The organism is Lysinibacillus sp. NPDC093197, assembly GCF_044754025.1.
Classification (GTDB): Bacteria; Bacillota; Bacilli; order Bacillales_A; family Planococcaceae; genus Lysinibacillus.
The window spans coordinates 126727-242069 of sequence record NZ_JBIVOH010000004.1; the positions used below are offsets into that span (position 1 = coordinate 126727).

Genomic DNA, 115343 nt, shown 5'->3' on the forward strand with positions numbered 1-115343 from the left:
GTATTAAAAGTAGACTGTTTTCATTGCCTATTAAGTTGATTGGAGTGGAGGGCGGCGACTCCTGCGGGAACGCACGGCACGTAAGACGCAACAAACCACGCGTTAGCGAGGGTTGCGGCTTACGCTGTGCCCGCGGAAAGCGTCCGCCCGTAATGGAAATCAACGGCAGAAGTCTTTTATATTTATTTTGACTAAACCTTTTTATCCCATGACCACAATTTTTTTATTAAAAGTAGACTGTTTTCATTGCCTATTAAGTTGATTGGAGTGGAGGGCGGCGACTCCTGCGGGAACGCACGGCACGTAAGACGCAACAAACCGCGCGTTAGCGAGGGTTGCGGCTTACGCTGTGCCCGCGGAAAGCGTCCGCCCGTAACGGAAATCAACGGCAGTATTTTTATTTTAATTTAATAACCATTTACAAAGTTCGAGATTGTTTCGATTTCGTCTTCTGTCAGTTCTCTTTGTACGTGTTTTTCATATTCCTTAATAATGCTCTGCTTGTCTCCGCCGAAACGATCTGTAAAGTTGGCGATTGTTCGAAGATTCGCTACTTCTTGATTAAACTCTTCTTTACTAATCGGCTGTTGATGAGAAGGGATATATGTATCCGCATCAAATTGCTCTAATTCATCCAACAAGCGCAGCGTTTCCTTAATTGTATAGTTTTCTTTTACAGCGTAAAGATTAGGATAAATACAGTCAGCAAGGAAAAGAATCTTTTCTTCTTTGATATAGACAACTACTGAATCAGAAGCATGGTCCCCTCCAACATGTTGAATGATACAAGTTACCCCGCCAAGGTCCATTTCCGCACGTTTTTCAAACGTCACATCTGGTAAAACAATCTTAATATCTCGGTGATCTTTGAATTCTTCTTTAATAGCTCTAGCGCAAAATTCAATTTCAATTCCCTCTTTTACTCGCTCATCGATTGCTTCATCAGACCATGAGAACGGAATTAATTTCTCCATTTCTTCTTTTGTTGCTTTGGAAGCGATGGAAACAATATTACGTAGTGCTGACAGGCCAAAAATATGATCCCAATGCCAATGTGTTAGAACTACTATATCAGCATTAGGAACCCCCATTTTTAAAAGTTCTTCCTGAAAATATTGTACATGATCTTCCGAGTTACCTGCATCGATCATTAATGTCTTGTTATTGCCAACTACCATTCCTAGAATGGGGCGGTCGGTTTCTGATATTGGCGTGATATACCAAAAACGTTCACCTATTTTGTTAATTGAGTGCATAATAAATTATCTCCTTCCATTTATAATAGTTTAATTCAAAAAGTAATAATTTACTCTTTTGAAGAATTTTTTTGTGAATAAGAAGCAATTGCATGGCGCTTTATTCTACTTCGTTTGATAATATCGGGGGCTTAAAGGATATAAAAGGTTTGGAACTAGAAAGTAAAGGGAAAATAGTGCTTAAATTCATGATCCTAGCGAAAATGGTAATTGTAGTACTGGTCATATAAACAACTGAACTTCATTTACAAAAATTCAAGTTCAATACGATATCGATGTGAAAGTTTCTGCACTGGTCCAATTAAAAAGATGGAGTGAAATTATATTTTCATTCCATCTTTTATTACTTTATAAATGATGAATTAGGTTGTCGAGGTTTTAAATTGCATTTTATACCTTTTTATTTATATAATTACCATATTTAGTATTTAAATTAACCACTATTTTCCACTTAACGTAGGTTTAATTTCAAATACAATGATTTTTGAAGGGGTGATTGTATGTTGAAAAATATGAATAATTATACTTCAAAAGGAGAATTCACTTCCGTTATACTGGCTTCCCTCATGGGATTTTCTCAAGTCGTTTTTATTGAAAATGCCATTTCAGGTTTCATTATTTTATTAGCTATTACGATTTATTCTTATAAATTGGGCATCATTTCACTTTTATCTTCTATTGTCGGCACACTAATCGGAAAAATAGGAGGTGCGCAAGAAAATAGTGTTAGATCCGGTCTATTTGGATATAATTCTGTCTTAACAGCTTTGGCTATTTCATTATTTTTAACTGGAACTTCTAGGTGGGGCATCGCACTATTAGGAGCAATGATTGCAGCGATTTTTACAGCAACAATGATGCATTTTTTGAAAAATATAGACATGCCCGTCCTTACTTTTCCTTTTATCATCCTAACATGGTTTATCCTATTAGCTTCTTACAAACTAAACGTATTCCACTTAAGTGAATCTTTAGTACCCCAAAGTTTATCTTACTGGCAACTAAATATTGCAGGTGAGTTAAATTGGACTGTAGGTTTTTTGAATAATATTGAGCAAATCTTTTTTTTGAATCATCCTTTATCAGGTGTACTTCTTTATACCGCTATATTTTGGGCTAGTTGGAAACTTGGTATAAATGCTGTGATAGGAAGTGTCGTCGCTTTAGTCTTATCATATGGACTTGGAGGAGAACACGCTTTAATAATAGGAGGTCTTTACGGCTACAATGCGATATTAACATGTATGGCAGTCTCTACTGTATTTAGTACCAAATCTAATCGTTTTAGAATTATTTCAGGCATTCTAGCGACATGTGTAACCATACCGCTTACTGCTAGTTTTAGTACTTGGCTTTTACCATATGGCCTCCCTGTTCTAACGATGCCATTTGTCCTTAGTACTTGGCTCTTCTTAGGTGCTAGAAAGGTAATTCCTAATTTTTAAATAGAGAAATTCTTCAGCTGGAGAATTTAAATATTTTATAAGTACGTGATAACGACCAATAAAAAATGACATCTTACATAAATACTGGTCGTTTTGCGTACTTACCTTTTATCTCATCATCTCTGATCACACCCCCGATTAATTCATTCACAAATCACCAGTAATAATAGCTATAAAAAAATTATATACTAGGAAATAAATCAAACTACCCTCTTCGAAAATGCCCGATAATTCTCTTTAAATAAAACTCATTCTCTTTTAAACTATTTTTATGTTGACAATCGTATTTTAAATTAATATACTATTCCAAATTAAACCATCAAAAGGTAAATTAATCTTACTTAACTGGTACGTACATCACAATAAGTTTACAACACATAAAAGTAAATCCATTATTCCTACTGTCGTTAAACTCCTTGGTTTGCTGGTTGTAGCATACATCATTATAAGGTTTGTTACTGTCGATCATGTACTAACCCAAACTTTATTAATTCAAGCTACAATGCCTGCTCTAACATTGTCATCTATTTTATTTAGTAAATTTAATGCGAACGATAGATTAAGTGCAAATGTAACAGTAATTTCAACAATTTTTTCTTTATTGTCAATACTATTGCTTCTTTTAATTTTTGTTAAATTAAATTACTTTTAGGAGGAATTTTATGATGAAGATTGATTTACTTATAAGAAATGCAAATATTATCACTTTAGATGCTCATAGTACTCGTGTTAATGTTGTAGCTTCTTATAGAGGAAGAATTGTAGGAATATGGTCTAAAGCGGAATTTAATAAAGCAGAGGATTCATTAGCACCAGAAAAGGATTTTAAACAACTCGATTTAAATGGTGCAACGTTAATCCCTGGATTCATCGATACTCATAATCATCTATTTATGTATGCTTTAAATAAGGCGCAAGTTGATTGTTCATCTCCTCGAAATAAAAGTATTTCAGATATCCTCTACAATTTAGAGGCGTTTCATCAGAAACAAAATGACAGTAGTTGGATTTTAGGTTTTGGCTATGATGATACAATGCTCACTGAGAACCGACACCCTACTAAAGAAGACTTAGATAAAGTAAGTACAGACCGACCTATTATTGTCCGTCATATTTCAAATCATATTGCAGTTGTAAACTCCAAAGTACTGGAACTAGCGAAAATAGATGCTTCTGTGAAAGACCCAGAAGGAGGGCATTTTGGTCGTGATGCATCAAATAATTTAAATGGGGTTTTATACGAACATGCGGCAATGAGCTTTGTTTACGATTATATCCCTGCCCCTTTAAAAGAAGAAGTTATAGATTTAATTCGCGTCGCTGCTCAAGATTATGTTGCTCAAGGGATTACTACTAATACTGATGCAGCAGTTGGGCATTCAGAATACGATATTCATATGGATGTAATAAGAGATACAAAACATCCCATGAGAATGCGATTAATGTTTATGTATAATGTGTTATTGGAAGATGGCTTTTTTGAAAAGTATAATGCAAATCAACTAAATCAAAAAATATTAGAAGACTCAAATGGCATGGCTAAATTAGATAGTGTGAAGCTATTCCAAGACGGCTCGATTCAGGGGCTTACTGGAGCATTACGTCAACCGTATTATAATGATCCAAATTTATTTGGGGAACTTATTTTTCCACAACAAACTTTGAACGATTACGTATTAAATTTCCATAGTCGTGGCTTTAGAATTGCCACACATGGGAATGGGGATCGTGCGATAGGCTCTATCCTTGAAGCCTATCAACACGCACTTGACACTTCTCCAAGGACTGACCACCGTCATCGGATTGAACATGTCCAAACTGCTACACCAGAAGATTTGAAGTTAATGAAAGACTACAATATTGCTGCTTCATTTTTTATTAATCACGTTTATTACTGGGGCGACCGCCATAAAAACATCTTTTTAGGGCCTGAAAGAGCAGAAAGGATAAATCCATTGAAAGAAGCAGATGACTTAGGTTTGTTGTATACATTACATTCGGATTGTCCAGTTACTCCGATTTCCCCGCTCTTCTCAATATGGGCAGCGGTTAATCGTGTGACGAGTGGAGGACATGTACTAGGAGAAGGACAAAAAATTAATGTTGAAACCGCATTAAAATCAATGACAATTTACGGAGCTCAATTAAACTTCGACGAACAAGATTTAGGTAGTATTGAAATAGGAAAATTCGCTGATTTTGCTATTTTAGATAAGGATCCAACAGCAGTTGATCCTATGACCATTAAAGATATCAATATTTTATTTACGATAATTAATGGCGAAATAGTATTTGAAAATAAAGAGTTAGCTTTATCAAAGATGAAATAATTACTATCCCCCAATAGTAACTATTTATAGATGTTAGACAAACTACTGACGATCACCATCCGTTAGTAGTTTTCAGAATATTACAAAAATAGAACATCTATTCTATTCCTGTAGACAAATTTTAGTAAAGCGTTGATTTTTTCAACAAGCTCCCTTTCCGCAGGTACAGCATCGACTAATTTTTATTTAACAGAATCTTTCGACTTATTTTTTGTTTCATTTTAGAGTCCTAATATTCTCTCTTTCCGCTTCATCCTTGAGTTAAATTACCTATGAAATAATTTATATACTAAACAATAATTCTCTTTTAAATCATTTTTTTCTACTTAAACACTATTATTATGTTGACAACTATATTTTAAATTTATATACTATTCCAAAATAAACCATGGAATTGTAAATAAATTAACTCAACTGGTACGTACGTCATGATAAGTTAAATTTATTTGCTATTTTGAAAGGAGTTATTCTATGTCCCGAAAAACTTTTTTTAATGTCTTAATTGGTCTTGTTCTACCTGTTGCTAGTGTCATTGGTGGGTTAATTTATTTTCGTTACTCTGAACATTTTATTTTAGGTTTTCCAATTCTTTATTTTTGGATGTTCCTGTGGTTCATACTGACATCTATTTGTATTTCTTGTTCTTGGTTTTTCTTCGATAAAAAAAATTATGATTAATTACAAGGTGGGATAGATAATGGCAGTTACAATCTTCATTAGTGTTCTTATTTTTTCTCTAATTCTAGCAGTTCTTTCAAAAGGAAAATCAAAAAAAGACAATGTAGCAGATTATTTAGTTGGTGGCAGATCTTTTAACGGATTTATCTTATTCTTTCTCGCTATCGGCGAAGTTTATAGTATTGGAACAATAATTGGGTTTCCTGGAGGTATATACGCAAAAGGGGCTAGCTACGGCATATGGTTTCTAGGATACATTCTTTTAGCATATCCAGTTGGTTACTTCCTTTCTCCTCTTATTTGGCGGGCTGGTAAACACTATAATGCGATGACCGCTCCTGATTTGTTCAAAAGCCACTTTTCTAGCAGACCTTTAGAGTTACTAGTGGCATGTACTTGTTTACTTTTCCTCATTCCTTGGGGACAGTTACAATTTGAAGGGCTTATAGTAGCTTTAAATGCTTTAGGCTTCGATTTCCCACCTATTATTGCTGTATTCATTGCTGGAACAATCGCATATGTTTATGTTGCGATTTCTGGGGTTAAAGCACCTGCTGTTATTTCAATTTTAAAAGACATTCTGCTATTCGCAGCCATCATTATCGTAGGGTGGGCAGCATTTTCAAAACTCGATGGTGTAAAAAATCTATTTACTACTGCAAAGGAACACGGTGCTTCGGTGTCATTTGGTTCGACAGAACAAGTCACGTTTTCAATAACGACAATTATTTTCCAAGCAGTAGCTTTCTATTGTTTCCCATTTATTATAAATGTATTGTTCACTAGTAAATCAGAAGGGACAATTAAACGCGCCCAAAGATTTATGCCACTGTATATGCTTATGTATCCATTCTTAATTGCTGCGGCATATTTTGCTTTAATTGCTTTACCGAACATCGATAATCCTAACCATGCATTTATTGCAACATCAATTGAATTATTACCTTCATGGGTAGTTGGATTAGTAGCTGCTGGAGCCGCACTATCAGGGCTGTTAGTACTAGCCGTTATATCTTTAGTAGTCGGTGGTATTTTTACTCGTAACATTGTGACAAGTATTCCAGAAAATAAACAACGCAAATGGTCACAAGTCGTTGTTGTTGTTTATTTATTAATTTCAATGTTGTTAACTGTTTCACTTCCAAGCTTAATGCTCAATCTAATTAACACAGCTTATTTTGGCTTCGGTCAAATATTACCTGGTATTCTTTCAATTATTTTTTGGAAAAGAGCTACAGCTATAGGAGTAGGTGCAGGTATTCTAACTGGTACGGCAATCGCCTTATCCTTCCAATTTGCAGGTATTAGTATATTTGCAATCAATACCGGGCTTATTGCATTATGTTTCAACTTCCCTGTCTTGATTATCGTGAGTCTACTGACATCTAAAAATAAACAGCTGCTCACACCGATAGTATCTGTGCGCATGGAAAAATAGTTTAATAATGATTGTTTTAGGAAGTGCATGAAATGGAGTATTCTGTTGTTTTTGAATCAATTTTATTAATAGGGTTTATGATTTTAATAGGTGTATTACTCGCTCGCATTACACCTATTAATGATAGTACTCGTAAAACCTATACGCTTATTATCGTGAATGTAGCGATGCCCTGTATTATTTTGTCGAGCATATTTAAGGTAGATATTAGTCCTTCTATTCTTAAAAATATCGGAATGGTATTTGGACTATCAATTATTATATGTTTAATTGGCATTTTACTAGGTTGGCTATTGATTACTATTTTTGATAAGGACAGTTCGATTAAACCTGAAATTGCCCTTCTCTCAGGCCTTGGCAATACAGGTTTCATCGGGATACCATTATGTGCCGCGATTTTAGGTCCTAAAGGTGCTTTATATGCTGCAATTTTTGATGCAGGTGTGGACTTAGTAATATGGACTGTTGGCGTTATGCTGCTACAAAAATCGATGAAATTTTCATTTAGCACGTTGAAATCGATGATCAATATTCCAACCATTGCAATTGTATGTGGCTTATTCTTTGCTTTTGTTAATTATCGTCCTCCCGTTATTTTTATTACGTTAACAAATCAATTAGCTGCACTTGCATCACCACTTGCCATGTTTTATATCGGAATACTAATAATGTCTGTAAACAAAGCTCAATTTACAGCACTTAAAAGTAAATCGATCATTCCTACATTGGTTAAACTCCTTGGTTTGCCGGTTGTAGTGTTCATCATTATAAGTTTTATTACTGTCGATCAAGTCATTGCACAAACCTTATTAATTCAAGCTACAATGCCTGCTCTGACATTGTCTTCTATTTTATTTAGTAAATATAATGCGAATGATAAATTAGGCGCTATTGTTACAGTTATATCAACAATATTTTCTTTGTTATCGATACCGTTACTTCTATTAATATTGGTTAAATTAAATTACTTTTAGGAGGTCAATAAAATGTTAAAAGTTGATTTACTTATTAAAAATGCAAATATTATTACTTTAGATGCTCATAGTACACGTGCTAATGTTGTAGCTTCTTTTGAGGGAAGAATCGTAGGAATATGGTCTAAAGATGAATTTAATCAAATTAAAGATTCATTAATTTTAAAACAAGATATGAATGAAGTAGATTTAAATGGCGCAACGTTAATCCCTGGTTTCATCGACACACATAACCATCTATTAATATATGCGCTAAACAAGTCTCAAGTAGATTGTTCCCCTACAAATAATAAAAGTATTACCGATATCATCTATAAGTTAACGGAGTTCCTTAATAAACGAGCTGACAGCAGTTGGATTTTAGGCTTTGGCTATGATGATACAATGCTAATAGAAAATAGGCACCCTACAAAAGAAGACTTAGATAAAGTAAGTACGGATCGACCTATATTTATCCGCCATATTTCAAATCATCTGGCAGTTGCAAACTCAAAAGCACTGGAAATCGCTGAGTTAGATGCTTCGATTCAAGACCCCGCTGGAGGTCATTTTGGTCGAGATGAATTCAATAATTTAAATGGTGTTTTATATGAGCCAGCTGCCATGGACTTAGTTTTCAATAGTATACCTACTCCATCGAACGAAGAAGTAATTGAGTTAATTCGAATAGCTTCTCAAGATTATTTAGCACAAGGAATCACAACGAATACAGATGCAGGGGTTGGATTAACATTAGGTCCAATCGAATACGATATCCATATTGAAGCTTTGAAAGAAAAAGCACATCCAATGAGAATGCGATTAATGATTATGAATGATTTGTTATTGGAAGGTGGCATTTTTGAAAAGTATAATGCTACTCAACTTAATGAGAAAATTTTAGAGGATTCTAATGGCATGGCCAAATTAGATAGCGCAAAACTATTCCAAGATGGTTCGATTCAGGGGCTTACAGGCGCATTACGTCAGCCATATTATAATGATCCGAATTTATACGGGGACCTAATTTTCCCACAACATATTTTGAACAATTACGTATTAGATTTCCATAATCGAGGCTTTAGAATAGCGACACACGGCAATGGAGACCGTTCCATAGGCTCTATCCTTGAGTCATATCAATATGCACTTGATACTTCTCCAAGCAGTGATCATCGTCATCGAATTGAACATGTGCAAACTGCTACACCTGAAGATTTAAAATTAATGAAAGACTACAATATTGCTGCTTCATTCTTCATTAATCATGTTTATTACTGGGGCGATCGCCATAAAAATATCTTTTTAGGGCCTGAAAGAGCAGAGAGAATGAACCCACTCAAAGAAGCTGATGATTTAGGTTTGTTGTATACATTACATTCAGATTGTCCTATTACGCCTATTTCTCCACTCTTTTCAATATGGGCCGCAGTTAATCGCATGACGAGAGACGGGCATGTACTAGGTGAAGGACAAAAAATAGATGTTGAAAGCGCGTTAAAATCTATGACAATTTACGGTGCCCAATTGAATTTCGACGAACAGGATTTAGGCAGTATTGAAATAGGGAAATTAGCTGATTTTGCAATTTTAGATAACGACCCTACAGCCGTTGATCCGATGACGATTAAAGATATCACTATTTTAGCTACGATTATTAATGGTGAATTTGTATTTGAAAGTAAAGAATTAGCTTTTTCAAAGTGAAAATAATTACTATTCCCCAATAGTAACTATTTATATATTATTAAAAAACTACTGACTCCCCATTTGTCAGTAGTTTTCTGTTGCCAAACAAAAGCATCTGTTATAGGCCTGTAAACTTACTTTTTTTAAATGTTGATTTCCATTCAAGAAGCTCCCTTTCCGCAGGCACGGCTTCCACTCCAATCAACTAGTAACGCCTACTTAAATCTGTCTCATTTTGAAAATTCAAGTTCAAGTTCATTATCCATTGTTACTGCTTTTTTAAACGTTGAGATTTGAAATGAAAAGCATACATACCTGGATTATAATCCGCAATACAATATTCAATGAGATCGCCATTAATATCATAAACAAAGCGATTCAGGTGGAGTGAATTACTGTTTTCTTTAATATTAAGCAATTTACAATCCTCTTTAGAAATAGGCTTACTCGTAATCACCTCATCCGCATCATGCAATTGTATATTCATTTCATCCTCTAACAAGTCATATAACGTACCACTTTTAATATCCAGTTTAGAAAGCTTTTCACCAATTTCTATTGGATAGTATTGTGTCTCAATGGCTATTGGCATATCATCTGCATAACGTACCCGTTTAATCAAATATGCTTCAGCTAAATTGATCGCTTCTTTTACTTCATCAGAAACCGTAATAATCCCATGTTTAATTAACTTCGTCCCCGGCTTCATCCCCATATTCTCAATACTTTTAGTCGTACTAATTAGATTACCCAACCAGTAATGAACGGGTTTTCTAGTAATATATGTACCTTTACCATGTCTTTTCTCCACAATACCATCTATTACCAATTGTGAAATAGCTTCTCTTACTGTACTTCTACTAACATTATATTCTTCCATTAATTCACGTTCGCTTGGTATTTTACTTATATATATACCTTGATTAATTTTCTTTTCGACCATTTTTCTTAACTGTATATGAAGAGGTATTGGATTATTTGAGTTAATCATTATTACACTCCTTTCAATAGTAAGTTTGTATAGGGTTAATTGGATTGCTAGACATATTATTATGAATCCTAAAAGTAACTGAATACCCATAATAATCATTTTTAAGCGTTACTGCTATTATATCTAGTCTCATCAGACCTCGTCCACATCATTCCTTCTTAAATTAATCTATAAGCACTCTCCTTCTTCAAAAGCTCAAATAAATTACATAGAGCCATCTATATTTAGATGGCTTCTATTTTTGTTCTATATTTTAAATGCATAATATTAATTATTATATTATTAACGCTCTATACATGATTACAGCAAATTAATCTCTTGTAGTTATTGCATGAAGCTCTATTTAAGCCTCTTTCCGATATGAACAGTCTCACACTTGTTTCCGCTTCTTATTTATTAGCCAATTCATAGTTTTTTAAGTTTTCTATTGTATGAGAAAGAAGTGAAAAGTCGCCCCAATTCTTATGTCCTGGAATAACTACCTTTGCTTCTGGATATTTATTAATAAGGTTTTGCATTGTATGAGGCCATGCACTCATATTTGCTTCATCAATTATCCCAACGTTATCCTGTTCAAGTGCAAAAATCATATCGCCAAATAACATTTTATATTGAGGTAACCATACGACAATATTATCTCTTGTATGAGCTTCACCTGGATAATATGTCTCTATAATAACTTTGCCTGCTTTAAATACAGGGTTTCTATCCAAGTTAGTTTTAATTTGAGGATATCCTACATCCTTTATCATTTTTGCAATAAAAGATGTACTTTCAACTGGAATTTTAGCATCCAATAAAGCTTGGATACCGCCAACACGGTCAATTTTATGATGAGTAATAATCGCTTTCTTTACACGTTTATGGAAATTTTGTTCAATCAATGTTAATAATTCATCTGCTAATTGGTCATTCCACGTGGCATCTATAAGATAAAGTCCTTTAGATGAGTTAATAAGCAGACCGTTTGCTGGCACTAAATAGCCATCCATATTTTCATAGGTCGTGTGGACCCAAACCTCATTATTGATTTTTGTTAATTTAACTGAACCATCCTTGTTGCTAATTTCAGTTTGATTTCTGCCTTTTAAAATCCCTTCATTTTCCTCACTTTTGGTAGATGCGTATGTTTTAGATTTTTCTATTGGAAATAAAAAAGATCCAATAATCACTGCCAAACTTAAAACACACAGTAAAACTTTTTTTGAACTCATTATTTTTTTCTTCATGTTTCTAACTCCTCCTTTTCCTTGTTCATTTTAGATTGAGATATTGCCCTGTTCAATAACAGAACGCTAACAAAACGCTAACAGTACAAGAAAAAAGAATGACTATTACCTAGATAAAGAACCGATTCTTTACATTTCAAGTTCATATGATAAGATACCCTTTGCATACTTTAAACTAAATTTGTTCCTTAAGGAGTATACAGATGTTAAATCAGGATGTTTATATTTCAATAAATAAGGGAGAAACACTTACTAAACAAAATAGAATTTTTATTACAAATACTGAAATTGTATTAGGGCGTGAGGGGAGAGATTTTATACCAGACGTTTCTTTTACTAGTCAATACATTTCAAGAAAACACGCTTTAATTGGTGTTGAAAGTGGAAATTATTATATTATTGATCTTAAGAGTAAACACGGAACAGAAATAAATTATACTAGCATTGAAAAGAACAAACCTTTTTTCCTTCACGATAGGGATGTTATTAGTTTAGCTCAAGGCACTTCGGTTCTTACTTTCCATCATCATTCGAAGAGCAGCCTTGATAAAACGCTTGAATTACCTATATTACAAAATGACAATATGGATGATTCTATTGGATTAACTATTAATATTGAACGAAGAGAAATACTAATTGACGGTGTTCAAATTTATCTTACAAGTAAAGACACAGGGCTATTTTGGTTGTTACATCAAAATAAGGGTTGTGCAGTAAGTTATGATGAAATAAAAATTACCGTTTGGCCTGAACGAATTTTACATAAAAATGAAAAACCGGACGTAGGACGTGAAGAAATTAATATGCTTGTATATAGATTAAGAAAGAAATTAGGTAAATACGGGAAATATATTAATTCGGTCCCACGTTACGGATATATATTAGACTTGTAAGCATTACACTACATAGCCTATTTTTAAATAATGTTGTACGGGCATTTTAAGAAATTGTTGGGATATCTGCCCCTTTCGTTATACATCGTTGAAATTTGTGACTTACGAAAAGTGTACGGGGCAAATCCTAACCACGCATGTATCGCTTTTATAACTGTTTTCTTATATTTTCCGGCTCATATGATTCCCCTATTTACCCCAACAAAATCATCAACTTGCTGCAATCCCTACTGTGCGATTGATAAAACTTAACTCTGTCATGTTATTATTATTCATTTTTTATATGCAAAGATTTTCCGTGTAACTTAGTGAGATAATGTTTTGTCAGAAAACCTAATAGAATCTCTACAAAAATTGCAAATAAAACAATAACATATATATGATTTGATAGAAAATCAAACAACACGCCATATAAAGATTGCCCAATTGGATAAGAACACATGACGATTGTTGAGACAACCGCACTTACTTTTCCTAACATTGCATTTGGTGTTTCTGTTTGAATAAACGTTTGTGCAAAAATGGTGAAAATCCCTACTGATGCGATGCATAAAAATGTACTTATACAAATGACAACATAGGCAATCATCGGTTGTATTGGTAAACCTGATACAAGTGCAATAGGTAATAATAACATTCCTCCTAATAAGATAAATAGATAAGAGTTATGAATGCTGAATTTTTTAGCCACTAATCCTATAAACAGACCTGCTCCAATCGAGCCGATAGCTAAGAAGCCTTCAGCAATACCATATAGTTGAGAACTCAAACCAAGTTTTACTTTTATTAAATAAGGCAAACCAATCAAAATCATCGATGAGAAAAACAAATTAATAGCAGCAACCAATAATAAAATCTTAAATAAAACCGGATTATCCTTCCCGATAAAAGTTATTGCCTGCTTTAAATCCATAATCACTGTTTTTATTATTTTTCCATCAGAAGTTTGTTTAGTAAATGGTATTCGCATAAATCCTTCTAGCATAGCTGCAATAAAGAAGGCAAACGCGCTAATTATAACAATTACCTTTAAATCCAAAAATCCGTACAACATCCCGCCTAAAATTGGCCCTAAGAAATTAGCTAATGCGTTAACTTGAACAACAATACCGTTCGCTTGCAACAAATAATGGCTATCTACTAGTATAGGAACGCTCGATTGTACAGCTGGTTGATACATAGACTGAATAATGGAGAGTACAATCATCACACCTGCTACTAAGAAAACAATCTGATTGCTACCTATTTGAGTAAGAAATAATAAACATACTAGTGCTGTAATCACATCTAAACCAACCATAATATTCCTTCGATTCACTCGATCTGCCAGCACGCCTCCAAAAGGTGATAACAAAATTGTAGGAAGCATCGAGACTGCAAGAACACCTCCAAAAGCTCCAGCTGAACCTGTCTCATCTAAAATATACAGCGATAGAGAAAAACGTAAAATCGAATTTCCAAATAAAGATATAATCTGACCTATAATTAATAACGTAAAATCCTTTTTAAATAGACTCCTATTTTTCATATAATGTCCTTCCTTGAATCATGTTATAAACAAACCGACCGGCGGTATTTATTATTTAAATAATATGCCGCCTTTAATAGGCAGCTGATTATTTAAATATGCTTTTCAAATAACTTTTCATCGCATTTAAAACTTCGTCATCCATAAACGGTATTCCCATAAGTTCAGTAAGACTTTTTAAATATAAAATTCTACGTTCTAAATCTTCTTCACTTACTTGACCTATCATTGGGCTTAACCAAACATTATTTAATAATAAGATAACCTCACTGGCACTTTTACTATCCTCTAAAGAAATTGAGCCATCCTTTTTACCTTCTTCGATAAGCTCTTGAAACATTGGCGCACCATATTTCAGTGTACCATTTAATAAGACACTAACGAATTTAGGATTTTCTGTTAATGATATTGCCTTTCTATTAAACTGTTGCTTTTCAAGATTTTCAAATTCATTCTTTATGATCTTCTTTAGTTTTTGCAGTCCATTTAAATGGTTAAGATTTTTATACAGCTCAATTGTATCTGAATAATTTCCCTTATCACCTATTGCATGCAAGATTTCTTCCTTTGACTTAAAGTGATGATAAATAGCACCTTTACTCATACCTAATTCATTAATAATGTCCTGTATCGTTGTTTGTTCATAACCCTTTTCTAAAAACAGTCGATACGAAATCGAAAGAATTTGTTGAACGGTTTTTTCAGGATGTTTATTTCTAGCCATGCTTCTCCTCCATACATACCGGTAGTATGTTTAGAGAATATCACTTAGATATTTATAAGTCAAATCCATGCAGAATCCAAGGAAATGCCGAATTACAATAAGTTTGTTTGATTTCATCAAATTTTTTTATTGTGATAATGATGCAACTTACTATCCTTCGATAAAAAAGACAATAATTGGTATTTATTTTAAGCTTTGTTCATCTTGAGAAAGGCTCTTAAGATAAACAGAAAACACGGTTTTTTCTACACCGCTTTCCACTTTTATTTCACCCTCGTGTATTTCAACAATGCTTTTAGCAATGGCAAGTCCTAAACCGGAACTTTCAGAATGCATTCCACGTGACTTATCAACCTGATAAAACCTTTCGAAAATATGAGGTAAATCTAAAGCTGGGATAGGATTCCCGTAACTTATCACTTTTACTAAAATATTTTTATTGTCTAAAGTAGCACAAATATCAATTTGTTTTTTCTTTATTCCATATTTTAAAGCGTTTGACAACAGGTTCTCAAAAACACGAATAAGAAGATTCCCATCTGCTTCTGTAATAAGTGGATTAGAACAATATGTTTCATTACAAACAAACTGCCTATGCTCTATCTCAATACGATTATGTTCAACTAGCTGCCCAAGCATTTCCTTTATATTGAGTGGTTCCTTTTTTACTTTAAGCTGATGATTTTGCACTCTAGTATATTCAAATAAATCCTGAATTAACCTATGCAACAGAGTTGATTTCTCATAGGCAATATCAATGTAATGCCTTAGTTCTACTTCATCTCTATATTTATCTTCCGTAATAAGTGACAAATAACCAAGTATAGAAGTCAATGGAGTACGTAGGTCGTGGGAGACATTTGTAATTAGCTCGTTTTTTGTTCTTTGTGCATTGCGTTCTTCCATTATCAGTGTATCCATTTTGCTGATAATCATATTGATACTTTCTGTTAATTGCAACAAATTTTTATCTTGATAAACCGGTTTGAACTTCGTATCTGGACTGCCTACATACTTTTTAGTATCGGTAACCAGCTGATTGAGAGATTTAAAAAACAGTCTTCTTTTTTCACGTCGGTAAAATAATAAAAAATAAAATATGAATACTATAAAAAAACTTATCAATTTAAGAAGAAATGGCCAATGAGAAGAATATAGAATATCATTAACTCTCCTCTTACCAAACAAAGTAATAAATTCGGTAACCATGCCACTACCAACTACTGATGTATTAATAAAACCTACCACCGCATTTTTAATAATGAATAAAGAAACTGCTGACAAAATAGTGGATAGAATAATCGCGGTGATAAGACGCCACTTCGAAAATAGCCCAATTTCTAGTAACAACAATCTAATACTCAACTTTATAACCAACTCCCCAAACAGTCACAATCAGTTTTTCACCATTTAATGCGCGGTCAATTTTTGCTCTTAAATTACTTATATGAACCATTACGGTTTTACTTGAATAGATTTCCTGTTCATTCCATACCAATTGAAAGATATCTTCAGAACTATATACACGTCCAGGCTTACTACAAAGTAAGCATAAAATATCGAATTCAATTGCTGTTAATTTCAATGGGGTATTATCAATACTTACAGTATGTTTCTGTTTATTAATTTCTAAAGGTCCACAGATTATACATTCAGTAGAGGATTCTTTGTTAATTTGTAAGTACCCTGATCTTCTTAACAATGCTTTCACTCGGGCTATAAGTTCTAATGTATTAAAAGGTTTAATAAGGTAATCATCCGCCCCAGTAGTAAGACCGTATATTTTATCCATATCTTGTGCTTTTGCACTTAACATTAAAATCGGTACAGTTTGATTATTTTGTCGTATTTCGCGACAAACTAAAATCCCATCCTTTTTAGGCATCATCACATCTAGAATAATTAAATTAATTGAATGCCTTGAAAGCATTTTTAAGCCTTCTTCCCCATCATGTGCTATATGCACCTTATAGTGTTCCGCCTCTAAATAAATCCGTAATAAATTCGTAATATCAGTATCGTCATCTATTATTAAAATAACGGCACTCATAAGACAACACCACCTATTTTTTCTAAATTCTTCTTATATTATAAACGTAGATACTTTCGTAAAACTATCTACTACCGTAATCTTAAGACTTTCTTTAACTTTTCTTTCCTTTCTATTTATTTTCACTAACTACAATAAGGAATTGTTAACAAGTATTTAGAGTAGAAGAGACGGAGGAAAAAAAGATGAAATGCAGGAAGCTCAAAAGAAAAAGCAAATTACTAATTATTGTAATTGTTTTAATAGGGTGCTATGTAGGAGCATTCAAGTTCAACCAAAAAAACGAGATAAAAGAGAACTTTAGACTCTCACCAGCCTTTATAGATTCTCCATTAGAAGCACCAACCATAACAGGTCACTCAGCAATCTTATTGAATGCATCTACAGAAGTGGTCTTAATGGAACAAGATGCAGATATCCCTTTTCCAGTCGCAAGCATGTCCAAAATGATGACAGAGTATATAGTACAGATGCAAATTAATAATGGAAATTTAGAATGGGATGATCCGGTTGTAATGTCACACAGTGCAAACAATATGGATTCTCGAGCGGTTAAAATTTATGTCAAAGACAATGATGTTTTAACAGTGCGGGACTTATATAGTGCGATGGTTATTCACTCTGCAAACAATGCTACCATTGCCTTGGCAGAGCACATAGCAGGATCAGAGAAAAAATTTGCAAAGCTAATGAATGATACAGCTAAAAAGATAGGTCTTTCTTCCAAAACAAAATTTGTAAACTCAACAGGATTATCTAATACTGATGGTTCTGAAAATGTTATGACAGCAAAAGATGTTGCATTACTTGCCAATCAATTATTACGTGATTACCCTGATGTAATCGAAACAACCAAACTGCTTGAATACAAATTAGCATACGATGGGACAACCTTAAAGAATTCCAACGCTATGCTATATCCCGAAAATCAAGATTTATATTTTAAACTGGTGGATGGATTAAAAACAGGTTTTACTGAAACTGCAGGATATTGCTTTACAGGAACTGCACAAAGTGGAGATACACGACTGATTTCGGTTGTAATGGGCGCAAAAAGTGATGATGCTCGATTTCTTGAGACACATAAGTTACTCTCATTTGGATTTGAGCATTTTTGAAAATGACAAACTAGAAAAAATTAAAAGAGGCGGTTAGAAGCACTGTTCACTTCCAACTGTCTTTAAAAATTTTCTTGATAACAGAACTAATTATAACGTTATCAAACAACCTTCTCGTTGTGCAAATTAGATTTCCTATTACAATTGTGTTTTCAAACCAGATATGTATTACCTTCCCCTATTCGACTTCGCATAAATTCTTATTGTTAAGTAATTCTTTCGTTAATCTAGCTACTTTATTAATTATTTGTTAATGCCATAGTCACTGGAACTGATGAGAAATCGTATATTCAAAATGTTTATCTTACGACACAGAATGCCCTTATCGTCTTATATATATTTTATATAAATCACTTAGTAAAAATATATTATCCATGTTAAAATCTGGTCTTTATAATGAAGGTATCACTATTAAAGGAGGAATTGGAATGGAGTTTAATAAACTTGGCAATAGTGGATTATCTGTAAGCAAGATTGCATACGGCAACTGGATAAATCACGGGGGCAAAGTAGATGAAGATACTGCAAATGAGTGTGTGAAAGCTGCTCTAGATGTTGGTATTACAACATTTGATACTGCGGATGTTTATTCAGATACAAAAGCTGAAGAAATACTCGGTCGTTCTTTAAATGGTATACGACGCGAGAGCATTGAACTTTGCACAAAGGTATGCCATCCCACTGGAAACGGGCCAAATGATAGAGGTTTATCAAGAAAACACATTTTTGAAAATTGTAATGCCTCTTTACGTAGGTTGCAGACTGATTATATAGATGTCTATTATGCACACCGGTTTGACCCAACTACTCCCCTTGAAGAAACAATGTTAGCCTTCGCAGATCTTGTAAGACAAGGTAAAGTTCTATATATCGGGGTAAGTGAGTGGACATCAGAACAAATTACCCGTGGTGCAGCACTTGCACGTGAATTGAATATCCCTCTTATCGCAAGCCAACCCCAATATTCAATGCTGTGGAGAGTTATCGAAACTGATGTAATCCCAACCTGTCAACGTGAGGGACTCGGACAAGTAGTATGGTCGCCTTTAGCACAAGGTGTTCTCACAGGAAAATATTTACCTCAACAACCAGTACCAACACAATCCCGTGCTAACTCTTCAGCTGGTAAACCATTTTTTAATAAACTTGCACAACGTTGGATGGATGACAATGTTCTTACTGCTATCCAAAACCTAAAACCTATCGCACAACAGATTGATCTTTCCCTTGCTCAGCTCTCAGTAGCTTGGGTGCTACAAAATCACAATGTTTCATCAGCAATTATCGGGGCATCGAGTCCAGAACAGGTAAGAGAGAATACCGTAGCTGCTAGTGTCAAACTAGAGCCTGAAATAATGCAGCAAATTGATAAAGTATTAGAAGGTATCGTTGAGTACAATCCAAGTAAAACAGGTTGAGTTTATGCATGATAAAGATTGAACTAACTAACAATCCCTCCTACCCATCCCATGTGGATGGGCTTTTATTTTTGATGGTCAAGATGTAAAAGCGAATATACCTCTCGAACAACTGTTAAGAAATGTTCTGCTACTGCAGATGTTTCATCTTTTCTCCAGCAAACATAAAGGTTTACTTTTGGTGTAGTTTGTTGGATTTTTTTATAGATAACACCAGGACGTTTATAACTTTCTACAGATGAAGGGACGACAGAAACGCCCATTCCTGTTGCAACTAAATTAACAATCGTATGCATTTGAATCGCTTCTTGAACTACATTTAAATTTACGCCATGCTCCCAAAAGTAGCTAATAATTAAATCATAAAAATTTGAGCCCATTTGACGCGGAAACAAAATAAATGGTTCACCAATTAACAACTCGATTGGAATTTCGGACCATTTGGCAAAAGGATGATCTTGATGTAAAACTACTGTTAAAGATTCTTCAGAACAAACTTCAGAAGATAGTATTTCGTTATTCTGGTTAGACCGAATAAATCCAATATGAATTTGTTTTTCATTAAGTGCCTTTATTTGCTGCTCCGTTGTCATTTCACGCAACATAAGATTGATTTTAGGAAAGCGTTCTCGAAATACATTCAGCACTTCTATAACAATTTCTGTAGAATCGACAAAACCGATTATTAAGTTTCCTATTTTACCTTCAGCAGCAAGTTGTGTTTCTTCTATTGTTCTTTCTAACTGCAACAACGTTTGTTGAGAACCTGCTAAAAATATCTTTCCAGCATCCGTCAGTTCAACCATTCTTTTTGTACGATGAAAAAGTTGTACGCCCAATTCTTCTTCCAATTTACGAATTTCTTGGCTTAAAGGAGGTTGTGCCATTCTGAGACGTTCTGCAGCACGACTAAAGTTCAATTCTTCTGCGACCATTATAAAATAGCGAATTTTCCTAATATCTATTTTCATGCACCCTTTCTGGAAATCCAATAAGCAACTATTTACATTAATTTTAGCATAATCTACCATTTTATTATTTAAGAAAAGAACTATCTTAGTTTTTTGACTAAAATAAAAATAAGTATATTCTTGCCATGTCGGCAAAAATACACTTAATTTATCATGAAAAATATAGTGCGCATACGCTTAACAAAGTGTAAATGGCTTTTCAACTGTCAAACTGCTTCGATAAAAATTGTAACTTTGACCTTTACGCTTTCGTACTAAATAATTGCGTTCCATTAAATAATGTACAAAGGTAATCACTTGAATAAATGCAGCCCCTCGAAGCTCTGCTGGCTTATGTGCATACACCTGATTCGTAATTTCCTGTGCGGTCGCCCCTTCCTCAGGTATTGCTTTTAAAATTTGCTGACATTTGTCAGTATAATGAACCATCAATCTTGATACGCGCTCATTAAAGTCTTCAATCTGTGTCCCATGTGCTGGCAATGCATCATGAATTTTCAATTGACCTAAGCTTTCAAATGTCGCTAAATATAAGGCAAGAGGATTTTGCATGTGTGTAGAAGGCATAACAATCGGGTTAATAATTTCTAATAAATGATCACCTAAAAATAACACGCCTGCCTCTTTTTCATAAAAGCAATAATGATCTGGCGAGTGTCCAGGTGTCCAAATTGGCTGTAAATTAAATGTTTCACTTTCAATCATTTGATGCTCCGAAAAAATAACATCTACATGTACTTGGAATGGTTCGAATCGATTAAATACTGCAGATGCCGCTTTATCTTGCACCATCCCATAATCAGCCAGAAAAGATAAACTTCCATCCTCAGTAATTCCGTTTTCAAAGCGTTCCCGTCTGCTCGTAAATTCCTCGTAACTTCGTTGAGACATCCAAATAGTTGTCTCATACTCATCTTGGAGCCATTTTGCCAAGCCAAAATGATCAATATGCAAGTGTGTGATAAGTACACGATTAACTCGTCGTTGACCAATGACCCGCCGCCATATTTCTTTCGACTCAGCATTATCGTCACCTGTATCAATAATTGTAATTCCAGAAGGCTCTTCAATTACATAGCAGTTAACACTACGTAAATCATAAGGAATCGGCAATGTAACAACTTGCCAATTTAAAAGCTTTTGATTTTGCATTTTTACACCTCTACTTAATTATTCTATTATTCTGTCTTTTTATGTTAAGATAATAGCACTTCTTATGGAAAGGAGCCAACTTATGGTACAACAAATCGATCTATTTATTTATAATGCCGTTATTTTAACACAATCAACGTCTGTACCAATCGCTACAAGTATGGCCATTCATAACGGAAAAATCATTGCTCTATTTGGGCATAATGATTCTTCACCCTATCAAGCTAAAATAAGTATTGATGCACAGCAAAAGGTAATTTTGCCTGGTTTTATCGATGCACATTGTCACTTGCAAGCGATGGTTAGCGAACAGTTTAGTATACATATACCAACATCATACGAAACGAAAGAGGCACTTTTTGCATATCTTCGTAAGCAAATTTCACATATTCCAAACGGTAATTGGGTTCGTATTAATGGCTATCATCCTTTTCATTTCCCCCATATAGAACCTTTATCTATGGCAATGTTGGATGAGCTTTCTACCAATCACCCAATCCGTGTACGCTATGTAACGCGGCATACATCCGTGTTAAACAGTAAGGGTTGGGACTATTTCAAACAAGCTTTAGAAAATCATCCTAATGACGGCATCCATATTGAGCTTGATTCACTTGGACAGCCTACAGGTATTATTCATGGAGCAGATGCTTTACTAAATGAATCTGTTTTACCGAAATTACCTGAAGAACAGTGGTTAGTGGGCATAGAAGCTTTACAAGCAAAGCTTCTATCTTTAGGGATTACTACTGTTTGTGATGCATCTCCAACTACATCAGTATCTCAGCTTGCAATATGGAAAAAAGCTGCTCAACACTTTTGGAAAATTCCAGTTCACTGGATGACCGGTAGCCCACACTTTGATGACCTAGCAAATCATCTACAACCTATACCAATATTTAAACGGAATGCCTTAAAAATTGTGTTGGAGACAATGCCAGAAATTTATCCTACAAAGGATGCCATTGTACAAATGATGAAACAAGCATTTCTCGCAAATAGCCCTGTTGCAATTCATGTTGTAAATCCTGAGATGGTTTGGCATGCTATTGATGCATTAAAAACAGTACGTCAGCAACTCCCTGAAGTAAACGGAATTTGTCGTTTTGAACACTTAAGTTTATGTCCCGAAGCTTTTTTCGATATGATACATGAACACCAAATACAGGTTGTCACAAATCCTCCGTTTATCGATATTCATGGAGATCGGTACTTACAGCAAGTAGACGATAATGAACACTGTTGGCTCTATCCAGTGAATTCTTTACTACAACATGGCATAACAGTCGCAGCTGGTTCAGATGCACCCGTTGCGCCTATCTCCCCTTGGCTTGGTTTGCATGCTGCATGTACAAGGCAAAGTAAAAATGGCTTACAAGTAAATATACGAGAGGCTGTTTCAAGACAAAATGCGCTTAACCTTTATACGACTCATGCCGCTTTAGTTATCGGTGAGCAACACCAAATAGGGCAACTTGCACCAGGCTTTGACGCTAATTTTATTATTGTTAAACAACATCCTGTAAACTGCACCCTTTATCAGCTCCAAAACATGCAAGTATTAGAAACATGGATTGCTGGTGAGCGACTTTATCATTCTTCATAACAAATATTGTATTTCGAGCAACATATATATATAATAAGTACTTAATTGCTATAATCGCAATTTTCTAAAAACGGAAAGGTGTGAAAACTATGGATAATACTAAAACCGTCCACCGATTAAGCACTGTGGATAATGCCATCTCATTACTCACATTATTTTTAAAATACCAATCAATCGGGCTAGTTGATATTGAGCGCGAGCTACAAATTAGTAAAACAGCGGCTTTTCGTTTAGCAGTTACGTTAACTGACCGTGGTATGCTATTAAAAAATTCCGAAAATAAAACGTATCAGCCAGGGCCAATTATTTTCCAAATCGTCAATCGCTTTCATTCGCCAGATATTGTCTCTATTGCCCAGCCATACATGGTGGAACTTGCAGCTACAACAAAGGAGTCTGTTTACTTATCTATACGCTCAGGTAATAAACACCTCTTTTTATCAGGAGTTGAAAGTGAACATGCCTTAAAAGTAACCACTCCACTAGGAGAAGAATATGAATTATATTACGGCGCTATCGGTAAATTACATATGGCCTACATGTCGCCTAAAGATCTACAAACATATTTTAATCGCACTACCTATATCCAACATACAGAAACTACGCTAGATATTGAGCTTCTAAAGCAACAGCTCTCCACTATCAAGCAAGATGGCTATGCCTGGAGCCTTGGAGAACGGGCAGATGGAATGATTGGTGTTGCTGCGCCTATTTGGGGGAATAGTGAAGAGCCTGTAGCCGCGCTAACGATTCTTCTCCCTCTTTCCCGTTTTAATGATGACATTAAAGAACAAATGGAAAAAATCGTGCAAGAATATACAGCAAAAATTACACAAGACTTTCTTGAAAAGCAACACTAGCCATTTGCAATGACCTGTTGTTTATAACTTTCCTTTACAAGGGTTTGTTCAAATGCAAGCCCTTGCTCTAACGATCGATCCATACCACTAGAAATTAATCGTTTAATTTGCTGTGCTGTCTTAGGATACGTCGTTATACGCTTCATAAAACTTAATACTTCATCAAATAAATGCTCTTCTTCAAAAATGTCCGTGACAATTTGACGAGCCTTCGCTTCCTCAGCTGACAAATAATAACCTTTCATCGCAAAATCGATCGCCCAACCATGACGCATTAATCGGGGCAGGCTTTGTGTTCCGCCAGCTGCCGGTAACATACCTAGTGCACATTCAGGCAAAGAAATTTTTGTTTTTGGTGCTGCAAAACGAAAGTCGCAAATCATCGCCATCTCAATGCCAGAGCCAACCGCAAAGCCATGTAAAATAGCGGCAATCGGCTTAGAGCATCGACGGAATTCATCCCAAATATCATGCTGAATCCGAATTTTTCGTTTTTCAATGACGGAAGGTATTGTACCAAATTCTTTTAAATCTGCACCTGCACAAAATCCTTTGCCATTGCCTCGTAAAATAACGCCATCGATTGTAGGGTCAGCCTGTACGGCTAAAATTTGTTCATACAGTGCATCACGCATCGCCACACTAACAGCATTTAATTTTTCAGGGTGATTCAATGTAATAATGGCTATATTTTCATCTCGCTCTAATAAAACGATTGATTCCATGTCATCTCCTCCTACTCTCCAATAAAATGTGGCTTGCGCTTCTCTAAAAATGCCTGTACACCTTCCATACGATCACGTGAAGTTTGTAATAATAAATAGACATCTAACTCTAAACGTAAGCCTTGCTCAAATGGTAGCTCGCTTCCACGATATAAGCATTCCTTCGTATATTGTAATGATAAAGTAGAGAGCTCGCTTAGACGCAATCCTTCTGCACAAGCCGATTGCCACAACTCCTCACGTGTTACTTGTGTTGTAGCTAAGCCTAGCGCCATCGCTTCCTCCGCAGTTACAGTAGACTGACCAAGCAAGACATTCATTGCAGCGCCTTTACCAATTAACCTTGGCAATCGCTGTGTAATGCCCCCGGCTGGCACTAATCCGTAAGCTAATTCAGGTACCGCGAATTGCACATCCTCCGCAATTATTCGGATATCTGCAATACAAGCAAAGCTAAATGCTAATGATGTACATTGCCCATGAATCGCCATAATAATTGGATATGGTAGCTTTGCCCATAGTTCAAGTGCTTCTGTTGCAAGGCATACTGTCTGATATTGTTGTGGAACATCTTCCTCTACAATCGCAGGCAGACTACTGCCAATTGAAAATTCATCTGCACTCGAACCGACAACAACTACTTTAATATCCGTTGCATCACGCAAATAAATAGCCACATCTCGTAACTCTTGAATAAAGGGTGCATGCCATTCATTTTGTGTTTTACTGTCTACTAGCTGTATGTAAGCAACGCCTTGCTGTTTGGCTATATTGATAAATTGATAAGTCATAGTGAATCCCTCTTTTCTTTGGAATAATGTGTCTTGTAATAAGTTGTATGCTCACCAAAATAAGGGGCTCTTCCTTTCTGTTCTTGCCACGAAATTGGTGTTTCTTCTATTATATTGTCATCACATTTATGCATTGTTTTGACATATGATGCATCAGATGTATGCTTATAAGGAACCCAAGCTATCATCGTCGCTACTTCATATTGCGAAACATCAATCATATAGGCTGCATGCGTTGTTGTTTGTTCATACAAGGCAAGAATAATCGAAAAGGCACCCATGACACCTGCTAGCATGTCACTTATAGAAAATGGTGGTAGCGTAGGAGTTCCTGTATGATCTAATGTTTGTGCTACTATTCCACTCATTGACTCTAGTGTGGACCCGTAGCCTACATAATCTCGATAAGGTCCTGTTTGACCAAATGCGGATAACGATGCATGAATAATTGACGCATTGTGTAGCTGTAGTACATCATCTGTCAAACCAAAATTCCCCATTACACGCGGGCTAAAATTATTAACGACAATATGGCTGTCTTCAATGAGACGTAACAGTATCTCTTTATCTTCCTCCACGTTCAAATCTAAAATGACTGATTTTTTATTGCGATTGAGCTCTTCAAAAAATGGCGTTGACCCCGACTTACCACGAATGCCATCTGGCCGATGTGGCGCTTCGATTTTAATTACTGTAGCTCCTAAATCTGCAAATAATCGTGTACAATACGGACCAGCCCACATCGCTGTCAAATCCACAATTTGTAACTCCTTAAAACTGGTAAAAGAAAAGGGCTGGTTTGCTGCCAGCCCTTTTGACATGATCCATGGGGAACGGATAATGCGTTGTTGTTTAATAAAACCTCTACTTTTATGTTGGGGACATTGTATTACTTCCTGATGCGATTGGACATTAGCAAATGGCAATCGAAACGTTTGCCCAAGTGTCATTAGCTCTTGCCGTAATTGACTTGAACTCCACTTACTTAGTGATGCCTCGATATCACTTTTTTGCAACAGTCTTTCAAATTGTGTCATACAAGTTGGCAAATCTAATTGTGCCCAACGAGTTAAAAATGCCCACTGTTCATCACTTGGCGCACCAATGAACAGATGACCATCCACAGCAGGGGTTAGCATCATCGGCACAATCTCTTGTTCTTCTTTCGTAAACAGTCGACCATGTAGGGCACTCGCTAAAATCGAGGCTACATGCACCACTACTGTGGATTCGCGCCGCCCTTCAAGTAACTGACAAACTGTGACAAAAGCAATATGAGCTGCCACTAATAATGAGGCGGGGAAACCTCCAATGGCAATAGAAGGGGATGTTTCTTGCTCACTTTCTTTAAGCCAGCCTGCTTTTACTTGTAGTTCACGCTCATCACCTGTTTGAAAAGAATGAAAGTTAATGAATACTGTGACTGCTTTTGGAAAACACGCATATCTCCACATACTGTCGTCCGTTAGTACAATATCCCATTCACTCACTGTTTGTACCGATGATGTAAGCACCTTCTGTGAATCACAAAAGAAAGGTTGCTTCAAACTTACTTTTTCTACATATGCTCCTTGCAGCCGTAATAATTCAGCAGCAAAACTCGTTGCATGCGTTGTCGAAAGTTCTAGAATTCTACAGCCCTTAAGTGTTTGCTGCTTCATAAAACGACCTCCTATTTTTAGTCCGCTGTTGGTAATGCGACTGGTTTTTTCACCTGCATATTTTTGTTACAGCATTGTACAGAACCTTCACCGGATTTGATGCACATTACTTCACTTCCGCATTCCAAACATTCAAAGCGTTTTCCTAATTGATTCGCCATCGTACATCACTCCTTACTTTTTCTCACTAATCTTCTGCCCACAGCAAGTTAGCTGTCCTTCGCCGATTTTCATAATAATGAATTCGCTTTGACATTTTGGGCATGTGAATTTCGTTCCTATTTTAATAGTCATTTACGCTCCCTCGCTTTAGCTAAGCATTTTATTGCCGATAATATTTTTTTCTAGCAAGCTATTATAATCTTCATCTGAAAGTTGTAATAACTCCTTAAACACATACTCATTATCCTGACCAAGTAACGGCGCGGGTGCTTTATGTAAAACACGTTCATTGTTCCATTTAATTGGCCATGAAGGATATAAATGTGTCCCTACATACTCCCTTGTTACTTCTTGATACATATTTTTTAAAAATGGATCATGCTCCATTTCATGCACTTCCAACACAGGACCTGCTGGCACACCGACTTTTTGTAGACGTGATGCAATTGCATGATGTGTCTCCTGCTGTGTCCACTTCGAAATAATAGCATCTAACTCATCATGGGCAGCAAAGCGCCCTGCCGCCGTCTTCAAACGCTCATCGTTTAGGAGCGATTGTGCATTCATTTCTTGGCATAATCTTTGCCATTCTTCATCCGAAGTGATGGAAATCGCAACCCAACTATCTTTACCTTGTGTACGGTATACACCTTGTGGGGCAATTCCTGGCTGACGATTACCGACACGGCTCCAATTTTCGCCATTCAATATAAAGTCCGCAATAGGTGCGCCCATATAATTCACGCAACCTTCATTTTGCGCAAGCTCAATTTCCTGTCCTTCACCAGTACGATCTCGATGCTCTAGTGCAATTAGCAAGGCAGCTGCCGCATGAAAGCCTGCTAATACATCAGCGACGCCAAGTACAGTCATCGGTTTACCATCTTGGTAACCATTTAATTGTGCAATGCCTGATAGCATTTCAAATGTATACGCAAACCCAGGCTGGTCACGATATGGCCCTGTTTTCCCATAGGCTGGCATCGATAACATAATCACATCTTTCTTATACTGAGATAGCACGTCATAAGTTAATTGAAAGTTTTCCATGACGCGTGGTGTGTAGTTTTCAATGACAATATCGCATTTTTCCATAACTTTTTTAAAGTACGCTTTTCCCTCTTCGTCATTTAAATTAAGCGTCGCACCTAATTTATTATGATTGGCAGCGTTAAATTGTGGTCCAAACTCCCACCAATCTTCCTTCGGGGATGTTAACATAAAGCGGAAACCATCCGGTGATTGAATCGATTCCAACTTAATAATTTCCGCACCAAGTGCACCGAGATAAGACGTACACATTGGGCCTGACCACCACATCGACAAATCTAAAATTCGTACGCCCTTTAATGGTTGATGCATATGATTCACCCTTTCTACATTTGTGTACTTTTATCATAAAATGCTTTGAATGTTTTTTCGTTATGCTCACCTAATAAAGGTGCGCTTGTACGAATCGACCAAGGTGTTTTCGACATTCGGAACGGTGCACCAGGTTGCTTCATTATGCCAAGCTCTGGATGATTGACCTCGACGAAAAATTCACGTTCTACATACTGCTCTAAAGAAAGTAAGTCTTCAAAAGTTGGAACAAGCGTTACAGGTACACGCCATTCATTGCCTAAAGCAAGCACTTCTTCAGTCGTATGCTCCATTAAAAACGCATCAAGACGCTCTTGGAAAATGTCCCTATGAATTAATCGTTGCGGTAACGTTGTAAAACGCTCATCTTCTACCCAATCATACGCCTCAATCATAAAGCAGAATCCTTGCCAATGTTGTCCTGTTAGAACACTTATGCCGACATGCCCATCCTTACATTGTTCAATACCTGGCAGCATGACATAACGTCCCTCATACTTAAAAACACTTGTCGGATAAGAGTTTTGAACAGTTGGATAGGAACGCTGTATTAAACCCATTTCCGCAATGGATATATCTAAATGCGCACCTACTCCCGCTTCACGAGCCTCTCGACATGCCGCTAGCGCCGATGATGCTGCAAACGTACCTGTAATATACTCTAAAATACGTAATTGTCCTGCTGCACGTATTGGCTCTCGATCTGGCTCACCTACTGAAGATAAGAAACCACTCATTGCCTGCGTAATAATCTCCGTTGCCTTATAGTGTGCAAATTCTCCCTGTTGCCCAAAGTTTGAAATCGATACCACGACAAGCTTTGGATTAATTGCCTTTAACGTTTCATAATCTAAGCCAAGTCGCTGCATCACACCTGGTGCAAAGTTTTCAACAAGTAAATCCATAACCTTCACTAACTGCTTGATAACACGAATACTTTGCTCTGATTTTAAATCGAGTGTAATACTTTGTTTATTATTATTTAAGTAAGCAAATAGACCACTCGCATTTAAATTTTCCTCATTATTTTTAAAAGGACCAGCCGCTCTTGATGGATCACCCGTTTCAGGACGTTCAACTTTAATAACTTCAGCTCCATAATCCGCCAATATTTTTGTACAATAGGGTCCTGCAATATGCCAGGATAAATCAAGTACCTTCAGATGAGTTAACGCTGAATTCTTCATTTACTCCCCCCTTACATACTAGATACTTTTGAAGGTTCTTCTGGCTTTATGGACAACCATTCACCTAGATTACGCAGATGCACTTCTGACGTACCAAATTCTAGTTGTTGCCCTTTAAAGCGACGGTAACAAAACTGTAGTGGATAGTCATAATCAATCCCCATCCCACCGTGTAGTTGATGTGCACCCGTCACTACTTTTTGTCCTTCTTGACTAAGCCAAGCTTTTGCAATGGCTACTTCTGTTGTCGCATCTTTGCCTTCTACTAATCTTGAAAAAGCATGAAAGGCTGCTAGACGACCGCCCTCAACAATTGTTAACATATCCGACATGCGATGTTGAACCGCTTGGAACGAACCAATTGGCACATTAAATTGATGACGTTCCTTAACATAATCGGATGTAATATCAACTGCTCGACTGAGTACACCCGTCATTTCAATAGATTTTAATGCTGTCGCAAATGTTAGCATGTCGCTAGCTACTCGGAACCCTTCTCCAACCTTGCCTACGATTTGCTCAGCAGACACTTCCACATGATTAAACTGCACTTCACATAAACCGTCTGCACTAATCGTTGGAATGTCTTTCACTTCAATTCCTTTTGTAGCCTTATCAATAAGGAAAACTGTCAACCCTTCCTTTGAACCAACAGCACCCTGATCTGTACGTGCTACGACAAATAACTTTTCAACTGACTGTGCAAAAGGAACAAATAACTTCGTACCATTTACCACATATTTATCTCCAGCAAAAACCGCTTCTAGCGACAGATGCTCCAATTTGTTATGGGCATGTGGCTCTGCAATGGCATAGCTGACTTTCTGTTCACCATTTGCAAATGCGGGTAGCCAACTTTCTTTCTGTGTCTCCGTACCATGTGTAAGCACTGGCATTACACCACTCACGATTGTTGATAAGAAAGGTCCTTGGAATAAGCCCCAACCCGCTTCCTCCATGACAATCGATAAATCTAAAAAGTCTCCACCAAATCCACCATATTGCTCTGGCACAACAAGACCGACAAAGCCTAGCTCCACCAGTTCGTTATAAAGCTTTTCTGAATAATGATGTGGATTTTTTTCAAAGGCACGTAATTCCTCCAGCCCACACTTCTCTTTAAAAAACTTCCGAGCTGTTTGCTTAAACTCCTTTTGAATATCATTTAAATGAAAATCCATTACGAACCCTCCTCATATTTTTTTAAAATTAATAAGAGATACGTCTTCATATACCTGATCGTCTACGACTACTTCTACAGGCATTCCAATTGCTATTTCATCTGGAGCAGCATCGAGCATATTGCCGACAATTCTTGCCCCATTTTCTAATTCAACTAACACGACTTCATACGGTGTTTGGAACCCTGGGTGTACCGAACGGTGATACACAACATAAGAATAGATTTTTCCTTTTGTAGGTGCCTCAACCCATTCCAATTCAAAACTGTGGCAGTTATAACAAACTGGACGCGGTGGATGTAACACCGTACCGCACTTGCAACATTGTTGAAAATGTAGTTTCTTTGTTTCCCGAAGCTTGTGCCAAAACATTTCCGTATCTTCATTCATATTAGGCTTTGGCGTGCCAATACCCGTATATTGCACCATATTGTTTTACCCCCTTCTTAAAATGAGCCCACTTGTTGGCACACATGTACCACCTGTAACAAGCACATTTTCTACGTTATCTATTTGTGTTGTGGATGTACCACGAATTTGACGAACACCTTCTGTTATTAAATTCATACCATGTAAATAACCTTCCGACATTAAGCCACCTGCTGTGTTAATCGGTAACTCACCATGACGATTAATGCGCGTGCCGCCTTCACAAAACGCAACCCCTTCGCCTCGACTAACAAAGCCAAGTGCTTCCAGTTGCATCGGAATTAACGGACTAAATGCATCATAAATCTGTGCCACATCAATGTCTTGCGGTGTAATGCCAGCTTGTTGGAATAACTTTTTACCTGATGCTTCTACTTCATGCAAAAACGTAATTTCATCACGGTAATAACTCGTCATCACTTCTCCATTTGTAGACATTCCTTGGCTTGCTCCCGCTATAATTGCTGGCTTTTGTCTTAATGCTTTTGCACGCTCTGGTGTTGTCACAATGACTGCAATTGCACCGTCAGTACTTAAACAGCAATCATGTCGACGCAATGGCTCAACATTAATAGGCGATGCTAAATATTCCTCCATCGTCATTTTGCGATTATAAAAAATTGCATTCGGATTGCGGTTGGCATTTTCGCGATTTACTAAAGGTGCCCACGCTAGCTGTCCATCCTTTATGCCATAGTCATGAATGTAACGGTTGGCAAACATCGCTACCCATGACACTGGCGTTAGTAAGCCATACGGATGATACATGCCCATGTGCAAATCTCCGCTTACACGTGTTGGCTCAAAATCGCCATAACGCATCGGACCAGATGCATCACGAATGGAACGCACACAAACTACATAGTTCGCCATACCTGATGCGACAGCAGCTGCTGCACTGGCAACCGTTCCACAACTCGCACCACCACCATATGGAATTTGGTTGAAGTAACTTAAGTTTGGAATCCCAAGTGCTCGTACAATATCTATTTGTGTCGCACTATCCATCGTATAATTGACCATGCCATCGATTTCTTTTATATCTAATCCAGCATCCTCTGCAGCAGCAAGAATCGCTTCAAGTGCCATTCGTAATTCCGTTCTTCCGCAATTTTGACTAAATTCCGTTTGTCCAATTCCTACAATTGCTGCTTTCCCTTGAATCGTTTCCACACCTTTACCCCCTTGGTAATGCTAAGACGCCTTCTCCTAATGCGTGATAGCCTAGATTGTTTTTACCGACAAACTCAACCTCTACTAAACATTCATTGTTTTCCTCATATTTCTTTTTCACACGTCCACTAAAGACGAGCGTGTCATTTGGATAGTTGGGTACTGCTAATTTCAACGCAATTTTTTTCAACGTACTTTCTGGTCCTGCCCAATCGGTTAAATATTTACCGACAAGTCCGTTCGTCGTTAAAATATTCATAAAGACATCATCTGCGCCAGCCGCCTTTGCTGCCAAATGATCGTGATGGACGTTTTCATAATCATGCGTTGCTGCAATCGCACCACCCACAACTAATGCTGCTGTTACCTCCCTAGAAGTAGTAGGCAGTTCCGTTCCGACTTCAACTGAATTCCACGTTATGCTTGCATATGTCGTCGCTTCCATTCCCATTCCTCCTATTGTTGCACTTGCGCTTGATACGATAAGATTGTAAATGACTGCTTACAAACAATCTCATGGCGCTGATTTAAAAATGTATATAAAAATGTCGAGAAGTAACCTGGACCACGTGCCGTTTTCTTCAAAGGTGAGATTTCTTTCACGGACAGCGTATAACTAATGTCATCCCCAATTTTCATTGGCTCAAAATATTCTTGTACTTGCGCTGTCGCAACAATTGAAGAATAGCCATGCTCCTTTAGCAAATCTACTAAATGTTCCATTGAATTTTTTTCGCGCTCTACTTTTGGCCAAAGTGGATTCATCGTATACACTTGCACCTGAGTTGGTGGTGCGATAATTTTCCCATAGCGTGATGCCTTTGCATAAGCATCATCATGATACAGTGGATTAGCATCTTCCATCACTTCGCAATAATGGCGAATCATCGGACGGCATACTTCATCAGTGCCTTTTGTCACCTCTGATTCAATGCCGACTAGCGATTGTAGCATTTCTGTTGTTAATGACATGTCTTCGTTCCCTCCTCTGTATTAAGCACGGCGTAAGCCTAAACCAAAACGTGCCACTAAATCTCGTTGTACATCGTTGGCACCGCCACCAAATAAGAACACAAGGCGTTTCTTTGCATAATTTTCTGCATCGCCATTCGCTATTGCCCATTCAGAGCCCTCTCGCACTTGCCCAAATAGCCCCATAATATGCATACAAGAATCAAAAACACGCTGATTGATTTCGGCTGCAAACACTTTATTCATCGAAGGTCTAAATGGCGCTACTTGTTCATTGTCATGTCCCCATGCAGCACGGTAATTGAGTAAACGCAATACTTCTAAATTCATCTTCATTTGTGCAAAATGCTCTTTTACCCATGGACGATCAATGATAAGTTCACCATCAATCACGGCTTCTTGAGCAAATGCTAATGTTTCTTCCACCATACGCTCCATACGCGCATATGTAGAAAGCATTAAACGTTCAAGGGAAAGTTGTGACGTAATGTATTGCCAGCCTTTATTTTCTTCACCAACAAGCGCCGAAGCAGGTACGCGCACATTTTCATAATAGGTAACATTCGTTTCTTCACCCATTAGTGCCATTGGCGTAACAGAAAATCCTGGGTCTGTCGTTGGTACTAAAAATATCGAAATACCCTTATGTTTTGACACTGTTGTATCTGTTCGCGCTGCAAGCCAAATATAATCAGCAATATGTGCATTTGTCGTGAAAATCTTTTGACCGTTGATGACATAATCATCACCATCACGAACGGCTGTTGTTTCTAATGCAGCTAAGTCAGTACCTGCTTGTGGTTCTGAATAGCCAATCGCTATCTCCACTTCACCTTTTAATATTTTTGGTAGAAAATAATTTTTTTGTTCCTCAGTCCCTAATTTCATTAACGTTGGACCGACTGTTTCTAGCGTAATGAACGGAATATTGACACCTGTGCGATCTATTTCCTCGATAAAAATATATTGCTCAAGCGGTGTAAGACCTTGCCCACCATACTCCTTTGACCAACCAACACCGAGCCAACCATCATCACCAAGCTTTTTAATGTATGCCTTCCAAATAGGTCCCCCTTCTGGTGTTATTTTCAACTCCTCGATTAACTCCTCAGTTATTTGCTCCGCCAAGTACTCACGAATCGTCTTACGTAACAATTCTTGTTCTGCTGTTAATTCAAATTTCATTTCCCCCATCACCTTTCTATTTTTATTCCACTAAGTTAGTAGTATATTGATCACGTAAATCACGCTTTAATAACTTACCTGATGATGTACGTGGTAATTCCGTTGCAAATTCTATTATTCTAGGACATTTAAAACTAGCGAGTCGCTCTCGACAATATGCCGTAATATCCGCAATAGCGGGTGGTGCAAGTTCATTATTTGGAATAACGACTGCTAAAATCTCTTCGCCCCATTCCACACTAGGTACACCTATCACTGCTGCATCAGAAATTTCTGGATGCGCCATAAGCACATTTTCAATTTCCTGCGGTGCAATATTTTCACCACCACGGATAATCATGTCTGAGTTGCGACCTTTTAAAAATAAATAGCCATCCTCATCGAAGTAACCCATATCTTTTGTGTTGATCCAGCCTTCAATCATCGTTTCTTTCGATTCTTCTGGACGATTCCAGTAACCTTTCATCGCCTTTGCGGTTTTAATGTAAACGTTACCAATTTCATTAGGAGGTAACTCATTATGACCGTCATCGAGTATTTTAATGTCCACATTTGGCAACGGCTTTCCTACCGAATGTAAACGTTCAATCTTGCGTTCAATTTCTTCTTGTGTACCGACAAGCTTATGGTCATCTGGCCCTAACACAGCGACAGTAGATGTCGTTTCAGTCATGCCAAAAGCATTGGCAAAATCGACTGTTAAAGGGAACATCTCAATTGCCTGACGAATAATTGGGAATGGCATTGGTGCTGCCCCGTAGGATAAGCTTTGTAAACTTGAAAAATCAGTTTGTCCGAAGCGTGGATGATCAATAATACGTTTGAGCATCGTTGGCACTAAAAATGCGTGTGTTACTTGCTCTTGCTCTAGCGTATCTAGCCACGTATCTGCTTCAAACTGGCGAATCAATACAATACGGCGACCACCATAAATGCAGTTACAAATACTTGTAGCCCCCGCTACATGGTAATTTGGAACACATGTTAACGATGCGCCATTTGGCAAGCCCGTTGCCGCTTCGGTATGCCCCATCACATAATTCGTTAGCTGTGTATAAGTAAGCATGACCCCTTTTGGCAAACTCGTTGTCCCACTCGTATAGAGCAAAATCGCAATATCGTCTTCATCTATGTCGGCAAAGTCAATCATCGGCTCAGTATTCGCAATGTATGTTTCATACAATTCGTAACCATATGCGTCATCGCCTATTACAATCGTCTTATCAATGTTGCACATCGGATTATTTAAAAATTGCTCGATGGATTGGACATAGCGACCTTCAATAAGTAAAACTTTAATCTCGCTATCTCGTAGCATATACTCCAACTCTTCCAGCTTCGCACGATAGTTAATCGGCACAATTGTTGCGCCTAGTTGGAATGCTGCAAAAAAACTTTCTACCACTTCCGGGCTATTTGTTGAAATAACTCCCACTCGATCCCCATGTTTAACACCATCGGCTGCCAATCGACTAGCCAATGCACCTACACGCTGGGCAAGTTGCTCATAACTTAAACGCCGATTAAAAAAAGTTAAAATTTCTTGCTCTGGTGCAATACTTGAGGCAATTGACAATAGCAAATATGCGTTCATTCCGCCGCTCCCCCTTTATTGAATATTCAGAATATTATAGTCATTTCGATTATGATAATATATAATTTCGAATATAGCAATAATTCTTCAAAATTTTTTATTTAGAACCGAAAATTAAAAATTGTGGGGTGTTTTTATGAAGGTAAAAAAAGACCGTCGTGCACAGCATTCACGTAACTTAATCAAGCAAACGTATATTTCTTTAGTTCAAGAAAGAGGCTCTACCGTTGTTTCGATTACAGATATCGTCGCTCGTTGTAATATTAATCGCTCTACATTTTACATGCACTTTCAAACAAAGGAACACTTACAAAATCAAATTGTTTTGGATTTTATTGAAGATATTTGTGGGATTATGGCTCAGCATTCAGAGCCATCTCCAACTTTCTTTTTTCAATACGGTGTACAACATGCCATTTTTAGCTATGTCGAACAGCACTATGTCGCCTTCCACACATTTTTAACTTTTAGCGATTCTTTTATGAAAAGACTTTCTTCTGAAATCTATAACCAATTTTTAACTTTAGTAAAAGACAAGATGCCGGCACCTCAAATTGCTGCCACGTATTATGCGTCCGTCATTACAGGCATGATTTATCATTGGAGTGTTGAAACATATTATCAATATTCCGCACAATTTATAGCGCAAGAAACGACGAAACTTTTCGAAAGTAACATGCTTTGTCAGCAATTAAATGGTTAAAAGTAGAATACTGTCGAAACGTTAGTAAAAACCCATCAAAGTATAAGACAATGTTGTTTTTACGACATTTTCATAAAATTTGTGGATTGAATTCTTAAAAATATATCTCTTATAATGAGGCTTAATAAATTCTTGCAGAAGGAGATGCATTGGATTGTAAACGCTTTATTATCATTAAGGGGGATGATTAGAAATGGCAAGTACGGAAAACAAACCACAAGATGCAAAGGTCACAAGGGCACAATGGATTCAATTTTTAGCATTAGTTTTCGGGGCATTTGTAGCAATTGAGGCAATGGCATTTCAGGCACCGGCCATTCCGGTAATTTCGCAACATTTTAAACTACCAACCTATTTAGCTGGTTTAATTTTACTAACTTTTTATGTTGCTTCCGCTACACTGTATCCAATTGTTGGTCGTTTAGCAGATCAGTATGGTCGAAAAAAGATGTTGCTCATCGGCATGGTGATTTTCACGATTTCTGAAGTTGCCGCTGCAATAGCGCCAGATTTCACAGTCTTCCTAGTTGCGCGGGTATTCCAAGGGGTAGCAGTAGGCTTTATTTTACCAATCGCCATTGCTTATATCGGGGTCATTTTCCCACCCGAAAAACGAGGAATGGCATCGGGCATTTTTTCATCCGTACAAGCTATCGCTGCCATGTCAGGCGCTGCAATTGCAGGCTATTTAATTTTACAATATGGCTGGCCCATTATTTATTGGATTAGTGCGGCATTAGCGTTTCTTGGCTTAATTGTTGTCTTAATTTTCGTAGAGGAATCGAAGGGAGAAAAGCAATCATCCTTTGATTTCATCGGTCTCATCCTTATCTTTGTTACATCGATAACATTATTGTCCGTGTCCACAATCGGCAAAATGTTCGGCTTCTTTTCACCGTATACAATCATTACGTTAGCTGTAGGATTAGTTGCAATTGTGCTGTTGTGGATTTGCGAAAACCGCATGAACAATCCACTAATAGAGCTATCCCTATTGAAAATTAAACTATTTAGTATGGCGGTCGGCATTAACTTGCTTATCGTCGCAACCTTTATGCTATTCATCTATTGCATGAATTTCTTTATCTCCTCACGACCAGGCGGGGATGCATCCCAAACAGGATTATTTTACATGTTTTTATACGGGGCATCGTCGATAGGGGGCTTAGTCGTAGGTCGCTTATCAGATAAAATCAATGGCCGTTCCATTTTAATTGCCATTTTCTTTATCCCAACGATAATAATGTTTATCTTTACAATGCTTGACGCATCAACACCATTTAATATTATTGCGACATTAGCCGTTTGTCTGGGTTTCGTATCCGGAGCCAATACACCAATCTTAATGAAATTTGCCTTAAACGAAGTACCAAAAGAAAAACTAGCAGCAGGCGCAGGCCTATTCTCATTCATCCGCGACTTCGGCACACCATTAGGCTCTGTTTCAGGTATTGTGCTATTTTCTATTTTTAAAGACGCGGCATTTAAAGAAACGTTACTCAGTTCTGCAAATGAAGCTGGCATTGGGATCGAACATTCAGCAGCAATACTAGCCGCTGGTCAAACAGGTACTGTCGACAATAGTGCATTAGCTGAACATCTTACATCTTTAGGAGTATCATTCGAGTCCATCTTTACAACAGCAACTGCAGCCGGCCTTACATCCGCTGTCCATACGATCGCCTATATTGCGATGGCACTGTTTGCTACTATATTGTTCTTATGCTTCTTAATTCCGAAGACAAAGAAGGCACCGGCACCAGCAGTTATTGCCTCGGAAATGGTTGCTGTTGAGGAGACGGTTTCTTAGAGTTTGTTGCGAAATAGAAAAAGTGTTAGCTTGATGGCGATCAAGCTAACACTTTTTTGCCATGATGTGTTGATGTCCGCTACGGCGCTGGTTGGTATGTGCGGGTTGACGTGCGATTAACGGGCTTTTAGCGGCGATTTCTCTATGTTTACAGGCGATTCTCACGCTTTTAGCGGCGATTTCTTTAGGTTTACAATAAGGAGCAACCATCGCGGACGCACGGTTTGTTGCGTCTTGCATTGTGTGCTGTCCCCGCAGGAGTCACAACCTTCGCTACCATCAACTAGTGTTCTCTTCTAAATCTTAAAATAAGCATCCGTCATCAGACAGCCGTTTCAAGTTCCTCAAGAAGTGCAAAAACAAAAGAATATAATTGTGCTAACACTTCGTCAAGTGACTGCTGCTCACTAAATCCATCCAGCGCATCTAACGCAAGATTTACTTCCCAAAGACCGTCTTCCCCAGAAAATGCCGCACTATACGTCATCTTCTCATGTTGCAAATGTGCTTTTAAATACGAGTGCAAAAACTCACTGTACTTCTTTTGTAGTCGAAGCCCAAACAAGGCACTATACACACCAAACGCCCCGTCAAATTCAAGCGCAAACGAATCCACGCGAATCACATCAAAACGTTCAGACGTCACATACATAAATTCATTTGCATGCTCTTTTAAATATTGCACAGGCTTTGTCAGAAACGAAGTTGTTTCTTCTGCTACTAACTCTTCAGTTTCCTTATTGCAACGTTCGATTACTTCGAATTGCAGAGGGATTGTTTCTATTGTTGCATCCTCGTTTAACAATGAGTGCTTTTGAGCATACGACTTTTCTACGTCAATTAATTTAATATTGGCTTGCTCGTTTATTAATGATTCTATTTGGGTTTTTAACACCTATTATCCAGCTCCATTCGAGATTGCGTTAAATATTAGTATAGCTTAGGAAGGCGGTAATATGGAGAAAGTCACTTTATTTCGTTGCGAAAACCTTAATTAGTGACACCAATACGATGGCCTTTAAATAAGGAAAAGCACTTTCACTTCCTTTATTCTTAAAGAAGTGCATTCACTAATTTCCTGTTTTATTTACTTAAATTGTTCAGATTTTTCATTTGATTCATAAGCTTTATTGAATTAAGTAGAGCCATCTAAATATAGATGGCTCTACTACTGTCCAATATTTTAATGCATGCTATTAATCACTATATTATTTTGTTAAATTTAACGCTCTATACAAGATTGCAACGAATTGAGCTCTTGTAATGGAATCTTGAGGATTAAATTTCCCATTATCCCCTTGTACGATACCTAATTTTTCTAAACCAGCAACGTATCGATAACTCCAATGATTTTTAGATAAGTCTTCAAAATTACTTTCATCACCTAGTTCAAAATCAAAAGCAATTACAATAATTTTTGCCAATTGTGCGCGAGTTAAAAATTCATCAGGTTTAAATTGACCATTTGTTCCATCGACAATACCTGCTTGTTGAAGCAATTGAATTTCCTCGTAGTAAGGATGGGTTGGTAATATATCACTAAATGAAGCATTTTCACGTATTGGTTTTAAATCTAAGGCACGGTTAATCATAATAGCAATATGTTTTCTTAAAATCGGCTCATTTGGACGGAATGTGCCATCTGGATAGCCGTTAATAATACCTAAAGCGGCTATTTCTTCAATCATTTCTTTCGACCAATGTGTTGAAATGTCTGAAAAATTAGGTTTTTCTTCTTCTATGGATTCATCAATTTCTTTTTTATTTTCAATCCATTTTGCATACAAGGTTGTTGATACAGTTATAACATCTTTTTCGAAATCCCATTTAACTTTAAATTCAGGGTCTTTATACCACCCTTCAAATAGATAACCTTCTCTTTTAGGATTTTCAGGTTTTATTATATTTTTATTTTTTTCTAAACTTTGCATACCAATGGCACTTCCACCATTTGTATTAAAAATAATCTTATATTTATTTGGTTCTAATTTAATAGGTGTTGTTGACGTAGCATCGGTATTATTATATATAGGAATGTTGTTAATCTCATTCACCGTAACTATAATACTTTCTTCATCTGTTAACCTTCCATCACTTACACGCACAATAAACGTATAGCTACCTGGACCCTGTGCTTCCGTGGGTGTCCAAGTAAATACCCCTGTTGTCGCATTGATGCTCGCCCCTGTTGGTGCACCTACTAAACTGTAAGTTAATGTATCTCCATCTGCATCCGTTGCCGATGCTTTGAATGTCAATTGACTCTCCTCATTGACTGTTTTATTACCAATTGCTTGTAACACTGGGGCGCTATTTACTTTATTCACAGTAACGGTAATGCTTTCTTCATCTGTTAATAATCCGTCACTTACACGGACGATAATTGTATAGCTGCCTGGCCCCTGGGCTTTCGATGGCGTCCAGGTAAATACGCCTGTCGTGGCATTGATGCTCGCTCCTGTTGGTGCACCTACTAAACTGTAAGTTAATGTATCTCCATCTGCATCCGTTGCTGATGCCCTGAATGTCAGCTGACTATTCTCATTCACTGTTTTATTACCAATTGCTTGTAACACTGGGGCGCTATTTACTTCATTCACCATCACCGTGATGCTTTCTTCATCTGTTAACATTCCATCACTTACACGTACAGTAAATGTATAGCTGCCTGGACCCTGGGCTTTCGTTGGTATCCAGATAAAAACACCTGCCGTCGCATTTATGCTCGCTCCTGTTGGTGCACCAACCAAGCTATAGGTTAACGTATTGGCTGGTAAATCAGCGTCTGTTGCTATTGCAGTAAATGTCAACAGGTTACCCTCATTCACTGTTTTATTACCAATTGCTTGTAACACTGGGGCGCTATTTACTTCATTCACCGTAACCGTAATGCTTTCTTCAGCTAGTAACATTCCGTCACTCACACGCACGGTAAATGTATAGATACCTGGCCCCTGTGCTTCCGTTGGTATCCAAGTAAATACACCTGTCGTAGCATTTATGCTCGCTCCTGTTGGTGCATTGATTAAGCTATAAGTTAGTATATCTCCATCTGCATCTGTTGCTGAAGCAGTGAATGTCAGCTGACTATTCTCATTCACTGTTTTATTACCAATTGCTTGTAACACTGGGGCGCTATTTGCTTCATACACCGTCACCGTAAAGCTTTTTGAATCTATTAACATTCCGTCACTTACAAGCACGATAAATGTATAGTTACCTGGATAATGGGCTTCCGTTGGTGTCCAAGTAAATACTCCTGTCGTGGCATTGATGCTCGCTCCTGTTGGTGCACCGACTAAACTGTATGTTAATATCGCTGAATCCGAATCTGTTGCTGTCACCGTAAATGTCAACAGGTTACCCTTTTTCACTGTTTGATTACCTATTGCTTGTAACACTGGGGCGCTATTTACTTCATTCACCGTAACTGTGATGGTTTCAGCAGCTGTTAACATTCCGTCACTTACACGTACAGTAAATGTATAGCTGCCTGGACCCTGGGCTTCTGTTGGTGTCCAGGTGAATACACCTGTCAGGGAATTTATGCTTGCTCCTGTTGGTGCACCAACCAAGCTATAGGTTAACGTATTGGCTGGTAAATCAGCGTCTGTTGCCGATGCAGTAAATGTCAATTGACTTTCCTCATTAACCGTTTTATTACCAATTGCTTGTAACATTGGAGCGCTATTTACTTCATTCACCGTAACCGTAATGCTTTCTGCGTCTGTTAACATTCCATCATTCACATATACGGTAAATATATAGCTACCCGGACCCTGGGCTTCCGTTGGTGTCCAAGTAAATACACCTGTCGTCGCATTGATGCTCGCTCCTGTTGGTGCACCGACTAAACTGTATGTGAGTGTATCTCCATCTGCATCTATTGCTGATACAGTGAATGTCAGCTGACTGCCCTCATTCACTGTTTTATTACCAATTCCCGTCATTTTTGGTGGAGTATTTGTATTGTCAATCAATGAATGCACTTGTGCAACTGGGAAACTTAAAATGGAGTCGCCTGTAGCTGAGCTTACTCCTGTAATACTAGACAAAACGAAACCCACACCTGATTTAAACGAACCTGCAGCAGAAATATAACCAGCATACAAATCCCCACTGTAGCCACTTTCATACAATGAGGTCCCATCAAATGTCGCTGTTAAATTCGGCGCAAACGTTGTAGGCGCTGCCTCTATTTTTTGAGTTCCAAAATTTAAAAAACATGTTACCATCATCAAAGAAACAGTAAGCAACGCCATTTTTTTAATCACTATCAACTTCCTCTCCTTTCAATTCTATCTTTCTATTCTGACGAGCAATATTCTTTCTCAAACTAGAAGCCTATCTTCTGATATCAGAGGAATCTCACCTTACCTCCTTTAACTTGATCTTCAGTTCACTTTTTATATGTATGTATTCTATAGTAATAAGTACATACCCTTTAAAAGTACTATAGATAAAAACATGGTGATACTGACGAATGTTAATGATTAGAGCATTAACATTCAAAAAAATAACCTCTTAGCGATATTTATATGCTAGAGATTATTGATAGAGTGAAGGGTTACATAAAACATGAAGTGGTTTTCAAAGCATAAAAAAAAGCAGAGAGGTGTTCAACCCTCTCTACATTTCCTATTAGTGGAAAATATTTTTCCTATGTCATAAATAATTCTTCACAATATAATCAAACTAAATCCTTCAGACTATTTCCATTCCTATCTTTCCATTCAGTCAATCCATTCGCACTTCGCCCCATTACAATATCAGCTGCTGCTGACGGGCTAGTAAATAAAAGATCTTCCATTACTACAAATTCATCATTAACAACTTTTACTTGCTCTGTATGTAATAAATCATTTCTTTTGGCTAATAAACGCTCTGAATACGAATTTACAATGCTATTTGCAATCTTAGATCCTTTTAATACGACAAAACCTTCTTGTGTTTGAATACCTTTAGCATCGACACCACGGGTCGATTTTATAGATAAAACATCATTTGCATTTACATCTGAGCTATCTTTGATCTCTTCAAATAATTTATGACCCAATGTATTAACCATCATTGTAAGATTGCTAATATATTCATCCATTTCTGCTCGGTCAGCTTCAGAAATTGAAGGCATCGGAGGAATGTTCCCATTCATTAAAAAGTAACGATTTGCGACTTTTGCCTTTTCATATAACTTATTTTCAATGTACTTTATATGAGCTTTATTTAGATTCTCATCTTTACTTATAAATACAATCACTTCATTCCAAAAATCCTTTTCACGCAAATGGCTTTGTAATCGTATATAAACTTCCTCTGCTTCCCCTATGTAAACAGCTTCTTTATCTTCATTATTTCGACCGAATAACATATACACACCAGTAGAATTTAAGTTAGGACGATCCGAGCATTTTTTCACTTCGGTTCTTGGTATTCTATATGCTAGCCCTGTCCAGTTAGATAATTCACACGTTAATCTTCCACTTGGGTCTCCATCGATCAAGAACATTTTGATTGTTTTGCCAAAACTCATTACAACCACTCCTATTAATTCATATGCACAATCTGCTATTACACAACCACTTTATTTTGTGCCTCAATATCCCGCACATCACACGCGCTCAAATCGTGCACCTCATTTATATGTATTTATAGGTCATTTATAATCTTATGTATTATTATTTTACCACTAAATTATTATTTTCAACTTCTAATTTTAGAATAAATTTACTAATAACGTACATTAGAAAATAAAAAAGCAGAGAGGCTTTAATTCTCTCTCTGCTTATTGAAATATATTTTTCCGATGCCATCTAAAATACTGCTTATTCTCTTCATACCTTGAAACCTTCATCTTTTGATGAATATTATACATTCCATAATTCGTTGCTGGAATTCGTTCTGAAATGTGAATTAAGCCTGTTCCATCAAATGTAATATAACCTTGATCGTATAATGCGTCATGATTACAGCAAAGCAATACACCATTATACGGATCTAACCGTTCTTCATTTGAACTTTCCCGCCAAGGCTTAGAGTGGCTTGCACGTAGAAGCGCCGGTAGCTCAATACCACAAAGTGCGCATTGATGATTCCATAAAGGTAATAATGCTGCTTTAAATTTTTCTTGGCCAATACGGATTTTACGTTTTGCTTCCGCTTCTGTTTCGGTAATCACTGGAATAAGCGTATTTCGTTCTGTACGTACTACCGTGCCAATCGCAAATTCTAGCTGTTCATCATCCACTTGATAAATATTCATTTCACTAATAATATCTAATAGCTTGATCGCAAGTTCTTCATTACATGGATATAAATAGCCTTGGTTTCCATCCCCATCTTGCTGGAAAGCTGAGTATTTAACAGGCAATAACACTTTCAACTCATTAAAGTAATCTTTAATCGTTAATGGTTGTTCTAATTCATGGTATTGCAGCCTCACTAGAAAACCTTGCTCTTCCCACTGGTCATATGATGTCAGAGAATTAGGCTTTTTGCCTTCCTCACAATCAGACAGCGCAATACTAATTGCAACGATCTTGCCTTTTACGTAATGAAAAATACGATCGCCTGAGCTCACTTCCTCCATACGTCGCCATGAGTGCGGAGTGCTCCCGCCTTTATCTTTTTGTGGTGACCAGATAATTTCTGCTTCTTTTTCTTCTTGATAGGTGTGCCCTTGCATGACGATGTAGTGGTTCATTATGTTCTCCTCTTCTATTCATTACTTCTATTATAGCTAAAATATTGAAGGTATTTATATAATTTATAGTTATTCTAGTATATAAACTCCTTTTAATTTCGTAATCCCATTCACAATTAAAATAAGCCATAGTGCTCCTTTCACAATAGGGCAACCTATGGCTCTTATATTTTTAAATAATTAACTTTTACCTAATTCTTTTCTCGAATTATTCCTAATTCAAACTATCCAACATTTCAACAATATATTGTGAAGTTTCCATCATCTGCTGTTTATTTGTAATAGAAGATTCACCGTCACCTTTTTGATGACCATAATCTCCAAAACCTCCATGATTGCCACCGTTTATTTCGATAAAACGTGCGTCACTTGGCATAACATTTTTTGCATCTTTTACTTTGTTTAAGTCTGCAACTTTGTCATTGCTTCCCCACAGTGACAAGACTTTTATTGGTTGACTACTTAGATTTGTTTTTGATTGGGGATAGGATGCTAATAGTACCAAGCCTTTTATATTATCATTTTTTAGTGCATAATCTGCTGCCATGACGCCCCCTAAAGAATGTCCTCCGATCACCCAAGTATCAATTTCTTTATGATTATTTATTATACTGTCTGCTTTATTCGGTGAAAAAATGGCTAAGTTAAAGCTCATTTTCGCAATACTAACGTTATAACCTTTTGCTGCTATCTCTTTAGCGATTGGTGCATATGCGGAAGCTTCTACCTTTGCTCCGGGATAAAAAATAAAGCCGATATTTTTAGCATTCGATACGGGTTCAAATAAAATATTGCCATTTTCTTCAACTTTAACGACTTCGTCAGATTTCAAACTATCCAAAGCTAATGAACTGGCCTTATAATATGAACTTACATAAATAAAAAATCCTGCAACTAGCAGTATTAACAAAGCAAAAATTCCAGTGAAAATTTTAAATTTTAGAGATTTCTTTTGTTTCATCGTATATCCTCCTATCCTATTTATTATATTCAGCTTTGCAAAAATGTTTTAATTGTTCACAGTATCCACTTCACCCATTCATACTAGCCCTGAAATATGCTCGTTTACATTTTGCTCTGTCCATTTTTCATCATCAAGATTGACTAATTCACTCATAATTTTTAATTTCAAACTTTGGTCGATGACTTTTCGGAACACTCCAACTATACGGACGTTGACATGATGGTAAAGCTGATTTCATACCAGAGCCATCCTTCAATCCCCCCGACAAAGTTTAACATTATATTAATGATAGCACCCGCATCTCGTTTTCACTTGGAGGTGCAAAGTGACATAACTTACTTTGCACATAAAAAACACCACCTCAAATGAGATGGCTAGATCATTTTAGATATTAAACTAAGGTTTACATTTTATAGATTAATTAATAGGGGAATGGGATATTAGATCCCAATACTTTATCCCTCAATATTGTATCTTTTTAATTTCCAAGAATAAGCCCAAGTTCGAGGATGCCTTGGATACCCCTCTTGCGTCAAATCCTCCATATGATAGATTTCCTTGTTTTTAATTAAACGAAAAATTTCTTGAATCCTATTGTCATAATCAAATATGTATCCTTTTCCCCAAGCAATAATTATTAATTGTGCATCTTTGTTAGCCATTTCAATTATCGTATTATTATTATATTTTCCTTCAGTATCTATCCCTTTAACAAAATCCAAACTTTGTACTGAAATATACTCATCGACTTTTTCTTGATATATCTCGCATACTACATAAAGATTAGTAATAATAATTTTCCCTATATTCTGTAAAACACCAGCAGAGTTATTTAACGAAACGTATTTGATAATACGATTAAGAGTGTTGTCGGAAATTTCCTCATTTGCCTTACTTGGATTGATCATCATTAGATGGACAGCTTTTTCGCTATCACCATTCTTCAATTCTATATCTAACCTATATCTCCTATTAGTCTCAATATCATAATGTACTAATTTAACATTTTTCACATACTCATTCTTATAGTAGAAAATTCTTTTTCTTGCTCTTTCCATAACTACCCCTCCTCTATATATGAATTATCTATGGAGTAAATATTTCAATGTATTCATTACAAAAACCAACAGATTATTTAACCGTATGATTTCTGTTACTGAAAAACTTTCAAATATTAAATCTACTAACCCTTAATGTTTTATAATTAAATAAAGGTAAATTTTATTATAATTCCCCATCTTATATATACGGATTAATTTTTATTATACGCCCTTTTTTTCTTCCTTTACATAATTTTTCATTGTATTCAGAATAAACAGTATAAATATATAATGAATTGAAAACGAATATACTTTTACAAGTCTTTTTGACAAACTCGAAGTAAATGTCAATGATTTAATGGATTGTAGCCGTGTTGAAGTAAAAGTTGAATGTGATTATTGTAAAAATCCTTTAAAAGAGATATTTAGAAGTGTAGGATGTACTTACTCCTAGCATCCACAGTAATTTTATTAATTTAAAGTGTGCCCCTCTGCTTATACCCATAATAAGACAAAAAAGAATCCCATCTATTAAAAGACAAGATTCTTTAAACTCAAACATTTTTGCTAGTAGTGTATTCCAATAAAAATTACAATGAATAAAAAACACCCTATGTAAGCAAGCAGACTAGTCCAATTTTGAATTGGATAGTTTGAACACTTACATAGAGTGGTCTAAGCACCTCTATATTGTTGGTTAAGGTTATGAAAGATTAATGACATTTTTTATTTAGACAGTTTTTCATGCTTACGCTTCTAACGCCTCAATTGTTTGAGCAACTTGCTCTTCTGTTAAATTGTGACGCACGATGTAGCGATTGCGCACATGCTTTGTACATTCTATTGTACAGCCCCCTAAATGCTTTGCTTCATTTTCTTCAGTCGCAATGATTTGCTTGTTACATTCAGGGTTTGCACAGTTAATGTAACGTTCACAAGGTTCACCGTCATAGTGATCACGACCGATAATCACATGCTCTACTTGATTGATTGGCACCGTTAAACGCTCATCAAATACGTACATTTGACCGTCCCATAATTGGCCTTTTGCAACAGGGTCTTTTCCGTATGTTGCAACACCGCCATGTAATTGACCGACATCGCCAAAGCCTTCACGTTTCATCCAGCCTGAAAACTTCTCACAACGAATCCCACCCGTGCAATATGTTAAAACATTTTTCCCTTCGAATAGCTCGCGGTTTTCACGTACCCATTCTGGTGTATCACGGAAGTTTTCTACATCTGGTCGAATCGCGCCACGAAAATGGCCGACATCGTATTCATACGTGTTACGCACATCTAATACTACTGTATTTTCATCTTGCATTTCAGCAAGGAATTGTTCTGGTGACAGGTAGCGACCTGTTAATTCATGCGGGTTAACGTCTGCTTCTAAGCCTAAGTTTACTAACTCAGGACGTGGGCGTACGTGCATTTTTTTGAATGCGTGGCCATCTGCCGCATCAATTTTGAAGACAATCCCTTCAAATAATGAGTCTGCTTGCATGTTTGCCATGTATTGCTCTGTTTGCTCAATTGTACCTGATACCGTACCGTTAATGCCCTCATTGGCTACTAAAATACGACCTTTTAAACCGATTTCTTTACACATTGCTAAATGCATTTCCGAAAACGCCGCTGGATCTTCAATTTTCGTGTAATGGTAATATAATAAAACTTGATAATTCATTTGTTTCCACCTATCATTTCATATATTTGCAGGATATACCTGATAGTCTATTTTACGACCTAATAACCATAAAGGATTTTCATTTAATATGCTATCGGTAATTAGGCTGAAATGGGTATAATTTTATTTTTAAAGAATTTGGGAAGAGGTTAGCGGAGCTTTTTTTATAAAGAAGTGTTTTTCCACGATATGGCGCGATTGTTGAATAAACTACTTATTATTAAAATTACACATTATATTGATTATCTAAGATGTGAATATTCAACTATAAAATTTCCTAAAATATAATAAAGCATAAACTTTCCATTTGGGAAATTTATGCTTTACGGCACTATTTAACAGTATTTGTACTGCTATATATTATGTATGGAGACGGCGGGAGTCGAACCAACCGTCTCAAAGTACTGATATATCAATAGCTGCGGGGGCAATTGATTTTTTTGACTACGTTTTTGACTACGAAATACAAATAATGCTCTATGTATTAAGCTAATTAAAATAAAATAATGTAATTTTGATTTAATTCTTAATCCTAGCATTTCTCATCTTCGTTTAAAGATTTCAATAATTCTCTACCTCTATCCAAATCAAATGAAATATTTGAAGTTAGTAGTTCTTGTAGTAATTTAGATAGTTCTATAATATATGTGTCTATTAATTCATCTTCAAGTGTATCATAACCTAATTCTTCTAAAATCGTATCACCAATTTCTAGAATGTCCTTATTTTGTAAAATTTTATTTGAATTTTCTATTTCAATTTCATAATCAGGGTCATTTTTACCTTTAGTCAATACACTCACTATATAATGTATTATTTCAATTGCATCTTCTTTTTCAAGACTTCGAATTAACTCAAACATAAAATACCTCCTTAAATATCAATATTTATCAATTCTATTAATGCTCCCGGCAATTCCTTTATCAAAAATTCCTGTGAAAAGACACCATCTTTTTTATTATGTGGAGCTGCTTTTACTATAGCTTTTACCTCATAAGTAGAGATAGCATAAATAACTGGTCTAAAATCACCTATTTGCGCAGCATGTATAATCTCACTTATCAGGAGTTCTTGTTGTTCAGATATAACTCCCTGTTGTTTTTTTTCACTAAGAGCCCTGTAAAGACCTACTTTATGTTTTGCAATAGTGGCACCTTCCTGACCACTCCCTATTTCCCAAGTTAACTTTTTATATATTTCCAGTGGGTTAGCAGAGGCCGGATTTGTTTCTTTAGCATCAAATTTAGGAGCACACCAAGCATAATGAGTATCATTAAAATAATTTTTTGAAATTAGGTATGATAGATGTGTAGAAGTTGAAAATAAAAAAGGAGTTGTAATAGGTAAACAATCTTTTTGATTATTATTTATATTTATTTTATCGCTTTTTTTAAAATTCATATCACCATAATTATCCAGTATACTTTCTAAATCAATATTAGAGAAAAAGTCCTCTGCTGTTTTTTTCCAAGAAAATTCTTCTAATTGTTTTTTTAAATTTTTCGCATTTCTTCTAGATTTCGTTAAATCATTTTTAACTTCTTTAATACGAGAAGATACAACTTCTAAATTTGTATTAAAATCACCTGTAATTTCCACACCATAAATACATCCTGTATAGCTGCCACCAAGATTATCTAGAAATTTATATAGCCCTGTATCTACGGATAAAATTAGTGGTATTTCTGCAGAAATAGCTTCCCACCCTACCAAACCGAAACCTTCATGTGTAGATAGCATCATAGAAATATCTTGGACTCTAACAATATCATACAACTCTTCTCTATCTTTATAACCTAGCCCTAATACACTAACCAGTTTATTACTATGTTCAAATCCGAGATCTTGTAATTCTTTTTGCTTTGCTATTAATTCTTTATCGTCTAATCCTACTACTGTTAATACACTATTATTAAATTTATCTTCTGCACATGCTTTAAAAAAAGAAGCTATAGCCAATTTACCTTGCTTAACAATTTCATCACCACCACCAAGTCGACCATACACAATCCCACTAAAATCTCCATGTGGTTCTAAACTCTCTAAATCCGCTATTCCAGGAATTAATTCATATACTTCTGGATTTGGATTATCTTTTGTCCTTATTTTATTTATTGCAGATTCAACTAGATAAGGACCTACAGCATATACCAAATCTGCTTGTTCTAAAACCCTTTTTTGCAATTTATCTCTTTGATTCGCTTCTTCTCCACTTCCAGATTTTGATGCATAGTATTTTAAGTAATTCATATGATGAATAACTGCACTTTTAGAATTATTCCCCAAGTATTTGTCTAATTTTACACATTCAATAGCTTTAAAACCTGTGATTATATCATGACCTATCCAACAAATCACTTGATTATGTCCATTTTTTTTGACTTCATCAAATATTACACTACTATTAAATCTCCCTTCTATTAGTATTACTTCAATACCCAATTTTTTAGCACTTTCTATATCTTTATTGTGGGCTTCTTTAACTACACAAACAATTTTACATTTAGCTTTGTACGAATCAGCTATTGCTTTCACAAAATCGTAGTTAAATGAATTTATTCCTCCTTCATTGGTTCCCCAATGTGTTGCTATAAACACTAATGAAGACATCAACTTCCCCTCCCGTTATTCGGTAATTATTTAAAACATTATTACTATTAAGAACCTTTTTGACATCTGACAAATATTCGAAACAGTAATTCTAAACCTATTTTATACCATTTATTCAATACCTTTGATGCACGACATATTTACCTATTGTCATAAAAAAACATTAGGTGGCGCATCATGTGAACTCAATTATGTATTATTCAATCAGTCGTCATTCTGACTTTAGAGCCTATCTCAACTATGATAAATTTAGTAAAGTATTTGCTAATATCCTCATATGTATCCATTACGGCTTTCTATTATCATATTTTAACATTCAGTCAAAATGAACATTTTTTATTTGCTCTATTAATCATTAATAACATATATTCTATCTACACTTTATATTCTAATGTCCCTCCCCATTTCTATGACTTGGAAAATACTTAGATAATGTCATAAATTTATACTCCTATTTATAACTATCATACTAATATTCATTTCTACTCTACTGCCCTTAACACCAATTATGAGAAATCTAGATTATCTCTCTGAATTTAAATGTAAATAAATACATTTATGTATTTTCAGAGTGTCGACAAACTAAATTCGTAACAAAAAGTTATCATATGTCGGCATTTGATTTTTGTTTTCTATGTTCAAATGTTTTTCTGAATCCTTGAAAATAAAGGGTTTAGAAAATCTAAAAAGAATTGTGCTTATAGGCGTCTAATTTAAAAATAATAGACAAAGTCGAAAAAATCGACTTTGTCTACAGTCTGTAAATACATTTATGTATTTTTTAATTATAATACATTTATCTTTTATTTACGATCTCAAAATAGCTATCCACCTATCTTTAAAATCAAAAAAGGTAATCAAGCATCTGTAAGATGTTTGACTATCAAATATTTAATAATTCAAATCAAATGTCATCTGAGCCATTAATTCTGCCCGCTTAATCACCATATCAACAGCATCTTTTTGAACATATGTTGGATAACCGTATTGTTTTAACAAACGCTTTAAAGCTCGACGCATTTTTGCACGTGCATTTTCGCTTAAATTCGAGTCAATAGACTTGTTTTCTTTAATCGATTTAGTTCATTCATGTGCAATCAATTTCAATGTATCGCCACCTAACACAAGCTCTGCTGTTTGGTGTGAAGCTAATTCATCATAGAATGCAACTTCTTCCTTAATTAAACCTGCTTGTTTACGGTTGAATAATGTGGTTATAAAAGACAGGTTTCTCCTTACAATTCAAAATAATAATTCGAAAAAAATTTTAAATAAAGTGGAAAATTTCACCTCCGTGTTTTGCTATTTTGGAGACCATAGATAGGGTATATATAAAAATACCGCTCTGTAAAATAGAAAGGCCTAGCAATCAATTATGATTACTGAGCCTTAGTATCTTCTTTCAAAGTTTTATAAATCGTACTTCGCCAAATCGGCAGCACTTTCCCTGCCTTCAAATAACTTCACAACCGGTGTTTCGTCGCTGCATCAACATCTGGACACCCACCTTATCGCCCACGTTTACGAACAGCATCAAGGCCATCTTTCGTTCGTTGCTGAATAATATCACGCTCAAACCCCGCAAAAACTGTCAGCATTCCAAACATCGCCCGTACGGTCGGTATTGTCGTATCAAAACTATCCTGAATACTCACAAAATCAATCCCTCGCTGCATCATTTCGTCCGGCAGCTGATAAAGCTCCTTTGTGCTACGCGCCAAGCTGTCCAATTTATAAACAACAAAGCGATTGCCAGTTGCAGCCGCCTTTAAGGCATTCGTAAGTTCCGTCCGCTCCGTTTTACTTGTTGAAATCTTTTCCACATAGAGAATTAATTCCATATTCTGCTCACTAGCATACTTCTCAATCGCCAACTGCTGCATATGCAAATTCTGATCTTCCGTGCTCACACGTGCATAGCCGTTGACTCGGTTCATCTATAACACTTCCTTCTAGTTTTTATAAGCAGCTTTTTCATAGGTTGCTAAGTCAAAGTGTTGGAATAGCCCTCCGATTGTCGTAAAGCTGCACGGAGCCTCTTTTGCCACAACTGGAAACGCTTCTTTAAACCATGCTCTACTGAACTCATTTGTCGCCTGCAGTTCTTCAAAAGATTTCTCCAACACCGCATACGCCACTTTTTTAGAATTTCCATTTTGGCCAATTGAATAATGAAACCCATCCGAATCCACTTTGGTAATCGTACTTTGCACATTGGGCTTATCGAACGTCAACCCTATGACAATCGCTTGCTTGAACTCATTGAATGACATAAAGCCCTCTCCATTCGTCTTTAACCATACGCTTTATATAACATCTATAATAGACAAGTAAATAGACAAAAATAACGAAAAACATCCTGCCTAAACGTTGATTTAGGCAGGATGTTTAATTTGTCTATAAAACGGTGGTTAAATAGAATTATTTATTTAATATTAAAATATAAGTCGGGATTTTTGACTATAATATCTATTTGATTCCCAATAGCCAAATTCTGTTTATCTCTCTTACTAAGCAGAATCCCTGTTTGATTTACTTCAACATTACTGTCTGAATAAGAAAATTCGATTTCATAGATATTTAATTTAAATAGAATGTTCAATACAGGGTTTACGTAAATTAAATCGTTTTTTATATAAATATACCCTATGATGCTTCCTAAAAAAACAAATTGAATTACGCCTAGTAATGAAGTTAAATCCAGAGTGATAAAGGGAAAAATGTATACTGCAAAATAATTGGTCACCGTGGAATGATTAATATTTATTATTTCTTGAACAGTTACCGAACTAACATCATTATCATCCAATGAACTAATAAGTCGTTTTACAAGTATAAGCAGTGTAATTATTAATAGAGATAAAATAAGTATTAAATAGAATTCAAAATACAAATGTATAATCTTTAGATTTTGAAAAATCAATGTTGGATTTGTAATTTGAAAATCAAATTTCACCTTTAAATTTTCAAATAAACTAAATATATTTTGAATAATTATTATGATGAACAGTGGTATATAAGAAGATAAAAACAATGTTATTTGTACAGATTTCTCCATTATTACGCCCCCTTTATTGGGTTGTAACGACTTTAGTACGGCTTGCAAACATTTTTGTACCATCAACAGGATCTTCGACACAACATCGCATAATTAATTTCATTACATCTGAAATTTTGCAACCATTCTTAGTGAAGTGGATTTTATTATTTTGTAATTCAACCTTTAAGTTGTATTCTTTAATCATTGTAGGCATTTTATCTATGTTTTCTTTAAACCATTGCAGTCGGTTTTCCTTAATTATTGTAACCAATTTTTTTGTGAGATTTCCACTACTTAAACATCTTTTGGAGAAATCACCGAAGTTTTCAATAATATCTAGAGAGCTTAAATCATCTAATGCTTTTTCGACAAATTGAACATAGGCCGACTCAAATGAAAAGAATATATGAAAGTAATAGCGGTTGAGAATATACATTTTGTCATCTACTTCAATACTATCCGTTTTAAAATCTAAGAAAATAGACTGCTCAGGCTTAATTTGTTCTAATTGACCATTTTTTAATCTGAATTGAGCTTTAGCTTTGTAAGCTGAAACTTTCATATACTTTCTAAATATATTGACTTGCTTTTTATCTGGTAAAGTAAGCACTGCCACATATCCCCAAATGTCATTTAAAATTAAATCGAGATCTGTAATGGGTCTGGAGGTAATAGGATTCAATAAGGATTTAATTATACTAAGATTATTTACTTCAGTACTTGGTAAATATTCGATTGAATCTTCTTCAGGACTTACAACATCAAATTCATTCAAAGGTTTATTTTCTATATCTTTTTGTAATTTCTCTAAAAAATCATCTCGGAAATTATTTGCTTGTTTATTTAAATCCACAGTGTATGAGGAGTAATTAGTTATTGAACTTTCTGTTATTTTAGTAATGAAATATAGTTTGATTGAAGAATCTTCTAAGTTTAATTTATTTAAAATTTGCTGCATCTGAATCTCCTTTAAGATAATAATTTAGGCTAATTAAAAGCAGTTCTAATACTGTTTAGAACTGCTCTTATTAGTTAAATGAACATTTGTTGCATGAAAGCTTGTTTTTGACTGCTTAAGTAGTCTAGTTGGCTATTTAATGAATGTATTTTTTGATCGAATGAAAATAAGAATTCTCCAATCTTTATTTGTTCATTTAGTGAAGGTAATAGAATATCGAATTTTGCAAGATTTGTTTTAGAAATACCTAAAACTGAAACACCCGTCCCCATTTTCTTTATAAATTCTCTATATCCTTTCGTTTGAGTAACATAAATAAGATATAGTGGATAAACCGATTCTTTAGGTATAAATTTATGAGTGTGTAATCCAGCAACAGTTTTAACTGATTGTAATGATCTAATAAGGATTGCCTTACCTAAATCATTGTAGTCTTCAGAAGCATCTGCAAATAATATATCTCCGTCGTTAACAAATTCAAAATCACGTTGTTCAGTTATTGAGGGGAATTGAACCTTATCACAAATCGTAGGCAATTTTGTATGAATATCACCATAATGTATGTGCTGAACCAACCCTTCTCCTTCACATGAACGTGAATATGAATAACTCACACCGAATTCTCCTAAGTCTCCTAAAGGCTTTTTCTCCCACTCCGGAAAAGCCTGCCCATCCTCATCCTTAAACCGCAATTCCTGATTAAAAATCTTCTGCATAAACCCTTTTTTCTGCTCTTTTAGCAAATCGATTTTTTCTTTCTGATGCTCAATTTTTAATTCTATTAAATTAAAAAACTGAGCTATCTTAGCTTGTTCCTCAATAGAAGGCAAAACTATATCCAAATTTTTAACTAATCCTGGTGTAAGACTTTGTTGTTTAGTTCCTTGAGTATAAGTAATGCCTATTTTTTCTCCATTTTTTTTATACCAATAATACAAGAAATCTAAATTTAATAAATCATTTAATGGAAATGCCAAACAAGATTGATTGGTCGTCATCGGAATAGTATTAATAGCTGCACTATTTCGTGTTCCTTTTGCTTCTAATCCAGTAATTGCTATAAACATTGTACCTGGTGGATAGATTTTTAAGTTAGTGTCCTTAACAGCCTTTTCTGTAATATATTCTTTAGTAGATGATACATAATGTGACTTTAACTCTCCACTACTTATCCAAGGTATGTCACCTTTAAAATAATCAGAATCAATTCTAGATGGTGTACTACCAGTAGCTAGATGCTCAAAAAAATCACCTATTTTATGTTGAAACCATTCATTTTCAAACCCCTTAAACCTCAACTTCGGCACAGCCATCCCTACACCCCCAATTCCTTAAAGAACTTCGCCAATTCCTGATCTACTTTCGCAATCTCAGCGTCAATTTCTTCTAAACGCTTCGCTACAGCTTGCAGGTCAATCGCCTCTTCTTCTTCAAATGTATCCACGTAACGAGGGATGTTTAAGTTATAGTCGTTAGCTTTGATCTCTTCTAAAGTCGCTGCGTACGAATACTTCTCGATCGTTTCACGGCTCTCATACGTCGCTAAAATCTTCTCTACATGCTCGTCCGATAAGATATTCTGGTTTTTACCCTTCTCAAAATCATTCGATGCATCAATAAAGATCACATTATCATCATGTTTACGGCATTTTTTGAACACTAAAATACATGTTGGAATCGATGTACCGTAGAAAATGTTTGCTGGTAAACCAATCACTGCATCTAAATAGTTTTTGTCTTCTATTAAATACTTACGGATCGTTAGTTCAGCTGCACCACGGAATAATACGCCATGTGGTAATACAACCGCAAAAGTACCGTTATCATCTAAATGATGGATAAAGTGCTGGATAAACGCGAAGTCCGCCTTTGATTTCGGTGCTAATTTCGCATACGCACTGAAACGCTCGTCTTCTGTAAACTTATGATCTGCACTCCATTTCGCTGAGTACGGTGGATTCGCTACAATTGCTTCAAAACGCTCACTTAAATGCGCTGGAGCTTCTAATGTATCGTCGTTTTTAATATCAAAACGTTGGTACGGAATGTCGTGCAGCAGCATGTTCATGCGCGCTAAGTTGTACGTTGTTGATACTTTTTCTTGCCCGTAATATTTGAATACTTTTGCTTCACGGCCAACACGTAATAGTAGTGAGCCTGATCCACATGTACCATCATATACGCTACGTAACTCAGTTTTGCCTTGAGTGACGATTTTCGCTAAGATTTTTGATACTTGCTGAGGTGTATAGAACTCGCCTGCTTTTTTCCCTGCGTTCGCTGCGAATTGTGAAATCATGTATTCGTAGGCATCGCCTAATATATCAATCTCCACATCGTCTTGTAAAAATGGAATGTCGGCAATGTTCACGATTACTTTGCTAATCAAAGCTGTACGATCTTTTACAGCACGTCCTAAACGTGAAGAGTTTAAGTCCATATCATCAAATAGGTTTTCGAAGTCTTCTTGGCTGTCATTTCCTAAAGTAGAAGATTCTATAGCTTTAATCCCGTTCGCTAACATTTCGATATCAAAACTGCCGTTCTCACCTTTTTCAATCTCTTTTAAGAAGTGTGAAAATAAATATTCAGGCTCTACTACATAGCCTAACTCATCTATTAAGTATTCTGCTAAATCTTCACGGTACTCTTCATTTGCCCAAGCATCTGCATACGAAATATCGTCTTCTTTTAATAATGTGTTGGCACGCGCCTCTACCTTCTCTGATAAATAGCGATAGAAGATTAAACCTAAGATATAATCTTTAAATTCGCTTGCATCCATTTGACCACGTAAGTCATTGGCCATTGCCCATAATTTTTTGTGTAGCTCAGCTTGCTGCTGGCGTTGTATTTCACTTGTTGTCATTTGTTATTCCTCCATTACTATATTTATAATAAGTTAGGCGATGGTCTAATGAGTTATTAAGATTTTTGGGTTCAGGAAATTTAAAGTCGTGCTGATCTGAAATATATTTTAAAAATAAAAGTTGAATAATAGACTCCTTATATGAAGTAGAATCAAACTCCGCTCGTAATTTATCAGCCATTACCCACAGTTTCTCATTAAATTCCTTTTTTATCTTATCTTTTTCAAATAAATCCATCATTAATCTTCCTAACGTTAGTTATTTTCCATGCTTTTCATCAATTGCCCTAGAATAAATTGACGCTGTAATTCTATGCGTTCTAGTTGCAACGCTTCTTTCTGCTTTTTTAACTGAGCAATGCGCCCTATAACTTTTTGCTTTTCTAAGTCTGGTAGTTCAACATTAAGATCCTTTAAACGTAAAAGCTTCAACATAGAGACAGAACTACCTTCACTTAGAACAGACAACTGTTTTTGAATCGCTGGGTGTTCGTTGAAATACCATTCAAAGAACGCCAAATCCACGGAATCATGTAACTTGATTTTTAAAAAGTTATTGGTTAGTAGTAGGCCACTGTACTTTTCAGGAAGTAAAACAACCTTTTCTGCTTGTGTATGCAGCACTAAACTTTGGGTGTCAGTTAAAAGCCGGGCATCTAATTTTTCTTTAGGAATTCGGATTGCTAATTTTTTTTCATTTGAAATGCGGTAGCTAACACCTAATGTCTCATTAAATTCTTTTAAGGAAAGTGGCTTTACTTCCACAGTAGGTATATTTTTCTCTGTCGTTTCTAATCTAGTGGCAAATGCTCCTTGAGTAAATTCAGCAATTTGTTCTAGTTTCATGGCATCACCCCGAAAGTTATTTTTAAAAATATCATTTCACTACACTCTAAATATAAATGATATATTTAAAAATATCAACACAAAGCGGAAATATTTTTTGATATTTTTTAAAATAACGAAAAAGAGGGCTAGTAATTAGCCCTCTCCTTCTTATTTTATGCGCCATATTTTTCAGTGAATTCACGAATGAATGATGTAATGGCTTTGATTGTTCGTGATTTCTTTAAGAAGCTTCCTGGTAACGAGTCCATAATCGTTTGCTTTTCAATGTAATTAGAATACTCATACGTTGCTAATTGTTCACGAAGTACGGTATTCTCGATGCCGTTTACTTTTGCAAACTCTGTAAGTTCTTTTTCACTCATTTCTTCCTCATAACGATGGAAGGCATCGATTACAGAAATATCAACAGGCAGTGTTGGAGCTACTTTGTGTAAGAAGTCTTTAATGAGCTCCATTTTTAAGCGTAGCTTCGGATCTGTCGCGTGATCTAGCTCTTGCTCAATGAAACGAATTTCCTTCTCACGCTCTTTTGTATCTACCATATTTAAATTGGCGATTAGATTTAGAATGTAACCGACATTAATTGTATCCGTGTGCATAAGCTCTAATTCGAAATCCACATCATGAAGAATGGATTCCTTTGGTAGCTCGCTCCGCTTATATTCGTCATATACTTTAAAATACTTACTTTTGAAATCCTCGTAGGTTTGTTCCGAAATAGATAGTACATCTGCATCAAATTCAAAGTCAGAGAACGACTGCAATTTTTGCAGGAACTTCGTCACGTTCTTGAATGCTATGATAAACTGATGCTTTTCTTCTTCACTTTCTAATTGATCAACGTCTGCAGGGGTTGCTGCCAATGCTTTTAAATTAGAAATAGCCGTTAGAAAAGCGCCTAAATATTCAGTTTGACTTTGCATAAGCACCGTATCGACATTGTCCGTTTGTGAGAACAAGCGAATCGCTGCATCTGTATTGTCTTTTAAATTACGGTAACACACGATATTCCCGTACGGCTTTGTCGTTTTTTCTACACGATTGGTACGGCTATAGGCTTGCAGCAAGTCATGATAAACCATATTTTTATCAACATACAATGTATTTAAAGGCTTACTATCAAAGCCTGTTAAGAACATTTTCACAACGATTAAAATATCGATTTGTGCCTTTTTTACACGCTTTGAAACGTCAGAGAAATAACGATCCCAAGTATCTGTCGAGTAATCCGTTTCAAAGAAGCCATTATAATCTGTAATCATACGATCTAAAGCTTCACGTGAATGTTCTTCTGTCCCATCACTATCTTCATTTTGACCATATGTATATATACCAGCAATTTTGAAGTTATGGTCCTTCGACTTAAAAATATCATAGTACTTAATTAACGTCGGAATTGAATCCACAGTAAACATCGCGCAGTAGCCTTTACTTTTTGAACGACGTAAATGATTATCAAGTATATGATCAGCAACAAGGTTTAAACGGCGCTCATCATGCCAAACCTCTTCTGTATCAATCGCATGCACTTTCTGTGTATTATTGTCATCTACTTTTGATTTAACGGTACTGATATATTCTACAGAGAAGCCAAGTACGTTTTCGTCACGAATGGCATCTTTAATTAGGTAATGATGCAAGCACTTTTCAAAAAGATCGGCAGTGGTACGACCATCTTGGCTTTTATTTTCTTCAAAACGCGGTGTACCCGTAAAGCCGAAATACTGTGCATTTTGGAAATGCTGATTGATTTCTTTTCGCATATCCCCAAACTGGCTGCGGTGGCACTCGTCGATAATAAATACAACATGTTCTTGTTTATAAGGCTCCATAATTGAAGAATATTTTGGACTTTTTACCGCATTATTCATCTTTTGAATCGTTGTAACAATAAAGTTTTTCATCGGATCTTTAATTTGCTCAACTAGAACAGACGTATCTTCTGTCCGGTCTACAGCTCCTTTTTGGAACTTATTAAATTCTTGAATCGTTTGACTATCCAAATCTTGACGGTCTACTAAGAAAAATACTTTTTTAATGCCATCTTCATTGGAAAGAATTTGCCCCGCTTTAAAAGAGGTTAATGTTTTACCAGAGCCCGTCGTATGCCAAATATAGCCGTTATTTTTTGTTTCTGTTGCGCGTTTTACTAATGCTTCCACTGCATACACTTGGTACGGTCGCATAACCATTAAAGCTTTGTCTGTATCATTAATGACCATATAACGGCTAATCATTTTCGCTAAATGGCATGGTTGCAAGAAAGTACTTGTGAAATCCTGTAACGTCGTGATTAATTCGTTTTCTACATTTGTCCAAAAGAATGTAAAGCCAAACTGAATATCGTAATCAGAGTTAGAGAAGTATTTTGTATCAACACCATTACTCACTACAAAGATTTGTAAGAAACGATATAGCCCTGTAAATGTATGGCGGCGATAACGTTGGATTTGATTAAAGGCTTCTTTAAAATCTAAGCCACGTCGTTTCAATTCGATTTGTACAAGCGGTAAGCCATTTATTAAAATCGTAACGTCATAGCGATTTTTATACTTACCTTCCATTGTAGTCTGCGTCGTAACCTGGAATAAATTTTTACACCATTCCTTCGTATTTAGCAGCTCAACATATAGATCCGACCCATCTTCGCGCTCAATACGTAGCTTATCACGCAAGATTTTAGATGATTCGTAAATACTTTTATCTTCAATTTCCGTTAAAATACGACGAAATTCTGAATCAGTTAATGGTTGGCCATTTAATTTATGCTCATTAAATTTATTTAATTGCTCGCGGAAATTTACTTTAACATCTTCGTAATCTGTTAAGGTCACGGGTGTGTAACTTTGGTTTGTTAACTGTTTCAGTAAATTCACTTCTAATTGTGCTTCGGATTGGTAGCCCATATAAGTTAGCTCCTTTGATCGATGTTAGTACTATTATACGTGATTATATCAAGTATTGTTTCAGTAAAAATGCTCTTACGGTAAAAAAGCATATGAAGCTACCCAAGTAGGATCTTGGATTTTAGCTTTCATATGCTCTATTTTTATTTGCTCATCAAAGTGCAAATAGGTTTTCATTTTATATTTTGATCTAGGAAGGCCATGCAATTGTCGTGGTCCATTCCGTTGAAACAGTTTTATCCATCTTTCAACTTAACCACCAACTTTTTCTTTATATGCTGCTACAGCCTTTTCATAAATCCTCCCCTGGATTGAATACGTTACTGTGTAAATTGTTATTATTAATGAAATCAATCCGACAGTATTTCCAAAACTAGCAATACTATATTTATCAGCAAAGCCTACTAAAGCTTTTATTATCGCTTCATCACTTTTTATAAGTGTCACAATCCCAAAAAACATATATCCAACTAAACCAAAGTAAAAAATCAAATTTACAATCACTGTATTAAAGAATTTAATTTGATCATTGAGAGTAATGTACTGAGATAAAACATCCCTTGAAATAAAAGATTCTTCAGTTAAGTCCTCATTAATAAAAAACTTTTTTAGTACCGAATAATACATATAAGTAATGATTGCCTTTACAATTATTAGAATAGAATAAAGATACGTAAATAAGGTTAATGCAAACATCACTACTACAAATTTAAAATACTCACTCATTTCATTTAAATTATTCGCTACAGCTAGCATAAAGACACAACACCCAAGGAGCGTATAAATAATTAATGCTACATAATTTTTATAATCTCTTGGCAAACTGTTGTAACGTTCCTGACTAGTTTCCAGAATTAATCGATTAGCAAGTAGGCATACTCCATAAAGTATTAATGTCGTAATTATGATTATTACTGTCGTCTGTAAAGGACTTATTATTATAAATATAGGTGCTAGGATTAGTAAAAAACAAAAAGCAAAGTCACTAGAATTCATTTCTTTATAGTATAAAAAACGTTTGATTTTTTTCATCATTCACTCCAACCTATAATGCCGCTTCTCATAGTCGATTAAACCAAATCTTTCAAACTCCTTCTATTACTATCCTTCCACTCCGTCAATCCATTTGCACTTCGCCCCATGACAATATCAGCTGCTGCCGAAGGACTCGAAAACAACAGATCTTCCATCACAATAAATTCATTATTAATGACAGCTATTTTTTCTGTCTGTATTAGCTCATTTCGCATTGCAATTGAACGCTCTCCATAGGAATTTACATAATCAGTAGCAATTTTAGATCCCTTTAATACAACAAAACCTTCTTGCGTCTGAACCCCTTTTGCTTTTGCACCACGAGCAGCTTCAATATAGAAAATTTCATTCTCATTGATCTCTGAACTAACTTTAATCTCTTCAAATAGCTTATGTCCTAGCGTATTCACCATCATCATAAGATTACTTATATATTCATCCATTTCCGCGCGATCTGGTTCTGATATTGATGGTACTGGAGGAATGTTACCGTTCATTACGAAATAGCGATTAGTCGCTTTCGCTTTTTCATACAGCTTATTTTCAATATATTTAATATGAGCTTTATTTAAATTCTCGTCTTTACTGATAAATACAATGACTTCATTCCAAAAGCCCTTTTCGCGTAAATGATCTTGCAAACGTTTATAAACTTCTTCTGCTTCACCTATGTAAACAGCCTCTTTATCATCCTCATTACGACCGAATAGCATATACACACCTGTTGAATTTAAATTAGGACGATCTGCGCACTTCTTAACTTCAGTACGAGGAATTCGATACGCCAAGCCTGTCCAATTTGAAAGTTCACAAGTTAAACGGCCACTTGGATCTCCGTCTATTAAAAACATTTTGATTGTTTTGCCGAAAGTCATTCTCTTCTCTCCCTGTTGTATTAATCACTTAACCTTTTCTGTATCTTCAACCAATGTCTTTTAGTTTGCTTTTTAATATGAGATTTACAAGGCAACGTCTTCATCATTCTATGTGCTTTTTTTGCATAAGCATTAAAGTTACCATATCCCATATATTTATGGCCAAGATGCGTATACAAATCATATAACTTTCTTTTAGGTCCCGGTCGATTAGTAGCATAAGCTATTCGCTTACTTGTTTTAGCTTTTTTATATGCGCGGGCATAATACTTGAACAAACTTTTCTCGCGTATTCGAATGAGATTTCGATCTAGGACGAAGCCTAAATAATCTAAAGGACTAACTTCCATCTTTTCATTATAAATCGTCTTATCTCTATATAAACGCAGCACTGTTTTCTTCTCTTGAATGATCAAACCTTCATCTTTATAGCAATCAATTTGAGCCATCAACTCAGTCTTCCACTCTTCAAGTAGTTCCACAGTAGCGATAGTTGCAGGAATAACTAGTATAAGATCATCACAATACCTTCTATATAAAGCATCCGGATGTTTTTGCTTGGCCCATTGAAGCACTTCTTTATCAAAGTCGATCAAATGTACATTAGAACAAACAGCACTCATGCCAGAGCCTTGCGGTATACCGAATGAATACTGATTCACCTTGATTTTTCCATGCTTAAATTCCCTAAATTCAGCTGGTTCCATAATTTGAGGTAATCGAGATCGAATCTTTTTCAATTTCTTTTTACCGTACTTATCAAGTAAAAATTCTTCAATATCCTCTTTCTCTACATATGAATGACGAGTGATATTTTTATAAATTTTGAACCAATCTTTCGACAATTCTTCTACATTTAATACACGCTTCATTTTTTGCTTAAGTGATTTATGATCGATATTATCAAAAAAGCTCGTAAAATCTAAAGCTATAACTATTGCCTGGTCTTGTTTCAAAAGAAAATCAAAAGCCTCATAGGCAAAATCAATATTATTTTTGCCACGCTTATTATTACGATAAGCTACGGCTATATCATCAATGCCTTTCTCGGAAGCATAATCATTATACGCATTGTTTAATAAGTCTCCGTAATATTTATAAATAAGACTATCTTTGTGAGCAGCATAATAAATTTCACGAGGCTTCTTATCTTTTTTCTTAAATTTTTCGCCGTTTTCTTTTTTTAAAGTTATATATTTTTTAAATACAATTTTAAAATGGATAGATGGTAAAAAAGCATATGAAGCTACCCAAGAAGGGTCTTGGATTTTAGCTTGCATATGCTCATCATCTTTTATGTCCACTCGTTTATCAAAATGAAGATATTTCTTTTTCTTATATTTTGACCAATTAATTTCAGAAGAGCTAGAGAGGCCATGTAATCCCCGTGGTCCATTACTTCTGTTCATAACAGATCAACCTCCTAGCATAATTTGGCGGGGTTTACTCTAAAGAGTAAAGTGCCCTTTGACCACTAGTCCCTTTATAGGACTTCTTAAACATTTGGTATAATTACCGTAAGGAGGCAATTCTAACCTTGATTAGTTTATTCAATGTGGAAGGCCAAGCATTAATAGCGTTGATCCTCGACATCTGGTGGTTTAGCGAGTTTATGAACGTTCAGAAATTTGCTAAACATCGAAACTAATTGCTCTCACAACCAATTTTAGAGATAGAATAATCATAACTAATAATAACTAAATTTACAATTTATTCTTTCTGAAATTATACTTATATAGTCTCATCTTTATTAGTTACATTTTCTTATATATCATTACAGCTAATTTTTGAAATATTAAAACTCTATATGTTGAAAACTGCAAAATCCCCTTTAAATCCACATTCTTTAATACTCTCAATAAAACGAGATCTCGTTTCTATAGAATCATAATCATTTAAGTACCATGTGATATCCTTAGTATCTAATACACTACATATTTCTTTAATATAAGGTAAATCTACTTCTGAAAAAGAAAATCCATGCGAATAAATTTTATTTACTAATCCTAGAGAATCAAATAATGAACGATTAGCTCGTATTATTTTACTTGTGTCTTTTCTTAAAGAACTATGTAGCTCTGCTAGTGAAAATTCAGTGCCTACATAGCCATTTTCAAAATCTTCTCTTTCAACACCATGGCCTATAATAATTTCATTATTCTGTTCACCATGGATATGAAATACATTTTCTACTCCATAAATATCTTCTAAAACCCTGGTATAATTAAAATTAATGACATAATCATTAGAAGCATCTATTAAATCGTTCAAAGTCGGTTTAACTTCTACATCCGAAATATCTATTGAATTAATCCATCTAGAAAAAAATTCTTTAATTTGAATTGTAACATGATAAAAATTTTGAGAAACATCTTCATGGTTATATGCCATATGCCATTCATTAAAATTCTCATCATCTTCATCATATAAATATGACATATCATCCAAATAATCATCAAAATCTAAATACCCTAGACTTTGTTCAATATTACACCAGTGATCTCCATCTTCTTCTGCTTTAGAAATTACATCCATTAAAAAAGCAACTACCTCATCATCATCATATACCTCAGAACCGTCTGGCATTAAAGTTGATGAAATATTAAAAGATGGACTAGTTTCTAGCGCTTTAGGATACATTGTTTTTAAATATGAATGAAAGTGTTTATAGCTTGTCGGTAATTCATGAGCTAAATCAAAGCCATTTCCAATAATAAATAAATTCATTTTTTCATCTCCTACTAATAAATACATGTAATTTGTCTTGGTGACCAAAATAAAATTAAACTATAAAATTCTATAATAATTAAAGGTTTTATTAAGGACTAATCGAAAATTTTAATAATAGATAATTAAAGTAAATAATATTATAATAAAGTTGTTTTATGTTTAAGGAGTGAGTCAGACTTGTTAGAAGAATGCATAAAAACGATTGAAAATAGTTGTGAACTTGCTGAATTGGTTGAATTCTCCAATAAATTACACTGTTTATACAGTCCTTTTCTACTTGATCAAAAAGTATGGGCTATTATTGAAGATGTGCTCCCTTTTGATATATATAAACATATAAAAATTTATAAGGACTCCTTATTGGGACATGCAATAGTAAATGAATTAGCGATTAAGTATTTCCCAGGTGAAAGTACAATTAAATACCATTTTATTAAAAACTATTTAAAACGTTTAAATGAAGTTACGACGTTTGAGTTGAACGTAGGAAAGAGTCGCTTAGATATCGGTAGAATAAATGGTAAATCTATTGCATACGAAATTAAGACTGAGCTTGATTCCTTGGAAAAATTAGATAAACAGTTATCTGATTATAGTAAGGTTTTTGAATATGTATACGTTATCATCCACCCTTGTCACTTGGATAAAGTAATTAAAAGAATACCAGACCATGTTGGTGTTATTACTTATAAATTAAATAAAGAAAATTGCACCTTTGCTTTTAGAAAACGTGCATTGAAAAACCTTTATCTTTCTTCAATCGGTCAATTAGAAGCTTTAAATAAAAAAGAACTTGATTGGATCATAAAAGATAATGGAAATTTAATTTCAAATAACGAGAGAATAGATAAAGAAAGCTTTATTTTAGCGCATTTCTCTTCAAAAAAAATCAACTTGTATTTTAAAAAAGTGTTAAAAAGAAGATACAGTAAAAAATGGGGGTATCTTTGCGACAATTTTGAAAATGTTTTACCCGTAGATGTTCAAACATTTTTTGCTACTCAAGCAGATCCTTACTGGATTTATTATAAAAATTCTTCCATAGTATAAAGGTAATGTCCGCATGCGAAACCTTTCCATTCCGGCTGACTATTACCTTTTTTCTGTTTTAAACTAATTTTTTCTATTGTTGAACAACCTAAACACCCATTAATATTATGAGTATTTAAATATTCTTGCCATACATTAGATTTCAAAATTTCTGGAATTAGTACACCTTCAAAAGAACTAGCGTTATCTACGTCTCCCTTAAATCCATAATAGGAATTATTTAACCATGAATACATTATGTATCCTGGGCTAATTCTTCCTCCTTTAGTTAAATTGTCTTTTTTAACTCCGCAATAATCCCCAAATGCTGAAAAACCTAAATTTTTATATTCTTTTAAAAGACTGTTATCAGCAGCATATACAATCTTTCCATTATCTAAAGCTACATTAGTTAGTGAACTTGGGATAGCAGACCTAATTAAGATAATTTTACACCCTGTTTTAATGGACAAATTTATTAGATCACCATACATATTTTGATTAGCTGAATGAGTATGAGAAGTTTCTTTTAAGTCTAATATTACGTAATCTTGACTTTTTATTACTGTACCTAACTCATTTAGTACTAATTTAAAATGCTCATTATAAATTCTAAATGTTTGTTGATTATACTCAGATCTTAAAATATTTGATTGTTTTATAAGACTATTAGAGATATATTGATCGTTAGGATTATACGATACTACAGGTATTATCTTATCTTTTTTAGCAATTAAACGCTGATCTTTAAAGAGATTTATTCTAATATCAGGATTTACCATTATTGGCGTTAGAAAAGAGAGTACACCAGGTTGGGTATTATTTTGTAACTTAATATACATTGGGAAATCTAGCATAATTTTTGTATTGATCATATCTATATCTTCAGATAATTGATCTATACAATCCTTTTTGCTGTTACTTCTAAGTTTATTGGAAACAACTTCTATCAAAGGGATTATTTTACTACTAATAGGTGTCGATAATAACACTTTTCTTTCCTGAGCCCTATATCTAAATACTGGAGTATATTTCATTTCTACCAATTATACTTCCTCTCCTTTCTCTATCTAAAGATACCCTTAATAGAATATTATTCCATAATAAATGTTTTTTACAAGTATTCACATTGATAGAATTCGTTTTTATAACTGATAAATTGTATAAATGATTCTGTAATTGCCATTTTGCTCTTCAAAATCCCCATCCATAGCTTCTTTATTATCAATTTCAGTTTAAGAACATAGAGATTTTAAAACTCAAATACTCTAGACTCCATTTTAAAAATATGATTCTCCTTCTAATCTCCAATTCGGCACAAAAAATATAAAATAATCATCCGAAATTTATTTTTTATCAGTGATTTTATAATCATAACTGATAAAAAACTTGATTTTTGTGAGTGGATTAAATATGATGTAGTCAAGTAAGAAAAATTGCTTTCGGGGGTAATTTAAATGGATGCAAAAACATTACAAAAAGAATTAGGAATTTCACAGGCAACCTATTATCGAATGGTACGTGAAGGAATGCCTTACAAAGAAATTGGAAAGTCGAAAATTTTCGAGTTAGATGAAGTAAAAAAGTGGATTGAATTACGTCAATCTGCTGAAGGCATTTCGGATTTAGTCATTGGCCAAAAGTACACGAATAACGAGATCGCAACAACGTTTAAGTGCTCCACTCAAGGTGGTATGCGCCGCTCTCATGCAACGAATACGCTTATACTATTCACAGACCATTCCAATCCAAATGCAGTTTATGAAGATAAATGGGTCGGAGATGTTTTACATTACACAGGCATGGGGCTTGAAGGTGACCAAAATATCGATGCCTCACAAAACAAAACATTAAAAGAATCAAACGAAACAAGTATTCGCGTATTTTTATTTGAAACACTGGCCTCAACAGAACACACTTTCCGAGGTGAAGTTATTTTAGTTGCTGAACCGTATTACATGTCTGAAAAAGACCAAAGAGGAAATTTGAGACAAGTTCTTAAATTCCCATTAGCTTTAAAAAATAATCTTCCTGTTGAACAGCAAGAATTGGCTGTAAACGAAAAAGAAAAAGAGCGAAAAGCACTAACGTTATCTTCAGATGAAATTAAAGCCCGCGCACTTTTAGCCTCTGAAGCAAACGAAAATTTAGTAAACAACATCAAAGCTAGCAACAATGGCAAGCAAAAAACTCCATCTCGTCGGGTGACAACCACTGTTTACGAACGTAATCCTTATATTGCTCAATATGTAAAACATTTAGCGGATGGTAAATGCCAATTATGTGAACAACCTGCTCCGTTTGAAGATACATTTGGTAATCCTTTTCTTGAAAATCATCATATACACTGGCTTTCCAATGGTGGACAAGATACTATACAAAATTCAATTGCATTATGCAGTAATTGTCATCAAAAAATGCACATTTTAAATCTGCATAAAGATGTAGAAAAATTAAAGGCTATTGCTTCTATGTATGACTTAACTTAAAGTCTATTAGCTTACGTTCACTAAGGACCTAAGTTATTTATTTTCTTTTAACCTCATTAATTTCAATTGTAATTATTCTATTAATTGGATGGTGATCACATTGAACTACGGCTGGAAAGGCACTATCAAAGAATTCCTCCAACTTTCATTAAACGACTTCATTCAAACATTAACTTCTTATGTATACGGTTCACTAAGTTCACAGAATGGCATGATGAACTTGAAAAAATTCAATCACAGCAAAGAGCGTGGAAAGACTGCTTCAAAAAGCTACAGGAAATTTTACACAACTACAATACTCTTGAGGGCTGGGTCATTTTTGAATATTCTATTTTACGTGGCAGTGGTCGTCGTCCAGATGTACTTTTGCTACTTCCTGGACACGTACTTGTCATTGAGTGTAAAAGCTATAACGCCGTTAGTGTTGCGGAATATTTACAAACTTCCCTATATGTCCGCGATATCGAACATTACCATTCGACAGTACAGAAGCATTCACTCAAGGTAACAGGTGTATTACTACTGACAAACCATTCAAGTGATACACTGTTACCAAAAAATGAGTTCCAAGTGTACTTAGCATCTCAAAATAGCTTATGCAAATTAATTAATGGGCTTATTAAACAAAGTTCGAACAATACAATTTCAGCAGATCAATTTTTAGAAGGTACATATCAACCCTCCCCCTCTATGCTGGAGGCGGCACGCGCCATTTTAAACAATGAAGATTTGCCGCGCATTAAAGTTGTTAATAGTAGTAACTTTGATGATGTCTATAGCACCATTCAATCTGTTATTGAGGAAGCACAGCAAACAAACACGCACCATCTCATTTTAGTTTCAGGTGAACCTGGTGCCGGGAAAACCTTTTTAGGATTAAAGATCGCACATGCAACGCCAAATTCTGTTTATCTATCAGGCAACGGTCCATTAGTTGAAGTATTACAAGATACGCTCGACAATAAAACGTTTGTTCAATCGCTTTATGGTTATAAGCGTGATTATTTGCAACACGGTAAAACGCCTCATGAGCAAATTATCATTTTCGACGAAGCTCAACGTGCCTGGGATGCACAAAAGATGAATAGCCATTTAAGCGAACCAGATGTCATTATTCAGATTGCAAAAACGAATAAACCTTGGAGTATTGTCATTGGATTGATTGGTGATGGACAAAAAATCCATTTAGGTGAGGAAAGTGGATTAAGTTTATGGAATACAGCGATTAAAAATCAGGGTATTACCGTTCATGCAAAGCACGATAACCTTTTATTTGAGAACGCTGAACGCTATGAACAACATGAACACTTACATTTAAACTGTTCGTTACGTTCACATGCTGCACTCAAATATTATGCTTTTGTGAATGCGTTGCTTGATGGCGATATTGAAAATGCTCACCTGTTAAAGCAACCCTTGGAACAACAACGTTACCCCATTTTCGTGACAAACGACTTACATCGTGCAAAAGAACAACTGCGAAACTTATATACAGGCGATCATAAAACATTTGGAATTTTATGTGCTTCCGGTGCAGACCGTTCAAAACATGTTCCAGTAGTTCCATTCGGTGGACGTAATATGCTACCAAAACCTGCGACAGCTTATTTTAATTATCCGAATAGCGATTACTACTGTAAAGACTTACGCTATGCTGCAACTGAATTTCAAACACAAGGGCTTGAGTTAGATACAGCTATCGTACATTGGGATGAAGATTTATACTGGCATAATGGACAATGGCAATGCAACTACACTAAAACCGGTGCTAAAGATCCACAACAAATGAAACTTAATGCCTATCGTGTACTTCTAACACGTGGCCGTGATGCAACGATTATTTATGTTCCTGATAAACCAATATTAAAAGGTACCTGGGATTTGTTCATTCATGAATTAAAAATACCGGTACTATAATTTTTCAGAGGGCGATTTATATATCCCTTAATTTAAATGTCGACATTTACCCTGGTGAGTATTAGTAATACAACAAATAAGTTGCACTCATAATAAAAAGCTGCTCGAACAAATCAAGCAGCTTTTTCATCTATAATTGTGCTAACGCTAGCTTACGCGCTTACAGCTGTACTAATTGCTGCGGTAGTACCCTCAACCTTCATTCATTCTTTTAATGAAGGGCCAGCATCTGCTTGTACTGTTTCCTTTATTTGCTCAGCCTCTTTATCGATTTCATTATTTTTTATTGATTTCATCGACCATTTGCTCTTGGTTTTTTTGAAGCGTTTCGTGTGCTTTACATGTATGTACTTCATCGTATTTCGAAATCGATTGTTTTACAACATCATCAAATGAACGCCCTGTTTCACGTTCAAGCTCATCACTGATTGGGTGCTATTTTATAACTAATATCTATTATCTTTTTGCATTAATCCTTAATAGCAAATAAAGATATTTAAAATGCTTTATTCTTATCGAATAAACCAATTCAAATCTTCAATTTCAATAGGAGAGAAATGATATTTATATTTTTCCAATTCACTAGTCTCTGGATTAAAAAGTAATATTGGGAAATTGTACTTTTTTTTCATAGCCCTAATATCTTTCAAATGTTTTTGAGTAATACCTACTAATACAGTCGATTCATCTTCCATATCTAACATCTTTTCTTGAAAGAGTTTAGCATAATACTTACTTTCAAATAAATAAAGGTTTCCATCAAAAAGAAGATTTTGCTCTAAAACATTTCCCTTGTCTAAATTCATGAACATCCAAAAAGGATCCCCTATAGTTCTAAAATTAGGAATTAAATATTTTTCATTTTGACTTAAGGAAAGTTTTCTAAAGTCTGAATACTTTATAAACTTAATGTTTTCATATTCAGAAACTAGTGCAGCTCCTTTTTGTAACTTACTCTCTGATAAAAATATTCCATTTATATTACCAACACTTCTCAATTTATAAGCAAAGTCAGTTAATTGACTTTTATTTATTGCCTTATTCCAGTTCTTACACTCAATAGCAACTCTATATTGAATTCCAAAATGTTCATACTCATAGAGTATATCAAACTCATGAGTGGCTTTGTCTAATCCAATAAGTGGAATACGTTTTGATATTTTTGCATTAAGCCGCTCGTCTTCTGCGATTAACTTACAAATTTCTTCTACTACATCTTCAAACCTCCGTCCTTTGTTGCGTAACTTATTAAACAATACTATCACCTCTCAAATACCATTTAAGGATGTTATCATTACCAGGTGCATATGCTATATGTAAGGACTCCATGTCTACTAAACTACCAAAACTCGGTCTTACTAAAGCTAAGCTTTTTTCTTGTAAGGTCATTATATTTGCAATTATTTTCAAATGATTTTGGCTTAACCCAAATACTTTACAACTCCCACCTTTTATTTCGGCAAACTCCTGAGCTTGCTTAAAAGATAGGAATAACGGAACCATATTTTCAATAGTTTCATAATTCCCTACATTATCTCCTTTTTCATTTATTTCCATAACAGTCCAAAAAGGATCCCCTATAACGGAGTCATCAGGAAGTAATATACCAAGATTTTTACTTATACTTTTGTTAATTTCTTTTCTAAAATCAAATTTAATTAGCCTAAGCTTGCTTTTAGCTGCATTTTCAGCCTCTAATGTCACTTCTGAATTATAATATATAATTCCAATTGCTTTAAAGGTTAAGTCATCAACTGTATATATTAATTTTTTCACATCTTCAATAGTAACCTCTCTATCAGCCACAACATTTATAACTGTTCTCTCAACATTATTCATTTGAACAAACTCTAAATAGACATCAACATGGTTATTGTTCATTGTTTTCCCCTTGAAGATTTGATTAGTCACTATTCTTGGTCTATAAATATTTTCAGAATTAAATCGACTACTAATCATTCCAACAACAAGATCTATTAGTATTTTATTACTTTCCATAAATCCCCCTATACAATAAAAAATGTAAGTATATAAATTATACGTCACTTATTCAAATTTTTATAATCTGTATCATAGAAAAGTGTAGATAAAGTAAAAACTCTAGTTTTTCAAGTGGAAATAAAAGAGGTTTTACCTTTATTATCAGTAATACCTCTCTACTCTTCAAAGACTTAGCCATTTCCCCCTGGCGGGATTTTGGCGGAGAACCTATTCATTTTTGATTGTTTAATCCATTTTACGTACTATCGAAATGCAGTCAAATCAACGTTTTCACTTCAAATGCTCTTAGTTAACTATTCCTACTCAATAGTAGAGAACTCCCAATCCCCTTGTTTTACAGGATTTCTTTAAGCACAATATTATTTTGGTGGTGTTTTTGGTGGGAAATACAATTAGCGAGCATTCAGCAATCGAAATCTCTTTCTTGTAGTACGGTTCCCCGTAATGTGTTGAAGTACGATTATTTTTATAAACCCGTTTAAAAAGAATAGGATATTGAGTCCCTGGGTATTAAAAAGAGTCACGCACTTAACGGTTATACAATTTAAAAACATCTCCTCACAAAATGATAATTTTCCAATCGAATACCCATAATGCAATTAAATAGGAAAACGAACCTATTGAATTTTACAGCCCAAATGACTCAGTAGAAGGAGATATCATTATCGTAGTTAAACTATTTAACCAACCACTAAACATACCAAGAAAGTCAAAAATAATTTTTATTGAGGAGCGGTAAGTATAGTATTTATCAATGCACTAAAAGATTGCTTCAAAGGTATTTCCGCAGCAAATAAAGAGCTAATAAATGATGTCAAAGAAATTGCTGTCGAAACAAAACGGGATATCTTTTTAACAACGAGAGGTTCCTCTTGTAGGTAACACCATGGATAAAATAAATCGAGTATTGACTACTTTAAAAAATTTGTTTATATAATTCCTGTTCTATAGAGATTAAGCTAGGTAATCTCGATCATTTTATTAAAGCAGCCTATGATTTCTTTTTAATGATAATAGGCTTGTGAATTTAAATATCGATGGAGATCCCAGTCATATTAAAAAGAGTTATTAATGCTTCTAATTTGCATTAATAACTCTTCCAATAAATATTCTTAGCTATACAATTTTCTAGTTAGCTTCTATAACAGGTGCCTGATTTATGAATGTATCTCCACTGTATTCAAACGTTATCGGTTCTCAAAAAAACTTTGTTACCTTTTTAAAGGCACTATCATAGTTCCCCTGAATAATTCCATGTACGTTTTATATCATGAATTTCATCCCAATAAATTTAAACATAATCACCGATTTTTATTACTTAGGAGCATTTTTTAAGCGCTTAATATTCCAATACCAATTATTATTGCTAGCAGAATACTTAATACTATAAACATCTTCTTCACAAACGCCCCTTTGTCATAACGTAAATCAAACAATAAGTCGCTTATAAAGTCGATGAACCAAACACAAACTTTACGAAGGAGTTTGAGTGAAAACCAAAGAAGTGTAATTGGCCAAAATAGAAACATTATCCAAAATTTAATATTGGAATTTACATACATTGATTTTGTAGGTCTTGATTCCGACGATATCTGTATTGGCTTTCTTACTTCTACATAACTACCCTGTTGATCTTCATGATAATTCCTTGAAACTACTTTTGGATATTGTGGGTTTTGCAGATAATAGTGATCATCCACGCCAATGTCTTGTGCTGTTATTTTTCCTGTTAAAAATAGTTTAATTTGAGACTCACTATATTCACATGATTCGTATTCATCAAAATACTCACGATAAATACAATATTGTCTTTCATACTGTCTAGCATCTAATTCTATTCTCGCTTGATAATATTCTTTCGCACTTGTAATTCGATCTGCAAAAAATAAATCAGGTAAATATATGTACTGATAAGCATGTCTCATTTCATGTGCTAAAGTAGAAATGAGATAATATGCATCAATAATTTGTATTTCATGTAAGCTACTTGAATAAAAGCCTCTATGTCCCCCTGGTAATTTTGTACCGCGTGGATACACTACAACTTTTGGATATACTTTTAAATTCTCTGCAATAATTTCATAGTTTTCATAAAGCGTTTTTTCTGTAAATGGATCAACTGGTCCCAAAAATCGAAATTTTTCTTTTGCATATCCAGGTCTATTAATTCCATTCATATCATTATGCTTTAAATATCCATTGCGTTGCTCCGAAAAAGCCAATTCAACTAAATTATTTCCTACAATATTTAGTTTCACTGATACCTTCCTAGTTTTGGAGGGGATGTTTTTTATAATCTTTTCTGTAAAATCATAACCACATTTTCTACATCTTTGCGAAAAAGGTCCGCAATATTCAGAGCAACGAGGACAAGATTTCCCCTCATCTTGAATAAGCGCTTGGTTACACTTTTTACAAATTTTCGTTCCTAGACTGTTATGACAATTACATTTAGTACAAACCGGCATATTTTACCTCCGATATTTTCCTTTAAGATTTAAAAATACATTCACCATAAAAAACAATAGATGAAATTACCTAAACAAACTTTCTAAATTTAGAATTAGTTTCTAATGTTCAAATATATTATAACAAATATATGAAAATAGTCTCGCAAAAATAAAGTGTTCATCTAAAAAAAAGATTTTTTATGTCTATCTGATTAGGTAGCATTTTGATATATTCATCGTTTTATCTATTAACCAAGTGCTAAGATTCACCTATGCAGAAACTTTACCAATTTCAGTTGATCTATGAAATTTATTAAAACTAGTTAAGCACTTGAATAATGCACACTAAAAATACCGGCAAAATATGCTAAATCTATAAAAAGGGGTGTCGTGATTATTGATGAGTTTCCAGAGCTTAAAAAGAAGTGTGAGGGAGTATATATTTGAGCGAATATTCTAATGATTATGGAAAATTATATAACTGAAATATTAGTTTAATCTTAATTCATTGTGTTTAAGCACTTTATTTTCAGAAGCGCTTAGCCTGAATAAAACGACTCAGGTGGTCACTTAAGTTTTATTTAAGTTCCATTATGAGTAAGTAACTTTCAAAAATTGCAAAAAAAGTTAATAAGGGGATTATAATTATATATTATCAATTGAGTAAGCCATAGCATCTATTCCAGATGCTATGGCTTTTGCTATTTACTAAAATAAAGGAGGAATTCATATGAAGGTATATGAATCACAACAAATAAAACAATTAGAGCTACTAGAAGGAAGTTTTTGTATGGAGAAGCAAATAAAAGTGGTACCAGCAAAGCGTGTAAATATTGTACAAGTAAAGTTAGTAAGAGAAAAAACATTACTTTACAAAGATCGTAAAATACGTTCACCACGTTGTGCATATGACCTGATTCGTGATTTCCTAGGCGATGTTGATCGTGAGCATTTCATTGTTCTTTGCCTTGATACAAAGAACCAACCAACTTGCTTACAAGTAGTGCATATCGGAAGTCTAAATGCAAGTATAGTTCATCCTAGGGAGGTACTGAAGCCCGCTCTGCTTAGTAATGCCGCTTCAATAATTGTAGCACATAACCATCCCAGCAATGTATCTGATCCAAGCCCCGAAGACATTGAGGTTACAAAGCGTTTAGTTCAAGCTGGGGAAATCCTTGGAATAGATATACTTGATCATCTTATCCTCTGTACAGATACATTCCGTTCTTTAAAAGAAACTGGTTGTATGTAAACAAATAATTGAAAAAAGGTGGTTAACTAAAACTTTTATATACTTAAAGTCTTCAAGTAATATTACATTTATAGGAGGCGAAAATGCTTAAGAAGTTACTTACGTCAGTTGTCTTGGTGATAATTAATGAAATAGCAAAAGAGATTATTAAAAATAGCGATCAATCCAAATGATACAAAAACAAATAAGAGTCATAAATGCTTTAAAATGCATTTATGACTCTTTTAACCTTTTGTTTTTTTAAAACCTCGTTCATTCTAGGTAAATCGTGAATATAATTTCAGATCTTATAGATTAAATATGAATTTTATGGTAATTTTAGAAACTTAATTCTCTTCTTTTTTAGTAGTGTTATTCTTACCTTTATAAAAGCCTTTATATGCATAAGCGTATGCTTCATATAAATGCATCTCTATATCATCCTCTGAGGAAGGTAAATATACTGGTAAGCCTTCTTCTAAGATATTTTCAACTAATTCCTCAAATGGTTCTTCTTTTGAGAAAAGTCTATATATCGTAAAGTCTATAAGAATCTCTTTTGGTACATGTTCTAGTGGCTCTTGGAATATTGGGATATATCTTTCTTTAATAACATTAACTAAAGTATTTTTACAGTGGTCAAAAATTTGATTAAAGGTAGTCCAAACCTCTTTATTTTCAAATAAAGTTTCGCTGTAATAATCATTAATGAGTATTGTTTTTACACCGAGATTATTTAGCTTGGCAAGCTTACCAACTCTAGCGAAAATTTTCTGCTTTTTTTCATACCTTGCGTTCTTATCCATATCATCGATACTATCTGCTAGTTGATACTCCATATAACCTGACTCTGTCCTGAAGGTTTCTACTACATTATAGATATCATACAAATTAGTCGTTTCATTAAATAAATACAAATTCAGTGACCTATTATAATTAGCATTAACACCAGAATGATTAACTATTAAGGAGTTAATAAATGCTTGAAAACTTTTCTGTCCATCAATAAATATACCCTTTTCATTTGGATATTTACTTTTTGTAAATTTTAGTGGTAAATACTTCGTCTTAACTATATTTATCTTCCTTGATAAATCTTGATGTGTGAACATTAAAGCAAAAGCATACCAAGGAAAAATTATTTTAGGAACTTTTAAGTGGATAGTATCACGATTCACATTTATTTCATTAATTAAATCCTCTGTATTTAAGAAATCAAAACTAAGGCTATATTCTTTAATTTGCTTTTCAAACGACTCATAACTAAAGAATAACTCCTTTACTATGTTGGGGTATTTTTTAGGTTCCCGTTTAAGTCTAAAATAGTCTATCATATTGTTTAAAGCATCATTTAATACTGACATTTTTACATCAGCAATAAAGTTGTCAACTAGACTTATGTATTCATGCTCTTCAATATCATCATCATTTTCCTGGATAAAAGGATATTTTTCATAGTTCTGACAATCTAAAAGCAAATAAAAAAAACTTTGTATACCTTCATTAACAATTTCTAATTCAAATCCACTACTGTTAAGATTCCATTCAAATATTGGAAATTTAATACTATCTTCCTCAAAACTCCTTATTACAGATATGGTATTAGTTAAAACTCTATTTATTAATGATTGAGCATAATCCAAAATTGCTATTCTCCTTTTCTGTTCATCATGTTCAATGTAATTTAATAACTTTTGCTATACCTATCTATATATTAACAAGATTATAAATTAATAAAAACTAGATATTTTAGTATTAGAATTCCAGTTATATACCAATAAATTCGATAATTTATAAAATTTACATAGAACACTTTGAACACCTATAACATAAAAAAACCGTATTTACAACACTATTAAAATACAAAATACACATTTATTTCTGCATTCTAGGTGCCTATTATGATTTTCAGTATTCTAATAAGATTTATACATACTATTAAGGAGGTTTTAAAATATGAAAGATTCAAAAGTTATAAAAAAACTCAATTCCCTAATCGAGCAGAGCAAAAAAAATTTAGGTGACAGCTTCTGTTTGAAAATTACAGATGAAAGTGTGGAGATATATGGTATTACTGATAAACAAATAATACTTTACAATGCAGCTTTATTTATGAGAATTAATAATCAAACTTTTATTAAAGGTTTCTTTGATAAAGAAAAATATGAATTTTCTTCAATTAAAAATCTACCAGCTTCATCAGATATAGTAATTGGGGTAGATTATAGTGTTATAAATGATAATATAATTTACCTTAAGCTCATAAATGAAGGTTTTTACTCGTTTTCAGCCTCAGATTTAAGTGAAGATGATGCATTTTATCTCTATTGGGAATATAACAACAGTTCTTGCATAACAATTTTTGAATACAATCCTATTGAAGATGATACAGTTGTATTAGAAACTATTTCCTTGAATAAAGTATCTTTGAGAAAAATCCTAAGAACATTTGTTCAAAATCTCCTTTCTGGGCATAAAAGCAACAATATTAATTCATCTTTTTTTACCAAGAATTTGATAATTGAGGAGATTAAAGATACTATCGTTAAATCAGATGATGAGGAGGTGTACTCGAGTGAATCTCAATGGAAATAAAGGAAAAATATCCTATAAAGACCTTATTGAGTCAATTATATTACCAGGACATCTGCCTGATTCTGATTTACATAGAGTCAAGCAAGGTTCACAGGATTTAAACTTTGAACCGGTATCACCCTTACAAAAGTGTGAGAAGCCAAAAACTCCAATACGCATTTCGGAGCCTACAGGAGAATTTACTGAAATAAATCTACCTGGTTATCTGTCTAATTCGGATTTTCATAATCCGAAGCTAGATTCACAAGAAGTTAGCTTTGAAAAGATTACCTCTCCCCATAAACAGGATGTGCAAGTCACTCAGAATCCTTTGCCTGATAAAAAAACAAATAACCAAATAATTCATAATCACACATTAGCTGAATTACTAATTGATACACATAGGTTTGCAGTTATAGAAGGCAATTTATACTACTGGAATCAAGCATTAGGGTATTTTGTAAGTCTTACCGGTGAAAATGCAGATATATTCATTAGGCAAAATATACCAGATAAATATAAAAGTAGAATTTCGTTTAACAGTTGTCAGGAAATACTCCGATGGATATTAGCTAAAGATGAAATGAAAGTAAATGAAGAACTTTTGGTACCACGAAAGTCATTTGTAGCATTTTCTAATTGTATTATTAACATAAAGGATTTTTCATCTCATTCACATGATCCTGATTATTTCTTTACATCTGTACTAAATGCAGAATATCCGCTTAGGGGTATACCTGATGCACCTGTATTTGAAAGCTTTATGAGTCAAATCACTGGTGGAGACCAAGGGCTATATATGAGACTACAAGAGCTTTTTGGTTACGTAATTTCTGAGATAAGAGATGTCAAGGTTATTCCTTATCTTGTTGGAGTTAAAGACTCCGGTAAATCCATTATTCTGAAACTTCTAGAACACTTAGTTGGCCCAGATTTTTTTACTAATCTTAGTTTTAGTGAACTTAATCAACAAAGCTACTTGTGCCAACTTTTCGAAAAAAAGTTAAATACTTGTGGTGAAACATCTGAAATAGCCCTTAATCGTTTAGATAATTTTAAAAAATTATCTGGTGGTGACTATGTTATGGCTCGCTACTTATACGGACAAGCTTTTAAATTTATTAACAAAGCGGCTCTTTTATTTGCAGGGAACCATTTACCTACAATAAAAGGCATCGATAAATCGAATGCTTTTAGTCAAAGACTTGCAATTTTTCCATTCAATCATCAAGTACCAAAAGAGGACCAAGATATTCATCTATTTGACAAGCTAATCAAAGAAACCTCATATATTGCACATTGGTCATTAATCGGCTTACAACGTTGGATTGATAATAATTTTCAGTTCACTACATGCGAGCAAATCGAAAAGATGGCTAAGGAATATTCTGAGGAAACTAATTCAATTGATAGTTTTATAAAAATATGTTGTTATATGAATTCTGACTCAAAAACACATAATGACGTTTTAGAAACAGCATACAAAAAATATTGTCGTAGCTACGGTATGATTGAAGAGAGCTCTAGAATGTTTCATAAGCATATGAAAACGTTACCCAGATTAACATATTCTCGTTTTAGACTATATGACGAAAATAAGTATGGATATATTGGTATAGGACTAAAAGATACAACTTACGAAGTGTGAAGTGATTAAAAACTCTTCATTAATATATATATAAAACCTAGCAAACAAATACGTTAAATAGTAAATAAAAAAGATTTCTTTGCTACAAACAAGGTACAACAAATATTTCTAAAAGGAGACAATAAGATGGTAAAAGAAAAAGATTTTGAAGAAAAACTCAAACAAGTTATTGTTTCAGAGACTAAGAATTTATTAAAAAAATACCCGAAGCCCTTAACATTACAAGAATGGTTTAGTCTAACAGATGGAGCAAAGTACACTGGTGTATCTTATAACACCTTTATGAAATTTAGAAGTTTAGGGTTAAAAGTATGCGAAATTGAAGGCATCAAACGCGTATCAAAAAAAGAAATCGATCGCTTCCTAGAAGAGCATAGCTTTTAAATACTATGAGAGGATTTTTCCCCAGTTAAATTATATATTATAACTGTGAGGATCAATCCTCTCTTTATTTCTTGCCCCCGCAACGATATTAGGAGGATCGCATGACAAAAAATAATTCTTCATCCATCAAAAGTTATGAAAACAAAGATGGTAAAACGTTATATAAATTCCAAGTTTATTTAGGTGTAGACGAGCTTACAGGTAAAGCTCGCAGTACTACCCGTAGAGGTTATAAAACGAAAAAAGAAGCTGAACTCGCTTTAGCACGTATCAAACTTCAAGTCTCTGAAGGCACATACAAACAAAAAAGCACAGAGACATATCAGGAAGTATACGATCTTTGGATCACTCAATACGAAAAAACTGTTGAAGAAAGTACATTTGTTAAAACAGTCGGCTACTTTAAAAATCATATCTTACCTTCTATGGGCAACTATCGTATCGAGAAAATTACGATTGCTATTTGTCAAAAACATTACAATGAATGGGCTTCAAAGGTTAAAAAGGCTCGTACCATTAAGTCCTATGCTAAAAAGGTATTAGATTTCGCTATTGTGCATGGCTTTATTCAAACGAATCCCTTCACTCATGTTGAGACAAAAGTTAAGAAGGCTTTTACGGAGAGTGGTGAAGATGAAAATGAAAACTTTTATACGAAGGAAGAGTTAATTTTATTTTTAGAGAAAGCAAAAGATCACCTTAACTATAAAGCATATGCGCTATTCCGTTTGATTGCTTATACAGGTATGCGTAAAAGCGAGGCCTTAGCTTTAACATGGAATGATGTGAACTTTGTGGAAAGTGAGTTAACTATTAATAAAGCTATTGGACGTGGTAAACAAACACAGCTATATTTGAAGACCACTAAGACTGGTAAACCTCGCATGATCAAATTAGATGAAACAACTTTATCGATTTTGAAAGAATGGAATAAGCTTCAAAAGCAGCAATATATTCAATTCGGCATTAATACGCTGAAGAAAAATCAATTGATGTTTAGTAATACAAAAAACGATTTTATCCAACCTGGTCAAGTTCAGAAGTGGATGTATAGTGTTCAAAACAAATACACTTTGAAGAAAGTATCACCACATGGCTTACGCCATACGCACTGCTCACTTTTATTCGAAGCTGGTGCGAGCATTAAAGAAGTTCAAGATCGACTTGGGCATTCTGATGTAAAAACTACTTTAGACATTTATACACACGTCACGAAAAAGGCCAAAGAAGGCGCTATACAGAAGTTTGTTAGCTATTTAGAAGGTTAAGTTTTTGACTTAGTTTTGACTAGAAAATGACTAGATTTCAATGAAAACAGGTGAAATTGGATGAAATTAAAAAAGTGCCAAAACCCTGTATTATCAAGGGTTTTGACACTCTGTGAAATCATTTGATTCCATAAAATGGAGACGGCGGGAGTCGAACCCGCGTCCAAAGACTCCAATACTTCAGCTTCTACGCGTGTAGTTTGTCCATTCGCAATTCGCGTAGCATTATGCCGACAAACAGGCGTCCTGTACGCTAACCTGGAAATCTCTTGCCGGTGACTCAGGTGGCACCATCGACCGTATCCCACTAAAGTTGGGCCCCACGTTCTCTACATGGGCGATAGAGAGGCAGAGCGCTTACGAGCTTACGCTGCGAAAGCTAAGTTTTGTTGTTTGCCAGTTATTATATAACTTCCGTTGATGACGGAGCCGAGACCTCCGACGCGCGACCAAAGCTTGAACCATCCCTGTCGAATCCGTAACGTCCCCTTGAATATGATGCGAAGCTTATTGCCTCGATCAAACAAAGAGCTAGAATTGCTTCTAGTACGGTTGAAGAGTAGTACTACGCTTCAATACATCTGGCATTAACAATTTTTATTATAAAACAAACCTAGCTGTACTTCAAGTATAGTGCCTTATTTACAGATTTATAGTTCTATATCAACTCCAAAAAAGCATAGTAAAAACACCTTTTTAAAAATAATAAAGGTGTTTTTTCATCTAAGCTATTATCGTATTTCCACTCGAATCGGTTCATCAAAGTAAACATATTTTAATTCCGTTTGACCGTAAAGGATAAACGAATCTAATTGAATTCCCTCATCGAATGTGATTGTTGTATACTTTTTTTCTTTATCTTCTCGGAAACGGGCTGTATCCCATGCTGTTTTATTATTCACTGTAATATGCCAGTCGTTAATTGTCGTTGTCTTTGCGTCTGATGAAATTTCAAGACGTTGGTCGGGTAATAGCTTTACTTCATATAGTGTATCTTTATAAGTAAATGTGTAAGGTAATTGGTCCAATGTTAGCGGATGTCGGACATTCGTCGGTAACTCATACTTGGCACCAGTAACAGCTATATAGCCGCCTTCTCGTACACTTGGATAGGCACTTATTGTATCGGTATGAGCGTAGCGATCATTTTGAGTATTTATATTATCCTCAGGAACTGAGCGTTTTAATTTTTGTCCATCAGCGTCAATAACGTCATAAAGTATTTGTGCATTATAACCTGCATAAGCTTCCTTTTCCTTTAGAGGTAAATCAACTGTATACTTTTCTACTTGTTGCTCTACGAATGTTGCCATCTCCTCCGTAAATTTTGTTTCAAATTTGAAGAGGGAGTTCTGTGGTCCATGTTGTGCACGGATAAAGTTTACGTCAACGCCATCTTTCTCAAACGTGGAATGTAGTGTAATAGTCTCTGTTTGGGCTAACAATTCCTTGCGATCAATCGGTACTTCAAGCGTCCACTGACCATCCTCGTCATAAATGTGTTGGTAGTTAAATAGAAGCTTAAATTCATCATGTGTGACATTAAATAATGGGAATTCATAGGTGATTTCATTTGCTGATTGATCTGCAGCGTAACTTGCTGCTTCGCTTTTCCCGTTTGGTAGCACGAGTGCAACATCACCCTTCGTTGATTCATTAAAGAACATTTCCTTACCATTATAGCCAGATGTAGCTAATGTTACTGTTATGAAAGCATCAGTTAGCTTAACGTCTTTTACTTTTATCGTAATAGGCGTAGAACTAGTTACAGGCTCCTGTTTCACAGTCGAAATTAATAGAAATAATAATGCGGCTGTGACGAATGCGGCTGCTACAAAAGTTGCTCGCCAGCCGCGCTTTTTTGTATGGGAAGTCTTTTTCTTTGGTAATTGATCCATCACTTGATCTGTAAATGAATCGTCAACATGCACTGCAGGAAACAGGGAGCTTATGAGCTGTTCTGTTTCTAGCTGTTCATCCAGTAATGCAGAGCAGGTTGCACACGATTGAATATGCTTGTCCATTTGCATCATTTTGTTATCGTCTATTCGTCCGTCGATAAAATCGTGCATTTCTTCAGTTGATAAGCAGTTCATTATTAATCTCTCCCTTCAACATAGCGTTTCTTAGCCGTTTCTTTGTTCTATGCAGTCGGTTTCGTACTTCCGATATTGGAATATTAAGTGTCTCAGCGATTTCTTCGTAAGAGCAATTACTAGCATACTTCAGGACGAAAACTTGGTACGTTTTGTGTTCCAATGTTTTAAGCCATTGTTGAAGCAACTCGTTCTGTTCTTTTTCAATCATTAACGATTCAGGTGTTTCTAATGAGGGCGTTTCCTCAATTGGTGTCGGATCTTCCTTATGCTTTCTTTTAAAATCAATCAGTTGATTAATCGCGATACGAAAAAGCCATGCCTTAAAAGATCCACCTTTAAAATGAAGTAAGTTTTCATAGCATTTGATAAATGATTCTTGTGCAATATCTTTCGCCAATTCCTCGTCATTCGTTTGATAGGTTAAATAGCTGACAAGTGGCTGCTTATATGTATCAACAATGATGCGAAATGCTTGTTGATCCCCGGCAATAATTTTTTGTATCAGCTGCATTTCCATGAGACCACACCTCCTTACATTAAAAACGTAAAATCTTCAAAAAAATCTCACCTGCGTGGAAATATATTTTGAAATGAACGTCGAAACATTCTTTTTATTCGGTTTTAATTGTTCTTGCTCCGCGGGATTCTCTCCTCATTTCGTGGATTCTCCCGTTTCGCGGAAATATCTCCTTGTTTCGCGGAATTACCTCCTCATTTCGCGGAATTACCTCCTCGTTTCGCGGAATCCTCACCTTACTTGGCGGAATTACCTCCCCGTTTCGCGGAATTCTCCCCTTACTTCGCGGAATTCTCCCCTTACTTCGCGGAATTACCTAATCATTCCGCGGAATCCTCACCTTATTCCGCGGAATTACCTCCTCGTTTCGCGGAATCCTCCCCTTACTTCGCGGAATTACCTAATCATTCCGCGGAATCCTCCCCTTATTTCTCGGTATTACCTACAGCGTGGTAGGCGATACTTTTTAATTCGAGCGGAGGGCGGGCGACTCCTGCGGGAACGCACGCATGGTAAGACGCAACAAGCCGCACGGAGCGAGGGTTGCGGCTTACGGTGTGCCCGCGGAAAGCGCACGCCCGTAGCGGAAATCTCCTCCGCTTCACAGATAAGCCCGTGCCCATAGACTTCATCTTGCTCCCGCAATAAAAAAGCTCACCACAACAAGTGGTGAGCTCCTCTCTCAATCTATCAATATTGATTTTTTGCTTTGAAGGTACGTTCCATTTCGCGTTTTGCTTCTTTTTTGCGCATGTCGTCGCGTTTGTCGTAGTCTTTTTTCCCTTTGCCGACGCCGATAAGGAGTTTGGCATAGCCATCTTTAATGTACATTTTTAAAGGGATGATTGTGTAGCCGTCACGTTTGACAGCACCTACTAGTTCGCCGATTTGCTTTTTATGTAGGAGCAATTTGCGGGCGCGTAGTGGGTCGTGGTTGAAACGGTTACCTTGGTCGAATGGGCTGACATGCATGTTGCTAATCCATGCTTCGCCGCTTGTGATTCGAACGTAAGAGTCTCGTAATTGGACTTTACCTGCACGAATGGCTTTAATTTCTGTGCCTGTTAGTACCATGCCCGCTTCAATCGTTTCTTCGATGAAGTAGTCATGCCCTGCTTTTTTGTTTTGTGCTAATACTTTCCCAGTACCTTTTGCCATCTTGTTCACCCTCAATTCAAAGGTTGAGCAGGACTTAGCCTGCTCACGCTGGATTTTTTATTTACGTTTTGTTTTTTTCTTTTTGCCTTTTTTGGCGATGCCTTCGTAAAACTTTTGCTTTTGCTTTACGCCTTTTTTCGGGCCTGGGCTTGAGCTATCTTTACGTTGGCCACGTGGATCACGGTCACTTCCACCGCGTTCTCTGCGTTTCGATGAGTCACCATTGCTTTGTTTTTCATCGTCACGGCGACCTCTTCCACCGCCTGAACCTGAACGACTGCTACGGCTACTGCGCCCATCTTTATTATCATTATAATTTTTACGCGCGTGAATGACTGTAGGTGTTGCTTTTCTTGTTCTTCCATAAGAAGTTACCATTCCTACGATTTCAAAGTCAATCGATGACTCTTCGATAATAACGTTTGCGACGCGTACTTTTACTTCATCACCGATGCGGAATTGGCGGTTCGTACGTTCCCCAATCATAATCATTTGGCGATCATCGAAGCGATAATAATCGTCGGTCATATTGCTAATGTGCACGAGGCCTTCAATCGTATTTGGTAGCTCGATAAAGATACCGAAGTTCGTAACAGAAGAAACAATGCCCTCGAACTCTTCGCCGATTTTATCAGACATATATTGTGCTTTTTTCAATGCGTCTGTATCACGTTCTGCATCGACTGCACGACGTTCGCGTTCTGATGTGTGGTCGGCAATTTCATCCATTGCCATCGACCACTGTGCAATCGTTTCTTGCGACGTGTCTTTATTAATTAAATACGTGCGAATTAAACGGTGGACAACTAAGTCAGGATAACGACGAATTGGTGATGTGAAATGTGTATAGAAATCAGTCGATAAACCGAAGTGACCGATGCTTTCTGGATAGTACTTCGCTTGTTGCATTGAGCGTAGTAGCATCGTCGAAATAACTGGCTCTTCAGGCATGCCTTCAATTGCTGCTAAGACATCTTGCAATGCTTTTGGATGCACCGTATTGCCTGTACCTTTAATTAAAATACCGAAGTTCGTTACGAATTCAAAGAAGCGTTGAAGCTTTTCTGGCTTTGGATCTTCGTGAATACGGTATAGGAACGGTACATTCATCCAATGGAAATGTTCTGCAACGGTTTCATTGGCAGCAAGCATGAAATCTTCAATTAATTTCTCTGCTACAGTGCGTTCACGTATTTCAATATCTACTGGCCATCCATCTTCATCGACGATCACTTTCGACTCTTTAAAATCAAAGTCAATTGCACCGCGTTGCTCACGTTTATGGCGTAAAATTTTTGAAAGCTCTAACATATGTTTAAACATCGGTACAAGTGGCTCATAGCGAGCAATTAGCTCTTCATCTTGTTCCTCTAAAATTTTGTAAACATCTTTGTAAGTCATACGCTCTGTTGTTTTAATGACACTTTGGAATATTTCATGCGCAATGACATTACCATTGCCATCAATAATCATTTCACACGATAACGTTAGGCGATCTACCTGTGGATTTAAAGAACAAATACCGTTCGATAGTCGATGCGGAATCATCGGAATAACACGGTCTGTTAAATATACACTTGTCGCTCGGTCATAGGCTTCAATGTCTATTACAGAGCCTTGTGTTACATAGTAGCTGACATCTGCAATATGTACGCCAAGCTTGTAGGTACCATCTACATTTTTTGTAACAGTTACCGCATCATCTAAATCTTTTGCATCTGCACCATCGATTGTGACAATCGTTTCATGACGTAAATCACGACGTCCCTCTAAATCAGCAGGAGAAATTTCATCAGGCACTCGTTGTGCAGCAGCAACGACTTCTTCTGGGAACTCTGGTGGAATATCGTGCTTATATAAGATCGATAAAATATCGACACCTGGGTCATTTTTATGTCCTAAAATTTTTGTAATATAGCCTGTTGCTGATTTTAAATCTTCTGGCCATGTCGCGATTTCAACGACCACTTTGTGCCCATCAACAGCACCTAATGTATCGCCTTTCGCGATGAAAATGTCCATTGGTAGTTTTTTATCGTCCAATACGACAAAGCCGAAGCCTCTATTTGCTTGGAATGTTCCAACAAATGAAGTTTGGCCGCGTTCTACAACTTTTGTGATTGTACCTTCGCGGCGATCGCCAAATGATTCCTTTAACACACGAATAAGTACTGTGTCGCCATTAATGGCACCATTTACTTCGTGCGGTGGAATAAAGACATCGTCCATACCCTCAACATCAGGTGCGACAAAGCCAAAGCCTTTTGCGTGGCCTATAAATTTACCACGTAGTAAATTCATGCGCTCTGGTAAGCCGTAACGATTTGAGCGTGAGCGTACAACTAAGCCCTGCCCCTCCATTCGCACGAGCGTTTTAACGAGCTCCTTAAATTCTTCTGCATCCTCAAACCCAAATTCGTCTTCTATTTCTCCAACGGTTAAAGGTTTATATTCTTCTTCACCGAAAAAATCGAGTAATCGACTTTGTAGTGAATCTTTTTTGTCCGTCATACTAATACCCTCCCTCATGTAAAAATCCTAAATCATTTTTAGTGTGCCCAATTTAGGCCTTCTAAAAAACGATAAATATCTTCATGTAATTGATCTTTTTCTTGATCTAATGTTATAACGTGCTTTGAGTTTTCATACCATTTGATGTATTTTTCTAGTGACTCAGTTTGATTATATATAATGTTGGCAGATTCTGTCTCTATTACCTCATCATTTGTCGCCTGTACGACAAAAATCGGGGCATAAATCATATCTATTTCTTTTCGAGTCTGCGCAATAAACTCACGTAGTTTTTGTAATGATGGCATACCTTTTTCAGCGATTAACGACACTTCCGCATCTATTTCTGTGTCAGTTTTACCTTCAAATTTTTTGTATTCTTTTGCATATTTCAATACGCCTTCAAACATTACGTCTGTAGTTCGCATCGTCATTGGTGCACACATTGTCACAATGCCCTTTACAGGATTGTTTAGCGCTACATTTAAAGCCATTACACCGCCAAGTGATAGTCCTGCTACGGCAATTTCCTCATAGCCAGCATCTTGTAATTGTTGGTACGCAGCTTTGACATCTTGCCACCAATCAGTTGGTCCTGTTGTAATGAGTTCTTCAGGTTGCACACCGTGCCCTTTATAATGAGGCGCTAATGTAGTATACCCTTTTTTCTCTAAATATCTACCAAGCATACGCACATCTGCAGAGCTACCTGTAAATCCGTGTAATAATAACACTGCACGCGGACCTGCTTGAAAGAAAAATGGCTGAGATAATGATTTGTTCATGGCAAGTTCTCCTTCACTGTAAAACATATTCACTCTATTATAGCCATATCCATTATACATTGGCGTAATTTAGCATCTTTCATACGTATAAAATCTACATTATTCGTCTAAGTTCATCTATGTACTGAAAATAAAAGAAAACGCCCAACCATTCTAGGTTAGGCGGAATATCTTCAACTATTATATTTTTGCAATAGCGATTGCTAAAAGAAAGAATAAAATTGATAAAACAATTGTTGCACGGTGAAGAATTAAATCCATACCACGTGCTTTTTGCTTTCCAAATAGTTGTTCAGCTCCACCCGAGATGGCACCTGACAAGCCTGCACTTTTACTAGATTGTAATAAAACTACGACAACCAATGCTAATGATACGATAACTAAAGCTATTAATACTGCTGTATGCATCCACTGCACCTCCCGAACTTTGAAACATCACAACACACTATATTATAACAAATAAAGGTTCCCATGACAAACACAGATTACAAAATGGTATTACTTTTCCAAATACTATGTACAATACATAAAAGAAATTGACTTAAAAATTATTAAAAAGGAGAAGACTCAGTCTACTTTACTGTTATTATACAAAAAAATATAGAAATATTTCAAATCCAAAATGCAGTGCCTGGCACCCAAACAATTTCGAATTTTTCTGCATTTATACTCCTGCTTAGAACACCATGTAACACGCGCTTTCCGCGGGCTTTGCGACTTACAACATGCCTGCGAAAAATCTAAAGTGCCAGGCACTCACACAATTACACCAGTGAAGAGCGGTGACTCCTGCTCCGAACGCATGCAAAGTAAGACGCAACAATCCGCGCGCTAGCGAGGGTTGCGGCTTACTATGTGTCCGCGGAAAGCGCCGCCCGCAAAGGAAATCAACGTTGTAGAACTCTCCGTCTCAATTACGCGCTCAGCTTATTCATTTACTCAAAAAAATTGCCTCGAAAAGCACATTCATGCTTTCGAGGCAATTTTCATCAAAGGAACTGCTAGTTACTAGCCGTTCACTTATTTTAAGTTATAGAAAGTTTTTAAACCAAGATATTCTGAAGTTGCACCAAGTTGATCTTCGATGCGTAAAAGTTGGTTGTATTTTGCAACGCGATCTGTACGAGATGGAGCACCTGTTTTAATTTGACCAGCGTTTGTCGCAACTGCGATATCAGCGATAGTCGCATCTTCTGATTCACCAGAACGGTGAGAAATAACTGCTGTGTAACCAGCACGTTTCGCCATTTCAATTGCTTCAAATGTTTCTGTTAACGTACCGATTTGGTTTACTTTAATTAAAATTGAGTTACCAACACCTTGCTCAATACCAGCAGATAATTTTTTCGTATTTGTTACGAATAAATCATCTCCTACTAATTGTACGCGAGCGCCAATGCGGTCTGTTAATAATTTATGACCAGCCCAGTCGTTTTCGTCTAAGCCGTCTTCGATTGAGATGATTGGGTATTTAGAAGTTAACTGTTCGTACCAGTCCACCATTTCTTCAGAAGTTTTCACAACGCCTTCACCATCTAAATGGTATTTGCCATCTTCTTTGTTGAATAATTCAGAAGACGCAACGTCCATTGCTAATTTCACTTCTTCACCAGCTTTGTAGCCAGCTTTTTCGATTGCTTCAAGGATCACTGTGATAGCTTCTTCGTTTGAACCAAGGTTTGGAGCGAAGCCACCTTCGTCACCTACAGCTGTGTTGTAGCCTTTGTCTTTTAATACTGCTTTTAAGCTATGGAAAATTTCAGCACCCATACGTAATGCATGACGGAAGTTTTCTGCACTAACAGGCATTACCATGAATTCTTGGATGTCTACGTTGTTATCCGCATGTGCACCACCATTTAAGATGTTCATCATTGGTACTGGTAATTGTTTTGAGTTGAAACCGCCAAGATATTGATAAAGAGGTACATCTAAATAATCTGCTGCAGCATGTGCAACTGCCATTGATACACCTAGGATTGCGTTAGCTCCTAGTTTACCTTTGTTTTCTGTGCCATCTAGCTCGATTAAAGCTTTGTCGATTACTACTTGGTCAAGAACTGAGAAATTACCTTCTAATTCTTGTGCAATAATTGTGTTGACATTTTCGATTGCTTTTAATACACCTTTGCCAAGGTAACGTGATTTGTCACCATCGCGTAATTCTACCGCTTCGTATTCACCTGTAGAGGCACCTGATGGCACGATTGCACGACCAAAAGCACCTGATTCTGTAAATACTTCAACTTCTACTGTTGGGTTCCCACGTGAGTCTAAAACTTCGCGCGCATAAACTTGTGTAATAAATGGCATAATTAATTCTCCTCTTTTTCGATAAGTGATTTACCTGTCATTTCAATAGGTTGTGACACCTCTAATAATTCTAACATGGTTGGCGCTAAATCGGCTAAAATGCCACCATTTCTTAACATTAAATTTGCTTTCGTCACAATTACTGGAACAGGGTTTGTTGTATGAGCTGTCATCGGATTTCCTTCTAACGTTACAACCTCGTCAGAGTTACCGTGGTCAGCTGTAATAATAGCTGCTCCGCCTTTTTCAAGCAGGGCATCTACTACTTTCCCTAGACATTCGTCGACAACTTCGATTGCTTTAATTGTTGGCTCTAGCATTCCACTATGCCCCACCATATCAGGGTTCGCAAAGTTTAGAATGATGCCATCAAATTTGTCAGCTGCAATCGCTGCAAGCAATGCGTCTGTTACTTCATAAGCACTCATTTCAGGTTTCAGATCGTATGTCGCAACTTTTGGAGAAGCGATCAAAATACGTTCTTCACCATCGAATTTCTCCTCACGACCGCCACTCATAAAGAATGTAACATGTGGATACTTTTCTGTTTCTGCAATACGAAGCTGTGTTTTGCCATTAGAGGCTAACACTTCACCAATCGTATTTTTTAAGTTGTCATTTTCATAAGCAACTTGTGCGTTTACTTCATCACTATAATGTGTAAACGATACGAATTTTACATTTTGTGGATGTTTTGCTGATAAGGTAAAACCGTCAAATGACGTATTCGTAAATACTTTCGATAATTGAATAGCACGGTCAGGTCGGAAATTAAAGAAAATAACTGCATCATTATCTTCAATTGTCGCAACTGGCTCTCCATGTTCCTGGATGCTAAATGGAATAACAAACTCGTCAGTTACTTCACGCTCATAGGATTCTGTTACGCCACCTTTTGCGCTTTCCGCCGTTTGTCCAACCCCATCAACGAGGGCATTATATGTTAATGCTACACGATCCCAACGTTTGTCACGATCCATCGCATAATAACGTCCATGGATTGAAGCAAATTTACCAATGCCAATCGAAGCCATTTGTTTTTCAGTTTCTTCAATATAGCCGATAGCTGTTGTTGGTCCAACATCACGACCATCTAAAAATGCATGCACAAATACTTCGTCAAGCCCTTGTTCTTTTGCTAGCTTTAGCAGTGCAAACATGTGCTCATAATGGCTATGTACACCGCCATCTGATAGTAAACCCATGACATGTAGCTTTGATTGATGTGCTTTAACGTGTGCTACCGCATCTAAAAATGCTTGATTCGTAAAGAAGTCTCCTTCGCGAATCGATTTATTTAAACGCGTTAAGCTTTGATACACGATACGGCCAGCGCCGATATTTAAGTGTCCAACTTCAGAGTTCCCCATTTGACCGTCTGGCAACCCTACTGCTTCACCTGAAGCTGTTAAAGTTGCATGAGGGAATTGGTTCCAAAAGCGATCAAAATTTGGTTTCTTTGCTTGAGCAACTGCATTCCCAAAAGTTTCATCACGGAATGCAAAACCATCTAAAATAATTAATGCTACTGGCTTTTTAGGCATTTGCTGCCGCCTCCAATAATTTTAAATATGAATCAGCTTGTAAGCTGGCACCACCGACTAGCGCTCCATCGATATGCTCTTTTGACAATAATTCTTTAATATTATCAGGCTTTACGCTACCGCCATATTGAATACGTATAGCTTCTGCTGTTGCGTTATCATATAATTTTTCAACAACTGCACGAATGGCACCACATACTTGGTTGGCATCTTCTGCTGTTGCTGTTTTCCCTGTGCCGATTGCCCAGATAGGCTCATAGGCAAGAACCATATGCTCCACGTCCTGTGCAGCAAACCCTGCAAGAGCTGCTGTAATTTGACTAGCTACCTTTTGCTCTGTCGTACCTGCCTCACGTTCTTCCAGTGTTTCACCACAGCAAATAATTGGCACGATATTATGTGAAAGTGCTGCTGCCACCTTTTTATTGATAGCCTCATCTGTTTCGTTATAATATTCACGTCGTTCGGAGTGTCCTAATATCACATAATCTACCTCAACGCTCGCAAGCTGCGCCGGGCTAATTTCACCTGTAAACGCACCTTCATTTTCGTAATGCATTGTTTGAGCACCGATGGCTAGTTCAGATTCACTAGCGACCTGCACAAGTGTTGGTAGAAAAAGTGCCGGTGCGCAAATAACAGCATCTACTTTGTCATTGGAAGGAAGATTATCCTGCACGCTATCGACAAACTGAATTGCCTCTTCAAATGTTTTATACATTTTCCAGTTACCTGCAATAATTGGTTTACGCATCGTTATGCTCCTATCTATTATTTATCGTTTAATGCCACAATACCAGGAAGCTCTTTGCCTTCCATTAATTCAAGTGAAGCGCCGCCACCAGTAGAAATGTGGTCCATTTTATCAGCTACTTCAAATTTTTCTACTGCTGCTGCGGAATCTCCGCCACCAATTACAGTATAGCCAGCAGTTGCTGCCATCGCGTCTGCAACAGTTTTCGTACCATTTGCAAATGGTTCTAATTCAAAAACGCCCATTGGTCCATTCCAAATAATTAATTTTGAATTTTGAATAACTTCTGCGTAGCGAGCAGCTGTTTTTGGTCCAATATCAAGACCCATCCAATTAGCTGGGATAGCATCTACATCGACAACTTTAGTCTCCGCATCTTTTGAAAATTCATTGGCTACCACTGCATCAATTGGCATATGTAACTTCACGCCTTTTGCATGTGCTTTTTCAATGAACGATTTTGCTAGTTCAATTTTATCTTCTTCTAATAAAGATTTACCGATATCATGCCCTTGCGCTTTAATGAAGGTAAATGACAGACCGCCACCAATAATTAAGTGGTCTACCTTTTCAAGTAAGCTCTCAATAACGCCGATTTTATCTTTTACTTTTGCGCCACCAATAATAGCAGTGAAAGGACGCTCAGGATTTGATAATGCTTTACCTAGCACATCTAATTCTTTTTGCATAAGGAAGCCTGATACAGCAGGAATGTGTTTCGCAATACCTTCCGTTGAGGCATGTGCACGGTGAGCAGCACCGAAGGCATCGTTAACATAAACGTCCGCTAGTTTAGCAAATTGTTCTGCAAGTGCAGGGTCGTTTTTCTCCTCACCAGTATGGAATCGTACGTTTTCCAGTAGAACGATATCGCCGTTTTGCATATTCGCAACAGCTGTTTCTACTGCTTCACCGATTGACTCATCCAATTTAGTAACAGGTTTAGCTAAAATTTCTGCAAGGCGGATACCAACTGCAGTTAAACGCATATCTTCTTTTACTTCGCCTTTTGGACGACCTAAATGAGACGCTAAAATAACTTTTGCGCCTTGTTCTACTAAATATTCAATCGTTGGAATGGCTGCGCGGATACGTGTTTCGTCTGTAATTACCCCATCTGCCATCGGTACATTAAAATCGACACGTACGAAGACGCGCTTACCTTTTACATCAATATCTTTCATTGTTTTCTTATTTAACATGAAGAAACCCCCTTCAAAGTTTTGTAGTACGGACATAATAAAATGTGCTCCACCCATCTTGGCTTTACACACTTTGGACCAAGTTAAAATATACCTTTATTAGCTTTTATAGTAGCAAAAGTAACGTTCGGTGTCTCGTAAAAGACAAGGTGACTACTACCAGTTTGCACAATAGCAAGTCATCCATATTTTATCCAAGATATTTGTATTTAAAAAGGAGTAGGGTAAACGTCCCCTACTCCTATTACCCTTGTTTATTATATCTTTTCGATATTATAAAGGCTATACTTTTTGTGCGTAAAAAGCCGTATTATGTCACACTTTTTACTTCAAATTGCGAATTATGACACTTATTTATGATTTAATCCTTGTTGTGCGATATATAATGCAAGGTCCATTAAACGAGTAGAGTAACCAATTTCATTATCGTACCAAGCAAGAACTTTCACCATGCTATTTTCTAAAACCATTGTTGAAAGGCCATCAACAGTTGAAGAGTTATGGTTGCCATTATAATCAATTGATACTAATGGTAGTTCATTGTAGCCTAAAATACCTTTTAGCTCATTTTCTGAAGCCTCTTTTAAAGCCGCATTAATCGAATCTTTTGTTACATCTGCTTTAAGTTCTACAACTAAATCCACACATGATACGTTCGGTGTAGGAACACGCATAGAGAATCCATCAAGCTTACCTTTTAATTGAGGTAATACTTTAGAAACGGCTACTGCTGCTCCTGTTGTTGTTGGAATCATTGACACTGCCCCTGCACGTGCACGACGTGGATCAGAGTGCGGGAAGTCAAGGATACGTTGATCGTTTGTATATGAGTGAATTGTTGTCATCATACCGCGTTCAATGCCAAATTTCTCATCTAAAATTTTAGCTACTGGCGCTAAGCAGTTTGTTGTACAAGATGCATTTGAAATGACATCATCTGTTTTTGGATTGTAATCTTCATGGTTAACACCCATTACGAATGTTGGCATATCGCCTTTAGCTGGTGCAGATAAAATCGCTTTTTTAGCACCTGCTTCAATATGCTTACCTACCTCTTCCATTGAGCGGAAGCGACCTGTACATTCAAGTACAACGTCTACACCAAGCTCACCCCAAGGTAATTGTGCTGGGTCTTTTTCAGCGTATACTTTAACCGTTTTTCCATTCACTACGAAAGAATCTTCATCTGCATTGACTTCAGCATCATAAATACCGTGTACAGAATCGTATTTTAATAAGTGTGCAAGTTGACCAGCATCTGTTAAGTCATTCACTGCAACTACTTCAAACTCATCATGTTTCATTGCTTCACGAAATACTAAACGTCCAATACGACCAAATCCATTAATTGCTAACTTTAATGCCATTGTCAATTCCTCCAATAATGTTTTATTGATTTATTTTTTACAGTAAACGTTCAGCGATTGCTTTCGCAGCAGCTTCATCTGTTATAAAAATCGTCTGCTTCGGCGCTACCTTAAAGTAAGATAGCATTGCATTCACCTTTTGTTTTCCTGCTGCAACCGCAATAATATGCTTACATTTTTCAACTTGTTCAAGTTGAATTCCAATTGTACGAATACGATGTACAATTTCTCCTTCGGCATTGAAATAATAGCCGAATGCTTCACTAACAGCACCCTTTTCCTCGAGAATACGTAAATCTTCGACCGATGAATTACGACGAATCGCCATTTCTTCAGCAGAGCCAATACCATGAATAACGCAATCAGCGCTGTCATAGTAAGCCATTATTTCTGTAACCATTGGCTCCATTAACATTGCCTGATATGCCTGTTCACTTAAATGCTCGGGTAAAAACAATGTACGGTACTGTGCTTCCATCTGCATAGCAAATGTTGCAACGAGTGTATTAGCCTGCATTTGCATTTCATGTCCGATACCACCACGAGCTGCAACAAATGTTACATTGTGCTGACCGTCAACTGGTTGTAAAAACTGCGCTAGCGAAGCCACTGACTTTCCTCCAGTAACAGCTACTACTTGCTCATTAGCAATAGTCGAAAGAAATTGCTGTGCCGCTTCTTTTCCAAGTAATGTTAATACGGTTTCATCATCGTTATAATCACCTGGAACAACAAGCACATGCTGTAGCCCTAAATGGTTTTCGAGCGCCTTGCCAAGCTGCGTTAGACCAGACCATTCGTAAACTAATGCTCTAAGCTGTTCAATAACTAATTCACCATCACTCGTACATACCATACCCGACTTTTGGGAATCTAATAACCCTTGATCACGTAAAATATCTGTTTCTTTACGGATTTCACGCTCTGTCATCTTGAGTGACTCTGCTAGTGTTCGTCTCCCAATTGGTTGCATTAACTGAACCGATTGCAAAATACGGTATCTCGATTGTAGAAGTGGATTCATTTCTGGAAGTAGTCTTTGCTGTGCCTCAGGTACAGTTAACATCTATATCTACTCCCTCTCACTTTAATGGGACAAATATCAACCCACTATACTAAATTGTGTCCCACTCGTAATTTTATTATAATATGCTTTAAGAAAAAGAGCAAGTAAATAATGGTATGGGTTGCTTTTACACACTTTATACGCTATCGACATAAGGTTTGTAAAAAAGCGTTATTTATAAAAATAAAAAAATCCCGCAACCAATTTATTTGGCTGCGGGACTACATGTTTTTATTTAGTGAAAGATAATACGGCGTTTTTCTTGAAACCTGCTAAAGCTTTTGTTGCTTCCGTTTTGTTTGTGTATTCAAAAATACGAACGTCCTTTTGTTCAAATACTGTAATAACCCACATAGTCAAATCTCCCTTTAAGTTTATTTTTGTAATATAACAACCACGTAATAATGTGATACTTTTGATTAACTGTTTTATAACAACCTCTTACTTGATTCCTATTCTACTCCAATTTTTTCAAAAATAAAGCTTTGTGTGAAGTTCTTCACAAACTGTTCATATTCATAACGCTTTCATTGAACAATTTGTGAATAACGTGAATTACAGGTTTAATTATATAATAGAAGGAAAACAAAAAAACCCGCTCTTCACGAGGTGAATAACGAATTTTTTAAGTGTTATATTTTTTTAATTTTATAGATTAGATACATCGGTTATTCACTGCACAAATGCTCCATCAATGTTGCATAGTCTAGATTGCCATACTGTATGACTTCTCCATCCTTTTCTACTACTGGTATCATCAACATATATTTTTCGTGTACTGCATCGTCTTTTTCTATATCGATGACGTCGATTGAGAAACCTAGTTCTTCTTGAACAAGCTTTAATGTACGTAATCCTTCTACACAAAGCTCACAATGCGAACGACTAAAAAAAGTCACATTCATTAACACACAACCCCTTCCTATTTAGGTGTCAGGCACTCAAACAATTCTGAATTCTCATGCCACTCCTATTAAAGTTTACCAAGTAAAGTAAGACACAACAAACCGCGCGCTCATGAGGGTTGTGGCTTCAGAGCGCTGAGCGGAAAGCGAAGTGGATTTCTACTATTTAGGAGCTGCTCATTAAGTGCCAGGCACTCAAACAATTTGAGTGCCTGGCATACCTGGGCCCGCGGAAATCGATGGCTTATAGATATTTAAATGAAAAAAGACTGTGCAAGTGAAATTTCTGCACAGCCTCATTATCGTTATTTTTTTAAATGACTATCAAAGAATTTAACCATTGCATTATAGAATTCAATGCGGTTTTCTTCGTTTTGGAAGCCATGTCCTTCATTTTCTTTCAGCATATACTCGACATCCACACCTCTTGCACGTAATGCTTCAACGATTTGATCAGATTCTGCCTGATTTACACGCGGATCATTTGCACCTTGCGCAACAAATAATGGAGTTTTAATTTTATCAACATGGAAGACTGGTGAAACTGCTGTTAACAGTTCTTTGTCTTTCTCTGGATGCCCTACACGCTCATAGAACATGTTACGCATAGTTTCCCAATATGGAGGGACTGTATCTAGCAATGTGAAAATATTCGATACACCAACATAGTCAACTGCTGCTGCATATAAATCAGGTGTAAACGCAATACCAGCTAAAGTTGCGTAACCTCCAAATGATGCACCATAAATACCGATGCGGTCAGGATCAGCAATACCTTGATCGATTGCCCATTGAACGCCATCTGTAATATCATCTTGAATTTTCAGACCCCATTGCTTATTACCAGCTTGTAAAAATTCTTTTCCGTAACCCGTAGATGAACGGAAATTCACTTGTAACACAGCATATCCTCGGTTTGCAAGTAGCTGTACTTCTGGGTTAAAGCCCCACATATCACGAGCCCATGGACCACCATGTGGATTCACGATAAGCGGTAAGTCTTTAGCTTCTTTGTTTTTCGGTAATGTTAAATAACCGTTAATTGTCAGACCATCACGGCTCTTATAAGAAACTGGATGCATTTCTGCAAGCTCTTCTGATTTTAACCAAGGGCTTAATGTTGCTAGTTCTGTCATTTCATCTGTAGTTGAGTCATAGTAATAATATTTGCCGTACACAGTGTCACTAGACACGCTGACGATGAATTTTGTCATTTCTTTATTGTAGTCGTTGATGCCTAGTTCGCTTTCTTCAACACCTAGCTTGTTTTGAATTTTGCGGAATAACTGCTCAAATTTCTCATCGAAGAATTGGTAATGTGCTTTATCTGTTACATATGCACCGTATAAAATTTTATCTTGCTCACTACTATATAATACACCCGCTACGTCTACTTCTTCATTAGACATAATGACTTCTTCGTTACCTTCAAGATCATATTTCACTACTTCAACTTTATCTCTGCCTTTATTAGAAGTTGCGTAAATATGCTTATTATCTTTAGAGAACGCAAGTGGCGTTACTTCATCGCCCGCTGCCATTTCAATAAATGGCTTGAATTCGTCTTTTTCTGTATCACGATATAGAATCATGCCTTCTACACCATCAGAAACAACTGCTATACGAATATTACCATCTCGGTCAGCTAACCAATCTGCGATGTTACCAGGATTTTTTGCAACATGTTTTGTTTCGCCTGTCTTTACATTTAGCTTGTACACATCGAACACTGTTGCATCTTCTTTATTCATCATAATTAAAATCTCATCTTTAACACCTTGTAATCCACTTAATACCCCTACTGTTACACCTGGATAAGGCGTTAAATCTTTTTCTTCTTTTCCATTAAATGTAGAAGAATAAATGTGGAAGTTTTCATCTCCACCTTTATCTTTGGCATAAAGCAATGTATCATCTTTCCAGAAGAATCCAGAAATATCACGATCTTTTGAATTAGATACACGAACAGGTTCACTATCATCATTCATTTTTTTCACGAACACATTTGAACGGTTTTCCCATGCTGAAGCAAACGTAATGTAATTACCATCTGGTGAAAGCTGATAGCCGAAGTTTCCTGGATTTTTCATAAAATCCTCTACAGAAATTTCTTTAACACCTTCGTTACTAGCACCGTTTTTTAAACTCTTAAATGTAGTAAATATTTTAGTAGCGTCTTGTTTTGAAATTGTTTCACTATTTTCTGAAATACTATTAAATAAGCCTAGCTTATTTGCTTTTTCCAGATAGTCTGCTAGTGTTACTTCTTTTTCTTCTTTATCAAGAGCTCTTACTAAAATTCGTGCAGCTTCATTACGTTTAATCGCACTACTTAGGTTTTCTAATTCTCCATCTTTAACCCACTTATTAATTACTTCTTGACGCATTGATTCTGAGCCATGTTGGAATGTTAAAGATGTTACAGCTAAATCAAGAAATTCTTTTGCTGTTAGGCGCTCCTCTTGTGCAATAGTAGTATTGCTAGTTTCATTAGCAGCGCGTACTTCCTGTACTGAAACAGGATAAACAACAGATGCTGTTAAAATGACCGCTAAAGATGCTGATAAAAATCTTTTTTTCAAAGTAATTCCTCCTTATATCAGTGTTCGTTATATCGTTTGTCGATACAATGAAATTATAACAAAATTAGTTAATTTGTCAATAATTGATAATACTTATTTATTTATCCTTTTTACCCAAATGAAAAGGACCCTCCTATTAAGGAGAGTCCTTTGATAAATTGTTTCGGTGCCTGGCACTTAAACAATTTAGTCCTTCTAAAGCGGAAAAATCCACTTCGCTTTCCGCGGGCACGTTGTAAGCCACAACCGTCGCTGTCGCGCCGTCTGTTGTGGCTTACTTTGCGTGCGTTCCCGCAGGAGTCTTCGTGGATTTTTTCTTAGTTAAGTTTTCAGAATTGTTTGGGTGCCTGGCACTGTTGTGTGGGTGCCTGGCACTCACACAATTGGCACCCACACAATTGCGTTCAATCATTTCCACTCGATTAAAACTTTCGGCTGGCGCCGCCGCCGGCAGATGATCCACCGCCGAAGCCTCCAAAGCCTCCGCCTCCGCCACCTCTGCCAAAACCGCCTCCAAAGCCTCCACCAAAACCTCCTGGATAACCTCCCCGTCCCCTTGAACGTGGTCCGCCTCCACCATTTGAGAAGATAATGAAAACAAGCACTATTATAACGAGTAACACAAATAGCCAATTGGGCATCGATTCATCCTCCACTGCTTGTGCTGGCATCTCACCGTCCCAATTATATTCTTTTGCTACAGTTTGAAATAATTCGGCATATGTTGCTTGAAATGCTTGATCGACTTCACCGTTACTCGCGTATGGATAAAAAGCATCGTCTAAAATACGTCCTAATTTCCCATCCGGTAACGCACCTTCTAGACCTTGGCCAACAGCAATAACTACATCATTATTTCCTTGTCCTTGCCCAAATGTAGCCAATAATAGGACACCATTGTTTTTCTTTGCATCTCCAATGCCCCATGCACGAATTAATTTCGTTGCATACATTTTAGCCTCTTGCCCTTGAATGCTATCCACCGTTACAATCATTATTTCTGCACCTGTACCTTTATCTAATTGCTCTGAATAATGATTGAGTTCTTCCTTTACAGAAGTTGAAAGCACATTTGCAAAATCATGAATGTACGTATTTTTCATTGGTGTAGGTAACTGTGCTAACGCACTATTAGCTGTTACAAGCCACATTAAACAAGCAACTAAAAACGTTACTGTCAAACGTTTCATTATTGTTTACCTGAATCACTAAAATCAACTGCAGGTGCTTTTTCAGCTCCGGCTGCTGCCTTAAAGTATTCCTTTTGTTCGAAGCCAAACATACCTGCGATAATATTACCAGGGAAGCGTTTTACTTTTTTATTAAAGCCTTGTACTTCATTATTATAATCTTCACGTGCTACTGCTAATCGATTTTCAGTCCCTGCAAGTTCATCCATTAATTGACGGAAATTTGCATCGGCTTTTAAATTCGGATAATTTTCTACGACTACAAGCAATCGACTAAGTGCACCGTTTAATGCATCATTGGCACTCGCTTGTTCCTCTGGTGTTTGTGCGTTCCCCATCTGTGCACGAGCCTCTGTAATGCTGGCAATGACTTCTTGCTCATGATTAGCATATCCTTTTACAGATTCCACTAAATTCGGAATTAGATCATAGCGGCGTTGTAGTTGATTTTCGACTTGAGCCCACTTCGAATCAACATTTTCCTCCGCCGTCACAAGGCCATTATATTTTGGAATAAATAGTAAAGCTAATACAGCTAAAACAATGATGATTATTCCCACAGGTCCAAGTACTTTTTTCAATTTTATATCCTCCCTTAACTTTCTTTTCTTATACCTCTAATGTGTTACAAAAAAACATCACTATGCTAAATATATGCAAACGGATTTATATCGTATGAAACAGGACTAACAAGACATACTAAAAACTGCAACAAACTATACAATTCAGGAGGCGTTTTTTTTGTCACAATCTTTTTATAATGAATCAAATGATGCAACAACACCTAACCAACAACAAAGCCTAAATCATGGTGGCCACGAAGTTATGGACATGCATGAAACAATTGGCGAAATAATCGCTGGACTAAACCTATCCATTATTTTACGTCCGCAAGTAAAAGATCCAGAACTACTTAGCATTTTGGATAATCAATATAATTTCACGCTCGGTATGTACAATACGATTGTGGAATCATTTAAAACAGGGCATGATCCTTCCGTTCCAACTGGTCGCTATGAAATGCAGACAGGGAACAACTTCCAATATGGCATTAAGCCCTCTCAGCCGAAAAAGCCAATGCAAAATGCAAGTGAGATAAATGATGAAGTTATTTCTGGCTTCTTACTTGGTGCACATAAAGGTTCAGCTAAATGTATGACTGCAGCAGCGACAGAAACAACAAATCCAGTTGTTCGCCGTGTTGTTGCTGATAGTATTCCCAACTGTATCGAGATGGCATACGAAGTATCTATTTACCAAAATAAGCATGGCTATTATCAAGTGCCACAATACACGCAACAAGATATGCGTGCAATGCTTGATGCCTATGCAACCACTACAAATCCCCTCCATTAAATGCCAAAAAACCATTCATCGCTTTCGCTTTGAATGGTTTTTCCATTTTCATTATAGAACTTTTCCTAAAAAGGCTTTTGTACGCTCATTTTTCGGGTTGCCAAAGATGTCTTCTGGTGTCCCTTCTTCTACAATATAGCCACCATCCATAAACACAACACGATCTCCTACTTCTCGTGCAAAGCCCATTTCATGTGTCACTACAATCATTGTCATACCTTCAGATGCTAGATTTTTCATAACATCTAAAACTTCTTTCACCATTTCTGGATCAAGTGCTGAAGTTGGTTCATCAAATAAAATAGCTTTAGGTTTCATCGCTAATGCTCTTGCAATCGCTACGCGTTGTTGTTGTCCACCTGAAAGCTGCTCAGGATAGTTGTAAGCTTTACTATCTAGACCGACTTTTTGCAGTAGCTCATGGCCAAGTTTCTCTGCATCCGTACGATTCATTTTTCGAATTTGCATTGGAGCCATTGTTACATTATCAATTACATTCATGTGAGGGAACAAATTAAATTGTTGGAATACCATACCGACCTCTGCTCGTATAGCATTTATATTCGTTTTTGGTCCATTTACCTTCACATTCTCTATATAAATTGCTCCATCCGTCACCTCTTCTAGCATATTAATGCAACGTAAAAAAGTACTTTTCCCTGATCCTGATGGTCCAATTACACAGACAACTTGCTTTTCATGTATTTCATAATCGATGCCCTTTAGCACTTCTAATTTTCCAAAGTATTTGTGTAAGTTTTCAATTCTAATCATCTTGCTTCTCTCCCTTCCGCTTTACGAGGGACATAGCTATTGCTGAATCGTTTTTCAATAAATGCTACTACTTTTGTTACAACATATGTTAAAACCAAGTATAGTAATGCAGCTACAATATACGGTTCCCAGAAACGGAAGCTCGCACCTGCCACAACTTTACTTGCATATAAAATATCTGGCGCTGCAATAACCGTTACTAAAGAAGAGTCTTTTAATAATGCAATAAATTCATTACCAAGCGGTGGAATCATACGTCTAAAAGCCTGTGGTAAAATAACTTTTTTCATCGCTTGATTGTGTGTTAGGCCAAGCGAACGCGCTGCTTCCATTTGTCCTTTATCAATGCTTTGAATACCCGCACGGAATATTTCTGCATTATAGGCTGCACAGTTTAATACTAGTGCGGTAATACCTGACACCATATATCCTAATGAATGGCCAAAAATCGTTGGGATAACCGCTAAATGAATTAATAAAATTTGCACTAGCATTGGTGTTCCACGGAATAAATCTACATATAGTTTACATGGCCAGTAAATAAACTTATTTTTAGATACTTTCCCTAAACCTAACAGTAAGCCTAAAATAATACCACCAAAATAACCACTGAGCGTTAAGATGATTGTTATACCAATACCACGGATAAACATATCACGGTAGTTCCAAACTATGTCCCAGCGTAAATCAAAGATGTCCATTAGAACCCCTACTTTCCCTATCAATTTCTCTACTAAATACGCTAATAAATCAAATGTGCCGCTAGCATGATTAGGCTAACGGCATCATCCATTACTTAAAGTCCTTACCAGTAATTTCTTTTAATTTACCATTGTCTTTAATTTTTTGTAGACCTTCATTTAATAGGTTTAATAATTCCGTATTGCCTTTTTTCACCATAAAGCCGTAGTATTCTTTTTCAAATGCATCATCTTCAATTACTTTAAGTTTTGCTTTTGGGTTAGCTTTAATATATTCATAAATAACTGCATTATCGCCAATTGTTGCATCAACGTTACCGTTTAACATTTCTTGAATAGCAACAGGTTGGCTTTCGAATGCCATAATGTTTGTGCTTGCATCACCTTGTAATTTTTTTGCAGCCATATGACCAGTTGCATTTATTTGTACTGAAATCTTTTTATCTTTTAAATCTGCTAATGAAGTAATATCCGAATCCTCTTTAACTACGATTAATAATTGAGATTCATAATATGGCTCTGTAAAATCAAATGAAGCCTTACGTTCTTCATTAATAGTAATACCCGATGCACCGATGTCTGTTTCACCATTTTTAATTGTTTGGAATACAGGCTCCCAACCAATGTTTTCCCATTCCACTTTAATGCCCATTTCGTCTGCAATCGCTTGCAAAATATCGACATCTAATCCTACAATATTCCCTTTATCGTCAATCGATTCAAATGGTGCAAAAGTAGCCTCTGTACCTACCTTATAAACTTTATCCTTGCCGCCGCCACCAGAACCTGCGTCACCAGATGATGCATCATCTTTTGCACCACAGCCAACTAGCACAAGCGTAAATGCTGCTACAATCATCAATAACGTCCAAAAACGTTTTTTCATAATTTTTCCCCCTAAACGATTAATATTTTCCGACTAATTCATTTTTATCAATTCGGAAATGTTAGACTATTAGGTCAATTATAGTGTCAATAGAGTTGATATACAATACGATTTCGCATAAAAGTGATTATTTTTTCATAATAATGAATTTTACTATACAGAACGGAGAGAAATTATGTAATAAAAACAATATCTATGTCTTAAAATGTATACTTATGCAATTCTAAGATGATTTTTATGCTAAATTTAGATATTTTTGGCCACAAAAAAAGAATCCCCTCAGATAGGATTCTTCTTTTGGGCTAGCATGCTAGCCTCACGATCAGTATGTTCACTAAAAAACTTTTTGGAGTTCTTGCTTTTGATGGTTTAGAAAGGAATAAATATGGGAATAATGCCTACGGGACAGATTTCCACCATATTCCTCTCTTTCTCCACTAAGAAGGCTGCTAAGCTACTTAATAGGAGAATCGAGCTATAAAAGTAAATCAATAAATCAGTAAATGGCGCCCTCGGAGGGAATCGAACCCCCAGTGCAAGAACCGGAATCTTACGTGTTATCCATTACACCACGAGGGCAATTGAACATAAAAAAAAAGTACTCACTCTTAGGCTTTACGGTAAAGCATCGTGTAGATAATCCTCATTGTAGAAGCATACCTACAAAATAGTGTACTGTACTTTAACTTACGACCTTTCTATTATACAAACGTATTGCCCATAATTCAACTATAAATATTAATTTTTATTATGGATTTAATTTCTTAATATCAGCGTTAATATTTGACCTTCCCTGACTATAATGTGTATGATAAGGTTACAACTGAAATATAATGGATGATTTCAGTAAAAGTATTCGAATTTAGCTTTTTAAGGAGGATTTAACATGAATTTAATTCCTACAGTTATTGAACAAACAAGTCGTGGTGAACGTGCTTATGACATTTATTCACGACTACTAAAAGACCGTATTATCCTATTAGGAAGTGCAATTGATGACAACGTTGCAAACTCAATCGTTGCGCAGCTTCTATTTTTAGAAGCAGAAGATCCGGATAAAGACATTTCTCTTTACATTAACTCACCAGGTGGTTCTATTACAGCTGGTATGGCAATCTACGATACAATGCAATTCATCAAGCCAAAAGTACAAACAATTTGTATTGGTATGGCTGCATCAATGGGTGCTTTCCTACTTGCTGCTGGTGAACCTGGTAAGCGCTATGCATTACCAAATGCAGAAGTAATGATTCACCAACCACTTGGTGGTGCACAAGGTCAAGCGACTGAAATTGAAATTGCTGCAAAACGCATTTTATTCCTTCGTGAAAAATTAAATGGTATTTTATCTGAGCGTACTGGTCAGCCACTAGAAGTCATCTCAAGAGATACTGACCGTGATAACTTCATGACAGCTGAACGCGCAAAAGAATACGGCTTAATCGACCATATTTTTGTACGTAACGAACGCTAATTAGAAAAAACCGTTAAGTCCATGCGACTTAGCGGTTTTTTTATAGGTGCCAGGCACGCAAACAATTCTCAAACAATTTCCATGCTAGCCAATAGCTTGCCAAGGGAAAATTTACTTAGACTCCTTTGGGAATACACGCAATGTAAGACGCAACAATTCGCGTGCTAACGAGGGTTGTGGCTTACGGTGTGTCCTAGGAAAACATCCACCCGTAGCGGAAATCAACGACAGCAGATCAAAAACCTCTAAGTCACGTGGACTTAGAGGTTTTTTGTTTTTAATATGCTAAGCATGTCTTTGCTTAGTCTTCTTTTTCAATAATAGCAGCTAATGATGTAACCGCTTGCTCTGCATCGCTACCTTCACTGCTTAAAACAACCTTTGTACCTTTAGCAATAGCTAAGCTCATTACACCCATAATGGATTTGGCATTTACTTTTTTCTCGTCTTTTTCAAGAAAAATATCAGCACTAAAACGATTTGCTTCCTGTACAAATAACGCCGCTTGTCTAGCTTGTAGTCCTAATTTTAATTTTACCTGGACTGTTTTCTCAGTCATTCGCAATTCTCTCCTTCACTACCGTTCATCTATTAGTTTTATATTACCGCACTTAGCAGTAGAAGAACAATAAGCGATTGCACTAGCTTTCTGTCTTTTGTATGAAAGCTTAACCGCCTATTTTTTCACCTCTTCTTAATGCATCTGCTATTTCGTCTATTTTACGCAATCGATGGTTAACTCCTGATTTACTAACCGTTCCACTTGATACCATTTCACCAAGTTCTTTTAACGTTACATCTTGATATTCCACACGTAAGCGTGCAATTTCACGAAGCTTTTCAGGCAGCTGATCCAGCCCTACTGAATTTTCGATAAAGCGAATATTTTCTACCTGGCGTAGTGCAGCGCCTATCGTTTTATTCAAGTTTGCTGTTTCGCAGTTTACAATACGATTAACACTATTTCGCATATCGCGTAATATACGAACATCTTCAAATTTCATCATTGCTTGATGAGCTCCGACAATGTTTAAAAAATCGGAAATCTTTTCCGCTTCTTTTAAGTATGTCACAAAGCCCTTCTTTCGTTCAATTGTTTTTGCATTCAACTCAAATTCATTCATCAAATCCATTAATGCTTCACCGTGTTCTTTATACAAAGAATAAATTTCTAAGTGATAGGCAGACGTTTCTGGGTTATTTACCGAGCCACCTGCTAAAAATGCTCCACGTAAGTAAGCTCTTTTATGGCCACTCTTTTTAATAAGCTCTTTAGAAATCGTGTGATTGAATTGGAAATCATCCGAAATTATCGCTAAATCAATGAGTAACTCACGCGCCCCTTCTCGCACACGACATATATAAACGTTGTTCTTTTTCAAACGCATTTTTTTACGTACAAGTAGCTCGACGTTATAGGGGTACAACTTCTTCATAATTGTGTAAAGCCTTCTAGCGATTGCAGCATTTTCAGTCTGCACGTCTAAACTAAGTTGCTTGTTAGCAAAAGATAATGAACCATTCATACGAATTAAAGCAGATACTTCTGCTTTCATACAATAATCGTCCGCTTCTACTTGCGTCAGCTCTTTTTTCGTTTCTGAAGCAAATGACATATTACGCCCTCCTTTCGACCTTTATTTCTATGTATATGTTCATCTTACCATATACAACAAGCATTCTTTAGGACTCTATTGTAGGCTTCCTTACTTTTTCGGTAAGATTTTTGCATAATCCACAAGCCATTGTGCTACATTTGCAGAATTATGGCGAACTGTCCCATCTGGTCGAATGGTTGCAATATCACGTTTAATAACCTCTAATCCCATACTTTCCAGCTTACCAACATCAAATGTTACGGGCTCCGCACATTCTTCTTTATACAGCTCTTTAACGGGGTGCGGAAGCTGTTCATCATTTACTAAAATAGCATCAATAAAAGAATTTCCAACATGCTTGTGAATAGCTTCAACATGGTCACCTGCTGTATATGAAATCGTTTCACCTTTTTGGGTCATTAAATTACATACATAAATTTTTCGTCCCTTGGCTCTTACTACAGCTTCTCCAATTTCTTTTACTAGCAAATTAGGAATAATACTCGTATATAAGCTTCCAGGTCCTATTAAAATATAGTCAGCTCGATTAATGGCTCGTATTGCCTCCGGTAGCGGTTGCACATTGTCAGGCACTAAAAAAACGCGGTTAATGCGCTTTCCAGCAGTTGGAATTTTCGACTCCCCTTCAATGACTACCCCATCTTCTAATTCGGCATTTAAAGTAATTTTTTTATTAGCCGCTGGAATTACTCGGCCATGTACTTTTAAAACTTTTCCCATTTCGCTAATAGCATGGCTAAAATCTCCGGTAATATCGGTTAATGCCGTTAACATTAAATTGCCAAGAGAATGACCATTTAAATCCTCTGATACCGAAAAACGATATTGAAACATTTGCTCAACGAGTGGCTCCACATCCGATAATGCAGCGATGACATTACGAACATCACCAGGCGGAGGGATATCGTAATCATCACGTAAACGTCCTGAGGAACCACCATCATCCGCAACTGTTACAATTGCAGTGATATCAAACGGGTGATGCTTTAAACCACGTAGTAACGTAGAAAGGCCAGTACCACCACCTATTACAACTAGCCTTGTATGCTTTTTCCCCATTCACTCAATCCTTTCTTCGATTGATGTCACGGTGCGATATCACAGCATTTTCTTTTTTGGCTAAGCAAGCGCCAAAATATTCTGCTAAAGTCACCGAACGATGCTGTCCTCCTGTACAACCAAAAGCAATGACAAGTTGTGATTTCCCCTCTTGTTTATAAAGCGGTATCATAAATTCAAACAAATCCGTTAGTTTTTGAATAAGGATTTGTGTATCCTCTAACGCTAATACATAAGAAGAGACTTCAGTTTGCAAACCTGTTTTAGGGCGCAATTCCTCTACATAATAAGGATTTTTTAAAAAGCGCACATCAAATACTAAGTCTGCATCTATTGGCATACCGTGTTTATATCCAAAGGACATAATATTAATTGAAAAAGTATGATCTGCATCACTTGCAAATTCCTTAACGATTTTCTCGCGTAGCTCTTTTGGTTTCATGTTAGACGTATTATAAACGAAATTAGCGCGACCTTTTACTTCTGATAGAAGTACGCGTTCTTGTTTAATACCATCTAGCGGTAAACCAGTTACAGCTAATGGATGCGCTCGTCTAGTTTCCTTATAACGTCTTACAAGCGTTGCATCATCTGCATCTAAAAATAAAATGCGTACAATGATGTCGCCTTCTTTTAATATTTGGTCGAGCGCACCAATAAGCGAATCAAAAAAGTTGCCGCCACGCATATCCATGACAGCTGCAATACGTGTAATATTTTTACCTGAATCCCTTAGTAAAGTTAAAAAAGTCGTGAGTAACGCTGGTGGTAAATTATCAATACAGTAATACCCTAAATCCTCAAAGCTTTGAATAGCTACGGTCTTCCCAGCTCCAGACATTCCTGTAATAATGACCAATTCATGTGTACATTGTTGACTTTCAACCACCACTGTCATGCAGCTCCTTTATTGTTCTATTGATATTTGTATTTTCTCATGAAGCAATTCAAAATCTTTCGTGTATTCGAATGTGCCGTACTGAATGCCTGATTGCGAAACAGCAAATTGTAAATTTGTTCGATCACCTTCAGCCATCGGCAAATGTTTTAAATCCCCAACTGGGTGCCATGCAAGCTTACCTTCTCTTGTTTCTTCGAATGGTACTCCTTCTATATCTTTCGCCATAAAAGTATAGAGCATCCATTCATCCACCTTAACGTTATCTTCTTTAATAATCATCGTATATACACCCTTTAGATGCGCGTTCAATGGTATAACATTTGTTTCTTCCTGAAACTCACGTAAAGCAGCCTCATAAATCGACTCACCGCTCTCCATTTTTCCGCCTGGTGCTACATACCAGCCCCGTCTCGGCTTTTGAAGTAATAATACTTTGCCGTCTTTTACGGCAATTAAGTTTGCAATTCTTTGCATAGACACACCTCTAATCTCTTTTGCATTATATTTTTTATTATAGCAAGACCTATCAGAGTTTGTCCTCATTTCACAACTATGGTATCTTGCGCAAAAAATCGATTATATTGAATCATCATTTAGGGTTTTTGTTTCTTTTTGTATAAAGGCTCGTCGTACTCCCAATGACAGTTATTTTACACGAATAATCATACTTATAGTATACAGTTTTCTGTTGTTAGACATGACACATTCAAAAATAATAAGCCTAAGCATCAGGCTTATTATTACATAAAACTCCACTTCGCTTTCGTACGGTTTGTTGCGCCTTACTTTTTGTACTGTTGCTACAGGAATTTATATGGAGAGATTCACTTAAATTCAGAATTGTTTTAGTGACTGGCACTAACACAAATATCAAAAATAGGTTGCTCCCACCTAATTAGGCGGAAACAACCTACTAAAAAAATAAAAGGGGGATTGCTAATTACACTCTAAATAATACACCTTTTATATGTCATTCAAGTTACAGCAATATTAAAACCGTATTAAAAAATTGTATTTTTTTCCGGTAATAACGGCCAATAGCAACCAGCTTTTTGTCGCTGAACGCTGGCATTCGATACGAACTGTTTTTTTTGGCCAATTATGCGTTAATTTTTTCTAATAATACTTCCACATAATGTTGTGCTGCTTGTGCTGCAATACTACCGTCGCCAGTCGCAGTTACGATTTGGCGAAGCGATTTTTCACGTACATCTCCTGCAGCAAAAATACCTGGTACTTTAGTTTCCATATTATCGTTAGTCACAATATAACCAGCTTCATTTAAAATTCCTAATGCTCCAAAAGGTTTTGTTAATGGAAGCATACCAATATAGATAAATACGCCATCAGCATTAAATTCTGATTCTGTGCCGTCAACAGTTGATTGTAATGTAACGCTGCCTACTTTACCGTTAGCATCGTTAATTTCTTTTACTGTTGCATTCCAAATGAAATCAATTTTTTCGTTGGCAAATGCACGATCTTGTAGAATTTTTTGAGCACGTAATTTGTCACGACGGTGAACAATTGTTACTTTATCAGCAAAACGTGTTAAATAAACACCTTCTTCAACAGCTGAATCCCCACCACCTACGACAACGAGGTTTTTTTGTTTAAAGAATGCACCATCACATACTGCACAATAGCTGACACCGCGTCCACCAAGTTCTTTTTCACCTGGTACACCCATTTTTTTATATTCTGCACCTGTAGAAAGGATAATTGATCGTGTTTTATATTCTTTAGCACCAGATTTAATGATTTTGTATTCTTCTCCATCGATGATTTCTGAAACATCACCGTATGCATACTCAGCGCCAAATTTTTTCGCATGGTCGAACATTTTAGTAGATAGCTCAGGCCCTAAAATAGTATCAAACCCTGGATAATTTTCTACTTCTTCTGTATTCGCCATTTGTCCGCCAGGAATACCACGCTCAATCATTAGCGTTGAAAGGTTTGCACGTGATGTATAAACAGCCGCAGTCATGCCGGCAGGTCCTGCTCCGATAATTACAACATCATAAATTTTTTCTTCTGACATACATACTTCCTC

General features: G+C 35.9%; 98 protein-coding genes, 1 tRNA gene, 1 other RNA gene and 1 pseudogene. 23 read left to right on the forward strand and 78 right to left on the reverse strand.

Features of this window, described 5'->3' with window-relative positions:
• Positions 1–407: 407 nt before the first annotated feature.
• Positions 408–1256: an MBL fold metallo-hydrolase gene (locus tag ACIP9G_RS12965; protein WP_401019822.1), complete on the reverse strand. Its 849-nt coding sequence runs from the start codon at positions 1254–1256 to the stop codon at positions 408–410.
• A gap of 500 nt (positions 1257–1756) precedes the next feature.
• On the opposite strand from ACIP9G_RS12965, the gene ACIP9G_RS12970 reads away from it, so the two are divergent.
• The 6 genes from ACIP9G_RS12970 (at position 1757) to ACIP9G_RS12995 (ending at position 9807) form a co-directional block, all read left to right on the forward strand.
• Positions 1757–2701, forward strand: coding sequence for an urea transporter (locus ACIP9G_RS12970; RefSeq protein ID WP_401019824.1), 945 nt, complete (start codon positions 1757–1759; stop codon positions 2699–2701).
• Positions 2702–3363: 662 nt separating this feature from the next.
• On the forward strand, positions 3364–5031 hold the full coding sequence (locus tag ACIP9G_RS12975) for an amidohydrolase (protein ID WP_401019827.1): 1668 nt from the start codon (positions 3364–3366) through the stop codon (positions 5029–5031).
• 471 nt (positions 5032–5502) lie between these two features.
• On the forward strand, positions 5503–5709 hold the full coding sequence (locus ACIP9G_RS12980; protein WP_401019830.1) for a DUF3311 domain-containing protein: 207 nt from the start codon (positions 5503–5505) through the stop codon (positions 5707–5709).
• Between the two features lie 19 nt (positions 5710–5728).
• Positions 5729–7147 carry a sodium:solute symporter family protein gene (locus ACIP9G_RS12985; RefSeq protein WP_340822627.1) on the forward strand — a complete coding sequence of 473 codons (1419 nt, stop codon included), beginning with the start codon at positions 5729–5731 and terminating at the stop codon, positions 7145–7147.
• A 32-nt stretch (positions 7148–7179) separates the two neighbouring features.
• A complete protein-coding gene (locus ACIP9G_RS12990) occupies positions 7180–8121 on the forward strand; it encodes an AEC family transporter (protein ID WP_401019832.1) in 942 nt (313 codons plus the stop codon).
• A gap of 12 nt (positions 8122–8133) precedes the next feature.
• Entirely contained in the window at positions 8134–9807 is a 1674-nt protein-coding gene (locus ACIP9G_RS12995; RefSeq protein WP_401019834.1) for an amidohydrolase, read from the forward strand.
• A 250-nt stretch (positions 9808–10057) separates the two neighbouring features.
• Here the strand turns inward: ACIP9G_RS12995 and ACIP9G_RS13000 are convergent, their stop codons facing one another.
• Together ACIP9G_RS13000 and bla are read right to left on the reverse strand one after the other, a co-directional pair.
• Positions 10058–10780 carry a GntR family transcriptional regulator gene (locus ACIP9G_RS13000; RefSeq protein ID WP_340822623.1) on the reverse strand — a complete coding sequence of 241 codons (723 nt, stop codon included), beginning with the start codon at positions 10778–10780 and terminating at the stop codon, positions 10058–10060.
• 389 nt (positions 10781–11169) lie between these two features.
• A complete protein-coding gene (gene bla / locus ACIP9G_RS13005; RefSeq protein WP_401019837.1) occupies positions 11170–12009 on the reverse strand; it encodes a subclass B1 metallo-beta-lactamase in 840 nt (279 codons plus the stop codon).
• A 203-nt stretch (positions 12010–12212) separates the two neighbouring features.
• Between bla and ACIP9G_RS13010 the strand changes: the two genes are divergently transcribed.
• Positions 12213–12902 carry an FHA domain-containing protein gene (locus tag ACIP9G_RS13010; protein WP_340822621.1) on the forward strand — a complete coding sequence of 230 codons (690 nt, stop codon included), beginning with the start codon at positions 12213–12215 and terminating at the stop codon, positions 12900–12902.
• 268 nt (positions 12903–13170) lie between these two features.
• Here the strand turns inward: ACIP9G_RS13010 and ACIP9G_RS13015 are convergent, their stop codons facing one another.
• The 4 genes from ACIP9G_RS13015 to ACIP9G_RS13030 all read right to left on the reverse strand — a co-directional run bounded on the left by ACIP9G_RS13015 (position 13171) and on the right by ACIP9G_RS13030 (position 17204).
• Positions 13171–14430 carry an MFS transporter gene (locus ACIP9G_RS13015; RefSeq protein WP_401019839.1) on the reverse strand — a complete coding sequence of 420 codons (1260 nt, stop codon included), beginning with the start codon at positions 14428–14430 and terminating at the stop codon, positions 13171–13173.
• Between the two features lie 88 nt (positions 14431–14518).
• Positions 14519–15154: a TetR/AcrR family transcriptional regulator gene (locus ACIP9G_RS13020; RefSeq protein WP_401019842.1), complete on the reverse strand. Its 636-nt coding sequence runs from the start codon at positions 15152–15154 to the stop codon at positions 14519–14521.
• A 183-nt stretch (positions 15155–15337) separates the two neighbouring features.
• Positions 15338–16519: a sensor histidine kinase gene (locus tag ACIP9G_RS13025; protein ID WP_401019845.1), complete on the reverse strand. Its 1182-nt coding sequence runs from the start codon at positions 16517–16519 to the stop codon at positions 15338–15340.
• The gene (locus tag ACIP9G_RS13030) at positions 16509–17204 is read right to left on the reverse strand and encodes a response regulator transcription factor (RefSeq protein WP_401019848.1); all 696 of its coding nucleotides are present in this window, start codon (positions 17202–17204) and stop codon (positions 16509–16511) included. Before ACIP9G_RS13030 ends, ACIP9G_RS13025 begins: the two co-directional genes overlap by 11 nt.
• 185 nt (positions 17205–17389) lie before the next feature.
• Between ACIP9G_RS13030 and ACIP9G_RS13035 the strand changes: the two genes are divergently transcribed.
• Together ACIP9G_RS13035 and ACIP9G_RS13040 are read left to right on the forward strand one after the other, a co-directional pair.
• Positions 17390–18322, forward strand: a complete 933-nt coding sequence (locus ACIP9G_RS13035; protein WP_401019851.1) for a D-alanyl-D-alanine carboxypeptidase family protein — start codon at positions 17390–17392, stop codon at positions 18320–18322.
• Between the two features lie 428 nt (positions 18323–18750).
• Positions 18751–19740, forward strand: a complete 990-nt coding sequence (locus tag ACIP9G_RS13040; protein WP_401019853.1) for an aldo/keto reductase family protein — start codon at positions 18751–18753, stop codon at positions 19738–19740.
• A gap of 65 nt (positions 19741–19805) precedes the next feature.
• Here ACIP9G_RS13040 and ACIP9G_RS13045 read toward each other — a convergent pair whose 3' ends face one another.
• Both ACIP9G_RS13045 and ACIP9G_RS13050 read right to left on the reverse strand, forming a co-directional pair.
• A complete protein-coding gene (locus tag ACIP9G_RS13045; RefSeq protein WP_401020174.1) occupies positions 19806–20705 on the reverse strand; it encodes a LysR substrate-binding domain-containing protein in 900 nt (299 codons plus the stop codon).
• A 183-nt stretch (positions 20706–20888) separates the two neighbouring features.
• Positions 20889–21863 (reverse strand): MBL fold metallo-hydrolase, encoded by a 975-nt coding sequence (locus tag ACIP9G_RS13050; protein WP_401019856.1) that lies wholly within the window; start codon positions 21861–21863, stop codon positions 20889–20891.
• An 82-nt stretch (positions 21864–21945) separates the two neighbouring features.
• Between ACIP9G_RS13050 and ACIP9G_RS13055 the strand changes: the two genes are divergently transcribed.
• Together ACIP9G_RS13055 and ACIP9G_RS13060 are read left to right on the forward strand one after the other, a co-directional pair.
• Positions 21946–23469: an amidohydrolase gene (locus ACIP9G_RS13055; protein ID WP_401019859.1), complete on the forward strand. Its 1524-nt coding sequence runs from the start codon at positions 21946–21948 to the stop codon at positions 23467–23469.
• A gap of 89 nt (positions 23470–23558) precedes the next feature.
• Positions 23559–24329 (forward strand): IclR family transcriptional regulator, encoded by a 771-nt coding sequence (locus tag ACIP9G_RS13060; RefSeq protein WP_340822616.1) that lies wholly within the window; start codon positions 23559–23561, stop codon positions 24327–24329.
• Here ACIP9G_RS13060 and ACIP9G_RS13065 read toward each other — a convergent pair.
• The 13 genes from ACIP9G_RS13065 to ACIP9G_RS13125 form a co-directional block, all read right to left on the reverse strand.
• Entirely contained in the window at positions 24326–25054 is a 729-nt protein-coding gene (locus tag ACIP9G_RS13065; RefSeq protein ID WP_401019862.1) for an enoyl-CoA hydratase/isomerase family protein, read from the reverse strand. The two genes, ACIP9G_RS13060 and ACIP9G_RS13065, sit on opposite strands and share 4 nt — an antisense overlap.
• A gap of 11 nt (positions 25055–25065) precedes the next feature.
• Positions 25066–25845, reverse strand: a complete 780-nt coding sequence (locus ACIP9G_RS13070; RefSeq protein ID WP_401019864.1) for an enoyl-CoA hydratase/isomerase family protein — start codon at positions 25843–25845, stop codon at positions 25066–25068.
• Positions 25842–27506, reverse strand: coding sequence for a CoA transferase (locus ACIP9G_RS13075; protein ID WP_401019866.1), 1665 nt, complete (start codon positions 27504–27506; stop codon positions 25842–25844). Before ACIP9G_RS13075 ends, ACIP9G_RS13070 begins: the two co-directional genes overlap by 4 nt.
• 17 nt (positions 27507–27523) lie before the next feature.
• Positions 27524–27667 (reverse strand): hypothetical protein, encoded by a 144-nt coding sequence (locus ACIP9G_RS13080; RefSeq protein ID WP_340822610.1) that lies wholly within the window; start codon positions 27665–27667, stop codon positions 27524–27526.
• Between the two features lie 148 nt (positions 27668–27815).
• Positions 27816–29030, reverse strand: coding sequence for a CaiB/BaiF CoA transferase family protein (locus ACIP9G_RS13085; RefSeq protein ID WP_401019868.1), 1215 nt, complete (start codon positions 29028–29030; stop codon positions 27816–27818).
• 14 nt (positions 29031–29044) lie between these two features.
• The gene (locus ACIP9G_RS13090; RefSeq protein ID WP_401019871.1) at positions 29045–30217 is read right to left on the reverse strand and encodes a CaiB/BaiF CoA transferase family protein; all 1173 of its coding nucleotides are present in this window, start codon (positions 30215–30217) and stop codon (positions 29045–29047) included.
• 11 nt (positions 30218–30228) lie between these two features.
• Positions 30229–31398, reverse strand: a complete 1170-nt coding sequence (locus ACIP9G_RS13095) for an acyl-CoA dehydrogenase family protein (RefSeq protein ID WP_401019873.1) — start codon at positions 31396–31398, stop codon at positions 30229–30231.
• Between the two features lie 12 nt (positions 31399–31410).
• A complete protein-coding gene (locus ACIP9G_RS13100) occupies positions 31411–31827 on the reverse strand; it encodes a Zn-ribbon domain-containing OB-fold protein (RefSeq protein WP_401019876.1) in 417 nt (138 codons plus the stop codon).
• 6 nt (positions 31828–31833) lie between these two features.
• Entirely contained in the window at positions 31834–33000 is a 1167-nt protein-coding gene (locus ACIP9G_RS13105) for a thiolase C-terminal domain-containing protein (protein ID WP_340822600.1), read from the reverse strand.
• 4 nt (positions 33001–33004) lie between these two features.
• Positions 33005–33445, reverse strand: a complete 441-nt coding sequence (locus tag ACIP9G_RS13110; RefSeq protein ID WP_401019880.1) for a hotdog family protein — start codon at positions 33443–33445, stop codon at positions 33005–33007.
• 11 nt (positions 33446–33456) lie between these two features.
• Positions 33457–33972, reverse strand: a complete 516-nt coding sequence (locus ACIP9G_RS13115) for a MaoC family dehydratase (RefSeq protein ID WP_401019883.1) — start codon at positions 33970–33972, stop codon at positions 33457–33459.
• Positions 33973–33993: 21 nt separating this feature from the next.
• On the reverse strand, positions 33994–35157 hold the full coding sequence (locus ACIP9G_RS13120; protein WP_401019885.1) for an acyl-CoA dehydrogenase family protein: 1164 nt from the start codon (positions 35155–35157) through the stop codon (positions 33994–33996).
• 22 nt (positions 35158–35179) lie between these two features.
• Positions 35180–36751 carry a class I adenylate-forming enzyme family protein gene (locus ACIP9G_RS13125; RefSeq protein WP_401019888.1) on the reverse strand — a complete coding sequence of 524 codons (1572 nt, stop codon included), beginning with the start codon at positions 36749–36751 and terminating at the stop codon, positions 35180–35182.
• A gap of 136 nt (positions 36752–36887) precedes the next feature.
• Here ACIP9G_RS13125 and ACIP9G_RS13130 point away from each other — a divergent pair, with 136 nt between their 5' ends.
• Together ACIP9G_RS13130 and ACIP9G_RS13135 are read left to right on the forward strand one after the other, a co-directional pair.
• Positions 36888–37454 carry a TetR/AcrR family transcriptional regulator gene (locus ACIP9G_RS13130; RefSeq protein ID WP_401019890.1) on the forward strand — a complete coding sequence of 189 codons (567 nt, stop codon included), beginning with the start codon at positions 36888–36890 and terminating at the stop codon, positions 37452–37454.
• A gap of 193 nt (positions 37455–37647) precedes the next feature.
• A complete protein-coding gene (locus ACIP9G_RS13135) occupies positions 37648–39264 on the forward strand; it encodes an MFS transporter (RefSeq protein ID WP_401019893.1) in 1617 nt (538 codons plus the stop codon).
• Between the two features lie 322 nt (positions 39265–39586).
• Here the strand turns inward: ACIP9G_RS13135 and ACIP9G_RS13140 are convergent, their stop codons facing one another.
• The 23 genes and pseudogenes from ACIP9G_RS13140 to ACIP9G_RS13250 form a co-directional block, all read right to left on the reverse strand.
• Positions 39587–40159, reverse strand: coding sequence for a hypothetical protein (locus ACIP9G_RS13140; RefSeq protein WP_401019896.1), 573 nt, complete (start codon positions 40157–40159; stop codon positions 39587–39589).
• 313 nt (positions 40160–40472) lie between these two features.
• The gene (locus ACIP9G_RS13145; protein ID WP_401020176.1) at positions 40473–43538 is read right to left on the reverse strand and encodes a putative Ig domain-containing protein; all 3066 of its coding nucleotides are present in this window, start codon (positions 43536–43538) and stop codon (positions 40473–40475) included.
• 416 nt (positions 43539–43954) lie between these two features.
• A complete protein-coding gene (locus ACIP9G_RS13150) occupies positions 43955–44794 on the reverse strand; it encodes a GIY-YIG nuclease family protein (RefSeq protein ID WP_401019899.1) in 840 nt (279 codons plus the stop codon).
• Between the two features lie 252 nt (positions 44795–45046).
• Entirely contained in the window at positions 45047–45964 is a 918-nt protein-coding gene (locus tag ACIP9G_RS13155) for an HNH endonuclease (RefSeq protein WP_401019902.1), read from the reverse strand.
• A 214-nt stretch (positions 45965–46178) separates the two neighbouring features.
• Complete coding sequence (locus tag ACIP9G_RS13160) at positions 46179–46925, reverse strand: alpha/beta family hydrolase (protein ID WP_401019904.1); 747 nt, start codon at positions 46923–46925, stop codon at positions 46179–46181.
• Positions 46926–47383: 458 nt separating this feature from the next.
• Complete coding sequence (locus ACIP9G_RS13165; protein ID WP_401019907.1) at positions 47384–47986, reverse strand: DUF1643 domain-containing protein; 603 nt, start codon at positions 47984–47986, stop codon at positions 47384–47386.
• Positions 47987–48716: 730 nt separating this feature from the next.
• Positions 48717–49658, reverse strand: coding sequence for an oxygen-dependent tRNA uridine(34) hydroxylase TrhO (gene trhO / locus ACIP9G_RS13170; RefSeq protein WP_401019909.1), 942 nt, complete (start codon positions 49656–49658; stop codon positions 48717–48719).
• Positions 49659–50190: 532 nt separating this feature from the next.
• Entirely contained in the window at positions 50191–50520 is a 330-nt protein-coding gene (locus ACIP9G_RS13175) for a hypothetical protein (RefSeq protein ID WP_401019910.1), read from the reverse strand.
• A gap of 11 nt (positions 50521–50531) precedes the next feature.
• On the reverse strand, positions 50532–52268 hold the full coding sequence (locus ACIP9G_RS13180) for a glycosyltransferase (RefSeq protein ID WP_401019913.1): 1737 nt from the start codon (positions 52266–52268) through the stop codon (positions 50532–50534).
• Positions 52269–53159: 891 nt separating this feature from the next.
• Positions 53160–53465, reverse strand: a pseudogene (locus ACIP9G_RS13185) (type I restriction enzyme endonuclease domain-containing protein); the annotation flags it as partial.
• A gap of 311 nt (positions 53466–53776) precedes the next feature.
• A complete protein-coding gene (locus tag ACIP9G_RS13190; RefSeq protein WP_401019916.1) occupies positions 53777–54205 on the reverse strand; it encodes a recombinase family protein in 429 nt (142 codons plus the stop codon).
• A 15-nt stretch (positions 54206–54220) separates the two neighbouring features.
• A complete protein-coding gene (locus tag ACIP9G_RS13195) occupies positions 54221–54541 on the reverse strand; it encodes a hypothetical protein (protein WP_401019918.1) in 321 nt (106 codons plus the stop codon).
• A 152-nt stretch (positions 54542–54693) separates the two neighbouring features.
• Positions 54694–55326 (reverse strand): hypothetical protein, encoded by a 633-nt coding sequence (locus ACIP9G_RS13200; protein WP_401019921.1) that lies wholly within the window; start codon positions 55324–55326, stop codon positions 54694–54696.
• 13 nt (positions 55327–55339) lie between these two features.
• Entirely contained in the window at positions 55340–56266 is a 927-nt protein-coding gene (locus tag ACIP9G_RS13205; RefSeq protein WP_401019923.1) for a Kiwa anti-phage protein KwaB-like domain-containing protein, read from the reverse strand.
• A 74-nt stretch (positions 56267–56340) separates the two neighbouring features.
• Positions 56341–57579 carry a restriction endonuclease subunit S gene (locus ACIP9G_RS13210; RefSeq protein ID WP_401019925.1) on the reverse strand — a complete coding sequence of 413 codons (1239 nt, stop codon included), beginning with the start codon at positions 57577–57579 and terminating at the stop codon, positions 56341–56343.
• A 2-nt stretch (positions 57580–57581) separates the two neighbouring features.
• On the reverse strand, positions 57582–59135 hold the full coding sequence (locus ACIP9G_RS13215; protein ID WP_401019927.1) for a type I restriction-modification system subunit M: 1554 nt from the start codon (positions 59133–59135) through the stop codon (positions 57582–57584).
• Complete coding sequence (locus tag ACIP9G_RS13220) at positions 59122–59373, reverse strand: type I restriction-modification system subunit M N-terminal domain-containing protein (protein WP_401019929.1); 252 nt, start codon at positions 59371–59373, stop codon at positions 59122–59124. The genes ACIP9G_RS13215 and ACIP9G_RS13220 overlap by 14 nt, the downstream gene beginning before the upstream one ends.
• A gap of 17 nt (positions 59374–59390) precedes the next feature.
• Entirely contained in the window at positions 59391–59981 is a 591-nt protein-coding gene (locus ACIP9G_RS13225; RefSeq protein ID WP_401019932.1) for a restriction endonuclease subunit S, read from the reverse strand.
• A gap of 155 nt (positions 59982–60136) precedes the next feature.
• Positions 60137–62890, reverse strand: a complete 2754-nt coding sequence (locus ACIP9G_RS13230; RefSeq protein ID WP_401019934.1) for a type I restriction endonuclease subunit R — start codon at positions 62888–62890, stop codon at positions 60137–60139.
• A gap of 252 nt (positions 62891–63142) precedes the next feature.
• Positions 63143–63925: a hypothetical protein gene (locus ACIP9G_RS13235; RefSeq protein WP_401019936.1), complete on the reverse strand. Its 783-nt coding sequence runs from the start codon at positions 63923–63925 to the stop codon at positions 63143–63145.
• Positions 63926–63960: 35 nt separating this feature from the next.
• Positions 63961–64800 (reverse strand): GIY-YIG nuclease family protein, encoded by an 840-nt coding sequence (locus tag ACIP9G_RS13240; protein ID WP_401019938.1) that lies wholly within the window; start codon positions 64798–64800, stop codon positions 63961–63963.
• A gap of 20 nt (positions 64801–64820) precedes the next feature.
• Positions 64821–66209, reverse strand: a complete 1389-nt coding sequence (locus ACIP9G_RS13245) for a reverse transcriptase domain-containing protein (protein WP_401019941.1) — start codon at positions 66207–66209, stop codon at positions 64821–64823.
• A gap of 394 nt (positions 66210–66603) precedes the next feature.
• Positions 66604–67527 carry a bacteriophage abortive infection AbiH family protein gene (locus ACIP9G_RS13250; protein ID WP_401019944.1) on the reverse strand — a complete coding sequence of 308 codons (924 nt, stop codon included), beginning with the start codon at positions 67525–67527 and terminating at the stop codon, positions 66604–66606.
• A gap of 180 nt (positions 67528–67707) precedes the next feature.
• Between ACIP9G_RS13250 and ACIP9G_RS13255 the strand changes: the two genes are divergently transcribed.
• Complete coding sequence (locus tag ACIP9G_RS13255) at positions 67708–68580, forward strand: sce7726 family protein (protein ID WP_401019946.1); 873 nt, start codon at positions 67708–67710, stop codon at positions 68578–68580.
• Here the strand turns inward: ACIP9G_RS13255 and ACIP9G_RS13260 are convergent.
• Positions 68556–69596, reverse strand: a complete 1041-nt coding sequence (locus tag ACIP9G_RS13260) for a beta family protein (RefSeq protein ID WP_401020179.1) — start codon at positions 69594–69596, stop codon at positions 68556–68558. The genes ACIP9G_RS13255 and ACIP9G_RS13260 overlap by 25 nt on opposite strands.
• A 420-nt stretch (positions 69597–70016) precedes the next feature.
• On the opposite strand from ACIP9G_RS13260, the gene ACIP9G_RS13265 reads away from it, so the two are divergent.
• On the forward strand, positions 70017–71048 hold the full coding sequence (locus ACIP9G_RS13265) for an SRA domain-containing endonuclease (RefSeq protein ID WP_401019949.1): 1032 nt from the start codon (positions 70017–70019) through the stop codon (positions 71046–71048).
• A gap of 84 nt (positions 71049–71132) precedes the next feature.
• Positions 71133–72965: a DNA/RNA helicase domain-containing protein gene (locus ACIP9G_RS13270; RefSeq protein WP_401019952.1), complete on the forward strand. Its 1833-nt coding sequence runs from the start codon at positions 71133–71135 to the stop codon at positions 72963–72965.
• A 512-nt stretch (positions 72966–73477) separates the two neighbouring features.
• Here ACIP9G_RS13270 and ACIP9G_RS13275 read toward each other — a convergent pair.
• The 3 genes from ACIP9G_RS13275 to ACIP9G_RS13285 all read right to left on the reverse strand — a co-directional run bounded on the left by ACIP9G_RS13275 (position 73478) and on the right by ACIP9G_RS13285 (position 77224).
• A complete protein-coding gene (locus ACIP9G_RS13275) occupies positions 73478–74221 on the reverse strand; it encodes a restriction endonuclease (RefSeq protein WP_401019954.1) in 744 nt (247 codons plus the stop codon).
• Positions 74214–74963, reverse strand: coding sequence for a hypothetical protein (locus ACIP9G_RS13280; RefSeq protein ID WP_401019956.1), 750 nt, complete (start codon positions 74961–74963; stop codon positions 74214–74216). Before ACIP9G_RS13280 ends, ACIP9G_RS13275 begins: the two co-directional genes overlap by 8 nt.
• A 1334-nt stretch (positions 74964–76297) precedes the next feature.
• Positions 76298–77224: a hypothetical protein gene (locus ACIP9G_RS13285; RefSeq protein WP_401019959.1), complete on the reverse strand. Its 927-nt coding sequence runs from the start codon at positions 77222–77224 to the stop codon at positions 76298–76300.
• A gap of 922 nt (positions 77225–78146) precedes the next feature.
• Here ACIP9G_RS13285 and ACIP9G_RS13290 point away from each other — a divergent pair.
• Positions 78147–78671, forward strand: coding sequence for a JAB domain-containing protein (locus tag ACIP9G_RS13290; RefSeq protein WP_401019962.1), 525 nt, complete (start codon positions 78147–78149; stop codon positions 78669–78671).
• Between the two features lie 326 nt (positions 78672–78997).
• Here ACIP9G_RS13290 and ACIP9G_RS13295 read toward each other — a convergent pair whose 3' ends face one another.
• A complete protein-coding gene (locus tag ACIP9G_RS13295) occupies positions 78998–80293 on the reverse strand; it encodes a hypothetical protein (RefSeq protein WP_401019965.1) in 1296 nt (431 codons plus the stop codon).
• A gap of 313 nt (positions 80294–80606) precedes the next feature.
• Here ACIP9G_RS13295 and ACIP9G_RS13300 point away from each other — a divergent pair, with 313 nt between their 5' ends.
• The 4 genes from ACIP9G_RS13300 (at position 80607) to ACIP9G_RS13315 (ending at position 84524) form a co-directional block, all read left to right on the forward strand.
• A complete protein-coding gene (locus ACIP9G_RS13300; RefSeq protein ID WP_401019968.1) occupies positions 80607–81245 on the forward strand; it encodes a hypothetical protein in 639 nt (212 codons plus the stop codon).
• Positions 81226–82872 carry a DNA primase family protein gene (locus tag ACIP9G_RS13305; RefSeq protein ID WP_401019970.1) on the forward strand — a complete coding sequence of 549 codons (1647 nt, stop codon included), beginning with the start codon at positions 81226–81228 and terminating at the stop codon, positions 82870–82872. Before ACIP9G_RS13300 ends, ACIP9G_RS13305 begins: the two co-directional genes overlap by 20 nt.
• 126 nt (positions 82873–82998) lie before the next feature.
• On the forward strand, positions 82999–83256 hold the full coding sequence (locus ACIP9G_RS13310) for a DNA-binding protein (RefSeq protein WP_401019972.1): 258 nt from the start codon (positions 82999–83001) through the stop codon (positions 83254–83256).
• Between the two features lie 101 nt (positions 83257–83357).
• The gene (locus ACIP9G_RS13315) at positions 83358–84524 is read left to right on the forward strand and encodes a site-specific integrase (RefSeq protein WP_401019975.1); all 1167 of its coding nucleotides are present in this window, start codon (positions 83358–83360) and stop codon (positions 84522–84524) included.
• Between the two features lie 133 nt (positions 84525–84657).
• On the opposite strand, the gene ssrA is transcribed toward ACIP9G_RS13315, so the two are convergent.
• The 18 genes from ssrA to ACIP9G_RS13405 form a co-directional block, all read right to left on the reverse strand.
• Positions 84658–85013, reverse strand: a transfer-messenger RNA (tmRNA) gene (ssrA, locus tag ACIP9G_RS13320).
• Between the two features lie 242 nt (positions 85014–85255).
• A complete protein-coding gene (locus ACIP9G_RS13325; protein ID WP_401019978.1) occupies positions 85256–86620 on the reverse strand; it encodes an anti-sigma factor family protein in 1365 nt (454 codons plus the stop codon).
• The gene (locus ACIP9G_RS13330) at positions 86601–87140 is read right to left on the reverse strand and encodes an RNA polymerase sigma factor (protein WP_401019981.1); all 540 of its coding nucleotides are present in this window, start codon (positions 87138–87140) and stop codon (positions 86601–86603) included. The genes ACIP9G_RS13325 and ACIP9G_RS13330 overlap by 20 nt, the downstream gene beginning before the upstream one ends.
• A 690-nt stretch (positions 87141–87830) precedes the next feature.
• Entirely contained in the window at positions 87831–88298 is a 468-nt protein-coding gene (gene smpB / locus ACIP9G_RS13335; protein ID WP_340822545.1) for an SsrA-binding protein SmpB, read from the reverse strand.
• Between the two features lie 57 nt (positions 88299–88355).
• Positions 88356–90809 (reverse strand): ribonuclease R, encoded by a 2454-nt coding sequence (gene rnr / locus ACIP9G_RS13340; protein ID WP_401019984.1) that lies wholly within the window; start codon positions 90807–90809, stop codon positions 88356–88358.
• A 38-nt stretch (positions 90810–90847) separates the two neighbouring features.
• The gene (locus ACIP9G_RS13345) at positions 90848–91594 is read right to left on the reverse strand and encodes an alpha/beta hydrolase (RefSeq protein ID WP_401019987.1); all 747 of its coding nucleotides are present in this window, start codon (positions 91592–91594) and stop codon (positions 90848–90850) included.
• Between the two features lie 180 nt (positions 91595–91774).
• Positions 91775–92002 carry a preprotein translocase subunit SecG gene (gene secG, locus ACIP9G_RS13350; RefSeq protein ID WP_173479464.1) on the reverse strand — a complete coding sequence of 76 codons (228 nt, stop codon included), beginning with the start codon at positions 92000–92002 and terminating at the stop codon, positions 91775–91777.
• 612 nt (positions 92003–92614) lie between these two features.
• The gene (eno, locus tag ACIP9G_RS13355; RefSeq protein WP_401019990.1) at positions 92615–93907 is read right to left on the reverse strand and encodes a phosphopyruvate hydratase; all 1293 of its coding nucleotides are present in this window, start codon (positions 93905–93907) and stop codon (positions 92615–92617) included.
• Between the two features lie 2 nt (positions 93908–93909).
• The gene (gene gpmI / locus ACIP9G_RS13360; RefSeq protein ID WP_340822540.1) at positions 93910–95451 is read right to left on the reverse strand and encodes a 2,3-bisphosphoglycerate-independent phosphoglycerate mutase; all 1542 of its coding nucleotides are present in this window, start codon (positions 95449–95451) and stop codon (positions 93910–93912) included.
• A complete protein-coding gene (gene tpiA / locus ACIP9G_RS13365) occupies positions 95444–96205 on the reverse strand; it encodes a triose-phosphate isomerase (RefSeq protein ID WP_401019993.1) in 762 nt (253 codons plus the stop codon). Before tpiA ends, gpmI begins: the two co-directional genes overlap by 8 nt.
• 17 nt (positions 96206–96222) lie before the next feature.
• Positions 96223–97407 (reverse strand): phosphoglycerate kinase, encoded by a 1185-nt coding sequence (locus tag ACIP9G_RS13370; protein ID WP_401019995.1) that lies wholly within the window; start codon positions 97405–97407, stop codon positions 96223–96225.
• A 350-nt stretch (positions 97408–97757) separates the two neighbouring features.
• On the reverse strand, positions 97758–98774 hold the full coding sequence (gap, locus tag ACIP9G_RS13375; protein ID WP_340822535.1) for a type I glyceraldehyde-3-phosphate dehydrogenase: 1017 nt from the start codon (positions 98772–98774) through the stop codon (positions 97758–97760).
• 37 nt (positions 98775–98811) lie between these two features.
• Positions 98812–99840, reverse strand: a complete 1029-nt coding sequence (locus ACIP9G_RS13380; RefSeq protein ID WP_401019998.1) for a sugar-binding transcriptional regulator — start codon at positions 99838–99840, stop codon at positions 98812–98814.
• 231 nt (positions 99841–100071) lie between these two features.
• Complete coding sequence (locus ACIP9G_RS13385) at positions 100072–100194, reverse strand: hypothetical protein (protein ID WP_255313811.1); 123 nt, start codon at positions 100192–100194, stop codon at positions 100072–100074.
• Positions 100195–100508: 314 nt separating this feature from the next.
• Positions 100509–100745, reverse strand: coding sequence for a glutaredoxin family protein (locus ACIP9G_RS13390; RefSeq protein WP_340822530.1), 237 nt, complete (start codon positions 100743–100745; stop codon positions 100509–100511).
• 305 nt (positions 100746–101050) lie between these two features.
• Entirely contained in the window at positions 101051–103327 is a 2277-nt protein-coding gene (locus tag ACIP9G_RS13395) for a S9 family peptidase (RefSeq protein WP_401020002.1), read from the reverse strand.
• 422 nt (positions 103328–103749) lie between these two features.
• On the reverse strand, positions 103750–104517 hold the full coding sequence (locus tag ACIP9G_RS13400) for a TPM domain-containing protein (RefSeq protein WP_340822528.1): 768 nt from the start codon (positions 104515–104517) through the stop codon (positions 103750–103752).
• On the reverse strand, positions 104517–105098 hold the full coding sequence (locus ACIP9G_RS13405; protein ID WP_340822527.1) for a LemA family protein: 582 nt from the start codon (positions 105096–105098) through the stop codon (positions 104517–104519). Before ACIP9G_RS13405 ends, ACIP9G_RS13400 begins: the two co-directional genes overlap by 1 nt.
• A gap of 160 nt (positions 105099–105258) precedes the next feature.
• Between ACIP9G_RS13405 and ACIP9G_RS13410 the strand changes: the two genes are divergently transcribed.
• Entirely contained in the window at positions 105259–105873 is a 615-nt protein-coding gene (locus tag ACIP9G_RS13410; RefSeq protein ID WP_340822526.1) for a spore coat protein, read from the forward strand.
• Positions 105874–105924: 51 nt separating this feature from the next.
• On the opposite strand, the gene ACIP9G_RS13415 is transcribed toward ACIP9G_RS13410, so the two are convergent.
• From ACIP9G_RS13415 to ACIP9G_RS13430, 4 genes are all read right to left on the reverse strand, one after another.
• Positions 105925–106647, reverse strand: coding sequence for an amino acid ABC transporter ATP-binding protein (locus ACIP9G_RS13415; protein WP_401020005.1), 723 nt, complete (start codon positions 106645–106647; stop codon positions 105925–105927).
• The gene (locus ACIP9G_RS13420) at positions 106644–107348 is read right to left on the reverse strand and encodes an amino acid ABC transporter permease (protein ID WP_401012929.1); all 705 of its coding nucleotides are present in this window, start codon (positions 107346–107348) and stop codon (positions 106644–106646) included. Before ACIP9G_RS13420 ends, ACIP9G_RS13415 begins: the two co-directional genes overlap by 4 nt.
• 91 nt (positions 107349–107439) lie before the next feature.
• Positions 107440–108234 carry a basic amino acid ABC transporter substrate-binding protein gene (locus tag ACIP9G_RS13425; protein WP_340822523.1) on the reverse strand — a complete coding sequence of 265 codons (795 nt, stop codon included), beginning with the start codon at positions 108232–108234 and terminating at the stop codon, positions 107440–107442.
• Between the two features lie 504 nt (positions 108235–108738).
• Positions 108739–108813, reverse strand: a tRNA-Arg gene (locus ACIP9G_RS13430).
• Between the two features lie 307 nt (positions 108814–109120).
• Here ACIP9G_RS13430 and clpP point away from each other — a divergent pair.
• Entirely contained in the window at positions 109121–109708 is a 588-nt protein-coding gene (clpP, locus tag ACIP9G_RS13435) for an ATP-dependent Clp endopeptidase proteolytic subunit ClpP (protein ID WP_024363901.1), read from the forward strand.
• A gap of 301 nt (positions 109709–110009) precedes the next feature.
• On the opposite strand, the gene ACIP9G_RS13440 is transcribed toward clpP, so the two are convergent.
• The 6 genes from ACIP9G_RS13440 to trxB all read right to left on the reverse strand — a co-directional run bounded on the left by ACIP9G_RS13440 (position 110010) and on the right by trxB (position 115331).
• Entirely contained in the window at positions 110010–110267 is a 258-nt protein-coding gene (locus ACIP9G_RS13440) for an HPr family phosphocarrier protein (protein ID WP_340822520.1), read from the reverse strand.
• A gap of 109 nt (positions 110268–110376) precedes the next feature.
• On the reverse strand, positions 110377–111324 hold the full coding sequence (gene whiA, locus ACIP9G_RS13445) for a DNA-binding protein WhiA (RefSeq protein WP_173479448.1): 948 nt from the start codon (positions 111322–111324) through the stop codon (positions 110377–110379).
• A 90-nt stretch (positions 111325–111414) separates the two neighbouring features.
• Complete coding sequence (locus tag ACIP9G_RS13450) at positions 111415–112386, reverse strand: gluconeogenesis factor YvcK family protein (RefSeq protein ID WP_340822518.1); 972 nt, start codon at positions 112384–112386, stop codon at positions 111415–111417.
• A 4-nt stretch (positions 112387–112390) separates the two neighbouring features.
• Positions 112391–113284: an RNase adapter RapZ gene (gene rapZ, locus ACIP9G_RS13455; RefSeq protein WP_340822516.1), complete on the reverse strand. Its 894-nt coding sequence runs from the start codon at positions 113282–113284 to the stop codon at positions 112391–112393.
• Between the two features lie 9 nt (positions 113285–113293).
• Positions 113294–113761 (reverse strand): NUDIX domain-containing protein, encoded by a 468-nt coding sequence (locus ACIP9G_RS13460; protein ID WP_340822515.1) that lies wholly within the window; start codon positions 113759–113761, stop codon positions 113294–113296.
• Positions 113762–114386: 625 nt separating this feature from the next.
• Complete coding sequence (gene trxB / locus ACIP9G_RS13465) at positions 114387–115331, reverse strand: thioredoxin-disulfide reductase (protein ID WP_401020010.1); 945 nt, start codon at positions 115329–115331, stop codon at positions 114387–114389.
• Positions 115332–115343: the final 12 nt, after the last annotated feature.

Coding starts and splice junctions, on each gene's coding strand:
- ACIP9G_RS12965 (WP_401019822.1), bottom strand. CDS start 1,256: ATGCACTCAATTAACAAAATAGGTGAACGTTTTTGGTATATCACGCCA.
- ACIP9G_RS12970 (WP_401019824.1), top strand. CDS start 1,757: ATGTTGAAAAATATGAATAATTATACTTCAAAAGGAGAATTCACTTCC.
- ACIP9G_RS12975 (WP_401019827.1), top strand. CDS start 3,364: ATGATGAAGATTGATTTACTTATAAGAAATGCAAATATTATCACTTTA.
- ACIP9G_RS12980 (WP_401019830.1), top strand. CDS start 5,503: ATGTCCCGAAAAACTTTTTTTAATGTCTTAATTGGTCTTGTTCTACCT.
- ACIP9G_RS12985 (WP_340822627.1), top strand. CDS start 5,729: ATGGCAGTTACAATCTTCATTAGTGTTCTTATTTTTTCTCTAATTCTA.
- ACIP9G_RS12990 (WP_401019832.1), top strand. CDS start 7,180: ATGGAGTATTCTGTTGTTTTTGAATCAATTTTATTAATAGGGTTTATG.
- ACIP9G_RS12995 (WP_401019834.1), top strand. CDS start 8,134: ATGTTAAAAGTTGATTTACTTATTAAAAATGCAAATATTATTACTTTA.
- ACIP9G_RS13000 (WP_340822623.1), bottom strand. CDS start 10,780: ATGATTAACTCAAATAATCCAATACCTCTTCATATACAGTTAAGAAAA.
- bla (WP_401019837.1), bottom strand. CDS start 12,009: ATGAAGAAAAAAATAATGAGTTCAAAAAAAGTTTTACTGTGTGTTTTA.
- ACIP9G_RS13010 (WP_340822621.1), top strand. CDS start 12,213: ATGTTAAATCAGGATGTTTATATTTCAATAAATAAGGGAGAAACACTT.
- ACIP9G_RS13015 (WP_401019839.1), bottom strand. CDS start 14,430: ATGAAAAATAGGAGTCTATTTAAAAAGGATTTTACGTTATTAATTATA.
- ACIP9G_RS13020 (WP_401019842.1), bottom strand. CDS start 15,154: ATGGCTAGAAATAAACATCCTGAAAAAACCGTTCAACAAATTCTTTCG.
- ACIP9G_RS13030 (WP_401019848.1), bottom strand. CDS start 17,204: ATGAGTGCCGTTATTTTAATAATAGATGACGATACTGATATTACGAAT.
- ACIP9G_RS13035 (WP_401019851.1), top strand. CDS start 17,390: ATGAAATGCAGGAAGCTCAAAAGAAAAAGCAAATTACTAATTATTGTA.
- ACIP9G_RS13040 (WP_401019853.1), top strand. CDS start 18,751: ATGGAGTTTAATAAACTTGGCAATAGTGGATTATCTGTAAGCAAGATT.
- ACIP9G_RS13050 (WP_401019856.1), bottom strand. CDS start 21,863: ATGCAAAATCAAAAGCTTTTAAATTGGCAAGTTGTTACATTGCCGATT.
- ACIP9G_RS13055 (WP_401019859.1), top strand. CDS start 21,946: ATGGTACAACAAATCGATCTATTTATTTATAATGCCGTTATTTTAACA.
- ACIP9G_RS13060 (WP_340822616.1), top strand. CDS start 23,559: ATGGATAATACTAAAACCGTCCACCGATTAAGCACTGTGGATAATGCC.
- ACIP9G_RS13065 (WP_401019862.1), bottom strand. CDS start 25,054: ATGGAATCAATCGTTTTATTAGAGCGAGATGAAAATATAGCCATTATT.
- ACIP9G_RS13070 (WP_401019864.1), bottom strand. CDS start 25,845: ATGACTTATCAATTTATCAATATAGCCAAACAGCAAGGCGTTGCTTAC.
- ACIP9G_RS13075 (WP_401019866.1), bottom strand. CDS start 27,506: ATGAAGCAGCAAACACTTAAGGGCTGTAGAATTCTAGAACTTTCGACA.
- ACIP9G_RS13080 (WP_340822610.1), bottom strand. CDS start 27,667: ATGGCGAATCAATTAGGAAAACGCTTTGAATGTTTGGAATGCGGAAGT.
- ACIP9G_RS13085 (WP_401019868.1), bottom strand. CDS start 29,030: ATGCATCAACCATTAAAGGGCGTACGAATTTTAGATTTGTCGATGTGG.
- ACIP9G_RS13090 (WP_401019871.1), bottom strand. CDS start 30,217: ATGAAGAATTCAGCGTTAACTCATCTGAAGGTACTTGATTTATCCTGG.
- ACIP9G_RS13095 (WP_401019873.1), bottom strand. CDS start 31,398: ATGGATTTTCATTTAAATGATATTCAAAAGGAGTTTAAGCAAACAGCT.
- ACIP9G_RS13100 (WP_401019876.1), bottom strand. CDS start 31,827: ATGGTGCAATATACGGGTATTGGCACGCCAAAGCCTAATATGAATGAA.
- ACIP9G_RS13110 (WP_401019880.1), bottom strand. CDS start 33,445: ATGGAAGCGACGACATATGCAAGCATAACGTGGAATTCAGTTGAAGTC.
- ACIP9G_RS13115 (WP_401019883.1), bottom strand. CDS start 33,972: ATGTCATTAACAACAGAAATGCTACAATCGCTAGTCGGCATTGAATCA.
- ACIP9G_RS13120 (WP_401019885.1), bottom strand. CDS start 35,157: ATGAAATTTGAATTAACAGCAGAACAAGAATTGTTACGTAAGACGATT.
- ACIP9G_RS13125 (WP_401019888.1), bottom strand. CDS start 36,751: ATGAACGCATATTTGCTATTGTCAATTGCCTCAAGTATTGCACCAGAG.
- ACIP9G_RS13130 (WP_401019890.1), top strand. CDS start 36,888: ATGAAGGTAAAAAAAGACCGTCGTGCACAGCATTCACGTAACTTAATC.
- ACIP9G_RS13135 (WP_401019893.1), top strand. CDS start 37,648: ATGGCAAGTACGGAAAACAAACCACAAGATGCAAAGGTCACAAGGGCA.
- ACIP9G_RS13150 (WP_401019899.1), bottom strand. CDS start 44,794: ATGAGTTTTGGCAAAACAATCAAAATGTTCTTGATCGATGGAGACCCA.
- ACIP9G_RS13155 (WP_401019902.1), bottom strand. CDS start 45,964: ATGAACCACTACATCGTCATGCAAGGGCACACCTATCAAGAAGAAAAA.
- ACIP9G_RS13160 (WP_401019904.1), bottom strand. CDS start 46,925: ATGAAACAAAAGAAATCTCTAAAATTTAAAATTTTCACTGGAATTTTT.
- ACIP9G_RS13165 (WP_401019907.1), bottom strand. CDS start 47,986: ATGGAAAGAGCAAGAAAAAGAATTTTCTACTATAAGAATGAGTATGTG.
- trhO (WP_401019909.1), bottom strand. CDS start 49,658: ATGAATTATCAAGTTTTATTATATTACCATTACACGAAAATTGAAGAT.
- ACIP9G_RS13175 (WP_401019910.1), bottom strand. CDS start 50,520: ATGTTTGAGTTAATTCGAAGTCTTGAAAAAGAAGATGCAATTGAAATA.
- ACIP9G_RS13180 (WP_401019913.1), bottom strand. CDS start 52,268: ATGTCTTCATTAGTGTTTATAGCAACACATTGGGGAACCAATGAAGGA.
- ACIP9G_RS13190 (WP_401019916.1), bottom strand. CDS start 54,205: ATGAACCGAGTCAACGGCTATGCACGTGTGAGCACGGAAGATCAGAAT.
- ACIP9G_RS13195 (WP_401019918.1), bottom strand. CDS start 54,541: ATGTCATTCAATGAGTTCAAGCAAGCGATTGTCATAGGGTTGACGTTC.
- ACIP9G_RS13200 (WP_401019921.1), bottom strand. CDS start 55,326: ATGGAGAAATCTGTACAAATAACATTGTTTTTATCTTCTTATATACCA.
- ACIP9G_RS13205 (WP_401019923.1), bottom strand. CDS start 56,266: ATGCAGCAAATTTTAAATAAATTAAACTTAGAAGATTCTTCAATCAAA.
- ACIP9G_RS13210 (WP_401019925.1), bottom strand. CDS start 57,579: ATGGCTGTGCCGAAGTTGAGGTTTAAGGGGTTTGAAAATGAATGGTTT.
- ACIP9G_RS13215 (WP_401019927.1), bottom strand. CDS start 59,135: ATGACAACAAGTGAAATACAACGCCAGCAGCAAGCTGAGCTACACAAA.
- ACIP9G_RS13220 (WP_401019929.1), bottom strand. CDS start 59,373: ATGGATTTATTTGAAAAAGATAAGATAAAAAAGGAATTTAATGAGAAA.
- ACIP9G_RS13225 (WP_401019932.1), bottom strand. CDS start 59,981: ATGAAACTAGAACAAATTGCTGAATTTACTCAAGGAGCATTTGCCACT.
- ACIP9G_RS13230 (WP_401019934.1), bottom strand. CDS start 62,890: ATGGGCTACCAATCCGAAGCACAATTAGAAGTGAATTTACTGAAACAG.
- ACIP9G_RS13235 (WP_401019936.1), bottom strand. CDS start 63,925: ATGATGAAAAAAATCAAACGTTTTTTATACTATAAAGAAATGAATTCT.
- ACIP9G_RS13240 (WP_401019938.1), bottom strand. CDS start 64,800: ATGACTTTCGGCAAAACAATCAAAATGTTTTTAATAGACGGAGATCCA.
- ACIP9G_RS13245 (WP_401019941.1), bottom strand. CDS start 66,209: ATGAACAGAAGTAATGGACCACGGGGATTACATGGCCTCTCTAGCTCT.
- ACIP9G_RS13250 (WP_401019944.1), bottom strand. CDS start 67,527: ATGAATTTATTTATTATTGGAAATGGCTTTGATTTAGCTCATGAATTA.
- ACIP9G_RS13260 (WP_401020179.1), bottom strand. CDS start 69,596: ATGAAATATACTCCAGTATTTAGATATAGGGCTCAGGAAAGAAAAGTG.
- ACIP9G_RS13265 (WP_401019949.1), top strand. CDS start 70,017: ATGGATGCAAAAACATTACAAAAAGAATTAGGAATTTCACAGGCAACC.
- ACIP9G_RS13280 (WP_401019956.1), bottom strand. CDS start 74,963: ATGGAAAGTAATAAAATACTAATAGATCTTGTTGTTGGAATGATTAGT.
- ACIP9G_RS13290 (WP_401019962.1), top strand. CDS start 78,147: ATGAAGGTATATGAATCACAACAAATAAAACAATTAGAGCTACTAGAA.
- ACIP9G_RS13300 (WP_401019968.1), top strand. CDS start 80,607: ATGAAAGATTCAAAAGTTATAAAAAAACTCAATTCCCTAATCGAGCAG.
- ACIP9G_RS13310 (WP_401019972.1), top strand. CDS start 82,999: ATGGTAAAAGAAAAAGATTTTGAAGAAAAACTCAAACAAGTTATTGTT.
- ACIP9G_RS13315 (WP_401019975.1), top strand. CDS start 83,358: ATGACAAAAAATAATTCTTCATCCATCAAAAGTTATGAAAACAAAGAT.
- ACIP9G_RS13325 (WP_401019978.1), bottom strand. CDS start 86,620: ATGAACTGCTTATCAACTGAAGAAATGCACGATTTTATCGACGGACGA.
- ACIP9G_RS13330 (WP_401019981.1), bottom strand. CDS start 87,140: ATGGAAATGCAGCTGATACAAAAAATTATTGCCGGGGATCAACAAGCA.
- smpB (WP_340822545.1), bottom strand. CDS start 88,298: ATGGCAAAAGGTACTGGGAAAGTATTAGCACAAAACAAAAAAGCAGGG.
- rnr (WP_401019984.1), bottom strand. CDS start 90,809: ATGACGGACAAAAAAGATTCACTACAAAGTCGATTACTCGATTTTTTC.
- ACIP9G_RS13345 (WP_401019987.1), bottom strand. CDS start 91,594: ATGAACAAATCATTATCTCAGCCATTTTTCTTTCAAGCAGGTCCGCGT.
- secG (WP_173479464.1), bottom strand. CDS start 92,002: ATGCATACAGCAGTATTAATAGCTTTAGTTATCGTATCATTAGCATTG.
- eno (WP_401019990.1), bottom strand. CDS start 93,907: ATGCCATTTATTACACAAGTTTATGCGCGCGAAGTTTTAGACTCACGT.
- gpmI (WP_340822540.1), bottom strand. CDS start 95,451: ATGCCTAAAAAGCCAGTAGCATTAATTATTTTAGATGGTTTTGCATTC.
- tpiA (WP_401019993.1), bottom strand. CDS start 96,205: ATGCGTAAACCAATTATTGCAGGTAACTGGAAAATGTATAAAACATTT.
- ACIP9G_RS13370 (WP_401019995.1), bottom strand. CDS start 97,407: ATGTTAAATAAGAAAACAATGAAAGATATTGATGTAAAAGGTAAGCGC.
- gap (WP_340822535.1), bottom strand. CDS start 98,774: ATGGCATTAAAGTTAGCAATTAATGGATTTGGTCGTATTGGACGTTTA.
- ACIP9G_RS13380 (WP_401019998.1), bottom strand. CDS start 99,840: ATGTTAACTGTACCTGAGGCACAGCAAAGACTACTTCCAGAAATGAAT.
- ACIP9G_RS13385 (WP_255313811.1), bottom strand. CDS start 100,194: ATGTGGGTTATTACAGTATTTGAACAAAAGGACGTTCGTATTTTTGAA.
- ACIP9G_RS13390 (WP_340822530.1), bottom strand. CDS start 100,745: ATGAATGTGACTTTTTTTAGTCGTTCGCATTGTGAGCTTTGTGTAGAA.
- ACIP9G_RS13400 (WP_340822528.1), bottom strand. CDS start 104,517: ATGAAACGTTTGACAGTAACGTTTTTAGTTGCTTGTTTAATGTGGCTT.
- ACIP9G_RS13415 (WP_401020005.1), bottom strand. CDS start 106,647: ATGATTAGAATTGAAAACTTACACAAATACTTTGGAAAATTAGAAGTG.
- ACIP9G_RS13420 (WP_401012929.1), bottom strand. CDS start 107,348: ATGGACATCTTTGATTTACGCTGGGACATAGTTTGGAACTACCGTGAT.
- ACIP9G_RS13425 (WP_340822523.1), bottom strand. CDS start 108,234: ATGAAAAAACGTTTTTGGACGTTATTGATGATTGTAGCAGCATTTACG.
- clpP (WP_024363901.1), top strand. CDS start 109,121: ATGAATTTAATTCCTACAGTTATTGAACAAACAAGTCGTGGTGAACGT.
- ACIP9G_RS13440 (WP_340822520.1), bottom strand. CDS start 110,267: ATGACTGAGAAAACAGTCCAGGTAAAATTAAAATTAGGACTACAAGCT.
- whiA (WP_173479448.1), bottom strand. CDS start 111,324: ATGTCATTTGCTTCAGAAACGAAAAAAGAGCTGACGCAAGTAGAAGCG.
- ACIP9G_RS13450 (WP_340822518.1), bottom strand. CDS start 112,386: ATGGGGAAAAAGCATACAAGGCTAGTTGTAATAGGTGGTGGTACTGGC.
- rapZ (WP_340822516.1), bottom strand. CDS start 113,284: ATGACAGTGGTGGTTGAAAGTCAACAATGTACACATGAATTGGTCATT.
- ACIP9G_RS13460 (WP_340822515.1), bottom strand. CDS start 113,761: ATGCAAAGAATTGCAAACTTAATTGCCGTAAAAGACGGCAAAGTATTA.
- trxB (WP_401020010.1), bottom strand. CDS start 115,331: ATGTCAGAAGAAAAAATTTATGATGTTGTAATTATCGGAGCAGGACCT.